The 111,450-nt window shown below is 64.7% G+C and carries 112 protein-coding genes, 1 tRNA gene and 1 pseudogene (2 of these 114 only partly in view); 53 read left to right on the top strand and 61 right to left on the bottom strand.

Annotation, left to right across the window (positions count from 1 at the left end; genetic code table 11):
- On the bottom strand, positions 1-203 hold the start of the coding sequence (coaBC, locus tag AC1DUN_RS07940) for a bifunctional phosphopantothenoylcysteine decarboxylase/phosphopantothenate--cysteine ligase CoaBC (RefSeq protein ID WP_477713486.1). The gene continues 1,087 nt to the left of window position 1, outside the view; 203 of the gene's 1,290 nt are visible here — the first part of the coding sequence; its start codon is at positions 201-203; its stop codon lies beyond the left edge, outside the window.
- 102 nt (positions 204-305) lie between these two features.
- Between coaBC and AC1DUN_RS07945 the strand changes: the two genes are divergently transcribed.
- The 6 genes from AC1DUN_RS07945 (at position 306) to AC1DUN_RS07970 (ending at position 5,371) form a co-directional block, all read left to right on the top strand.
- The gene (locus tag AC1DUN_RS07945; RefSeq protein WP_477713487.1) at positions 306-1,997 is read left to right on the top strand and encodes a CTP synthase; all 1,692 of its coding nucleotides are present in this window, start codon (positions 306-308) and stop codon (positions 1,995-1,997) included.
- 2 nt (positions 1,998-1,999) lie between these two features.
- A complete protein-coding gene (gene kdsA / locus AC1DUN_RS07950; protein ID WP_477713488.1) occupies positions 2,000-2,857 on the top strand; it encodes a 3-deoxy-8-phosphooctulonate synthase in 858 nt (285 codons plus the stop codon).
- A gap of 98 nt (positions 2,858-2,955) precedes the next feature.
- Entirely contained in the window at positions 2,956-3,246 is a 291-nt protein-coding gene (locus AC1DUN_RS07955; RefSeq protein WP_036840093.1) for a DUF1330 domain-containing protein, read from the top strand.
- Positions 3,247-3,294: 48 nt separating this feature from the next.
- Positions 3,295-4,578 carry a phosphopyruvate hydratase gene (gene eno, locus AC1DUN_RS07960; RefSeq protein ID WP_007873230.1) on the top strand — a complete coding sequence of 428 codons (1,284 nt, stop codon included), beginning with the start codon at positions 3,295-3,297 and terminating at the stop codon, positions 4,576-4,578.
- A gap of 14 nt (positions 4,579-4,592) precedes the next feature.
- A complete protein-coding gene (locus tag AC1DUN_RS07965; protein ID WP_074576952.1) occupies positions 4,593-4,868 on the top strand; it encodes a septum formation initiator family protein in 276 nt (91 codons plus the stop codon).
- Between the two features lie 47 nt (positions 4,869-4,915).
- On the top strand, positions 4,916-5,371 hold the full coding sequence (locus AC1DUN_RS07970) for a hypothetical protein (RefSeq protein ID WP_477713489.1): 456 nt from the start codon (positions 4,916-4,918) through the stop codon (positions 5,369-5,371).
- On the opposite strand, the gene hslO is transcribed toward AC1DUN_RS07970, so the two are convergent.
- Together hslO and AC1DUN_RS07980 are read right to left on the bottom strand one after the other, a co-directional pair.
- Positions 5,365-6,333, bottom strand: a complete 969-nt coding sequence (gene hslO, locus AC1DUN_RS07975; protein WP_477713490.1) for an Hsp33 family molecular chaperone HslO — start codon at positions 6,331-6,333, stop codon at positions 5,365-5,367. The genes AC1DUN_RS07970 and hslO overlap by 7 nt on opposite strands.
- A 49-nt stretch (positions 6,334-6,382) precedes the next feature.
- Positions 6,383-6,907, bottom strand: a complete 525-nt coding sequence (locus tag AC1DUN_RS07980) for a gamma carbonic anhydrase family protein (protein ID WP_477713491.1) — start codon at positions 6,905-6,907, stop codon at positions 6,383-6,385.
- 447 nt (positions 6,908-7,354) lie between these two features.
- On the opposite strand from AC1DUN_RS07980, the gene AC1DUN_RS07985 reads away from it, so the two are divergent.
- On the top strand, positions 7,355-8,200 hold the full coding sequence (locus AC1DUN_RS07985) for a ferritin-like domain-containing protein (protein WP_477713492.1): 846 nt from the start codon (positions 7,355-7,357) through the stop codon (positions 8,198-8,200).
- Between the two features lie 82 nt (positions 8,201-8,282).
- Here the strand turns inward: AC1DUN_RS07985 and AC1DUN_RS07990 are convergent, their stop codons facing one another.
- The 4 genes from AC1DUN_RS07990 to AC1DUN_RS08005 form a co-directional block, all read right to left on the bottom strand.
- Complete coding sequence (locus tag AC1DUN_RS07990; protein ID WP_477713493.1) at positions 8,283-8,855, bottom strand: hypothetical protein; 573 nt, start codon at positions 8,853-8,855, stop codon at positions 8,283-8,285.
- Between the two features lie 569 nt (positions 8,856-9,424).
- Entirely contained in the window at positions 9,425-9,754 is a 330-nt protein-coding gene (locus AC1DUN_RS07995) for a hypothetical protein (protein ID WP_477713494.1), read from the bottom strand.
- A 1,446-nt stretch (positions 9,755-11,200) separates the two neighbouring features.
- On the bottom strand, positions 11,201-11,677 hold the full coding sequence (locus AC1DUN_RS08000) for a hypothetical protein (RefSeq protein ID WP_477713495.1): 477 nt from the start codon (positions 11,675-11,677) through the stop codon (positions 11,201-11,203).
- Positions 11,678-11,745: 68 nt separating this feature from the next.
- A complete protein-coding gene (locus AC1DUN_RS08005; RefSeq protein WP_477713496.1) occupies positions 11,746-12,147 on the bottom strand; it encodes a hypothetical protein in 402 nt (133 codons plus the stop codon).
- 279 nt (positions 12,148-12,426) lie between these two features.
- Between AC1DUN_RS08005 and AC1DUN_RS08010 the strand changes: the two are divergent.
- Together AC1DUN_RS08010 and AC1DUN_RS08015 are read left to right on the top strand one after the other, a co-directional pair.
- Positions 12,427-12,582: pseudogene (locus tag AC1DUN_RS08010) on the top strand (DUF455 family protein); the annotation flags it as partial.
- Positions 12,583-12,682: 100 nt separating this feature from the next.
- A complete protein-coding gene (locus tag AC1DUN_RS08015; protein ID WP_477713497.1) occupies positions 12,683-13,969 on the top strand; it encodes a class I SAM-dependent methyltransferase in 1,287 nt (428 codons plus the stop codon).
- A gap of 144 nt (positions 13,970-14,113) precedes the next feature.
- On the opposite strand, the gene AC1DUN_RS08020 is transcribed toward AC1DUN_RS08015, so the two are convergent.
- The 3 genes from AC1DUN_RS08020 to AC1DUN_RS08030 form a co-directional block, all read right to left on the bottom strand.
- Positions 14,114-15,100 (bottom strand): Bug family tripartite tricarboxylate transporter substrate binding protein, encoded by a 987-nt coding sequence (locus tag AC1DUN_RS08020; RefSeq protein ID WP_477713498.1) that lies wholly within the window; start codon positions 15,098-15,100, stop codon positions 14,114-14,116.
- A gap of 39 nt (positions 15,101-15,139) precedes the next feature.
- Complete coding sequence (gene xerD / locus AC1DUN_RS08025; protein WP_477713499.1) at positions 15,140-16,042, bottom strand: site-specific tyrosine recombinase XerD; 903 nt, start codon at positions 16,040-16,042, stop codon at positions 15,140-15,142.
- A 73-nt stretch (positions 16,043-16,115) separates the two neighbouring features.
- Complete coding sequence (locus AC1DUN_RS08030) at positions 16,116-17,096, bottom strand: tripartite tricarboxylate transporter substrate binding protein BugE (protein ID WP_477713500.1); 981 nt, start codon at positions 17,094-17,096, stop codon at positions 16,116-16,118.
- Between the two features lie 117 nt (positions 17,097-17,213).
- On the opposite strand from AC1DUN_RS08030, the gene AC1DUN_RS08035 reads away from it, so the two are divergent.
- From AC1DUN_RS08035 to AC1DUN_RS08045, 3 genes are all read left to right on the top strand, one after another.
- A complete protein-coding gene (locus AC1DUN_RS08035; RefSeq protein ID WP_477713501.1) occupies positions 17,214-18,119 on the top strand; it encodes an AEC family transporter in 906 nt (301 codons plus the stop codon).
- A 136-nt stretch (positions 18,120-18,255) separates the two neighbouring features.
- Positions 18,256-18,819, top strand: a complete 564-nt coding sequence (locus tag AC1DUN_RS08040) for a hypothetical protein (RefSeq protein WP_477713502.1) — start codon at positions 18,256-18,258, stop codon at positions 18,817-18,819.
- A 54-nt stretch (positions 18,820-18,873) separates the two neighbouring features.
- Positions 18,874-19,605, top strand: a complete 732-nt coding sequence (locus AC1DUN_RS08045; protein WP_477713503.1) for a J domain-containing protein — start codon at positions 18,874-18,876, stop codon at positions 19,603-19,605.
- Between the two features lie 24 nt (positions 19,606-19,629).
- Here the strand turns inward: AC1DUN_RS08045 and AC1DUN_RS08050 are convergent, their stop codons facing one another.
- Together AC1DUN_RS08050 and queG are read right to left on the bottom strand one after the other, a co-directional pair.
- Entirely contained in the window at positions 19,630-19,983 is a 354-nt protein-coding gene (locus tag AC1DUN_RS08050; protein ID WP_477713504.1) for a hypothetical protein, read from the bottom strand.
- Between the two features lie 45 nt (positions 19,984-20,028).
- Positions 20,029-21,081, bottom strand: coding sequence for a tRNA epoxyqueuosine(34) reductase QueG (gene queG, locus AC1DUN_RS08055; RefSeq protein WP_477713722.1), 1,053 nt, complete (start codon positions 21,079-21,081; stop codon positions 20,029-20,031).
- A gap of 15 nt (positions 21,082-21,096) precedes the next feature.
- Between queG and tsaE the strand changes: the two genes are divergently transcribed.
- From tsaE to AC1DUN_RS08070, 3 genes are all read left to right on the top strand, one after another.
- Positions 21,097-21,615 carry a tRNA (adenosine(37)-N6)-threonylcarbamoyltransferase complex ATPase subunit type 1 TsaE gene (tsaE, locus tag AC1DUN_RS08060; protein ID WP_477713505.1) on the top strand — a complete coding sequence of 173 codons (519 nt, stop codon included), beginning with the start codon at positions 21,097-21,099 and terminating at the stop codon, positions 21,613-21,615.
- On the top strand, positions 21,612-23,000 hold the full coding sequence (locus tag AC1DUN_RS08065; protein WP_477713506.1) for an N-acetylmuramoyl-L-alanine amidase: 1,389 nt from the start codon (positions 21,612-21,614) through the stop codon (positions 22,998-23,000). Before tsaE ends, AC1DUN_RS08065 begins: the two co-directional genes overlap by 4 nt.
- Positions 23,001-23,191: 191 nt before the next feature.
- Positions 23,192-23,404, top strand: coding sequence for a glycine zipper 2TM domain-containing protein (locus AC1DUN_RS08070; RefSeq protein ID WP_477713507.1), 213 nt, complete (start codon positions 23,192-23,194; stop codon positions 23,402-23,404).
- Positions 23,405-23,451: 47 nt separating this feature from the next.
- Here AC1DUN_RS08070 and AC1DUN_RS08075 read toward each other — a convergent pair whose 3' ends face one another.
- Genes AC1DUN_RS08075 through AC1DUN_RS08095 form a run of 5 tightly spaced genes read right to left on the bottom strand, consistent with a single transcriptional unit; the run spans position 23,452 to position 27,687 of the window.
- A complete protein-coding gene (locus AC1DUN_RS08075) occupies positions 23,452-23,925 on the bottom strand; it encodes an aromatic-ring-hydroxylating dioxygenase subunit beta (RefSeq protein WP_477713723.1) in 474 nt (157 codons plus the stop codon).
- 14 nt (positions 23,926-23,939) lie between these two features.
- On the bottom strand, positions 23,940-25,259 hold the full coding sequence (locus tag AC1DUN_RS08080) for an SRPBCC family protein (RefSeq protein WP_477713508.1): 1,320 nt from the start codon (positions 25,257-25,259) through the stop codon (positions 23,940-23,942).
- Between the two features lie 58 nt (positions 25,260-25,317).
- Positions 25,318-26,325, bottom strand: coding sequence for a PfkB family carbohydrate kinase (locus tag AC1DUN_RS08085; protein ID WP_477713509.1), 1,008 nt, complete (start codon positions 26,323-26,325; stop codon positions 25,318-25,320).
- Positions 26,326-26,354: 29 nt separating this feature from the next.
- Positions 26,355-27,008, bottom strand: a complete 654-nt coding sequence (locus tag AC1DUN_RS08090; protein WP_477713510.1) for a VTT domain-containing protein — start codon at positions 27,006-27,008, stop codon at positions 26,355-26,357.
- 40 nt (positions 27,009-27,048) lie between these two features.
- Positions 27,049-27,687 (bottom strand): hypothetical protein, encoded by a 639-nt coding sequence (locus AC1DUN_RS08095; protein ID WP_477713511.1) that lies wholly within the window; start codon positions 27,685-27,687, stop codon positions 27,049-27,051.
- A 107-nt stretch (positions 27,688-27,794) separates the two neighbouring features.
- On the opposite strand from AC1DUN_RS08095, the gene mutL reads away from it, so the two are divergent.
- The 8 genes from mutL to AC1DUN_RS08135 all read left to right on the top strand — a co-directional run bounded on the left by mutL (position 27,795) and on the right by AC1DUN_RS08135 (position 37,523).
- Complete coding sequence (gene mutL, locus AC1DUN_RS08100) at positions 27,795-29,741, top strand: DNA mismatch repair endonuclease MutL (RefSeq protein WP_477713512.1); 1,947 nt, start codon at positions 27,795-27,797, stop codon at positions 29,739-29,741.
- Positions 29,742-29,853: 112 nt separating this feature from the next.
- A complete protein-coding gene (locus AC1DUN_RS08105) occupies positions 29,854-30,705 on the top strand; it encodes an alpha/beta hydrolase (protein WP_477713513.1) in 852 nt (283 codons plus the stop codon).
- 334 nt (positions 30,706-31,039) lie between these two features.
- Positions 31,040-32,218, top strand: coding sequence for an ammonium transporter (locus tag AC1DUN_RS08110; protein ID WP_477713514.1), 1,179 nt, complete (start codon positions 31,040-31,042; stop codon positions 32,216-32,218).
- Between the two features lie 24 nt (positions 32,219-32,242).
- A complete protein-coding gene (locus AC1DUN_RS08115) occupies positions 32,243-32,596 on the top strand; it encodes a hypothetical protein (RefSeq protein ID WP_477713515.1) in 354 nt (117 codons plus the stop codon).
- 54 nt (positions 32,597-32,650) lie between these two features.
- Entirely contained in the window at positions 32,651-33,895 is a 1,245-nt protein-coding gene (locus AC1DUN_RS08120; protein WP_477713516.1) for a multidrug effflux MFS transporter, read from the top strand.
- Positions 33,892-34,863 (top strand): tRNA (adenosine(37)-N6)-dimethylallyltransferase MiaA, encoded by a 972-nt coding sequence (miaA, locus tag AC1DUN_RS08125; RefSeq protein WP_477713517.1) that lies wholly within the window; start codon positions 33,892-33,894, stop codon positions 34,861-34,863. The genes AC1DUN_RS08120 and miaA overlap by 4 nt, the downstream gene beginning before the upstream one ends.
- Before the next feature lie 104 nt (positions 34,864-34,967).
- A complete protein-coding gene (locus tag AC1DUN_RS08130) occupies positions 34,968-36,428 on the top strand; it encodes a mechanosensitive ion channel (protein WP_477713518.1) in 1,461 nt (486 codons plus the stop codon).
- Positions 36,429-36,875: 447 nt separating this feature from the next.
- Complete coding sequence (locus AC1DUN_RS08135; protein ID WP_477713519.1) at positions 36,876-37,523, top strand: ABC transporter ATP-binding protein; 648 nt, start codon at positions 36,876-36,878, stop codon at positions 37,521-37,523.
- 7 nt (positions 37,524-37,530) lie between these two features.
- Here AC1DUN_RS08135 and AC1DUN_RS08140 read toward each other — a convergent pair whose 3' ends face one another.
- The 4 genes from AC1DUN_RS08140 to pdxR form a co-directional block, all read right to left on the bottom strand.
- Positions 37,531-37,893, bottom strand: coding sequence for a cupin domain-containing protein (locus tag AC1DUN_RS08140; RefSeq protein WP_477713520.1), 363 nt, complete (start codon positions 37,891-37,893; stop codon positions 37,531-37,533).
- A gap of 20 nt (positions 37,894-37,913) precedes the next feature.
- Entirely contained in the window at positions 37,914-39,203 is a 1,290-nt protein-coding gene (locus AC1DUN_RS08145) for an NAD(P)/FAD-dependent oxidoreductase (RefSeq protein ID WP_477713521.1), read from the bottom strand.
- Positions 39,204-39,213: 10 nt separating this feature from the next.
- A complete protein-coding gene (locus AC1DUN_RS08150; protein WP_477713522.1) occupies positions 39,214-40,833 on the bottom strand; it encodes a GMC family oxidoreductase in 1,620 nt (539 codons plus the stop codon).
- Positions 40,834-40,934: 101 nt separating this feature from the next.
- Complete coding sequence (gene pdxR, locus AC1DUN_RS08155) at positions 40,935-42,464, bottom strand: MocR-like pyridoxine biosynthesis transcription factor PdxR (RefSeq protein ID WP_477713523.1); 1,530 nt, start codon at positions 42,462-42,464, stop codon at positions 40,935-40,937.
- A gap of 123 nt (positions 42,465-42,587) precedes the next feature.
- On the opposite strand from pdxR, the gene AC1DUN_RS08160 reads away from it, so the two are divergent.
- The 6 genes from AC1DUN_RS08160 to AC1DUN_RS08185 all read left to right on the top strand — a co-directional run bounded on the left by AC1DUN_RS08160 (position 42,588) and on the right by AC1DUN_RS08185 (position 49,222).
- The gene (locus tag AC1DUN_RS08160; RefSeq protein WP_477713524.1) at positions 42,588-43,691 is read left to right on the top strand and encodes a mandelate racemase/muconate lactonizing enzyme family protein; all 1,104 of its coding nucleotides are present in this window, start codon (positions 42,588-42,590) and stop codon (positions 43,689-43,691) included.
- A gap of 2 nt (positions 43,692-43,693) precedes the next feature.
- A complete protein-coding gene (locus tag AC1DUN_RS08165; RefSeq protein ID WP_477713525.1) occupies positions 43,694-45,187 on the top strand; it encodes an aldehyde dehydrogenase family protein in 1,494 nt (497 codons plus the stop codon).
- Positions 45,188-45,246: 59 nt separating this feature from the next.
- Positions 45,247-46,317: an ABC transporter substrate-binding protein gene (locus AC1DUN_RS08170; protein WP_477713526.1), complete on the top strand. Its 1,071-nt coding sequence runs from the start codon at positions 45,247-45,249 to the stop codon at positions 46,315-46,317.
- A gap of 78 nt (positions 46,318-46,395) precedes the next feature.
- Positions 46,396-47,493: an ABC transporter ATP-binding protein gene (locus AC1DUN_RS08175; RefSeq protein ID WP_477713527.1), complete on the top strand. Its 1,098-nt coding sequence runs from the start codon at positions 46,396-46,398 to the stop codon at positions 47,491-47,493.
- A complete protein-coding gene (locus AC1DUN_RS08180) occupies positions 47,490-48,386 on the top strand; it encodes an ABC transporter permease (protein ID WP_477713528.1) in 897 nt (298 codons plus the stop codon). Before AC1DUN_RS08175 ends, AC1DUN_RS08180 begins: the two co-directional genes overlap by 4 nt.
- A gap of 2 nt (positions 48,387-48,388) precedes the next feature.
- Entirely contained in the window at positions 48,389-49,222 is an 834-nt protein-coding gene (locus AC1DUN_RS08185) for an ABC transporter permease (protein ID WP_477713529.1), read from the top strand.
- 39 nt (positions 49,223-49,261) lie between these two features.
- Here AC1DUN_RS08185 and AC1DUN_RS08190 read toward each other — a convergent pair whose 3' ends face one another.
- Both AC1DUN_RS08190 and AC1DUN_RS08195 read right to left on the bottom strand, forming a co-directional pair.
- A complete protein-coding gene (locus AC1DUN_RS08190) occupies positions 49,262-49,825 on the bottom strand; it encodes a hypothetical protein (protein ID WP_477713530.1) in 564 nt (187 codons plus the stop codon).
- 286 nt (positions 49,826-50,111) lie between these two features.
- Complete coding sequence (locus AC1DUN_RS08195) at positions 50,112-51,083, bottom strand: threo-3-hydroxy-L-aspartate ammonia-lyase (RefSeq protein WP_477713531.1); 972 nt, start codon at positions 51,081-51,083, stop codon at positions 50,112-50,114.
- A gap of 149 nt (positions 51,084-51,232) precedes the next feature.
- Between AC1DUN_RS08195 and AC1DUN_RS08200 the strand changes: the two genes are divergently transcribed.
- The 3 genes from AC1DUN_RS08200 (at position 51,233) to AC1DUN_RS08210 (ending at position 54,871) form a co-directional block, all read left to right on the top strand.
- Positions 51,233-53,782 (top strand): FtsX-like permease family protein, encoded by a 2,550-nt coding sequence (locus AC1DUN_RS08200; protein WP_477713532.1) that lies wholly within the window; start codon positions 51,233-51,235, stop codon positions 53,780-53,782.
- 184 nt (positions 53,783-53,966) lie between these two features.
- On the top strand, positions 53,967-54,431 hold the full coding sequence (locus AC1DUN_RS08205) for a hypothetical protein (RefSeq protein WP_477713533.1): 465 nt from the start codon (positions 53,967-53,969) through the stop codon (positions 54,429-54,431).
- Positions 54,432-54,631: 200 nt separating this feature from the next.
- Complete coding sequence (locus AC1DUN_RS08210; RefSeq protein WP_413329346.1) at positions 54,632-54,871, top strand: hypothetical protein; 240 nt, start codon at positions 54,632-54,634, stop codon at positions 54,869-54,871.
- Positions 54,872-54,884: 13 nt separating this feature from the next.
- On the opposite strand, the gene AC1DUN_RS08215 is transcribed toward AC1DUN_RS08210, so the two are convergent.
- A complete protein-coding gene (locus tag AC1DUN_RS08215; protein WP_477713534.1) occupies positions 54,885-55,796 on the bottom strand; it encodes a LysR family transcriptional regulator in 912 nt (303 codons plus the stop codon).
- 79 nt (positions 55,797-55,875) lie between these two features.
- Between AC1DUN_RS08215 and AC1DUN_RS08220 the strand changes: the two genes are divergently transcribed.
- Positions 55,876-56,301 carry a DoxX family protein gene (locus AC1DUN_RS08220; RefSeq protein WP_477713535.1) on the top strand — a complete coding sequence of 142 codons (426 nt, stop codon included), beginning with the start codon at positions 55,876-55,878 and terminating at the stop codon, positions 56,299-56,301.
- Positions 56,302-56,319: 18 nt separating this feature from the next.
- Positions 56,320-57,006, top strand: coding sequence for a glutathione S-transferase family protein (locus tag AC1DUN_RS08225; protein ID WP_477713536.1), 687 nt, complete (start codon positions 56,320-56,322; stop codon positions 57,004-57,006).
- On the opposite strand, the gene AC1DUN_RS08230 is transcribed toward AC1DUN_RS08225, so the two are convergent.
- Positions 57,003-57,896 (bottom strand): LysR family transcriptional regulator, encoded by an 894-nt coding sequence (locus AC1DUN_RS08230; RefSeq protein WP_477713537.1) that lies wholly within the window; start codon positions 57,894-57,896, stop codon positions 57,003-57,005. The two genes, AC1DUN_RS08225 and AC1DUN_RS08230, sit on opposite strands and share 4 nt — an antisense overlap.
- Before the next feature lie 135 nt (positions 57,897-58,031).
- Here AC1DUN_RS08230 and AC1DUN_RS08235 point away from each other — a divergent pair, with 135 nt between their 5' ends.
- The 7 genes from AC1DUN_RS08235 to AC1DUN_RS08265 all read left to right on the top strand — a co-directional run bounded on the left by AC1DUN_RS08235 (position 58,032) and on the right by AC1DUN_RS08265 (position 62,720).
- A complete protein-coding gene (locus AC1DUN_RS08235; RefSeq protein WP_477713538.1) occupies positions 58,032-58,298 on the top strand; it encodes a DUF1127 domain-containing protein in 267 nt (88 codons plus the stop codon).
- 42 nt (positions 58,299-58,340) lie between these two features.
- Positions 58,341-59,423: a PLP-dependent cysteine synthase family protein gene (locus AC1DUN_RS08240; protein ID WP_477713539.1), complete on the top strand. Its 1,083-nt coding sequence runs from the start codon at positions 58,341-58,343 to the stop codon at positions 59,421-59,423.
- Positions 59,424-59,432: 9 nt separating this feature from the next.
- Positions 59,433-60,539 (top strand): lipocalin-like domain-containing protein, encoded by a 1,107-nt coding sequence (locus tag AC1DUN_RS08245; RefSeq protein WP_477713540.1) that lies wholly within the window; start codon positions 59,433-59,435, stop codon positions 60,537-60,539.
- Positions 60,540-60,578: 39 nt separating this feature from the next.
- Positions 60,579-60,872 (top strand): YciI family protein, encoded by a 294-nt coding sequence (locus tag AC1DUN_RS08250; RefSeq protein WP_477713541.1) that lies wholly within the window; start codon positions 60,579-60,581, stop codon positions 60,870-60,872.
- Complete coding sequence (locus AC1DUN_RS08255; RefSeq protein ID WP_477713542.1) at positions 60,869-61,528, top strand: hypothetical protein; 660 nt, start codon at positions 60,869-60,871, stop codon at positions 61,526-61,528. The genes AC1DUN_RS08250 and AC1DUN_RS08255 overlap by 4 nt, the downstream gene beginning before the upstream one ends.
- Positions 61,529-61,611: 83 nt before the next feature.
- Positions 61,612-62,217, top strand: a complete 606-nt coding sequence (locus tag AC1DUN_RS08260) for a hypothetical protein (protein ID WP_477713543.1) — start codon at positions 61,612-61,614, stop codon at positions 62,215-62,217.
- 68 nt (positions 62,218-62,285) lie between these two features.
- Positions 62,286-62,720, top strand: a complete 435-nt coding sequence (locus tag AC1DUN_RS08265) for a PaaI family thioesterase (protein WP_477713544.1) — start codon at positions 62,286-62,288, stop codon at positions 62,718-62,720.
- A 49-nt stretch (positions 62,721-62,769) separates the two neighbouring features.
- Here the strand turns inward: AC1DUN_RS08265 and AC1DUN_RS08270 are convergent, their stop codons facing one another.
- From AC1DUN_RS08270 to AC1DUN_RS08310, 9 genes are all read right to left on the bottom strand, one after another.
- Positions 62,770-63,276 carry a hypothetical protein gene (locus AC1DUN_RS08270; RefSeq protein WP_477713545.1) on the bottom strand — a complete coding sequence of 169 codons (507 nt, stop codon included), beginning with the start codon at positions 63,274-63,276 and terminating at the stop codon, positions 62,770-62,772.
- A gap of 719 nt (positions 63,277-63,995) precedes the next feature.
- Entirely contained in the window at positions 63,996-64,838 is an 843-nt protein-coding gene (locus tag AC1DUN_RS08275) for a hypothetical protein (protein ID WP_477713546.1), read from the bottom strand.
- Positions 64,839-64,941: 103 nt separating this feature from the next.
- On the bottom strand, positions 64,942-65,601 hold the full coding sequence (locus AC1DUN_RS08280) for a DUF1281 family ferredoxin-like fold protein (protein ID WP_477713547.1): 660 nt from the start codon (positions 65,599-65,601) through the stop codon (positions 64,942-64,944).
- Between the two features lie 39 nt (positions 65,602-65,640).
- A complete protein-coding gene (locus AC1DUN_RS08285; protein WP_477713548.1) occupies positions 65,641-66,096 on the bottom strand; it encodes a hypothetical protein in 456 nt (151 codons plus the stop codon).
- A gap of 201 nt (positions 66,097-66,297) precedes the next feature.
- Positions 66,298-66,747, bottom strand: a complete 450-nt coding sequence (locus tag AC1DUN_RS08290) for an SRPBCC family protein (RefSeq protein WP_477713549.1) — start codon at positions 66,745-66,747, stop codon at positions 66,298-66,300.
- A 14-nt stretch (positions 66,748-66,761) separates the two neighbouring features.
- Positions 66,762-68,330 carry a DHA2 family efflux MFS transporter permease subunit gene (locus AC1DUN_RS08295; RefSeq protein WP_477713550.1) on the bottom strand — a complete coding sequence of 523 codons (1,569 nt, stop codon included), beginning with the start codon at positions 68,328-68,330 and terminating at the stop codon, positions 66,762-66,764.
- 78 nt (positions 68,331-68,408) lie between these two features.
- Positions 68,409-69,806, bottom strand: coding sequence for an EmrA/EmrK family multidrug efflux transporter periplasmic adaptor subunit (locus AC1DUN_RS08300; RefSeq protein WP_477713551.1), 1,398 nt, complete (start codon positions 69,804-69,806; stop codon positions 68,409-68,411).
- 60 nt (positions 69,807-69,866) lie between these two features.
- The gene (locus AC1DUN_RS08305) at positions 69,867-71,339 is read right to left on the bottom strand and encodes an efflux transporter outer membrane subunit (RefSeq protein ID WP_477713724.1); all 1,473 of its coding nucleotides are present in this window, start codon (positions 71,337-71,339) and stop codon (positions 69,867-69,869) included.
- Positions 71,340-71,421: 82 nt separating this feature from the next.
- The gene (locus AC1DUN_RS08310) at positions 71,422-71,955 is read right to left on the bottom strand and encodes a MarR family winged helix-turn-helix transcriptional regulator (protein ID WP_477713552.1); all 534 of its coding nucleotides are present in this window, start codon (positions 71,953-71,955) and stop codon (positions 71,422-71,424) included.
- An 89-nt stretch (positions 71,956-72,044) separates the two neighbouring features.
- Between AC1DUN_RS08310 and AC1DUN_RS08315 the strand changes: the two genes are divergently transcribed.
- From AC1DUN_RS08315 to AC1DUN_RS08325, 3 genes are all read left to right on the top strand, one after another.
- A complete protein-coding gene (locus tag AC1DUN_RS08315; protein WP_477713553.1) occupies positions 72,045-73,829 on the top strand; it encodes an ABC transporter transmembrane domain-containing protein in 1,785 nt (594 codons plus the stop codon).
- 159 nt (positions 73,830-73,988) lie between these two features.
- Positions 73,989-75,299 (top strand): Glu/Leu/Phe/Val family dehydrogenase, encoded by a 1,311-nt coding sequence (locus AC1DUN_RS08320; protein WP_413329367.1) that lies wholly within the window; start codon positions 73,989-73,991, stop codon positions 75,297-75,299.
- Positions 75,299-75,790 carry a hypothetical protein gene (locus AC1DUN_RS08325; protein WP_477713554.1) on the top strand — a complete coding sequence of 164 codons (492 nt, stop codon included), beginning with the start codon at positions 75,299-75,301 and terminating at the stop codon, positions 75,788-75,790. Before AC1DUN_RS08320 ends, AC1DUN_RS08325 begins: the two co-directional genes overlap by 1 nt.
- Before the next feature lie 9 nt (positions 75,791-75,799).
- On the opposite strand, the gene AC1DUN_RS08330 is transcribed toward AC1DUN_RS08325, so the two are convergent.
- The 25 genes from AC1DUN_RS08330 to AC1DUN_RS08450 all read right to left on the bottom strand — a co-directional run bounded on the left by AC1DUN_RS08330 (position 75,800) and on the right by AC1DUN_RS08450 (position 99,631).
- A complete protein-coding gene (locus tag AC1DUN_RS08330; protein ID WP_477713555.1) occupies positions 75,800-76,315 on the bottom strand; it encodes a DUF1178 family protein in 516 nt (171 codons plus the stop codon).
- Positions 76,316-76,336: 21 nt separating this feature from the next.
- Complete coding sequence (locus AC1DUN_RS08335) at positions 76,337-76,957, bottom strand: NUDIX domain-containing protein (RefSeq protein ID WP_477713556.1); 621 nt, start codon at positions 76,955-76,957, stop codon at positions 76,337-76,339.
- Entirely contained in the window at positions 76,954-77,256 is a 303-nt protein-coding gene (locus AC1DUN_RS08340; RefSeq protein ID WP_477713557.1) for a DUF2818 family protein, read from the bottom strand. Before AC1DUN_RS08340 ends, AC1DUN_RS08335 begins: the two co-directional genes overlap by 4 nt.
- Positions 77,253-78,755 carry an NADH-quinone oxidoreductase subunit NuoN gene (nuoN, locus tag AC1DUN_RS08345; RefSeq protein WP_477713558.1) on the bottom strand — a complete coding sequence of 501 codons (1,503 nt, stop codon included), beginning with the start codon at positions 78,753-78,755 and terminating at the stop codon, positions 77,253-77,255. The genes AC1DUN_RS08340 and nuoN overlap by 4 nt, the downstream gene beginning before the upstream one ends.
- 29 nt (positions 78,756-78,784) lie before the next feature.
- A complete protein-coding gene (locus AC1DUN_RS08350; protein ID WP_477713559.1) occupies positions 78,785-80,260 on the bottom strand; it encodes an NADH-quinone oxidoreductase subunit M in 1,476 nt (491 codons plus the stop codon).
- Positions 80,261-80,290: 30 nt separating this feature from the next.
- Positions 80,291-82,315, bottom strand: a complete 2,025-nt coding sequence (nuoL, locus tag AC1DUN_RS08355) for an NADH-quinone oxidoreductase subunit L (RefSeq protein ID WP_477713560.1) — start codon at positions 82,313-82,315, stop codon at positions 80,291-80,293.
- Positions 82,316-82,322: 7 nt separating this feature from the next.
- Positions 82,323-82,631 carry an NADH-quinone oxidoreductase subunit NuoK gene (gene nuoK, locus AC1DUN_RS08360; protein WP_007864437.1) on the bottom strand — a complete coding sequence of 103 codons (309 nt, stop codon included), beginning with the start codon at positions 82,629-82,631 and terminating at the stop codon, positions 82,323-82,325.
- Positions 82,628-83,281, bottom strand: coding sequence for an NADH-quinone oxidoreductase subunit J (locus AC1DUN_RS08365; RefSeq protein WP_477713561.1), 654 nt, complete (start codon positions 83,279-83,281; stop codon positions 82,628-82,630). The genes nuoK and AC1DUN_RS08365 overlap by 4 nt, the downstream gene beginning before the upstream one ends.
- Before the next feature lie 38 nt (positions 83,282-83,319).
- Entirely contained in the window at positions 83,320-83,820 is a 501-nt protein-coding gene (gene nuoI, locus AC1DUN_RS08370; protein WP_007864440.1) for an NADH-quinone oxidoreductase subunit NuoI, read from the bottom strand.
- 4 nt (positions 83,821-83,824) lie between these two features.
- Complete coding sequence (gene nuoH / locus AC1DUN_RS08375; protein ID WP_477713562.1) at positions 83,825-84,898, bottom strand: NADH-quinone oxidoreductase subunit NuoH; 1,074 nt, start codon at positions 84,896-84,898, stop codon at positions 83,825-83,827.
- Positions 84,895-87,051, bottom strand: a complete 2,157-nt coding sequence (gene nuoG, locus AC1DUN_RS08380; protein WP_477713563.1) for an NADH-quinone oxidoreductase subunit NuoG — start codon at positions 87,049-87,051, stop codon at positions 84,895-84,897. Before nuoG ends, nuoH begins: the two co-directional genes overlap by 4 nt.
- 19 nt (positions 87,052-87,070) lie before the next feature.
- Complete coding sequence (nuoF, locus tag AC1DUN_RS08385; protein ID WP_413329378.1) at positions 87,071-88,465, bottom strand: NADH-quinone oxidoreductase subunit NuoF; 1,395 nt, start codon at positions 88,463-88,465, stop codon at positions 87,071-87,073.
- Complete coding sequence (gene nuoE, locus AC1DUN_RS08390; RefSeq protein ID WP_477713564.1) at positions 88,462-88,956, bottom strand: NADH-quinone oxidoreductase subunit NuoE; 495 nt, start codon at positions 88,954-88,956, stop codon at positions 88,462-88,464. The genes nuoF and nuoE overlap by 4 nt, the downstream gene beginning before the upstream one ends.
- 5 nt (positions 88,957-88,961) lie before the next feature.
- Positions 88,962-90,215 (bottom strand): NADH-quinone oxidoreductase subunit D, encoded by a 1,254-nt coding sequence (locus AC1DUN_RS08395; RefSeq protein ID WP_074577082.1) that lies wholly within the window; start codon positions 90,213-90,215, stop codon positions 88,962-88,964.
- Positions 90,216-90,239: 24 nt separating this feature from the next.
- Complete coding sequence (locus tag AC1DUN_RS08400) at positions 90,240-90,848, bottom strand: NADH-quinone oxidoreductase subunit C (RefSeq protein ID WP_074577084.1); 609 nt, start codon at positions 90,846-90,848, stop codon at positions 90,240-90,242.
- Positions 90,849-90,851: 3 nt separating this feature from the next.
- Entirely contained in the window at positions 90,852-91,331 is a 480-nt protein-coding gene (locus AC1DUN_RS08405) for a NuoB/complex I 20 kDa subunit family protein (protein WP_007864469.1), read from the bottom strand.
- Between the two features lie 61 nt (positions 91,332-91,392).
- Positions 91,393-91,752 carry an NADH-quinone oxidoreductase subunit A gene (locus AC1DUN_RS08410; protein WP_007864471.1) on the bottom strand — a complete coding sequence of 120 codons (360 nt, stop codon included), beginning with the start codon at positions 91,750-91,752 and terminating at the stop codon, positions 91,393-91,395.
- Between the two features lie 99 nt (positions 91,753-91,851).
- Positions 91,852-91,936: transfer RNA gene (locus AC1DUN_RS08415), tRNA-Leu, on the bottom strand.
- 116 nt (positions 91,937-92,052) lie between these two features.
- Positions 92,053-92,472, bottom strand: a complete 420-nt coding sequence (gene secG / locus AC1DUN_RS08420) for a preprotein translocase subunit SecG (protein ID WP_477713565.1) — start codon at positions 92,470-92,472, stop codon at positions 92,053-92,055.
- A 33-nt stretch (positions 92,473-92,505) separates the two neighbouring features.
- Positions 92,506-93,264: a triose-phosphate isomerase gene (tpiA, locus tag AC1DUN_RS08425; RefSeq protein WP_477713566.1), complete on the bottom strand. Its 759-nt coding sequence runs from the start codon at positions 93,262-93,264 to the stop codon at positions 92,506-92,508.
- A 7-nt stretch (positions 93,265-93,271) separates the two neighbouring features.
- Positions 93,272-94,258 (bottom strand): NAD(P)H-quinone oxidoreductase, encoded by a 987-nt coding sequence (locus AC1DUN_RS08430; protein ID WP_477713567.1) that lies wholly within the window; start codon positions 94,256-94,258, stop codon positions 93,272-93,274.
- 76 nt (positions 94,259-94,334) lie between these two features.
- Positions 94,335-96,452 carry a polyribonucleotide nucleotidyltransferase gene (pnp, locus tag AC1DUN_RS08435; protein ID WP_477713568.1) on the bottom strand — a complete coding sequence of 706 codons (2,118 nt, stop codon included), beginning with the start codon at positions 96,450-96,452 and terminating at the stop codon, positions 94,335-94,337.
- Between the two features lie 221 nt (positions 96,453-96,673).
- Positions 96,674-96,940 (bottom strand): 30S ribosomal protein S15, encoded by a 267-nt coding sequence (gene rpsO / locus AC1DUN_RS08440; protein ID WP_007864491.1) that lies wholly within the window; start codon positions 96,938-96,940, stop codon positions 96,674-96,676.
- A 162-nt stretch (positions 96,941-97,102) separates the two neighbouring features.
- The gene (locus tag AC1DUN_RS08445; protein WP_477713569.1) at positions 97,103-98,299 is read right to left on the bottom strand and encodes a pyridoxal phosphate-dependent aminotransferase; all 1,197 of its coding nucleotides are present in this window, start codon (positions 98,297-98,299) and stop codon (positions 97,103-97,105) included.
- A gap of 54 nt (positions 98,300-98,353) precedes the next feature.
- The gene (locus AC1DUN_RS08450) at positions 98,354-99,631 is read right to left on the bottom strand and encodes a branched-chain amino acid ABC transporter substrate-binding protein (protein WP_477713570.1); all 1,278 of its coding nucleotides are present in this window, start codon (positions 99,629-99,631) and stop codon (positions 98,354-98,356) included.
- A 141-nt stretch (positions 99,632-99,772) separates the two neighbouring features.
- On the opposite strand from AC1DUN_RS08450, the gene AC1DUN_RS08455 reads away from it, so the two are divergent.
- Positions 99,773-100,174 carry an Hsp20/alpha crystallin family protein gene (locus tag AC1DUN_RS08455; protein WP_477713571.1) on the top strand — a complete coding sequence of 134 codons (402 nt, stop codon included), beginning with the start codon at positions 99,773-99,775 and terminating at the stop codon, positions 100,172-100,174.
- A gap of 31 nt (positions 100,175-100,205) precedes the next feature.
- Here the strand turns inward: AC1DUN_RS08455 and tsaD are convergent, their stop codons facing one another.
- Positions 100,206-101,249, bottom strand: coding sequence for a tRNA (adenosine(37)-N6)-threonylcarbamoyltransferase complex transferase subunit TsaD (gene tsaD / locus AC1DUN_RS08460; RefSeq protein WP_477713572.1), 1,044 nt, complete (start codon positions 101,247-101,249; stop codon positions 100,206-100,208).
- An 88-nt stretch (positions 101,250-101,337) separates the two neighbouring features.
- On the opposite strand from tsaD, the gene AC1DUN_RS08465 reads away from it, so the two are divergent.
- From AC1DUN_RS08465 to AC1DUN_RS08500, 8 genes are all read left to right on the top strand, one after another.
- A complete protein-coding gene (locus AC1DUN_RS08465) occupies positions 101,338-101,970 on the top strand; it encodes an ANTAR domain-containing response regulator (protein WP_007864505.1) in 633 nt (210 codons plus the stop codon).
- 362 nt (positions 101,971-102,332) lie between these two features.
- Complete coding sequence (locus AC1DUN_RS08470) at positions 102,333-103,577, top strand: CmpA/NrtA family ABC transporter substrate-binding protein (RefSeq protein WP_477662551.1); 1,245 nt, start codon at positions 102,333-102,335, stop codon at positions 103,575-103,577.
- Between the two features lie 57 nt (positions 103,578-103,634).
- Complete coding sequence (gene ntrB, locus AC1DUN_RS08475; protein WP_477713573.1) at positions 103,635-104,603, top strand: nitrate ABC transporter permease; 969 nt, start codon at positions 103,635-103,637, stop codon at positions 104,601-104,603.
- A gap of 18 nt (positions 104,604-104,621) precedes the next feature.
- A complete protein-coding gene (locus AC1DUN_RS08480) occupies positions 104,622-105,431 on the top strand; it encodes an ABC transporter ATP-binding protein (RefSeq protein WP_477713574.1) in 810 nt (269 codons plus the stop codon).
- Between the two features lie 95 nt (positions 105,432-105,526).
- Positions 105,527-107,650: an ATP-binding protein gene (locus AC1DUN_RS08485; RefSeq protein ID WP_477713575.1), complete on the top strand. Its 2,124-nt coding sequence runs from the start codon at positions 105,527-105,529 to the stop codon at positions 107,648-107,650.
- A gap of 90 nt (positions 107,651-107,740) precedes the next feature.
- The gene (locus AC1DUN_RS08490; RefSeq protein WP_477662555.1) at positions 107,741-108,112 is read left to right on the top strand and encodes a response regulator transcription factor; all 372 of its coding nucleotides are present in this window, start codon (positions 107,741-107,743) and stop codon (positions 108,110-108,112) included.
- 11 nt (positions 108,113-108,123) lie between these two features.
- Positions 108,124-108,582: a chemotaxis protein CheX gene (locus tag AC1DUN_RS08495; RefSeq protein WP_477713576.1), complete on the top strand. Its 459-nt coding sequence runs from the start codon at positions 108,124-108,126 to the stop codon at positions 108,580-108,582.
- 161 nt (positions 108,583-108,743) lie between these two features.
- Positions 108,744-109,958: an MFS transporter gene (locus AC1DUN_RS08500; RefSeq protein WP_477701178.1), complete on the top strand. Its 1,215-nt coding sequence runs from the start codon at positions 108,744-108,746 to the stop codon at positions 109,956-109,958.
- A 725-nt stretch (positions 109,959-110,683) separates the two neighbouring features.
- Here the strand turns inward: AC1DUN_RS08500 and AC1DUN_RS08505 are convergent.
- Positions 110,684-111,450, bottom strand: partial view of a bifunctional protein-serine/threonine kinase/phosphatase gene (locus tag AC1DUN_RS08505; protein ID WP_477713577.1) — the 3' end only. The gene runs 982 nt beyond the window's last position; only the last 767 of its 1,749 coding nucleotides appear in the window; the start codon falls outside the window, past its right edge; its stop codon occupies positions 110,684-110,686.

Raw genomic sequence — 111,450 nt, forward strand, 5'->3', positions numbered from 1 at the left:
GTGACGGGCGTGATGAACTGCTCGGCCGCCTCGGTCATGACCACCTGCACCGTGGCCCCGGCCTTGATCAGGGCCCGGCACAGCTCGGCCGCCTTGTAACAGGCGATCCCGCCCGACAGGCCCAGCACGATGTGTTTGCCGGCCAGGTCCAGAGTTTCGTCGCTGTCCAAGCCGCTTCCCGCAGGGGTCACTTGATTCGTCATGCCCGCAATGTATCAGCTAAGCCCCCTTAATTCATCGGCCCCCGCGGGCAACCCGTATAATCTCCGTTTACCACCTCTACGAACTTGCGGTTCGTACCTGACATGACCAAATTTGTCTTCGTCACCGGCGGTGTGGTGTCTTCCCTGGGCAAGGGAATCGCCTCAGCCTCCTTAGCTGCGATCCTGGAATCGCGAGGCCTCAAAGTCACTTTAATCAAGCTCGATCCCTACCTGAATGTGGATCCGGGCACGATGTCGCCCTTCCAGCACGGCGAGGTTTTCGTGACCGACGACGGCGCCGAAACCGACCTGGACCTGGGCCACTACGAGCGTTTCATCGAAACGCGCATGCGCAAGGCCAACAACTTCACCACCGGCCAGATCTACAAAAGCGTGCTCGAAAAAGAGCGCCGCGGCGACTATCTCGGCAAGACCGTGCAGGTCATCCCGCACGTCACCAATGAGATCCAGGAGTTCGTCAAGCGCGGTGCCGGGTATGAAACACCCGATGCGGTCGACGTCGCCATTGTCGAAATCGGCGGTACCGTCGGCGACATCGAGTCCCTGCCCTTCCTCGAAGCCGTGCGCCAGATGAGCCTGCGCCTGGGCGCCAACAACACCGCTTTTGTGCACCTGAGCTACCTGCCCTGGATCGCCGCCGCCGGCGAGCTCAAGACCAAACCGACCCAGCACACCGCCAAGCAGCTGCGCGAAATCGGTATCCAGGCCGATGTGCTGCTGTGCCGCGCGGACCGCCCCATCCCCAGCGAAGAGCGCGAAAAGATCTCGCTGTTCTCCAACGTTCCCGAATGGGGCGTGATCTCCATGTGGGACGTCGACACGATCTACAAGGTGCCGCGCATGCTGCACGAGCAGGGCCTGGACGGCCTGATCTGCGACAAGCTGCGCCTCAATACGCCGCCAGCCAACCTGCGGCGCTGGGACGACCTGGTCTACGAGACCGAGCACCCCCAGACCGAGGTCCACATCGCCATGGTCGGCAAGTACGTCGACCTCTCCGACAGCTACAAGTCGCTCAATGAAGCCCTGCGCCATGCCGGCATGAAAAACCATGCCAAGGTGGTCATCGAGTACGTCGACTCCGAAACCATCACGCCGGACAACGTTTCGCGCCTGGCGCGTTTTGACGGCGTGCTGGTGCCCGGCGGTTTCGGCGTGCGCGGCGTCGAAGGCAAGATTTGCGCGGCCCGCTTCGCGCGCGAGAACAAGATGCCCTACCTGGGCATCTGCCTGGGCATGCAGGTCGCCACCATCGAATTCGCGCGCCATGTCGCCGGCCTCAAGGATGCCAACAGCACCGAGTTCGACCCGGCGACGCCGCACCCCGTCATCGCGCTGATCACCGAATGGAAAGACGCCGACGGCACCATCAAGACACGCGACGCCAAGTCCGACCTGGGCGGCACCATGCGCCTGGGCGCGCAGAGTTCCGACGTCGCCCCCGGCACGCTGGCGCACAAGATCTACGGCGATGTGGTCACCGAACGCCACCGCCACCGCTACGAAGCCAACGTCAACTACCTGGACGCCCTGCGCGCCTCGGGCCTGGTCATTTCCGCGCTGACGCAGCGCGAGCAGCTCACCGAAATCGTCGAGCTGCCGCAGGACGTCCACCCCTGGTTTGTCGGCGTGCAGTTCCACCCCGAGTTCAAGTCCACGCCCTGGGCCGGCCACCCGCTGTTCAATGCCTACATCGCGGCCGTGCTCCAGCTGCGCGCCAGCGCGGGCCAGGGCGGCAAACCCTCGGCCAAGCCCCTGAAGGCGGTGGCCTGACCATGAAGCTGTGTGGATTCGACATCGGCCTTGACCAACCGTTTTTCCTGATCGCCGGCCCCTGCGTGGTGGAGTCCGAGCAGTTGCAGATGGACACCGCCGGAACGCTCAAGGAAATCACCAGCTCGCTGGGCATTCCCTTCATCTTCAAGTCGAGCTACGACAAGGCCAACCGCTCCAGCGGCACCAGCTTTCGCGGCCCCGGCATGGCCAAGGGCCTGGAAATCCTGGCCAAGGTCAAGCGCGAACTGGGCCTGCCCATCCTGACCGACGTGCATTCCGAAGCCGACATCGCCACCGTCGCCTCGGTGGTCGACGTGCTGCAGACCCCGGCCTTTCTGTGCCGCCAGACCGATTTCATCCACGCCGTGGCGCAATCGGGCAAGCCGGTCAACATCAAGAAAGGCCAGTTCCTGGCCCCCGGCGACATGAAAAACGTCATCGACAAGGCCCGTGCCGCCGCGCGCGAAAAAGGCCTGGACGAAGACAGCTTCATGGCCTGCGAACGCGGCGCAAGCTTCGGCTACAACAACCTGGTGTCCGACATGCGCAGCCTGGCGATCATGCGCGAGACAAAAGCCCCCGTGGTGTTCGACGCCACCCATTCGGTGCAGCTGCCCGGCGGCAACGGCACCAGCAGCGGCGGCCAGCGCGAGATGGTGCCTGTGCTGGCGCGCGCCGCGGTGGCGGTCGGCGTGGCCGGCCTCTTCATGGAAACCCATCCCGACCCGGCCAAGGCCATGAGCGACGGCCCGAATGCCGTGCCGCTCAAGCACATGAAAGCGCTGCTCGAAACGCTGCTTGCGCTGGACCGCGTCACCAAGAAAAACGGCTACCTCGAAAACAATTTTTCCGCCTGACCATGGATGCGGCCGGACGGACCTGCGGGCCGCCCGGCAAACACAGTCCCGCGCCGGCAGGGCATGCGGATACCTTTTAGAAACCTTTGGAACCCGACATGCCCAGCGCCTACATCATTGCCAACGTGACGGTTACGAACCCCGAACAATACGAACAGTACAAAAAACTGTCTAGCATTGCCATGCAGGCGCACGGCGCCGAAGTTTGCGTGCGCGGCGGCAAGATCGAGGTACTGGAAGGCGACTGGACGCCGAGCCGCATCGTGGTGCTGAAGTTCCCCAGCGTGGAGCAGGCCCGCGCCTTCAATGAATCCGCCGAATACGAAGCGGCGCGCCAGTCGCGCCAGGGCATTGCCGTCATGCGCATGGTGCTGGTCGAAGGCGTGTAACTTTTTTGTTTTTTTATCTTTGTTTTTCCGATTTTTGAAAGAGCCTAAATGAGCGCAATTGTTGATATCGTCGGCCGCGAAATTCTCGACAGCCGTGGCAACCCTACCGTTGAATGCGACGTGCTGCTGGAGTCCGGCGTCATGGGCCGCGCGGCCGTTCCCTCCGGCGCCTCCACCGGCTCGCGCGAAGCGATCGAGCTGCGCGACGGCGACAAGTCGCGCTACCTCGGCAAGGGCGTGCTCAAGGCGGTCGAGCACATCAACACCGAAATCTCCGAAGCCGTGCTGGGCCTGGACGCCAGCGAGCAGGCCTTCCTGGACCGCACGCTGATCGACCTGGACGGCACCGACAACAAATCGCGCCTGGGCGCCAACGCCACGCTGGCCGTCAGCATGGCCGTGGCCCGCGCCGCCGCCGAAGAGGCCGGCCTGCCCCTGTACCGCTATTTCGGCGGCAGCGGCGCCATGCAGATGCCCGTGCCCATGATGAACGTGGTCAACGGCGGCGCGCACGCCAACAACAACCTGGACCTGCAGGAACTGATGATCATCCCCGTGGGCGCACCGAGCTTTCGTGAAGCCGTGCGTTACGGCGCCGAAGTCTTCCACGCGCTCAAGAAAATCCTGCACGACAAGGGCATGAGCGTGGCCGTCGGCGACGAGGGCGGCTTCGCCCCCAACGTGCCCAGCCACGAAGCGGCCATCCAGATGATCCTGGAAGCCATTTCCGCGGCCGGTTATGTGGCCGGCGAGCAGATCGCCCTGGGCCTGGACTGCGCGGCTTCCGAGTTCTACAAGGACGGCAAGTACGTGCTGTCCGGCGAAGGCCTGAGCCTCTCGGCCGAAGAGTGGACCAACATCCTGGCCACCTGGGTCGACAAATACCCCATCATCAGCATCGAGGACGGCATGGCCGAGGGCGACTGGGACGGCTGGAAGATCCTCACCGAGAAGCTCGGCAAAAAAGTGCAGCTGGTCGGCGACGACCTGTTCGTCACCAACACCAAGATCCTCAAGGAAGGCATCGACAAGCACATTGCCAACTCCATCCTGATCAAGATCAACCAGATCGGCACCCTGACCGAGACCTTCGCCGCCATCGAGATGGCCAAGCGCGCCGGCTACACCGCCGTGATCTCGCACCGCTCCGGCGAAACCGAGGACTCGACCATCGCCGACATCGCCGTGGGCACCAACGCCGGCCAGATCAAGACCGGCTCGCTCTCGCGCTCGGACCGCATGGCCAAGTACAACCAGCTGCTGCGCATCGAGGAAGACCTCGGTGACGTTGCGTCCTACCCAGGGCGCGCCGCCTTTTACAACCTGCGCTAAGCACTGAACCGCACGTGGGAAATCGACTCGTCCCTGCCGTCCTGATTGCGCTGCTGGTCATCTTCCATGCGCAACTTTGGGTGGGCCGGGGCAGCGTTCCCAGCGTGCGCGAAATGCAGCACCGGCTGACCGAGCAGCAAGCCAAAAACGCCCAAGCCCAGGCCGCCAACGACCAGCTCACGGCGGAAGTCAGGGACTTGAAGGAAGGCCTGGAAATGGTCGAGGAAAAAGCCCGCAGCGAGCTGGGCATGGTCAAGCCCAATGAAATCTTCGTGCAGGTCACCAAGTAGGCTTCAGCAAGCCTGCCAGGCCTGCCGGTGCGCTTGACGGATTGACCGTGCTGAAAATCGCCGTCACCGGCGCCCCGTCGACCGGAAAACACCCGCTTGCCTCCGACTTGGAGCGCGCCCTCAAAGACGCGGGCCGGGATGCGCAGGTGGCCGTGACGGACCCGTCCGCGCCTTCAGGCAGCGCAGCCGACCATGCCGGCTACGGCCTGACGCTGCTGTGCGGGCTGGAGTCGGCCGAAGCGGCCCGACAGGCGGCCGACCAGTCCATACGGTCGGCCCTGGCCGCCGCCGGCACGGCTTACTGCGTCCTCTATGGAAGCGCCCCGCAGCGCCTGGCGCAGGCGCTGGCCGCCGTTGAACGCCTGCTGCCGGGGTCACTGCCGCGGAAACAGGCGCCGGCCGGCAGGAGCAAGGCCTGGGTGTGGGTTTGCGACAAATGCAGCGACCCGGCCTGCGAACACCGCCTGCTGAGCGACCTGCTGGCGCAGCGCGCCGCTTATTGAACCGTGGAAGTCGGCGGCTGCTGGTTGGTCTGGCTGGTAAAGAGCTGCGCCGCGTCCACCGGGTCGAATTCATACTGCGCACCGCAAAACTCGCAGTCGACCGCCACCTTGCCGCGCTCGGAAATAATGCTCTCGATTTCCGCCGTGCCCAGGCTGCGCAGCATGCTGCCCACGCGCTCGCGCGAGCAACTGCAGGCAAAGCTCGGCGTCGCCGGCTCAAAACGCGTGACCTGCTCTTCCCAGAACAGCCGGCGCAAAATGGTGTCGGCATCCAGGCCCAGCAGTTCTTCGCGCTTGAGCGTGCCGGCCAGCATCGCGATGCGCTTGTAGTCCTCGTTGACGCCTATCTGGTCTTCGTTGGCGTCGCGGTCTATCTGGCCTTCGAGGTTGCCCTGGCCCTTGACCGGCAGACGCTGGATCAGCAGGCCCGCGGCCACATTGCCGTCGGCCGCCAGGATCAGCTTGGTGTCCAGCTGCTCGCTCTGCAGCATGTAGTGCTCCAGCACTTCGGCCAGGTTTTCGATCTTCTCGCGCTGGTCGCCGTACAGAGGCACCACACCCTGGTAGGCCTGCTGGCCCGGCAGCTTGTCTTTCGGGTCCAGGGTGATCGCGCAGCGCCCCTGGTTGCTCACATTGACCAGCTGGCTCAGCGAACTGCCCGGGTCCACCGTGCCCGTCACCGTGGCGGTGGCGCGCAGGCTCAGGTCGGGCTGCACCTCGGCCACGGCCAGCTTGACCGGTCCGTCGCCGAAAATCTGCAGGATCAGCGAGCCGTTGAACTTGATGTTGCTCTGCATCAGGGCGCCGGCCGCCGTCATTTCCCCCAGCAAGTTGGTAACCTCGGCCGGATAGCCGCCGGCCGCTTCCCTGCGCTTGAGGATTTCCTGCCAGGAGCCGGTCAGGCGTACCAGCATGCCGCGTACCGGCAAACCGTCAAAGATGAATTTATGGAGTTCAGACATAGCGGGAAAAGGGTAAAAGTGGCGGGCCAATAAAAAAAGAAGGCCGGCCTCAGCCCACCTTCTTGAGCCCGGTCTTGTAGCGCCGGGCATTGTCTACATAGTGCTTCGCGCTCATTTTTAAACCCTCTATCTGCTCCGGGGACAGCTGCCTGACAGCTTTAGCCGGGCTTCCGAGGATCATGGAGCCGTCGGGGAACTCCTTGCCTTCGGTGACCAGGGAGCCGGCGCCGACCAGGCAGTTCTTGCCGATTTTCGCGCCATTGAGCACCACCGCCTGGATGCCTATCAGCGAGCCGTCGCCTATGGTGCAGCCGTGCAGCATGACCTGGTGGCCGACGGTGACGTTTTCGCCTATGGTGAGCGGCAGCCCCATGTCGGCGTGCAGCACGCTGTTGTCCTGGATGTTGGAGCCCCGGCCCACGGAAATGGTCTCGGTGTCGCCCCGTATCACCACGCCAAACCAGACGCTGCTGTCTTCGGCCAGTTTCACATTGCCCATCACCTGGGCGTCGTCGGCCACCCAGGCGGATTCATGAACGTCAGGGGCCAGGTTGTCCAGTTGGTAGAGGGCCATGGGTTTTGTACTTTGTGAGGGGGCAGGGTCAAAAAAGCAGGGCCAGCACCCAGCCGGCCCCGATACCCCCCGATTGTAAGAGCCTGTTCAATGCCTAAACGGGGCCGCGCAAGCGCCTTCTCGGGATGGGATGCAAGGCGCGGTGCGACGCCCATAGCATGGCTATGAGCTAGCGCCGCAACRCCGCAGACCGCCCGAGAAGGKGCTTGCCCTCCGGGTTGGGGTGACGCAAACGCGGTCGCGTTTGCATCCCCGTTGGGGCAGCCGCACGACGCCCAGCCGGCCGGCTGGGCGGTCGGGCGATTGAGCCACCCGGTCCCTTGCATGGGCATTAGCCCATGCGGCGTGCCCGGTCGGCCCACTCATCCCGATTGCACCCCAACGCGGCCCCGTTTAGACATTGAACAGGCTCTCAGGAGCCACTGCCGTATCGCCGACAATCCCCCCATGACGAGCGAGTCTCCTCCCGCGGAACTGCGCCAGCTGGCGCTGCGGGCGCTGCTGGAAACCGATCCCGCGCAAAAGGTACTGATGGCCCGGCAGACCATGGCGCAGGCGGGCACGCTGGCAGTCGACGCCGGGCTGGAACTCCAGGCCCCGCCCGGCCTGCCCGGTTGCCCGCAGCGTCCCGAGCTGCGCTCCCACCTGGATGTGCCCAAGCGCTCGCCCTTCACGCGCGAAGGCCTGGCCGCCCTGCTCCACGCCGTGACGCACATCGAATTCAACGCGATCAACCTGGCCCTGGACGCGGTCTGGCGCTTTTCCGGCATGCCGCGCGCCTACTACCTGGACTGGCTCAAGGTGGCCGCCGAGGAAGCCCAGCACTTCAGCCTGCTGCGCGCCCACTTGCAGGCCATGGGCTATGACTATGGCGACTTTCCGGCCCACACCGGCCTCTGGGACATGACGCGCAAGACCGAGGGCGACCTGCTGGCGCGCATGGCCCTGGTGCCGCGCACCCTGGAAGCCCGGGGCCTGGATGCCACCCCGCCCATGCAGGCCAAGCTGCGCAAGGTCGGCACGCCCGATGCGCTGCGGGCCGTGGACATCCTGGACGTGATCCTGCGCGACGAGATCGGCCATGTCGCCATCGGCAACCACTGGTACCGCCAGCTGTGCACCCAGCGCGGGCTGGAGCCCGTCGCCACCTATGCCTTGCTGGCCCGCCAGTACGAGGCGCCCCGGCTCAAGGGCCCGCTAAACCTGGATGCCCGCCGGCGGGCGGGATTCAGCAATGAAGAGATCGACACGCTGAAGGGGGCCGAAACGGCAACCTATTGCAGCAAGAGCTGAGGCGCCTAACGTTCGCGTTGAGCGGCGCTCCACTCTTCGGCGTGTCCGCTGTCGAACACGCGGTTAGAGCGCATTGCCGAACTCATTGGGCTGCAAGGCCCCGCACAAGAAACTGCTCCACCCGTGTCCAGTTCCCGGTATCCAAGTGCGAGTCGAGGGCATGAGGCGGGATCTTCGTACCCATCCAAACCACTTCTTTTCGTGCGGCAACCTCAACAAGAAATTCGGATACATACGTCTTATATACGGACGTTTCGGGTTCTGAGAACAAGACCTTCGCCGCAGCAGGAAGGTCGGCCAAACGAGCTATGTTTGTATTCAATTCGACGCTCATTGATCCATCGCCATTCCGATACGCATTGATCACGTTAGACCAAAAACTATGTTGGAGATTCGCGAGCACATGAATGGCTGCTTGCCAGCAACGAATCTGGCCTTCCTTGTCTTCGCTCCGCATGACGGGCCAATCGGTCCAAAACCTGGTACGCAGTGAGGAATTGGCCGGCGGAGGCTCAGTGCTCAAAAGCCGTTGTACAAGGTACTTTTGTTCGTTGGAAAACTGGAGGTCGCCAAGCCGCGCGTTGCAATCAGGAGAGACCTGGGCAAGCGCAGGACACGCGACCATGACCAGCGACAGCAGCATTGATATTTTCATGACGCGTTCCAAGGTAGAAGTGAGCGGCGGACAGTGGGCCGGCGAAAGCCGGCCGATAGGACGGCTGTGTCGAGCGACTTGTTAGGCGGCATGCCCATCAGATCTTGGAAAAGCGGGCGTTGGAGCTGCTCAAGCATTCCGGTCTTTCTTCGAAGTGGCGCCACTTTCCCAAGATTTTTCCTATCTCACAGGTCCCAATCACCTGCCCAGGAAAGTGATGAATCCAACAACGGACACCCTCTTTCAGGTCCTCGCTGCCTACCGGATGTATTGTGAGTTCAAGAACTATCGAATCGCCTGGATGGACGGAGACGCCACGATAGTCTCCTGTGGATCGGGCGAACAGCCCGAGCTCCATCCCGGAATCTGTGAAGTAGCGCCTACGCCAGCCGCCGGGACCCTGCGGTCCGAGAAACAGTTCCTGACCCGCGGCGGTGAACGAGGCTTCCGCCCAATAGTAGTAGAACAAGCCCTAGCCTCTCTGCCGTCTAACGTAGAGGTAAGCGGTGACCATGGGTGCCTGCGAGTGTAGCGAGTGGACTCCCTTGGGCGTCCGTCTGACCGCCTTGTTATGCCTTCGCGTCACGAACACAAAACCACTGCTCAATAAGTTTGGCCGCTTCAGAGATTGCGTCCACATCATTACCAAACCGTTCCTCAACATGCGCCTCCCAGCCGACGATTGGCGATGCCCTCCACTGGGCTGACAACCACGCGTTGAACTCTTGCCCAATTAGCGGTTCGACACCGGCATCAAATAGCGCGGTCTCATATCCCACGATAGCCGCGGCGAATGTGCGTAGGGACATAGTTGGACCAAGCCACATACCGGGCCGAACACCAAGCCGGGCGATAAAAAGCCGCAAGCTATCGATCGAGAGGGGCATAAGGTTTGACATGAGAAGCTCGCGATGGAAGGGTTAGGTCTCTGCCGCACGGACGCACCAATATTCAGCATGGGGCCTAACGTAGAAATGACCGGACGACCAACACTTGCGGCGAAGCCGCCTCCTGCTGTTGTGGATCCGTGTCGATTGAAATGTTAAGCCTCACACCTCAGTCCTCCGAGCCAAGACGCCTTGAAACACGCGCCCTTACCTTTTCTCTAAGCGCTGAATCGCTGCGAGGGTCCATTCCCTCCGTAACGAACACTCTGTCCGTAAACCCATCGACGTCCTTCGCTAAGGTGATGAAGCTCCCGCTATCTCTCGCAGCCTTACTGAAGCCCAAAACAGAGCTCAACTCGGCCAACAGTGCATTCACGGCGGCGGCGTTCGGGTTGTCTTGCATGTGAGGCCTAACGTTGGAGGCCACCGGCACGCAGCAAGCGCCGCGCAGCGGCAACATGCTGCTGTGTGTCCGCGTAGGCCGACTGGTTAGGCTCAGGTTGTTCCCAAAGCATTTTCAATGATTGGCCAAGCGTTTTCACTTGTGCGCCTTCGCCTTCAAATAGAGGCCTTCACCGTATACCCCGGTGCCAGTGAAGCAGTAGCCTACCTCATAGACTTTCGCGGTTTTGTTCGTGAAAATGACTATCAAGGAACAGGAGTTTTCAGGGCTTGAGATAACCCCCGCACAGCGATCGCGTGTCAGAGATATCTCCCCATCTAGGTTGCCATACCGCGGTGCTCCGTCCGGTGCCATATTCCCAAGAACCTGCATTTCCACCTTCGCGGTTGCTGAACCATTGTCAGACTCAGTGGCTTCACCTACATGAATATACGACCCTCCCTTTCGGACATATCGTGCTCCATGAATGCAATCCTCCGCCAACACGTAACTTGAACAGAGTAGCAACGGCAGGGCTACAGCGACACCAAAAATTATGCGGAAGAGACGTGTCATCGCCTGAGCCTAACGTTGGAGTTGACCGGCATGAAGCGGCATCGCGCCGCGTGGCGCACGCTCACCAGCACGCCTGGTGGCGCAATGCCGCTGCGTGCCCGCGTCGAACGACCTGTTAGCCCTCATTGCTGCCATAGGAGAACAATGGTAACCAGGAAGGCGAGCGCGACGAACCCCATCGTCCCCCACCAGATGCGACGGTTACGCTTGGCGCAACGTTGGCAGGCTCGCGCAGCTGTCGCGAACTCTGGTCCGCCAGCGACACGAATCTCCGTCGACTCCATTGGGCGCAACTGAATGCCGCAGCGAATGCACTGCCAGGACGTCCTCACGTCTTTCGCCCGCCTATACACGCGCCTGTCCAAGGCGTAGACGGTGACCGCTACAGCCGCCAGTGCGAAGAGTGCCCAGTATTGCGAATCCATGAGGGCTAACGTTTGACGTGAGGGGCGGGCGACAGCTGGCGAAGCCAGATGTTGCACGTCCCCTCGATGGAAGGGTTAGGCCTCATCGCCCTGAACTCTAGCCAATTTCATACCGTGTGGCTCAAGAGCCGACATACGCCACGCTTCTCCACTAGGTGACTTCCACAGCTCTGCCCACGCTTCATTTGGGCGAACCCTCAGAACCTCAACACGCTTCAGATGGTGGCGCAGGAGCCAGAGGATGCGGTGGTAATCAGTGACTACGACCTCGTCCGAAGTCGGGATGCCGCCTGCTGCTGCGATCTTGCGATTCTTTTCAATGATGTGGGGGGGCGTTGCTCCAGTGGACAACATTGCGTAGAAACCTGTCCAAGCTTCCGGCTCTGGCCACTGTGCGATGTACGCGTGACGCTCCTCATCCGATAGCGCCTTGAACCACGGAATCCAACCATGTGCGTATGCCTCGCCGAACCCCATACGCCAGCCGATACTGCCCCAGGAAATATCTGGAAAAGCAATCCATAGCGGTCTCTGATCGTCCGGAGTCGTCATGTGAGGCCTAACGTTCGACATGAGCGGCATGACCCGGCTTGCCGGGGCATGTCCGTTCGATGGAGGGGTTAGGGCACATTGTGTCCGCCAACCTCGTTGTCTTCCCAAGCGGTGATGTCAAACCCAAGTGCGGCAAGAGCAGTGCGGGCATGTTGGCTGATTGCCAACCAAGTTTGGTTCTCCAGCAGGAGGGACCACGGCAGTTCTTCAAGAAGTTCACTCTGTTTCGAACGCAACAGGTTAGTGAGTTTGCCAAGCGCAGCTTTCGCTTCCGCGTTGAATGCCTGTGCTTCGGCGTTGAGAGAAACAGCAGGTGGGTCCCGCTCTTCAAGCTTCTCGACACACTCGCATGCCCACTGAAGTAGCTCGCTGGGTACGAGGTACTCCGAAGTGGTTGCGTTTCGGCCAAAGCGCTCCTGCACTCGCAACGATGCTATTGGTGCAAGACGAGACGTGAAGTAGTCGCTCATGTGCCCTAACGTAATGTATACCGCACAGTCTTCGATATAACATCGCGCCTGCGGTATAACCTGGCCACTGAAAATCCAGCCAAGTGCTTGTTATTAAAAGACTTATTGTCCATTTTGAGTTTCGCCCAGCTCGATAAAAAGGGACCAAACCCCGCAAGCCTATTCTAGGCGGACAGTGTGCTCGCAGCCTCCTCAATATGGACGAGCACAGGCCAAACAGCCGGCTCCGTTGAGTTTTACCATCCGCTTGGTGTCACGCTCGGGGCGCTCCCCAAGCGGTACCGCCAGCTGTGCGCCCAGCGCGGGCTGGAACCGGTCGCGACCTATGCCTTGCTGGCCCGCCAGTACGAGGCGCCCCGGCTCAAGGGCCCGCTAAACCTGGACGCGCGCCGCCGGGCGGGGTTTGACGAGGCGGAACTGGCTTTGCTGGGTTAAGAATAAAGTCTCCAAAACGCGGCGAATTCCTACACGCGCGGCTGCGGCAGGGATTTTCGAACGGCGCTAGACTGGAAATCTCTTGAAAAGGAGTTTGCGCATGATCCGGCACCTGGTTCCAGACATCCCATCGCAAATGCCGCGCCTGCCCGCGGACATCGCCCTTCAGCTGCCCCAGGGCCAGCGCCTGGGCTCGGCCAACGCGCCCGTCAAGCTCGCGTTTTCCCATTGGTCCAGCATTGCCCGCCTCAAGGCCGGCCAGATAGGCGCCCTGGCCGAAGACTATGTCGAAGGCAAGCTCCAGCTCGAGGGCGCCATGCGCGACGTGATGCGCGCGGTGACCAAGCTGCTGCCCGGCAACCCGGTGCAAAGCGACACCAGTTGGTGGTCCAGCCTGCTGCACCACGCCAAGTCCCTCGCCGCCCACACCCATGCCCGCGACGCGGCGCAGATCCAGTTCCACTACGACGTGTCGGACGCTTTTTACGCGCTCTGGCTGGACCCGCGCCGCGTCTACTCCTGCGCTTATTACCGCGATGCCTCCATGAGCCTGGCCCAGGCCCAGGAGGCCAAGCTGGACCACATCTGCCGCAAGCTCATGCTCAAGCCCGGCGAGCGCTTCCTGGACATAGGCGCCGGCTGGGGCGGTTTGCTGATGTGGGCCGCCGAGCACTACGGTGTCGACGCCACCGGCATCACCCTGTCGAAAAACCAGCATGCGCACGTGCAGCGGCTGATTGAAGAAAAAGGCCTGGGCGGGCGCGTGCGCATGGAGCTGCGCGACTACCGCGACCTGCCGGAGGACCAGGCCTTTGACAAAATTTCCTCGGTCGGCATGTTCGAGCATGTGGGCAAGGCCAAGATGACGGGTTACTTCCAGAAAATCATGCGCCTGCTGGCCCCCGGCGGCCTGGTCATGAACCACGGCATCACGGCCGGCGGCCTGGAAAACCGCCAGCTCGGTGCCGGCATGGGCGACTTCATCGAAAAATACATCTTCCCGGGTGGCGAGCTGATGCACGTCAGCGCCGTGCTGGAGCACATGTCGCGCGCCGGCCTGGAAATGGTGGACACCGAGAACCTGCGCCCGCACTACGCGCGCACGCTGTGGAACTGGTCCGACGGGCTGGAAGCCAGGCTGGACGAAGCCCGCCAGGTGCTGGCCCAGGACGGCGGCCCTGAGCGCGCCGAAAAAACCCTGAGGGCCTACCGGCTCTACCTGGCCGGCAGCGCCATGAGCTTCGAGCAGGGCTGGATTTCGCTGCACCAGATGCTGGCGACGCGGCCTTCAGGCGATGTGCACAACACGGTCGTCACCGGGGCCCAGTCCGGCTACCCCTTCAACCGAGACTACATGTACACCCCCGTCCAGGCTCACTCCGTGTAGCCTGTTCCCCCCCTCAAGGGGGCGGAGAAATTGGTACACCCCTGTCCAAGCTCACTTCGTGTAGCTCGTTCCCCCCTCAAGGGGGCGGCGCCTGGGGCCGGCGAAGCCGGACCCTCGGCCCCCACTGGTGAAAGACCTCCATCATCACTCGGCCTTGATGTTCGCGGCTTTGATGATGCGGGCATTGCCGGCCGACTCGGCGGCGATCTGGCGGGCAAAGTCCGCCGCGCTGCCGCCGGTCGGGACATTGTCGGCATCGAGCAGCTTCTTGCGCAGCTCGGGCGTGCGTAAAGCCAGGTTGATCTCGGTGTTGAGCCGCTGCAGCAGCTCCGCCGGCACCTTCGCCGGGGCGAACACCCCAAACAGCGAGCTCAGGTTGGCGGACGCCAGTCCCAGTTCGGCAAAGGTCGGCACCTGCGGCAAGGCCTCCACGCGCGCCGGCGCCCCCACCGCAATCGGCCGCAACTTGCCCGACTGGATGTGCTGCATCACGGTGCCGCTGAGGTTGGTGGAGACCAGTTCCACCTGCCCGCCCAACGCATCGGTGAGCTGCTGGCCGCCGCCCTTGTAGGGCACATGGGTGAATTCCACCTTGGCCCCGTGGCTGACCTGCTCGAGCACCAGATGGCCCACCGTGGCCAGCCCCGAGGTCGACCAGCGCAGGCCGCCCGGTTTTGCCCTGGCCGTCGCCAGCAGGTCCTTGAAATCCTTGCCCGCAAAGGCCGGCGTGGCCAGCAGCACCACGGGCGAATACATCACGCTGGCGACCGGGGCGATATCGCGGGCCGGGTCATAGGCCTGCTTGCCCAGGTGCGGGTTCAGGGCCAGCGGGCTGATAGACGAAAACCCGAGGGTGTAGCCGTCGGGTGCGGCCTTGGCCACCGCGTCCATGCCTATGCTGCCGCCCGCGCCGGCGCGGTTTTCAACCACCACCGGTGTGCCGAGCTGGACGGACAGCTTGTCGGCCAGGGCGCGCGCCACCGCATCGCTGATGCCGCCCGGCGGGTAGGCCACCACGATGCGCAGCGGGCGCGCCGGCCATGCCGGAGCCGGCTGGGCCAGGGCCGCGCCAAGCGGCGATAAAAGCACCAGCAGCGCGGCCGCGCGGCGCCGTCGAATCAGTCCTGACATAAAGCGTTCCAAAAGGTGAAGTGGGGGAAAATTTTCTGTCTAACCACGCGGGTGGTGCTGCGCATGCAGCGCCTTGAGCCGCTCACGCGCCACATGGGTGTAAATCGTGGTGGTGGAAATATCGGCGTGGCCCAGCAGCATCTGCACCGCGCGCAGGTCGGCGCCGTGGTTCAGCAAATGGGTGGCGAAAGCGTGGCGCAGGGTGTGGGGCGACAGCGGCGAATGGATGCCGGCCAGCCCAGCGTACTTCTTGACCAGCATCCAGAACATCACGCGGCTCATGCCCTTGCCGTGGCCGGTGACGAACAGGTCGTCGGTCTGCTGCCCGCCCAGGATGGCCGGCCGCGACTCAGCCAGGTAGTTGACGATCCATTCCCGCGCCACCTGGCCGAAGGGCACCAGGCGCTCCTTGCTGCCCTTGCCCATGACGCGCAGCACGCCCTCGTTGAGGCTCAGGTGAAAGGTCTTCAGGCCCACCAGCTCGCTCACACGCAGGCCGCTGGCGTACAGCAGCTCCAGCATGGCGCGGTCACGCAGCCCCAGCGGCGTGTTTTCATCCGGCGCGGCCAGCAGCGCTTCGACCTGGGCTTCGCTCAGCGTCTTGGGAACCCGCAGCGCCTGTTTGGCCGACTGCAGCTTGAGCGTCGGGTCCGCGTCTATCAGGCGCTCGCGCAGCGCCCAGCGGAAGTAGCGCTTGAACACCGTGAGGCGCCGGTTCGCCGAAGTCGCCTTGGTCGCGGCGTGCCGGGCGGAAAAATAGCGGTTGAGGTCGCTCTCGGCCGTAGCGTCCAGCGCGCGCGCGCCCTGCTCCTTCGTGCCCAGCCAGCCGGCGAACAAGGACAGGTCCCGGCGGTAGGCCGCCAGCGTGTTTTTCGAGAGGCCGTCCTCCAGCCACAGCGCATCGATGAACGCGTCTATGCTGGACTGGCTTTGTGCTTGCATGGGGCAACCATAACAAAAAAACCGCCGCGCAATTTCTCGCGCGGCGGCTTGTGGTGCTCAGACCTGATCGGACTCAGTCAAGCTTGAGCTTGGCTCCATCCACCACTTTTTTGTAGACCTCGAACTCGGCCTTGATCTGGGCCGTGAACTGCTCGGGCGTGTTGGCGATGATCAGCGAGCCCGTGTCTTCGATGCGTTTGCGCACGGCCGGGTCTTCCAGCGACTTCTTCACGCCGGCACTGACCTTGTCGACCACTTCCTTGGGCAGTCCCTTGGGGCCCAGGATGCCGTAGTAGGCCATGCGGTTCACCGGCTCCAGGCCGACCTCCTTGAAGGTCGGCACGTCCGGCAGCACGGCCAGGCGTTGCGGCGCGGCCACCACGATGGGGATCAAACGCTTTTGCTGGATGAAGGGCAGCGCGGAAGGAATGTTGTCAAAAATCATGGGGACCTGGCCGGCCACCGTGTCGTTCAGCGCCGGACCTGCGCCGCGGTAAGGGATGTGGGTCACAAAGGTGCCCGACATGCTCTTGAAAAGCTCCATCTGCAGGTGGCCTATGCCGCCCGTGCCCGAGGACGAGTAGGAGTACTTGCCGGGGTTCTTCTTGAGCTCGGCCAGGAACTCCTTGTAGTTGCGGGCCGGAAAGCTCGGGTGCACGGCGATGATGTTGGGCGTGGCCGCGATGTTGATGATGGGCGTGAAGTCCGTCAGCGTGTTGTACGGGATCTTGGGGTTGATGGCCGGGTTGGCCGCGGTGGTGGACACCGTGGCCACGCCCAGCGTGTAGCCGTCAGGGATGCTGCGCGCGATTTCCAGCGCGCCGACCACGCCGCCACCGCCCGCCTTGTTCTCAACGATGACGCTCTGGCCCAGGGCCTTGCCCAGCGGCTCGGCGATCACGCGGGCGACGATGTCGGTGGTGCCGCCGGGCGCGAAAGGCACCTGCAGCTTGACCACCTTGTTGGGGTAACCCTGCGCCAGTGCGGGGCCTGCGGCGGCGCCCAGCGCAAGCGCGGACAGCACGGAGTAGGCAAAGAGATAACGACGTTGCATGTTCAGGTCCTTACGGTAAAAACTAACTGCTGAAATGGTAATCGCAAGAACCAATCGCGCCAGTTGTGGATTACGCATAAGGGCAAACCCGAAGGGATTGCGGTTATTCTTGGGCCGGTGAACTACGCCCAGCTTCTTTTCCCCGACTTTTCACTCATCGTCTGCGGCTACCTGGTGTGCCGCTACACCGCCCTCGACCGCACGGTCTGGGAGAAGGTGGAAAGCCTGGTCTATTACTTTCTGTTTCCGGTGCTGCTGTTTCACTCCATCGTGAAGAGCCCGCTGGACCTGGGCGCCGCCTCCAGCCTGATAGGCGCCGGCCTGCTGACGGGCGTGGCCGGCATCGCCATGGCCTACAGCCTGCCGCACCTGCCCTGGCTGCGCCGCCATATCGATACGCGCGAGCACGCGGCCAGCGCGCAGGTGGCCTTTCGCTTTAACTCCTTCATCGCCCTGGCACTGGCCGACCGCCTGGCAGGCGCCCAGGGCCTGCAGCTGATCGCGGTGCTGATCGGCGTCTGCGTGCCGCTCTTCAACGTCGCCGCGGTATGGCCCATGGCAAGGCATGCCCAGCGCGGCTTCATGGGCGAGCTGGTGCGCAACCCGCTGATCGTGGCAACGGCCACGGGCCTGGTTGCCAACCTGCTGGGCTTCAACATCCCCGTCTGGCTGGAACCCACCGTCAACCGCATAGGCGCCGCCTCCCTGGCCCTGGGCCTGATGTCGGCGGGCGCCGGCATGCAGTTCGTCCACCTGGCGCAATCCAGGACCCTGACGGTGGCCGTGCTGTCCATACGCCACCTGCTGCTGCCCGTCGTGGCCCTGGGCCTGGCCAAGGCCTTCGGCCTGTCGCCGGTGCAGACCACCATATTGCTGGCCTTCTCTGCGCTGCCGACGGCCTCCAGCGCTTATGTGCTGGCCGCGCGCATGGGTTACAACGGCGGCTATGTGGCGGGCTTGGTGACCTTGTCGACCATGCTGGGGGTGCTGAGCTTGCCCTTTGCCCTGGCGGTGTTGCGCTAAGGTATTCGTTCCCGCTCTCGTTTTTGTCTTTCCCCTGGGGGCTGTGCCGGCCAAGCCCCGTCCCTCAGCGCCACTGGGTATACTAATGTAATAATTTGTAGCCCACAGGGCCAGACAACAACAGGGGGATCAGGGGATGGGAATTCGAAGCTCAATTGCGGCCTTGATCGTCATGGGCGTGGCGTGTTCGGGCGCCAGCGGCGGCCAGAACCTGTACAAATGCGGCGCGACTTTCCAGGACAAACCCTGCGACACGGAAGTCCAGAAAAAATACTCCTCTCTGACCGGTTCTTTCAGCAAGGAACAGGTCAACGCCACAGCCGACGCGCAGTGCGCCGACAGGGGCGTGCGCGCCCTGCCCTTCATCCAGGCGCGGACCCGGCAGGAGACCCTGGAAAGCCTGCACGCCGCCATTGACGCCAAACCCATCGCAAGGCTGGAGAAAATCAAGGAAAAGGATTTGGCGTCCGCGGTTTTCGCCAAAAAAGGCAGCCCCGTGGAAATCCGGGCCGCCATCGAAACGGAGTGCATGGACAACATACCGGCCTCCACCAGGACCCGCGCCCCGTCCACATACGCGACATATCCCGCCTCTCCCTATCCCGAAAGCAACGCACGGCAGGCCGCAGCCGAAAGGCGTGCCGAGGCAGCCGCGGCAAGAGCGGCCGCCGCGGCCGAGCGCGCGTCGCGCCGCTATTGAACCCAGCATCCCCTGCCGCAGGGGCAACAACAACGCCAAATCAACAGGAAGCCCATGAAGTCCGCCTATCTAGTTCTGGGAGTGCCGGGAAACGCCAGCCGGGAAGACATCGAAGCGGCTTTTGAAAAAGCCAAGAGTTTTTACTCTCCTGCCAGGCTTGCGGAAGACCCGAAAGCCCTTGATAAATTCCTTGAGGTCAAAACCGCGCACCAGATCCTGCGTGACGAAGAGTCCAGGGCCGCGCATGACCGCAAGTTGAGCAGTGCGCAAGCCAGCACGCCAGCCGCGCGCGTGGACAGATCGCTCAGCGTGAAGCCGGAGGCTTCATGGCCTGTGCGGGCGCTGCCCATCCTGCTGGCACTGGTCCTCTTGATCTTCGCAACGACCTACTACGTCAGCTACAAGCGGGAAGCCGCGCGAAAAGCGCAGGCCGCCCTGGAACTTCAACTGAAAGCCCAGGCGGAAGAAGAAGAAAAGAAAGAAGCGGCTCGACTCGCCGCCGAGGAAGCCAGCCGGCAGCAGCTCGCCAGGCGCGCGGAGCAGCAGGAGCGCCAGTTCCGCCAGGAAAGCGAACGGGCGATCAGCAATGCACGTTACTCGGAAGCACAGCGCAGCTACCAGGAGACACAGCGGGCAAGCATCGAGCAGCGGGACGCCCAGCGCAAGGACTATGAGGCCCGAACGCGCGAGCAAAACGAGGCCAGGGCGGCAGAACAGCGCCTTGCCAGGGACAAAGCCCGTATTCGCGAGCTGTGCTACCAGAACTACCGACGCCCCGACTGCTGAGGCGTTCTTGCGGAGTCGAAGGCCTCAGGAAGCGTTCTTCTTCTCGATGAACTCACCCATCCGGCTCATCAAGCGCCACCACTCCGACCCATCCTCGCGATAAACCCGTATCGCCCCCGCCCGCACCAGGATCTTGCGCAGCTCGTCTTCGTCAAAGCCGCCCAGGTGCATCTGCAATGTGTCAAAGGAGCGGTCGGTGTAGCCCTTGTGGCTCAGGAAGTGGCGGGCCGTCTCCTCGGCCATGAACTCGGTCTTGTGCTGCTCGCGCGCCAGCGCCAGCTGGTGTTTGTGCAGCTGGCGGTTCAGGAAAAAAGTGATGCCGCCGCCGACGACCGCGCCAAACAGCGAAGCCAGCGCGCCTGAAATTGTGGGGTCCATGGGGGTGTCCTTTCATGCACGGGGCATATTAGCGAATGTCTTTGTTCATTGGGCCAGGGCCCACTCGATGTGTTCCCCGACCAGCGCGCTGCCATCGGCGGCGCGCGCGCGCAGGGCCTCGCGCAAGGGCAGCCCGGCCGCCGCATCAAGCACACGCAGCGCATTGCCCATGGCCACCGCGATGTTGCGCAGCCAGCGCTCGTGGCCTATGCGCCGTATCGGGCTGCCTTCGGTGAAACGCAAAAAAGCCTCTTCGCTCCAGCCGAATAGCGTCACCAGCTGCTGCCCCGTCAGGCCTTGGCGTTCGTCGAAGTCGGGCAAGGCGCTGCGCTGGGCGAATTTGTTCCAGGGGCAGACCAGCTGGCAGTCGTCGCAGCCGTAGATGCGGTTGCCCATGAGCGAACGCAGCTCCAGTGGTATAGGGCCTGCGTGTTCGATCGTCAGGTAGGAAATGCAGCGCCTGGCGTCGAGCTTGTGCGGCGCGATGATGGCCCGCGTGGGGCAGACATCGATGCAGGCCTGGCAGCTGCCGCAATGCGGCGCCACCGGCTCGCTGGGCGGCAAGGCGATGTCCACATAGATTTCACCGAGGAAGAACATGGAGCCGGCTTCGCGGTTGAGCAGCAGGGTGTGCTTGCCGCGCCAGCCCTGGCCGCTGCGGGCTGCGAGCTCCGCCTCCATCACGGGCGCGGAATCGGTGAAAGCCCGGTGGCCCAGCCGCTCCACATGCTCCGAGATGCGTTCGCTGAGCTTTTGCAGGCGGCCGCGCATGATCTTGTGGTAGTCACGGCCGCGCGCATAGACCGACACAATGCCCTCGGCGGGCCGCTCCAAGCGGCTGAACTCCAGGGCCTGCCACTCGCCAGGGCCGGTGGGCGTAGCTGCCGGCAGGTAGTTCATGCGCGCCGTGATGACGCTGACCGTGCCGGGGACCAGTTCGGCCGGCCGGGCGCGTTTGAGCCCGTGCGCGGCCATGTAATGCATGTCGCCGTGAAAGCCCGCCGCCAGCCAGGCCGATAATCCGGGTTCAGCCGAGGAGAGGTCGACGCCGGCGATGCCGATTTGCGAAAATCCAAGCTCGCGCGCCCAAGCCTGAATTTGAGAAACGAACTGATGACTGTTCAAAGCGTTGCTGGCGGACACCCGCCGATTGTAAAAAACATTAGCTGGCTGGACGAGGAGGCCACGGCCGATTTCGCGCGGGCCCTGGCAAAGCACCCCGCCATAGGCCGCGCGCTGATCGAACTGCAGGGCGACCTGGGGGCCGGCAAAACCACCTTTGTGCGCCACCTGCTCAAGAGCCTGGGTGTGCAGGGCCGCATCAAGAGCCCCACCTATGCGGTGGTCGAGCCTTACACGCTGGCCGCGGCCGGGCCGGATGCAGGCCAAAATGGCGGCATGAACATCTGGCATTTTGATTTCTACCGCTTCAACGACCCGCGCGAGTGGGAAGAAGCCGGCTTTCGCGACATCTTCGCGGCCACCGGCCTCAAGCTCGTCGAATGGCCCGAGAAAGCCGGGCCGCACCTGCCGCAACCCGACCTGCTGCTGCGCCTGGAAGTGCTGCCGGACGACAGCCGCGCCGTCACCCTGACGGCCCACACGCCCACCGGCGCGGAACTGCTCGCATGAAGCGCCCCACCCTGAGCCGCCGCGGCGCCCTGCAACTGGGCAGCGTGGTGCTGTTGCTGGGCGTGCAGCACATCGCGCGCGGCGCCACCATCGTGGCCGTGCGCGTCTGGCCGTCCAAGGACTACACGCGGCTCACCATCGAGTCGGACGGTGAAATCAAGGCCCGGCAGTTTTTTGTCGCCGAGCCGCCCCGGCTGGCGGTGGACATCGAGGGCATAGACCTGATTCCGGCGCTGCGCGAGCTGGTGGCCAAGGTCAAGTCCGACGACCCGAACATCTCGGGCATACGCGTGGGGCAAAACGCCCCCGGCGTGGTGCGGCTGGTGATAGACCTCAAGCAACCCATACAGCCGCAGGTGTTCACCCTGCCGCCCGTGGCCGCCTACCAGTACCGGCTGGTGTTCGACCTGTATCCGACACAGGTCGCCGACCCGCTCGAGGCCCTGATCGCCGAGAAGCTTGCCGACCGGCAATCCGCCGCCGCGCCGCCACCGGCCGGCGACCCTATTGCCGACCTGATCGCACGGCAATCGGGCAAGCAGGCCGACAGCAAGCCGCCACCGCCGGCAGCCGTCGCGGAAAAGGACAAGGACAAATCCCCAGGGCCGGCGGTAAGCCCGGGCGTCGCCAGACCCGCACCGGAGGCGGCCGCCACCGCGAAGAACGGCAAGACCGACCGCCTCGTCATCGTGGCACTGGACCCTGGCCATGGCGGCGAAGATCCGGGCGCCGTCGGTCCCGGCGGCACGCGCGAAAAAGACGTGGTGCTGCAGATCGCGCACCGCCTGCGCGACCGCATCAACCAGCAGCCCAATATGCGTGCCTACCTCACGCGCGACGCCGACTTCTTCGTGCCGCTGCATGTGCGCGTGCAAAAAGCGCGGCGCGTGCAGGCCGACCTTTTCATCAGCATCCATGCCGACGCCTTTTTCACGGCGCGGCCGCAGGGCGCCAGTGTCTTCGCGCTCAGCGAAAAAGGCGCCTCCAGCAGCGCGGCGCGCTGGATCGCCGACAAGGAAAATTCGGCCGACCTGGTGGGCGGCATCAACGTCAAGGCCAAGGACGCCCAGGTGCAAAAAGCCCTGCTGGACATGAGTACCACGGCGCAGATCAATGATAGCCTCAAGCTCGGCAGCGCCATGCTGGGCGAGATCGGCAACGTCGGCAAGCTGCACAAGCCCAAGGTTGAACAAGCCGGCTTCGCCGTCCTGAAGGCGCCCGACATTCCCAGCGTGCTGGTGGAGACCGCCTTCATCAGCAACCCCGACGAGGAAGCCAGACTGCGCAGCGAGGACTACCAGGTCCAGCTGGCCGATGCCCTGATGCGCGGCATCACGCGCTACTTCGCGCGCAACCCGCCGCTGGCCCGCAACCGCGCCGTCTAGGCCCTCCTTGGCGCACGCCGATGCGCCAAAACTGAATACAAAAGGCCGCAGCGAGCCGACAGCTCGCGGCGGCCTTCTCCTACAGCCTTGCGGCAACAGCCCTCCTACATTGAAGCCACAGGCAAGCCGGGGCACGTTCATAAGCTGAAGGCCACAGCAAGAGCCTGGAACTCCTAGCAAAGGCAAACAACATGAATACGAAACTGATGATCCCGGTCGCGGTGGCGGCACTGATAGGCCTGGGAGGCTGCAGCACCAGCCCGACGAATGCGCAGATAGGCACCGGCGTTGGCGCCGTGGCCGGCGGCCTGGTGGGCAATGCCGTCTTCGGCAGCACCCTGGGCACCGTGGGCGGCGCGGCCGCAGGTGCGCTGATCGGTAACGAGGTCGGCAAAAAACGCTGACCCCGCACCCGCCCTGTTCAAGCGCCTGGTTTAAGCCCCAGGCCTTGTCATACCGGGTAGATCAGCGAGTTGAGGATCATCTCGCTGTCGTACACACAAAGACGGCTCCTGAATTTCAGTGAGCCGTCTTTTTGCGTGAGCTCGTCGATATAACGGCCCACGTTGTAGACCTCGCTCACGCTGCCCGGCTTGGTGCGGAACACCGCATAGTTGGCCTCGGCGCGTATGGCATCGCCCTCCTGCGAAAGAATGCGCGCCGGGCTCACGACGTGGCGCGTGTAGTACGGCCCGTGGTAAATCGTCTGCGTGACGCCGTACACCCGGTCCTTCATCATGCCGCGGCTTTCCAGCGCCATCAGCGCCAGCGGCAGGCCGCGGTCGAAATTCTCGCGGGCCTGCACCTTGTAGCGGCCGTCTTCCACAAAAAATTCCGGCCATTCCTCAAAGCGCTTTTCATCGAGTGCCGCCGCATAGTCCGCGTTGAGCCGGTCCACCTGCATTTGCAGCAGCAGGCGCTGCATTTGTTCGATCGCCGTCATAGTTCCATGACTTTCTTCCAGTAGGCATACATGCTGCGGATCAGGGTTTCGGTGACCATGTGCTCGGTCATCTCGGTGCCCGTGCCGCCCAGCTCGCACAGCGTGGCGCCCTCGCCGGCCTGGGTAAAACCGGCCTGGCTGAACTCGATCACCTCGCCGTCGTCGGCGCTGACAAAACCCGCCGGGCCGAACAGGTTGGCCTGCCGCAGGCGGCGCTGCGTCATCTCGGGCGTGTCGTCGGCAAAGCCGAAATGCGTCCAGATGAAATCGAATTCGCCCTGGCCGCGCGGCACGATGTGGCGGGTGCTCAGCGAATTGACCTGCTGCTGGATGATCAGGCTGGGAAACAGCGTGATCATGGTGACGGTGGGCGTGATGTCGCTGCCCGGGTTGGCCGGGTCGGCCACCTTCCACCAGGGCTCGGGCACCACGTCCAGCAGGCGGTCGTCGTGCAGCGCCATATTGCCCTTGAAAGAGGTCACGCCCTCGGTCACGGCCGCGTTCTGCCCGCCTTCGTTGCGGCGCGAAATCATCACCGCGTGGCGGCCATGAGCGTCCATCACCATGCGGCTTTTCTGGTCGGCGCGCCACAGGCCGAAGGTCACGAACCAGGTGTGCAGCAGGCCGGGGTGGTAGGGGTCCTTGATATTCTCCATCATCAGCTTCCAGTTGCCCGGGATGCGCTGGCGGTTGTAGCCCAGCAGGGTCAGCTTGCGCGCGCCCTCGGGGCCCTTGAAGATGCGATCCAGCCAGGGCATGAGCTGCGGGCCCAGGTAGTCTTCGAGCGGCTCGGCGTCCTCGCTGAAAGTGGCGAACACCAGGCCGTGCAGCAGCGCCACGCGCAGCTTGGTCAGGCCGTGGTCCTTGAGGTCAAAGCCTTCGGGCATGCCGCCGTTGACGCAGTCGCCCTCCTTCACGCCGTCCTTGAAGGGCAGGCCCGCGAGGTCGCCGTTGAGCTTGTAGGTCCACTGGTGGTAAGGGCAGACAAAGCTGCGCGCATTGCCCTGGGGGTTCTGGCAAAAGCGCACGCCGCGGTGGGCGCAGCGGTTTTCCACCACGCGTATGCCGTGGTCGGTGGCGCGGTCCTTGGGCGCGATGCGGTCGCGCACCATCAGCACCTGGCGCTCGCCCACGTGGCTGAGCTTGTAGTCGCCGACGTTGGGAATCTCGGCCTCAAGCCCCACGTAGCACCAGTGCGCGCCGTAAAAAACTTTCTCCAGCTCGCGCTGGTAGAGCTGGGCGTCGGTATAGGCCCAGAAAGGGACGCGGCTGGAGCCGGGCTCGCCCCAGCGAGACAGGGTTTGAGGTGCGTTCATCTGTGTGTCTCCGGGTCGTCTTTCCCTGATTTTTTCAGCACGGCATCGGCCCAAGCTGTCAGTCAAACAGGCAGCTGGCCTGCTCAACCCTGGCCCGTACCTGCGCTTCGGTCGGAGGCACGCAGCCGCGCCGCAAGACACACAGGCTGGCGCTGGCCACCGCATGGGCCAGCAAGCTGCGCCCCGCATCGTCGGGCAGCGCCAGCAAGGCGCGGGCGCCGCCCGCACCGGTTTTCCGCGCGAGCAAGGCGGCCATGAAGCCGGCGAGAAAACAGTCGCCCGCGCCCACGGTATCCACCACCGCCAATGGCCGGGATTCGCGGGCGCGCCACTGCCGGCCGTCGCGCGCCAACAGGCAAGCCCCCTGCGGCCCCAGAGTCAAAACCAGCAAGGCCGCGCCGCTCACGTCCAGCAGGTGCCGCGCCCGGGCAACCGCATCCGCGCCGGACACCTGCAGGTTGTCCAGGTCTTCATCGCTGGCCTTGACCACATCGGCGTGCTGCAGCGCGGCGTGCACGTTGCGCCTGTAGGCCGGCAGGTCCGGCATGGCCGACGGCCGCAGGTTCGCATCCACCACCACCACATTGCCGGCCTGGTGCTGGGCACGCAGCCATGGCAGGTAGCGGCCGGCATCATCGGGCGCAAGGGCCAGAGCGCCGGTGCACACCATCTGCAGCGCGGGAACGCGATGGCATGACTGGATCAGGCTGTCCGCCGTGACCGCTCGGTCCGCCACATCCTGCCGGTAAAAAGCGTAGTCGGGGTGGCCGGTGTCATCCAGCCCCACCACGGCCAGCGAGGTGCTTTGCGCCACGGGCTGCGGACTGGCCAGCCGCACACCATCACCGGCCAGCGTGGCGGCCAGCCGGCGGCCAAAACGATCACGCGACAAAGGATTGAGGTACAGGGTATTGACGCCCTGCAGCGCCAGTGCGCGCGACAGGTTAAAAACCGCGCCGCCCGGGCAAGCTTCATAACGCCCGTCCGGTTGGGCAATCAGGTCAATCAACGCCTCGCCGGCGGTCGCAACCTGCACGGCGGCAAGGTCCAGGGAAGTGATGCTCATTGGGGTCTTCCTGCCGGCCGCAAAACGCTTCAGGCGCCGGCGCTACCGGCCTTGCGCCTGGATTTCCAGGCACCAAATATGACGATCAGGCCGGGCACCAGGATCAGGGCCCAGATGATCTTGTCGAGATGGGTCTTCACAAAGGGAATGTTGCCGAAGAAATAGCCCACCGTGACGATGCCGCCCACCCACAGGGCGCCGCCCACGAGGTTGAACAGCGTGAATTTGCTGCGCGTCATCTCCGACACCCCGGCCACAAAGGGCGCGAAGGTACGCAGAAAGGGCATGAAGCGCGCGGCGATGATGGTGATGCCGCCGTAGCGCTCATAAAACGCGTGGGCCTGGTCAAACGCTTTTTTGTTGAACCAGCGCGAGTTTTCCCACTGGAAGACCTTGGGCCCCAGGGCGCGGCCTATGCTGTAGTTGCACTGGTCGCCCAGCACGGCCGCCACGAACAGCAGCCCCACCGCGAGCGGAAAGCTCATCAGGCCCACGCCGCACATGGCGCCCACCACAAAGAGCAGCGAATCGCCCGGCAGGAAAGGCATGACGACCACGCCGGTTTCCACAAAAATAATGATGAACAACAAGGCGTAAACCCAGGCACCGTGGCTGGTGACGAAGGCCTCCAGGTGCTTGTCGACGTGGAGAATGAAATCGATGAGAAAGGCGGCTAGTTCCATGCCCCGATTCTGACAGGTGCGCCGACCCGGCTTTGGCGGCTCAGCGTCCGCCGGCGCGCGTCATCACATGCACCAGCCCCTTGCCGGGTACATAGATATAGCCGTAACTCAGGCCGCCGCTGGTTTTCCAGCCGTACTGCAGCGCGCCGGGCACGCCCTCATAGGTGCAGGAGAGTTTTTCAATTTCCAGGGTCGTGGTTTCCTGCCGCGGCCCGCGCGGCGAAAAATAGGTGGTGCTGTAGCGCCGCACCTGGCCTTGCGACCAGCTACCCACGGGGAACTTGCCTTCGTTGCTGGCGTTGCCGAAGCGCTGGTCGTAGACGCGGCCTATGGCCGTGCGGTCCGGTGTCAGGGCGAAGCGCTCATGGGCACGCGGCACCTTGCGTTCGTAGACTTCCTGGCCTTCCCAGGACAGGGGCCCCTTGAGCGCGGCCTCGCCTTTTCCCAGGGAACCATCGGGCAGCTCGTCGACAAAAGGATAGACCCGGTCCACCGGCGCGAACACCAGCTCGCGCGACTCGGTGATCGGGTTGCCGGTCAGCAGCTCCACCGGCACAAAGCGCTCCTTGACGCTTTCATCCTGCACGCACACCGGGGCACCCGGGGCTTGCGCCATGGCCGCTGGGCCCGCCAGCAGCAGAGTTGCGAGGGCCGCGAAACCGAGGGTTTTGAGGGGCATGGTTTTGAGCATGAAGAAAACGGAAACAGAATATTACAAGCCTCGCGGACTGCGGGTTTGCGTCCTGCTTCCGGCTGAAAAATGGGTGACACCCTAAAATCCTTGGCATGAGCCTTGCCACCACCCGCCGCCCCATCCGCGAACTGCCCGATGAACTGATCAGCCAGATTGCCGCCGGCGAAGTCGTGGAGCGGCCGGCTTCGGTGGTGCGCGAACTGGTGGACAACGCGCTGGACGCGGGCGCCACCCAGGTCACGGTGCGTTTGCTGGCCGGCGGCGTGCGGCTGATCCTGGTGGAGGACGACGGCTTGGGCATTCCGCGCGAGGAACTGCCGGTGGCCCTGAGGCGCCACGCGACCAGCAAAATCGCCTCGCTGCAGGACCTCGAAGCCGTGGGCACCATGGGCTTTCGCGGCGAGGCGTTGGCCGCCATCAATTCCATCGCCGATATGAGCCTGCTGTCCCGCACCGAGGACAGCGAACATGCCTGGCAGCTGGACGGCCGCACCGGTGAACTCAAGCCCGCCGCGCGCAGCCGCGGCACCAGCGTGGAAGTGCGCGAGCTGTTTTACGCCACGCCGGCGCGCCGCAAATTCCTCAAAACCGATGCCACCGAACTGGCCCACTGCATAGAAGCCGTGCGCCGCCACGCGCTGGTGCGGCCCGATGTCGGTTTTGCCATCTGGCACGAGGGCAAGCTGGTCGAACAATGGCGCGCCGCCAGCGGCGACAAGGCCCATGAGCAGCGCCTGGCCGATGTGCTGGGCAGCGAGTTCGTCGAGCAGTCGGTTACCGTGAATTACGAAAGTTCGGCCCTGCGCCATGACGGCCGGCCCGCCGTGCGCGTCTGGGGTGTGGCCGGCATCCCCGATGCCGCCCGCTCGCGCGCCGACCAGCAGTTCGCCTATGTCAATGGCCGCTATGTGCGCGACAAGGTGCTGACCCACGCGGCGCGCAGCGCCTATGAGGACGTGCTGCACGGCCACCGCCAGCCGGTCTATGCGCTGTATGTCGAGATAGACCCGAGCCGCGTGGACGTGAACGTGCACCCGACCAAGATAGAGGTGCGTTTTCGCGACAGCCGCGAGGTGCACCAGGCGGTGCGCCATGCGACCGAAAACGCGCTGGCGATTCCGCGCTCCTCCGCCACCGCCGATGCGGCCCTCGCCGCGGCCGCGGCGGTGCCTGCGGAAGTTTCCGCGGGGCAGCAGGCTTTTTCGCGCCAGGGATGGGCGCAGCCCAGCATGAATTTCGCCGGCAACAGCGGCCTTGGTAGCCATGGCGGCAAAGGCGGCAGCCGGGTTTCCGACTTTGAGGCCATGTGGCCGGCGCCGGCGCAGTCCGGTGAAGGCCGCACGCAGGCAAACGGCGGTTTGGCGCCTGCCTCTTCGTATGCCCCGGCGCCCGCCCCCACCAACGGCGCGGCAAACCCCGCGGATGCCGTGCCACTGCCCCCCGGCGACTGGCCGCTGGGCCGGGCCATTGCCCAGCTGCAGGGCATTTATGTGCTGGCCGAAAACACCCAGGGCCTGGTCATCGTGGACATGCATGCGGCCCACGAGCGCATTGTTTACGAGCGACTGAAAACCCAGATGGACGGCGGCGAAGGCGCCAGCCTGGCCAGCCAGCCGCTCTTGATCCCCGCCACCTTTGCCGCCAGCCCGCAGGAAGTCGCCACGGCCGAGGCCTGCGCCCAGACCCTGGCAATGCTGGGCCTGGAGATCACGCCTTTTTCACCCAAGACCCTGGCGGTGCGCGCCGTGCCCACCAGTCTGGCGCAGGGCGACGCGGTGGAGCTGGCGCGCAGCGTGCTGGCCGAACTGGCGCAGCACGACGCCAGCACCGTGATCCAGCGCGCGCAGAACGAGCTGCTGTCGACAATGGCCTGCCACGGCGCGGTGCGCGCCAACCGCAAGCTCACGCTGGACGAGATGAACGCGCTGCTGCGCCAGATGGAAGCCACCGAGCGCTCCGACCAGTGCAACCACGGCCGGCCGACCTGGCGCCAGGTCAGCATCAGGGAACTGGACGCATTGTTCATGCGCGGACGCTGACGCCGCACGTAACGCCGCGCGCAAGCGTGAGGATTGCACGCCGCGGGCTGTTACATCTAGGGCAAACACCAGCGTCCAGAACTTTTGGGACGCGGTGTACTCAGTCATGACCATGAAACGCTGGCACCTTTTCGCAAGTTTCGGCACGGCGCTGGCCCTGCTGGCCGGCTGCGCCACCCTCGACGAAAAGCAGCGCGCCTGGATCTTCCAGCCCAGCGACCGCACCTGGAGCGGCGGCGCCGCCGCGGCGGTGGGCATGGACGATGTCTGGATAGACTACACCGCCGCCGGCGACCACCCGGTCCGCCTGCATGGCCTCTGGCTAGCCAGCGACAGGCCCAATACCGAAGATTCCGCGAAAGCCCCGGTGCTGCTCTACCTGCACGGCGCGCGCTACAACGTCACCGGCTCCGCGCCGCGCATGCGCCGCATGCAGGAGCTCGGCTTTTCGGTGCTGGCCATCGACTACCGCGGTTTCGGCAAAAGCACGCAGGAGCTGCCTTCCGAAAAATCCGCCTACGAAGACGCCCGCGCCGCCTGGGACTGGCTGGCGAAAAAATACCCGGACCGGCCGCGTTATATCTTCGGCCACTCGCTGGGCGGGCCCATCGCCATCAACCTGGCGACCGAAGTCAACGACGAGCGCGGCACCATCGTCGAAAGCACCTTCACCTCGATCGCCGACGTGGTGAGCAGTTCCCAGTGGGGCTGGATGCCGGTGTCGCTGCTGATCACCCAGCGCTTTGAGGCCGTGCGCAAGGTGGACAAGATAGGCTCGCCGCTGCTGGTGGTGCACGGCGACGAGGACCGGTTGATACTGCCCGACCTGGGGCGCAAGCTCTATGACGCCGCTGCGCAACCCAAGCAGTTCGTGCTTGTGCCGGGCGGTTCGCACCACAATGCCAACCTGGTCGGACTGCCGCAGTACCGGCAAGCGCTGGCGCAGCTGTTCGACCTGAAATAAGCCCACGGGAAGAACTCGGTGGTCTGCGACACCTGGCCACCGCCAAAATCTTGATCAAAAAGTGGTATTACCATTGTTGGATAGGCAGTAATTTTTTAAAAATAGGTATTTTTAACTTACACACAACATGTAGCTGCATGTAACATCCCTTTTCGAAAACTCCAAAAATCGAGAGGGATCTATGCGCCAACTCCTGGTAATCCGCAGGTTGCCTGCCTTCAACTTGCTGGCGCTTGCCCTGCCGTTATTGGCGTCAGCCCCCCTGCACGCCCAGACAGCCGCAACCACGGCGATGCCCGCGCTCGCAAAATTCAATGGGGCGGACACGGCTTGGATGCTGATCTCCACCGTACTGGTGCTGCTGATGACCATTCCCGGCATCATGCTGTTCTACAGCGGGATGATGCGAGCCAAAAATGCCCTGTCCATCGTGGCGCATACCTTTGCGGCCACAACGGTCGTCACGCTGGTATGGGCGGGCATTGCCTACTCGCTGGCATTCACACCCGGCAATCCCTGGATCGGGGACATGAGCCGCGCGCTCAGCGACGGGCTGCTGGGCGCCAAGGTCGGTGCGCACCTTTCGGCCCCCACCGTGCCGGAATCCGCTTTTTTCATGTTCCAGCTGGCATTCGCCATCATCACCTTCGCGCTGATCATCGGCGCCACCGTGGAACGCATGCGCCTGAGCGCCACCATCTTCTTCGCGGCCTTCTGGACCATACTGGTCTATGCCCCGGTAGCGCACTGGATCTGGCAACCCACCGGCTGGCTCGCCGCCATGGGGCATATGGATTTTGCGGGCGGCACGGTGGTGCACATCGCCGCCGGCGCCAGTGGCCTGGTAGCCGCCAAGGTGGTTGGCCCGCGCAAGGGCTTCGGGACCGAGCCCATGGTGCCGCACAACCTGCTGGTGACCATCATCGGCGCCGGGCTGTTGTGGGCCGGCTGGTTTGGCTTCAATGCGGGCTCGGCCTTTGAGGCCAGTTCGCGCGCCGTGGGCGCCTTGCTGGCCACCCAGGTGGCCGCCTGCGTCGGCGCCTTCATGTGGGGCATCTGCGAATACGTCCAGCGCGGAAAGTTCAGCGTGCTGGGCATGGCCACGGGCGCCATTGCCGGCCTGGTCGCCATCACGCCGGCATCCGGTTTTGTCGGCGTCCTAGGCGCATCGGTGCTGGGCGCGGCGGGGGGTGTCGGCTGTTTCCTCGCGGTGACCCGTTTCAAGCGCGCGACAGGGATTGACGATTCGCTCGATGTATTTGCACTGCATGGCGTGGGCGGGTTCATAGGCACAGTCCTGACGCCGGTCTTTGCACTCAAGGAAATTGCGCCCGTCACTGCGACCGTTCTGACCAATCTCATGGGAGCCTGCGCCGTTGCGGCCTACGCGGCCTTCATGACCTGGCTGATCCTGCTGGTGGTCAAGCCTCTGGCCGGCCTTCGCGTGAGCGCGGAAGAGGAACAACTGGGGCTGGACCTCGCCCAGCACGGTGAAATGATTTCAGGCGCCTGAGCCCCTGAATCAACACAGTACAGCATGCAGCTCACCATGAATCCGCCGGATTCCGACCTCATGACCTACGCAGTGCGCATGGTTATTCCCATGAAGCGGGAGTTCGGACGCTCACTGAACGTCCACCAATTCCTGCACGACCTGCCCTACGCCACCGAAGTCATTCAGGAGGCACTGAAAAGCAAGGACGAGCGCCTGCGCGGTTATGCCGCTTATGCGCAGACCAAGATTTTCGGCCCTCGCGGCGGTGAACCTTTGCCGCCAAGCGCTTCCGGCGCGGCCGAAGCCTTGCCGGCAGCACCAGCGGCAAGTGAAACGGAAATCAGCGAAGACCTACGGGCCAAGGCCATCGCCCGGTACAAGTCGGGCCTGCGCTGAAACGCGGTGGCGGCCGCGCTGCCGCACCGGCGTTTGTCTGATACGCTCAGTTGAATGGATGTTTCCGTTTCGAAGACCCCGGCGCCTGCCATGCCGGCCGGCCTGGTCGTATTGATCCTCTCAATGCTGCTGGGCATACAGCCCGTCACCACCGACCTCTACCTGCCGGCCCTGCCCGCGCTCACCGAAGGCTTCGACGCGCCCATGTCGCAGGCCCAGCTCACGCTGAGCGCGCTGCTGCTGGCCTTCGGCTCCTCGCAGCTGATCTGGGGGCCGCTGTCCGACCGCTTCGGCCGCAGGCCCATCCTGCTGTGGGGCCTGTCGGCCTACACCCTGGCCTCGGTCGGCAGCACCTTCGCGCCTTCGATGCTGTTGCTGATCGTCTGGCGCGTCGTCCAGGGCGCGGCCATGGGCGCGGTGGTGATGTGTGCGCGCGCCATCGTGCGCGACCTGTACCAGCCGCTCGAAGGCGCGCGTGTCATGTCCAAAGGCCTGAGCGGCCTGGGCGTGCTGGCCTGCGTCAGCGCGCCACTGGGCGGCCTGCTGTCAGAGCTTTATGGCTGGCGCATCGCGCTGGCGGCGCTGGCCGTGTTCGGCGCAGCCACGCTGGCCCTGGTCGGCCTGCGTTTTGAGGAATCGCTGGCGCAGAAAAATTCGCTGGCCCTGCGCCCCGGCACGCTGCTGCGCACCTGGCTCACCATCCTGCGCCATCCCACCTTCCTGGCTTTTTCGGCCCTCACCGCGGCCTCCTACGGCGGGCTGTTCACTTTCCTTGCGACCTCCTCCTTCGTTTTCATCAAGGTGCTGGGCCTGAGCAAGACGGGCTACGGCCTGGTGATGTTTTCTATGTGTTTTTGCTACCTTGCCGGCACCTTCATCTGCCGGCGCCTGCTGCCGCGCTTCGGCGTACGCCGTTCGGTGGCGATTGCCGCCTGCCTGAGCCTGACGGGCGGCACCACCATGGGCGTGCTGGCCTGGGCCGGCGTGCAAAACGTCTGGGCCATCATGCTGCCCTACTACCTCTTCATGCTGGGCCACGGCGTGCACCAGCCCTGCGGCCAGAGCGGCGCGGTCGGCCCCTTCCCGCAGGCGGCCGGCGCGGCTTCGGCGCTCAACGGCTTTTTGATGATGCTGGTGGCCTTCGGCATGGGCGGCTGGCTGGGCACCCACATGGACGGCACGGTGCGGCCCTTGACGCACGGCGTCTGGTTCTGGAGTGTCTTGATCGCCACGACGGCCTGGACGGTGGTGCGCAAATACGGCGAGCCGGCGCATGAGGCCGCCGCGAGAAAACCGTGAACCTTCCCTGCATCTGCATCGCCGGCCCCACCGCATCGGGCAAGACGGCCGCCGCGATGGCGATCACGCAACACCATGAGGCCGAGATCGTCAGCGTCGACTCGGCCCTGGTCTACCGCGGCATGGACATAGGCACGGCCAAGCCCACGCGTGATGAACTCGCGGCCGTGCCGCACCACCTGATCGACATCCGCGACCCGCTGCAGGCCTACAGCGCCGCCGAGTTCGTGGCCGACGCCGGCCGCCTGATCGCGGACATCCGGGCGCGCGGCAAGCTGCCGCTGCTGGTGGGCGGCACCATGCTGTATTTCAAGGCCTTGTTCGACGGCCTGGACGACATGCCCAAGGCCGATGCCGCCGTGCGCGCCGCGCTGGCCGATGAAGCCGCCGCGCGCGGCTGGCCCGCGCTGCATGCCGAACTCGCGCGCGTGGACCCGGCCACGGCCGAACGGCTGGCGCCCAACGACTCGCAGCGCATCTCGCGCGCGCTGGAGGTGTTCCGCGTCTCGGGCAAGCCGCTGTCTTTTTTCCATGCGCAAGGCGCGGCCCGCAAATCCACCGCCGGCACCGCAGAAGCCTTCACCCTGATCTCGCTGGAACCGCAAGACCGCGCCTGGCTGCATGAACGCATCGCCCAGCGCTTTGACGCCATGCTGGCGGCCGGTTTCCTCGACGAAGTCAAAACCCTGCGCGCGCGCGGCGACCTGAACCGCGACCTGCCGTCCATGCGCTGCGTCGGCTACCGCCAGGCCTGGGAAGCGCTGGACGGCGACTACCCGATGGGGGAGCTGCGCGACAAGGGTGTTTTCGCCACACGCCAGCTGGCCAAGCGCCAGATCACCTGGCTGCGCTCCATGCCGCAGCGCCAGGTGGTGGCCTGCGACGGCGGGCAGCCGGTGGCGCAAGTGCTGCAAGCCATCGCGCACAGCCTGGACACGGCCGCCGCACGCCCGACACGCCCGGCTTGATCGCCGCATCCATAGCTGCAAGAATGGGGCGCGCCTGCCCCCTGAGGTAACAAGCGCACCCGTCTCGCCTGCCTGAAGTGTCACAACAACAAGGAGAGCGCATCATGGAGCTGTCACCCTTTGCCAACGCCCTGCAAGCCAGCCTGGGCGCGCACATTCCCCAAATCCTGGGCGCCGTCGCCGTGCTGGCGCTGGGCTGGCTGCTGGCCGTGGCCGCGCGCGCGGCGGTGCGGCGCTTGCTGAGGCTGCTCAAGGTCAACGTCCGCATCGAGGAAAGCTCGGGCGTGCAGATGGACGCCGAGTCGCCGGTGGCGGCGGGCGTGTTCTGGCTGGTGCTGCTGGCCACCTTGATCGCGGTCCTCAACGTGCTGGACCTGTCGCTGCTGACCAACCCCTTCGCCAGCATGATGAGCGACATCATCGGCTACCTGCCCAAGTTGCTTGCCGGCGTGGTGCTGTCGCTGCTGGCCTGGCTGCTGGCCACCGTGCTGCGCGCGCTGGCCACCCGCGCGCTGGCGCTGACCACGCTGGACGAAAAGCTCTCCAGCGAGGCCGGCATGGCCCCCATGAGCCACAACGTCGGCAACGTGCTGTTCTGGCTGGTCATCCTGATGCTGCTGCCGGCCATCCTCAAGGCCTTTGAGCTCAACGCCCTGCTGGAGCCCGTAACCCTGATGCTCAACCAGGTACTCGGCATGGTGCCCAGCGCCTTCGCGGCATTGCTGATCGCGGGGGTCGGCTATGTGGTGGGCCGGGTGCTGAGCGGCCTGGTCAGCAACCTGCTGGCCGCCGCCGGCGCCGACCGCATCAACCAGCGCATAGGCCTGGACAGCTCCATACGCCTGTCGGCGCTGGCCGGCACACTGGTCTTCATTTTTGTCTTCGTGCCCTCGCTGATCGCGGCACTGGACGCGCTCAAGATAGAAGCCATTTCGCGGCCGGCCTCGCAGATGCTCAGCCTGATGTTCGCGGCCGTGCCGCGCATCGTGGCCGCCTCGGTGATTTTGCTGCTGACCTGGTATGTGGCACGTTTTGCCTCGCGCCTGCTCGCCAGCCTGCTGGAAAGCGCCGGCGCCGACAACCTGCCGCAAAAAATGGGCGTGCAGCGCCTGCTGTCGGGCGCGGGCCGGCCCTCGCGCCTGGCCTCCAACCTGCTGATGTTTTTTGCCATGCTGTTCGCCGCTACGGAGGCGGCCGGCCAGCTCGGCTTTGAGCAGGTGGGCGTCATGGTGGCCTCCTTCATCCGCTTCGGCGCCGACATCCTGTTGGGCGGCGCCATCCTGGCCGTGGGCTTCTGGATTTCCAACCTCGCCTTCGACGCCATCCAGAAGGCCAGCGGCAAGCACACGGCCGGCCTGGCCGGCGTGGCGCGCGTGGCCATCCTGGGTCTGGTGATCGCCATGGGCCTGCGCGCCATGGGCATCGCCAACGAAATCGTGCACCTGGCCTTCGGCCTCACGCTGGGCTCGGTGGCCGTCGCCGTGGCGCTGTCCTTCGGGCTGGGCGGGCGCGAAGCCGCCGGCAAGCTGATGTCACGGTGGCTGGAACGTTGGAATAAAGACTAGCCCCCACGGTCGCTCACTTCGTGTAGCTCCCGAGGCCTTGCAGGCCCGCGGCTCGCGAGACGCTTCGCCTCTGTCGCCCGTCCAAGCCTGAGCAGGCAGGCTTGGAGCCGCGGGCTCCAGCCCCTCCGGGGCCGCCCGCCTGCGGCCCGGCAAAGCCGGCTCCGCGGCCCCTGCTGGCTTGAAGATTCAGGGCGTAACCCCGGGCGGGATATTCACCAGTGGGGGCCGAGGGTCCGGCTTTGCCGGCCCCAGGCGCCGTCCCCTGCAAGGGGAAAAGGGCTACACAAAGTGAGCCCGATAGGGGTGTGCAACTTTTTCGGCTTTGCCGGCCCCAGGCGCCGCCCCCTGAGGGGGGAACGGGCTACACGAAGTGAGCCCGGACGGGGGTGTGCCAATCTTTGGGGGACAGGCTACACGAAGTGAGCCTGGGCGGGGGTAGGATAAGTGATGCTCCAAGTCCGCCACCTCGCCAAGCGCTACTTACAAACTCCCGTCTTCAGCGACGTCTCGCTGGACGTCGCACCCGGCGAGTTCGTCGCCATCGTCGGCGAATCGGGCGTGGGCAAGTCGACGCTGCTCAACTGCATGGCCGGGCTGGACAGCTGGGATGAGGGCTCGGTGCAACTCAAGGGCCAGGACCTGGGTGTGCTTGGCGACGATGGGCGCGCGCTGCTGCGTCGCCGCCATGTGGGTTTTGTGTTCCAGGCTTTCCATGTGTTGCCGCATCTGGACGTGGCGCAAAACGTGGCGCTGCCCTTGCTGCTGCTCGATCAGCCCGACGCGGCCCGGGTGGAGGCCATGCTGGTAGCCGTAGGCTTGGCCGGCCTGGGCGCACGCTTGCCGCAGCAGCTCAGCGGCGGCCAGCTGCAGCGCGTGGCCATCGCGCGCGCGCTGGTGCACAAGCCCAGCCTGCTGCTGGCCGATGAACCCACGGGCAACCTGGACCCGTCCACCGCCGCCCGCGTGATGGACGCGCTGATCGCCCAGACGCGCGGGCAAGGCGCCTCGCTGGTGCTGGTCACGCACTCGGAAGCCGCCGCCGCGCGCGCCGACCGCATACTGCACCTGGGTGCGGGCGGGATACGGGCTGATTGATCCGCGCTTAATGCGGGTTGAACAGCACGTAGACCTTGCGCATCGTCGACTGGATGTCCCACACGCCGGTCGTTTCGGCCGGAAAGAAATACACATCCCCCTGGCGCAGCGCCACGGCTGAACCGCCGTCCGGCGTGAATACCGCGCTGCCGCTGAGCACGTGCATGGTTTCGGCGGAACGCACCTGCCGGCGGTAGCTGCCCGGCGAACACTCCCAGATGCCGACCTCGGGCTGCCCATCGAGCGGCAGCACCATTTTTTCGCCGCGCAGCGTGCAGGCCGGCTCGCTGAGCGGCAGGCCTGCCGCGCCCCAATCCTGCAGCGCGGCTGCGGCGGCGGTCGAAGGGGTGTCGAGTTTGCGGATGGTCATGGTTTTTTCCGGAAAATTTTTCAAACGCCGCTCTGGTCTCGCCAGCGGTAGTAACGCACGGAAGCCGCCAGGAACCACGGGTTACCCGTGTAAAACGGCCGTGTCTGGAAAGCCAGCCCGTCCAGCGCCGTTCGCCCCTCCTTCAGCCCCAGCACCTGTTGCCCCACGCGCATGCCGAAGTAGCTGGAAGTTCCGACGCCCGCGCCGCAATAACCCATGGCGTAGTAAAGCCCGTCATGCAAACCGACGTGCATCAATTCGTCGAAGGTGTAGGCCACCAGGCCCGACCAGGAATGGCTGATGCCCACGCCGGCCAGCTCCGGAAATATCTTCACCATATCGGCATGCAGCAGGGGCCCGCTGATCCGGCAATCGGTTTCCTGGTGCGACACGCGGCCGCCGAACAGCATGCGTTGACGGTCCGGCGAAGCGCGGTAGTAGTACACCACCTTGCGCGTGTCGCTGACGATGCGGTTGCGCGGCATCAAGCGGTCCATCAGTCCCTGCGGCAAGGGCTCGGTGGCGATCATGTAGCTGCCGATGGGGATCACGCGTCGCCGCAGCCAGGGCGTGACCTTGCCGGTGTAGCCGTTGGTAGCCACCACCACGTCGCGCGCCCGCACCGTGCCCCCGGGCGTCGTCACCAGGAAGTGGCCGCTTTGCCTGTCGATGCCGGTGACAGGGCTGCGCGGCGCGACCTGCGCTCCGGCGGCCAGCGTGCGTTCCAGCAAACCCTGGTGGTAGCGCGCGGGATGCACCGAGCAGTGCTGCGCGTAAACCGCGCCGCCCCAGTAGGCATCGCTGCCGAGTTCGCCGCGCTGTTCGCCGCGCGGCACCATGTGCGCCTGCACCTCCAGGCCCTTGGGCTGGCGCGCCAGCCTGGCCGCCAGGGCCTCATACTGCGCCGGGTTGTGCGCCGCATGAAAGCGCCCCACCTGGCTGTAACTGCAATCAATGCCTTCGCCGCGGATGAAGTCGCCGACCCAGGCGAGCGAGCGCTGGCCTTCGCGCAGGATCTCGAACGCGCGATCGCTGCCGTGACGGGCAGCCAGCAGTTCGAAGCCGGGCTTGATGCTGGTGGACACCTGGCCGCCGTTGCGCGTGCTGCAGCCCCAGCCGGCATCCTCGGCATCCAACACCAGGGTGGAGCGGCCGCCGCGCGCGGTTTGCAGCGCCGCGTGCAAGCCGGTGTAGCCGGCGCCAATCACCGCCACGTCGACACTGGCGGGCAGCGGCGCCGGCGCCAGCACGGGGCGCGGCACCTCGTCCCACCAGTAGGGCGCCAGCTTGCAGCGTTCAAGAATGTCCACGGCGTTTCTTTCAGGAGCGCGCATCGCGCAAAACTTGGTCCGCGCCTTTTTCCGCCAGCATCAGCGTGGGCGCATTGGTGTTGCCCGAGGTCAGCGAGGGAAAAGCCGACGCGTCGATCACGCGCAGGCCCGCCAGGCCGTGCACCCGCAGGCGGCGGTCGAGCACGCTTGTGGCCGGGTCCGGTCCCATGCGGCAGGTGCTGACCGGGTGGAACACGGTGGAGGCGCGCCGGCGTATGTCGTCCATGAGCTGCTCCTGCGACTGGACGGAGGCGCCGGGCACGAGCTCCCGCTCGATGATCGCGCTGAACGCGGGCGTCGCCGCCAGCCGGCGCAGGAACAAGGTCGCCTCCAGCATCTCCTGCTGGTCGTGCATAGTGGACAGGGAGTTGGGCTCTATCAGCGGCGGCGCCATGGGGTCGCTCGAGCACAACCGCAGCTGGCCGCGGCTGCTGGGCTTGCAGGGCTGGGCGCTCAGCAGAAAACCCGGATACGGGTCGGGCGCCATCAGCGCGCGCTTGCCGGGCGTGGCCTTGAGGTAGCTCAGCGGCGAAAAATACAGCTGCATGTTGGGCCGCACCAGGCCGGGCCGGGAGCGGAAGAAACCACCGCCCTGGTTGACGCTGAGCGCCAGCGGGCCGCGGCGCATCAACACATATTGCAACCCGGCCCACAGCTTGCCATGCCAGGAACCGAGCTGGTTGTTGAGGGTGGGCAGCCTGGAGCGGTAGAGATGGTCTATGCAGAGGTGGTCCTGCAGGTGCTGTCCCACGGCCGGCAAATCATGCACCACCGCGATGCCCAGGTCCTTGAGTTGCGCCGCGGGCCCAACGCCCGACAGCTGCAGCAATTGCGGCGAATTGACGGCGCCGGCCGCCACAATCACCTCCCGCCGCGCCTGGGCGAAAAGGGACTGACCGCCCTGCCGGTACACCACACCACTGGCCCGCAGACCCTCGAACACAATGCGCATGGCGTGCGCACCGGTCTGCACATTGAGCCTGCCGCGCTTCATCGCGGGCCGCAGGTAGGCGCTACTGGCCGAAGCGCGCAAACCATTTTGCGTGGTGATCTGGTAGATGCCGACGCCTTCCTGCGAAGCGCCATTGAAGTCGGGGTTGCGCGGCAGGCCGGCTTGGGCGCCCGCCTGCAGGTAGACCCGGCACAGCGGATGCACCTGGCCACCCACGTCGCTCACATGCATGAGCCCGCCGGCGCCGCGCCAGGCGTCGGCGCCATGTTCGTTGTTTTCCAGCTTCTTGAACCAGGGCAGCACCTCGTCCCAGGACCAGCCGGGGTTGCCCAGCGCGGCCCATTCGTCGAAGTCGGCCGGCTGGCCGCGCACAAACACCATGGCGTTGATGCTGCTGGAGCCGCCCAGCACCTTGCCGCGCGGCCAATACGCTTCACGGCCGGCGAGGCCCGGCTCAGGCTCGCTGCGGTACATCCAGTTCACGGCCGGGTTGTAGAAGGATTTGCCGTAACCGATGGGCACGCGCAGCCAGACGCGCTGGTCGCTGCCGCCGGCTTCGAGCAGCAGCACGCTGTGCTCGCCGGATTCGCTAAGGCGGTTGGCCAGCACACAACCGGCCGACCCGGCGCCCACGATGATGAAATCAAATTCTGTCACCGGATGGAGCATCTCACGGCAGGTGGCCTGCTGCACAGGTCCGTTTTAGACTAAATGCCAGACCATTTCCGAATGCCGGGATCGGCTTGTCCATGCGGAACTCAGGCCGCGCGGGTTTTGCGTGCCTCGCGCTGCGGCTTGGCTTTCAGCTGTTTTTCCAGCACGTCGGCCAGCACCTTGACGCCCGCCTCGATGGCCGGCGGCGGGCTGCTGCCAAAGCCCAGCACCAGGCCGCTGACGTTCAGCGGCGTGATGGCGAAACGGCCCAGCGGCGATGCCGTGATGCCGCGCTGGTCGGCCTCCAGGGAGGCATCACCCTCGGCCAGCCGCGGCGCCAGGTAGCCCACGGTGTGCAGGCCGCTGTGGGCGGGGACCACGTCCAACAGGCCTTTGAGGTGCTTGCCGGCCGCGCTGGCCAGTGCCTCGTGCCGCTCGAAGTAGATGTGGCGCATGCGGCGCACATGCACGGCGAAGTGTCCCTCGTCGATGAATTCCGCGGTGACGCCCTGCGTGTGCGAGGGAACACCCGGCAGGAAGCGGCTCATGACGGCGCGAAAGGTCTCCACCAGCGCCGGCGGCGCGAGCAGGTAACCCAGGCGCAATGCCGGGAACAGCGACTTGCTGAAGGTGCCCACATAGATCACGCGGCCCGTGGTGTCCACGCTCTTGAGCGTGGGCGGCGGCCGGCCGGCAAAGAAAAACTCGCCGTCGTAATCGTCTTCAATGACCCAGGCGCCGGCCTGCTCGGCCGCCTGCAGCAACGCGAAGCGGCGCGCCAGGCTCATCACACAGCCCAGGGGTTGCTGGTGCGAGGGCGTCACAAAGGCCAGGCGAAAGCGCGGCGCCAGGCGCAGGCCTTCTTCCACGCGCAGGCCGTTGCCGTCCACCGGCACGGGCACCAGGTCGGCGCCCGAAGCCACCAGGCTGTTGCGCGCGCCTATCGCGCCCGGGTTCTCGAACCAGACCTTGTCGCCGGGATTGAGCAGCATGGAGCCGATCAGGTGGAAGGCCTGCTGCGCGCCGCCCAGGATGAAGACCTGCTCGGGGTCGCAGGTGATGCCGCGGTTGGCGCGCAGGTGCGAGGCCACCGCGCGGCGCAGCTGCGGCGCGCCGTAGGGGTCGCCGTAGCCCATGACTTCATCGTGGTTGCCGCGCAGCCATTTCGCCGAGAGCCTCGCCCACTGCGCCATCGGAAACACGTCGAAGGCCGGCAGCGCGGTGGTGAAGGCGCGCGGCGCATGCGGCAGGCGGCGGCGTTCGACGAAGCGGCCGAGGGCGTCTTGCATCACGGCGGACAGGCGCGGCGCGGCGGGCTCGGGGGAGGAGGCCCTGGCTTTGGAGGGCATGGGCCGGTCGGCGCCCAGCACGGCGCTGACGAAGGTGCCAGAGCCGGTCTGTGAATCGATCAGGCCTTCGGCCGTGAGGCGGCTGAAGGCCTCGACCACCGTGGTGCGCGAGACGCCCAGGTCGCTCGCCAAAGTGCGGCTGGCCGGCAGGCGATCGCCGGGGGCGAAGCCGCCCGAGAGGATGATTTCCCGCAAGGCCATGCACAGCTGCGTGCTCACCGGGTGATGGTGGCTGTGATCGATACGGATCGACAGCAAAAGGGAGCCACCCGCGCGCTTGACCATGGATTGCCTTTGTTATTGCTCAAAAAATGGTATCACGCATTAATCAAAATGGACCTGTTCCGCCATCCACTTGAGCGAGATGATGGCTGCATCCAACACTCTTGTCGGCTCCAGGCCCTCTCCATGCTCATCCGGAAAATCGAAACCTTCTGCGACCCCTTCGTGGGCTTTGTGCGCGTCACCACGGACGACGGCGCACAGGGCTGGGGACAGGTCTCGCCCTACCACGCCGACCTCAGCGTGCAGGTGCTGCACCGCCAGGTCGCGCCCTGGTCGCTGGGCCGCGACGCGCTGGACGTCGACGGCCTGGTCGACGCCATCGCCGAGCTTGAACACAAGTTCCCCGGCTCGCACCTGTACCGCGCCGTCTGCGGCGTGGACACCGCGCTGTGGGACCTGCGCGGCAAAGCCGAAGGCAAACGTGTCTGCGAACTGATAGGCGGCACGGCCAGGCCGCTGGCCGCCTATGCCTCGTCCATGAAGCGCGACATCACGCCGCGGGATGAAGTCAAACGCATGCTCGCGCTGCGCGACGCCTGCGGCTTCGACGCCTTCAAGTTCCGCGTGGGCGCCGAGTACGGCCACGACAGGGATGAATGGCCGGGACGCACAGAAGAAATCATCGCGGCCATGCACAGCGCGCTGGGCGAAGGCCCGGCCTTGCTGGTGGACGCCAACAGCTGCTATTCGCCGCGCCGCGCCATCGAGGTGGGCCGCATGCTGGAAGACCACGGCATCAACCACTTCGAGGAGCCCTGCCCGTATTGGGAACTCGGGCAGACGCGCGAGGTGCGCGAGGCGCTGTCCATCGACGTGACCGGCGGCGAGCAGGACTGCTACATGCCGCTGTGGAAACACATCATCGATTCAAAAACCGTGGACATCGTGCAGCCCGACGTCTGCTACATGGGCGGCCTGGCCCGCACGCTGCGCGTGGCACGCATGGCCGAAGCCGCGGGCCTGCCCTGCACGCCGCACAGCGCCAACCTCTCCATGGTGACGCTGTTCACCATGCATATGCTGTGCGCCATCCCCAACGCCGGCAAATACCTGGAGCTGTCCATCGAGGGCCCGGACTATTACCCCTGGCAAGAGGGTTTGTTCGTGAACTCCCCCTACACCGTGCGGGGCGGCCGGGTTACCCTGCCTGACGCGCCGGGATGGGGGGTGGAGATCAACCCCGAATGGCTTGCAAAGTCCAGCTACCAGATAAGCGAGATTTCCTGACCATGGCCACCTCCCTGAACGCATTGGTGCACGAAGCGCAGACCAGCGGCACGCTCGCCGGCCTGCCGGATCGCCACCTGGTCAACGGCGTGTTCGTGCCCTCGCTGAACGGCGCGCGCATGGAGACGCTGGACCCGGGCACGGGACGCGCTTTTGCAAGCTTCGCCGCCGGCGATGCGGCCGACGTGGATGCGGCCGTGGCCGCCGCGCAGGCCGCGCTCGCGGGCCCCTGGCGCGCCCTCACGCCGGCGCAGCGCGGCCGCCTGCTCTACCGCGTCGCCGGTTTGATACGCGCCAATGCCGACCGCCTGGCCGTGATCGAAACACTGGACAGCGGCAAGCGCCTGGCCGAGTCGCTGAGCGACGTCGCCGGCGCGGCAGCCACCTTTGAATACTATGCCGGCGCCTGCGACAAGCACCAGGGCGACAGCATTCCGCTGGGCGAAGACTATCTTGCCTACACCGTGCACGAACCCGTCGGCGTCACCGCCCACATCATTCCCTGGAACTATCCGCTGTCGTCGGCCGCGCGCGGCATCGCGCCGGCGATGGCCGCCGGCTGCACCGTGGTCGCCAAGCCGGCCGAGCAGACGCCGCTGACGGCGCTGATGCTGGCCCGGCTGTGCATCGAGGCCGGCCTGCCGCCCGGCGTCTGCAATGTGGTGACCGGCACCGGCGCGCTGGCCGGCGCCGCGCTCGCACGCCACCCCGGCGTGCAGCACATCAGCTTCACCGGCTCGGTCGCCACCGGCATGGACGTGATGCGCGGCGCCGCCCCCAACGTGACGCGCCTGGTGCTGGAGCTGGGTGGCAAGTCGCCGGTGCTGGTGCTGGCCGACTGCGACATCGACAAGGCGGCGGACAACGTGCTGGGCGGCATTTTTGAAAACGCCGGGCAGATCTGCTCGGCCGGCTCGCGCCTGGTGATAGACCGCCGCATCCACGCCGGCTTCGTGGAACGGCTGACGGCGCGCGCCGCCGCCATGACTTTGGGCCACGGCCTGCGCAATGCGGACATGGGCGCGGTGAACTCCGAGGCCCACCTGGACAAGATCGCCGGCTACGTGGACCGCGCCCGTGCGCGCGGCGTGACCGTGCGCTGCGGCGGCAAGCGCGCCGCCGACCCGCTGACCGGCCAGGGCTGGTTTTACGAGCCCACCATCCTGGACGGGCTGGCACCGGATGACGAAGCAGTCCAGCAGGAAATTTTCGGGCCCGTCTTATGCGTGCAAGTGTTTGACGACCTTGACGAAGCCGTGGCACTGGCCAACGGCACGGACTTCGGCCTGGTCGCGGGCATCTTCACGCGCGACTTCGCCAGTGCGCACCGGCTCGCCGGGCGCATCGATGCAGGCCAGATTTACATCAACGAATACTTCGCCGGTGGCGTGTCGGTGCCTTTCGGCGGCAACAAGCGCTCCGGCTTCGGCCGCGAAAAAGGGCTGGAGGCGCTGCGCAGCTACAGCAAGCTCAAAAGCGTGGCGGCGCGCATTTGAAGCAGGCGACACAGGTTCAAGGGAGTCGATGGGATGTCAGTTCAACAGGAGTCAATGAAATGATGAACAAGTCAATGAACAAGGCGGTGCGCAACCGCATCGCGATGCTCGGTGTGGTCATGGGCCTGGCCGCCTTGTGGTGCGGCAACGCCGCGGCGCAGCTGACCATCGTGTCTTTCGGCGGCGCCTACCAGGAGGGTCAGAGCAAGGCGCTGTTCCAGCCCGCCGCCAAGGCGCTGGGCATCACCATCAAGGAAGAAACCTACACCGGCATCGCCGACCTGCGCCTGAAAGTCAAGGCCGGCGCCGTGACCTGGGACATCGTCGCCAGCGGCTCGGGCAGCGCGGCGCGCGCCGGCGCCGAAGGCTTGCTTGAAGCGCTGGACTACAAGGCCATCGACGTCTCCTCCTTCGCGCCCGGCCTCACGCAGGAGTTCTGCGTGGGCGGCGACGTGTTCTCCACCGTGATGGCCTGGAACACCAAGACCTACGGCGACAAGGGCCCGCAGACCTGGGCCGACTTCTGGGATGTCAAGAAATTCCCCGGCAAACGCGCCTACCGCAAGGGCGTGGCCGGCGCGCTGGAGCCTGCGCTGATGGCGGACGGCGTGCCGCCGGGCAAGGTCTATGAAGTGCTGTCGGCGCCGGGTGGCATAGAGCGTGCCATCAGGAAGATCAAGGAGCTCAAGCCCAGCATCGCCGTGTGGTGGTCGTCCGGCGCGCAGCACGCCCAGCTCATGAAGGACGGCGAGGTCGATATGGTCACGGGCTGGAACGGCCGCTTCGACGTGGTTGCCAAGGACGGCGCCAAGGTGGCCTATACCTTCAACCAGGCGCTGCTGGACTATGACTGCTTCGGCATTCCCAAGGGCGCGCCCAACAAGGCCCTGGCGGTGAAGTTCCTCAACGAGATCAGCAAGCCGCAGTACCAGGCCGAATTCACCAAGTACATCACCTACGGGCCGACCAACAAAAAAGCCTACGACGGCCCGGCCATCCCCGCAGCCTACGCCAAAACGCTGCCGTCCTTCCCGGACAACGCGGCCAAACAGCTCATCATCGACCTGAACTGGTATACCAAAAACGAAGCCAGGGCTTCCGAGCTGTACCAGAACATGCTGACAGAGTAAAAAGGCGGGTCGGCGCCGTGCAGGCACGGCGCCGAGGGACAACAGAACAAAGCAAAGACAAAAAGAGAAGGCGTATCCATGAGCAACAAGTCGTCGCTGCCCATCACCCTGCGGCAAGTGACCAAGCGTTATGGCGCCGCCTATGCCCTGGACCACGTCGACCTGGACATCCGCAGCGGCGAATTCCTCACACTGCTGGGCCCCTCGGGCTCCGGCAAGACCACGCTGCTTACGGTGCTGGCCGGCTTCACCCGGCCCGACAGCGGCAGCCTGAAGTTCGGCGAGACCGAGGTCATCTGCACGCCGCCGCAAAAGCGCGACGTCGGCATGGTGTTCCAGAACTACGCGCTGTTTCCGCACATGACGGTGGCGGGCAACGTGGGTTTTCCGCTCAGGCTGCGCGGCGTCAAACGCGAGGAGATGGCGCGCCGCGTCGAGCATGCGCTGGAGATGGTTCGCCTGGGCGGCTATGGCGGGCGCGGTGTGCACCAGCTTTCGGGCGGGCAGTGCCAGCGCGTGGCCCTGGCGCGCGCCATGGTGTTCGAGCCGCGCATCATGCTGATGGACGAGCCCCTGTCGGCCCTGGACAAGCAACTGCGCGAGCACATGCAGATCGAGTTGCGCCAGCTGCATGACAAGCTGGGCATGACCACCGTCTACGTCACCCACGACCAGCGCGAAGCGCTCACCATGTCCGACCGGGTTGCTGTGATCAACGGCGGGCGCATCGTCCAGCTCGATACGCCGCGCGCGCTTTACGAGCGCCCGGCCAGCCGCTTTGTGGCCGAGTTCATCGGTGAATCGAGTTTTGTGCCGGTGGCCGTGCGCGAAGGCGCGGTGATGCTGGGCGGCGCCGTGCTCACGACAACCGCCCACCCCGGCGGCGACGGGCCGCGCCTGCTGATGCTGCGGCCCGAGCGCCTGAAGATCCTGGCCGGCGGTGCGGCCGCCGGCATGGGCGCGGGCATGAACATCCTGAACGCCCGCGTGCACGCCACCGTCTACCAGGGCGACAGTTCGCTGGTGCAGGCGGCCCTGGCCGATGGCAGCATCGTCAGCGTGCGCGGCGCCTCGGGCAGCAACGCCGGCCATGCCTGCCCTTCGGCCGGGGACATGGTCACGCTGGGCTTGGCGGTTGACGACACCGTGCTGTTGCCGCAGGACGCCGCCGCATGAACGCCGCGGCCAACATCGCACCGAATGCCGAAGCGCTGGGGCGCAGCGCACACCGCGAGCGCCTGGTGCTGCTGTCGCTGGTGTCCCCGGCCCTGTTGCTGGTCACCGTGATCATGGTGCTGCCCGTCGGCTGGCTGTTTTACCTCTCGGTGCTGTCCGACGCCGGCAGCTTCAGCCTCGAGCACTACCGCCGCATGTGGGAGCAGCCCTCGTATGCGCGCACCTTCTGGGTGACCTTCGAGGTCAGCTTCCTGACCACCGGCATCTGCATCCTGCTGGGCTACCCGCTGGCCTATTTCCTGTCGGAACTGCCAAAACGCGCGGCCAACCTCTGCATGATCGCGGTGCTGCTGCCGCTGTGGACATCGCTGCTGGTGCGCACTTACGCCTGGCTGGTGCTGCTGCAGCGGCGCGGCCTCATCAATGGCTGGGGCATGGAGCTGGGCCTGTGGAGCGAGCCACTGGAGCTCGTGCACAACCTGACCGGCACACTGATAGGCACGGTGCATGTGATGCTGCCCTTCATCGTGCTGCCGCTGTACGCCTGCATGCGCGGCATCAACCGCGACTACCTCAAGGCCGCGGCCAACCTGGGCGCCTCGCCCACGCGCAGCTTCTGGCAAATCTTCTTCCCGCTCTCCATACCGGGCCTGGCGACCGGCTCGCTGATTGTCTTTATCCTCTGCCTCGGCTTTTACATCACCCCGGCGGTGCTGGGCGGCGGCAAGGTCATCATGGTGTCCAGCCGCATCGCCAACGACATCGAGATCTTTTTCAACTGGGGCGCCGCCAGCGCGCTGGGCGTGGTGCTCCTGCTGCTGACGCTGCTGCTCATCCTCGCGGCCTCGCGCCTGGTCAAGCTCGAAGACGCCTTGCGCGACAGGGGAGCTTGATGATGAAACAGTGGTTGAACCACCCCGTCACCGAAACGCAGATCAGCCGCGGCGGCCGCTTGTGGCTTTACGTCATCGCGGCGCTGGTCATGATTTTCCTGGTGATGCCCACGCTGCTGGTCATCCCCATGAGTTTCTCAGCCTCGCAATACCTGGAATTTCCGCCCCGGCAATGGTCGCTGCGCTGGTATGAGAGCTACTTCAGTTCGGCGTCCTGGATGCAGGCCACGGCCACTTCGCTCAAGGCCGGCGTGCTTACGGCCCTGGTCGCGACGCCGCTGGGCACCATGGCGGCCTACGGCCTGCTGGTCTCGCGCATACGCCATGCGGGCTACCTGACCCTGCTGCTGCTCACACCTATGGTCGTGCCGGTCATCCTGATCGGTATCGGCGTGTTCTACGCCTACGTCAAACTCCAGCTCGTCAATACGCTGACCGGCCTGGTGCTGGCCCACAGCATGCTGGCCATCCCGGTGGTCATGATGGTGGTCAGTTCAGCCCTGAAGACTTTCGACCTGAACCAGGAGATGGTGGCGCGCAGCCTGGGCGCTTCACGGCTGGAGGCCTTCCGCATGGTGACTCTTCCGCAGATCCGCTTTTCCATCTTTACCGGTGCGGTGCTGGCTTTCCTCACCTCGTTTGACGAAATCATCGTCTCGCTTTTTGTATCGGGCGGCGACAACTCCACGCTCACGCGCAATATGTTCAACGCCCTGCGCGACCAGGTGGACCCGACCATCGCCGCCATCTCCACCCTGATCGTCGCGAGCACCTCGCTGATGCTGGCGGTGACGCAGTTCATCGGAAAACAAGGCGGAAGCGGCCGGGGCACTTGAGCGGCCTTGTTCGTCCGCGAAATCACCACCGGCCAAACATCAGGGCCGCAAGGATTCGGCGGCGAAGGCGGCGGCAAAAAGAAGGGACTCGTGTTCCTTGCCCAGCTTGCTGTTCTGGGGCTCCGGCCACGCCTTGCGCTGGAAGGCGGCATGCACCTCGGCCAGGCCCTGGGCATGCGCTTGCAGGGCCAGCCGCCTGGCCCCTCTCTCGCCATGGGCACCTACCCGAAAGACCTTGCTCTGGCGCTTGCCCAGCTCGTCGAGCCAGAACGCCTGCCAATAGGGAGCAGGCGGACCACCCGGCACTTTGGAAGGCGCCAGGTAGCGCGCCACGCCTACCGTTCCCGATGAGTTGCCTCTGCTTTTTTGCGAGCGGCGCCACAGGCGGTGGTCCGCGTCAAAGGTGGCGATATGCGCTTCCAGGGCATCCCGGTAAATCTTGGCCGCGGCCAGTGACTTGCGCTTGCCGCCGTAGCCCAGGTCGGTAAACGACCTGACAATGGTTTGCCCATAGCGGCGGACGGAGACTCGCCAGCTTCGCTCGCGATCGGATTCGACGCGGGTGATGCGGCGCAAAGGATTTTGGTAGTCGGTTCTAAACATGGTCGGGTCTGCCGCGCTGGGTTCAGGCCATGGGGCCGGGTGGGAGAAGCACTTCGATGAAGCACTTTTTTAAGACCCTGAACCGTATGCGAACTCAGCAGGCAGACCCGCGGACATTGTCCTGGCGCGGCCATTGTTTGTTGGATTTTCCGTACTAAAACCGCGTTCAAGTCCGAACGCGGGCAGCCAAGCACGCGCGAGCCAGCGTCCCGGACAGCCGGCAAGCCTCAAAAAAAGCGGGCCCCAGCTGCCCAGGGCAAGCCTGGCGCCCTGCCCTTGCGGCGGCTCAGCGCGCGGCCAGCAGCTCCGCGTAGCGCGCCAGGTCGACGTTGCCGCCGCTCACGATGACGCCTATGCGCTCGCCCTTGGCGGGCGGTTTTTCTCCCAGCGCCTTGCAAGCGCCGGCAAAGGACAGGCAGCCCGTGGGCTCGACCACCATCTTCATGCGTTCGGCGAAAAAGCGCATGGCCTCCACCAGCTGCGCGTCGCTCACGGTGAGGATGTCGTCCACGTCGCGGCGGATGATGCCAAAGGTGTATTCGCCCAGGTACTGGGTTTGCGCGCCGTCGGCGATGGTCTTGGGTGTGGCGATGCGCACGATGCGGCCGGCACGCAGCGATTGCTGGCCGTCGTCGCCGGCTTCGGGCTCCACGCCGTAGACCTTGCACTTCGGCGCCAGCGCGCGCGCCGCCAGGGCCGAGCCGCTGGTGAGCCCGCCGCCGCCCAGGCAAATGTAGAGACGGTCCAGCGTACCGGCCTCCTCGAACAGTTCCTTGGCGGCCGTGCCCTGGCCGGCGATCACGTCGGGGTGGTCGTAAGGCGGGATCAGCGTCATGCCGCGCTCGGCGGCCAGGCCCTGGGTGAGCGCTTCGCGGTCTTCGGTGAAACGGTCGTAGAGCACTACTTCAGCGCCGTAACCACGCGTGGCGGCCAGCTTGGCGGCCGGCGCGTCCTGCGGCATCACGATCACCGCCGGCATGCCCAGCATGCGCGCCGACAGCGCCACGGCCTGCGCGTGGTTGCCCGACGAGAACGCGATGGCCCCGGCCTTGCGCTGCGCCGCATCGAACTTCGACAGCGCATTGAAGGCGCCGCGAAACTTGAAGGCGCCCATGCGCTGGAAGTTCTCGCACTTGAAAAAGAATTGGGCACCCCAGCGCGCGTGGGCGGTGGCCGATTGCAGCACGGGTGTGCGGTGCGCATGGCCTTCAATGCGCGCGGCGGCGGCAGTGACATCGTCGTAGGTAGGGAGTTGCATGGTGGAGCAGGCTTTCATGGCAGGACGGAAAATTCAGGGCCTAGCTTAAACGAAGGTGGTGTTTTCCCGGCAGCAACAGGCAAGCCCTTTCTGTACCGGTACAGATGCCGGCTGGCGCCGCATTTGCGGCGCTGAAGCACAATGAGCCCATGCGCGCCCTGCTCTTTAGTTTCTCCTGGCGGGAATTAAAACACCATCCCTGGCGCAACGCCGCCGCGGCGGCGGCGGTGATGCTGGGTGTGGCGCTGGCGTTTTCGGTGCAGCTGATCAATGCCTCGGCGCTCAGCGAGTTTTCCCAGGCGGTGCGCGCGGTCAACGGCCAGCCCGACCTGGAACTGCGCGCCGTGCAGGGCGGCTTTGACGAAAGCCTTTACCAGCGCGTGGCCGCCGACCCGCGGGTCGCCCTGGCCAGCCCCGTGCTGGAGATCAGCACTTATGCGGCCACACAAAGCGCTGCCGGCAAGACCGAACGCCTGCCGCTGCGCATCATGGGCGTGGACGTGCTGGCGGTCGGCGCCATGGCACCGGCCCTGATGCCTGTGCCCGCGTCGACCGCGGACCGATTCGCGCTGTTCGCGCCCGGCACGGCGTTTTTGAATCCGGCCGCGCGGCAGTTGTTCGGCGCATCTTCGCTGCGCCTGCAAAGCGGCCTCGAACTGCGCGGCGTGAGCGTGGCCGGCAGCGTGGGCGCGGGCGGCGGGCCGCTGGCCGTAATGGACATCGCCGCCGCGCAAGACCTGTTCGGCAAGGGCGGCCAGCTCTCGCGCATCGACGTGCGGCTCAAGCCGGGCACCGCGGCGCAAGGCTTTATCGCCTCGCTGCAATTGCCGCCCGGCATCACGGCCACCGCGCCGGGCGATGCGGCCGAACGCGTGAGCAGGCTCTCGCGCGCCTACCGCGTCAACCTCACGGTGCTGGCGCTGGTGGCGCTGTTTACCGGGGCCTTTCTCGTTTTCTCGGTGCTCTCGCTCAGCGTGGCCAAGCGCGCGCAGCAGTTCGCCTTGTTAGGCGTGCTGGGGCTTACCGGCCGCGAGCGCCTGCGACTGGTGCTGGCCGAGTCCGTGCTGCTGGGCCTGGCCGGCAGCGTGCTGGGCATCGCGCTGGGCACCACGCTGGCCGCGCTGGCGCTGCGGCTGCTGGGCGGCGACCTGGGCGGCGGCTATTTTTCCGGTGTCGCGCCCAGCCTGCAGTGGAATGGCGCGGCGGCTTTCAGCTATGGCGCGCTGGGCGTGCTGGCCGCGGCCGTGGGCGGCTGGTGGCCGGCGCGGGCCGCGCAAAAGCTGCCGCCCGCGCAAACCCTCAAGGGCCTGGGTGCCAGCGCCGGCGCCGGCAAGGGCCACTGGCTCAGCCTCGCCCTGGTCGCCGCCGGCGGCCTGCTGGCACTGGTGCCGCCGCTGTTCGGTATTCCGCTGGCGGCTTATGTGTCCGTGGGCCTGCTGCTGGTGGGCGGCATCACGGCCCTGCCCTGGCTGATCGCGCTGCTGTACGACAGGCTCAGCCCCCATGTCGCCCGTTACCTCCTGCCACTGCTGGCGGTGGAGCGCGCGCGCCGCGTGCGCGAAAGCGCGGCCGTGGCCGTCAGCGGTGTGGTGGCCTCGCTGAGCCTGGCGGTGGCGCTGACGGTGATGGTCGCGAGCTTTCGCGAATCGGTCACGCGCTGGCTGGACGTGGTGCTGCCGGCAGATCTTTATGTGCGCACGGCGCTGGGCAGCTCGGCCAGCGACACCGCCTATTTTTCGCCGGAATTCGTCGAGGCGCTGGGACGCCTGCCCGGTGTGGCGCGCGTGGGCGCTGCGCGCACCGTGCAGCTGCTGCTGGACCCGGCCAGGCCGGCGGTCACCCTGATCGCGCGCCCGCTGGACGACCCGGCCAGCGCGCTGCCGCTGGTGGGCCGGCTGCTGCCGGTGCCGCCCGGGCATATCGGCATCTATGTGAGCGAGCCCATGGTCGACCTGTATGGCGCGCAGCCGGGCACCGTCTTTCGCCCGCTCTCGCAATCATTGGGCGTCACGGCCGCCGGCACACCGGCGCCGCCGTTTTATGTGGCGGGCGTCTGGCGCGACTATGCGCGCCAGTTCGGCGCCATTGCGATGGCCAGGGCCGACTTCGAAGGCCTGAGCGGCGACCGGCGCGCCAACGACCTGGCGCTATGGCTGGACGGCAGCGCGGGCGATGCCCAGGTGCAGCAATCGGTGCGCACGCTGGCCGAGCGGCAGTCGGGCGCGGGCGCACTGCTGGAGCTGGCCTCGGTCAGCGAGCTGCGCGCGACCTCGCTGCGGATTTTCGACCGCAGCTTCGCGGTCACCTACTGGCTGCAGGCGGTGGCGATTGCCATAGGCCTGTTCGGCGTGGCGGCCAGCTTCAGTGCCCAGGTGCTGGCACGCCGCAAGGAGTTCGGCCTGCTCGCGCACCTGGGCCTCACGCGGCGGCAGATCCTCGCCGTGGTGGCCGGTGAAGGCGCGGCCTGGACATTGATAGGCGCGCTGGCCGGCCTCACACTGGGGCTGGCGGTCTCCACCGTGCTGGTTTACGTGGTGAACCCGCAAAGCTTTCACTGGACCATGGACCTGATGGCGCCCTGGTTGCGCCTGGGCCTGCTGTGCGCGGCCGTGGTGGTAGCGGGCACATCGACCGCCTGGCTGGCCGGGCGCGCCGCGGCCGGCAAGGATGCGGTGCTGGCGGTCAAGGAAGACTGGTAGGCCGCAGCCGCGCTTCGTCGGGAGTGCGGCTGGGTGCACGCAGCCGCGCCGTCCTACAGCGCGCAAGGCCGGTTTCCCACGCCGCCCGGCCCTGCCGCGCCGCACACTGGTTCCCATGCGCCCGGCCAAACACCCGGGTCACATTCGCCCCCTTCTGTCATCCCCTCACGCACGGGAGCACGCCATGAGCACCACCCTGAACGCCAATCCCGCCTCCCACGCCAACCCTCATACCGGCGCGGCCGGCCAGCGGCCGCCGCACATGGCAACACGGCTCGCCCACGGCCTGCTGGCCGTGCGCAACGAGGACGGCAGCGTCACGCTGGAGATGGCGCAGCCGCTCACGCTGCAGGCCGAGGAGCTTGAAGACCTGGTGACGGACCTGGCCGGCCTGCGCGCCGAGCTGGACCCGCCCTACCCGCTGGACTGCCCGCCACTGTGCGCGCTGGAGCCCTGCTACACGCCGCGCCACTGGGTAGCCTGCGACCCGCTGACCGGCAAGATTTTGCTGTTCCTGCGGCACCACCTTTTCGGCTGGCTGGGCATCGTGCAGACACCCGAGGCCTCGCTGGAAATGCTCAAGTCGGTGGCCGTGGAGATGAAGAAACTGGAGCTGTCGGAGCGCAGCCCGGGCCAGGGCCTGCACTGAACTAAAGGATTAGTGGCGGGGCTGGCCGCAAACCCATCGGCTTAGTTTTTGCCAATGCAAGCGCCTTCCGGTGAAGGCGCTTTCTTTTGCTTACGCATGGTCACGTTTTTGTCCCGCAATTGTCATCACGGCGCCGCCCTGCGCTCCTACCATGGAGGCCATAACCCCCAAACCGAAATCACTTCAAAGAGGTCTTCACCATGGCATACGTCAAAGCACCGCCACATGACTACCGCATTGAAAACGTCGACCCGGTCAAGGGCAGCCTGTTGCCGCCCAGCAGTTCCAACCATGTTTTTGCGGACTATTCCCTGGCGGTCGCCGTCGCCGTCAAAAGCGTCGCCGACCCTACGCGCCAGGAAGTGCGCGTGGTCCACATCCCCAGCGGCGAAGTCGTGTTCCGCACTTCCGGCTCTTCCGGCGCCAGCCAGTCGTTTTGATTTTGCGAACAGCTCAGGCCAGCCGCACGCTGGCCGCGAAATGGTCGTAGACCACCGAGATCCTTCGCAGGTGGCGCGATTCGGCATGCGCCAGCAACCACAGGTCTGACTCGCAGCCTTCCAGCGCACCGCCCAGCGGCACCAGCGCCGGCTCACCGGCCAGCATGAACACCGGCACAATGCCCACCCCCAGCCCCGCCTTGATCGCATCCATCACCGCCACAATGCCGTCGGCGTAGTGACGCGGTGTCACCTTGGGCAGCTGCTTGCGGCGCCACAGCACCGAGGGATGTTCGGGCAAGGCTTCATCGGGGGCTATCCAGTCAAAGCCGGCGAGCACGTCCGGCGCTGAAGGTTTCTTCGCCGCCGACAAGGCCTTGGCCTGCGCCTTGAGGCCGCACAGCACAAAACGCACCGTGCCCAGCTTGCGCCCCACCAGGTGGTCGGGCGGCTTGCGCGTGGCGCGCAGGGCCAGGTCGGCATCGCGCCGGCTCAGGCTGGCCAGCTCGTTGCCGGTTCGCAGGTCCAGCTGCAGCAGGGGGTGCTGCGCCAGCAGCGGTTTGAGGGAGGGCAGCACCAGCCCGCGCAGCACGGCGTCGGTGGTCGTGAGCCGCACCCGGCCGGCCACGCCTTCATGCGGGTGCTGGGCGCCGGCGCGCGCGGCTTCGAGCTCGGCCTCTATGCGCTCGGCATGCGGCACCAGGCCCAGCATGGGCTCGGTCGGCAGGTAGCCGAGGCGGGAGCGCTCAAACAGGCGCTGGCCCAGGCTTTTCTCGATCCGCTGCACCGAGCGGAACACCGTGGAGGCATCGGCGCCCAGCCGCCGCGCGGCTTCGGCCAGCGTGGCGCCGCGCACCAGCGCCAGCAGGGTTTGCAGGTCGTAGGCTGTCAAGGCATATTGCGTTTTTGCAACGGATGTTTTCATAGTTGCTAATTTACATTGCTTTCTTGCAATCATAAAGTGGCGACTCCTTCAACTCCAGCCCTTGACCGGGCACCGCACCATGAACACCACCTCTTCTGCCGACAACCCCGCCGCCAGCCACGGCGCCGCGCTGCTGCGCATCGCCCTGGGCACCATGTGGATCACCCACGCGCTGCTGAAAATTTTCGTCTTCACCCTGCCCGGCACGGCGCAGTTTTTCGAATCAGTCGGCCTGCCGGGCTATATGGCCTATACCGTGGTCGCGGCCGAGCTGGCCGGCGGCGCGGCCTTGCTGTTGGGCTTTTACGGCCGCCAGGCCTCGCTGCTGCTGGCGCCGGTGCTGGCGGTGGTCGTCTGGGTGCACTGGCCCAACGGCTGGGTGTTCACCAGCCCCAAGGGCGGCTGGGAATACCCGCTGTTCCTGCTGGTGGCCTCGCTGGCGCAATGGCTGCTCGGCGACGGCGTATGGGCCGCGCGCCGCAGCAGCCTGCTGGCGCCCCGCTGATTGCACAAGGAACATGCCATGAAGCTCACCCTCATCAGCCATGCGCTGTGCCCTTACGTCCAGCGCGCGGCCATCGTGCTCGCCGAAAAAGGCGTGGCCTTTGAGCGCCACGATGTGGACCTCGCCAACAAACCCGACTGGTTCAAGGCCGTCTCGCCCCTGGGCAAGACCCCGGTGCTGCTGGTGGACGAGGACGCGGTTTTTGAATCGGCCGTGATCTGCGAATACCTGGACGACACCCTGCTGCCGCGCCTGCACCCGGGCGATGCGCTCCAGCGCGCACGGCACCGGGCGTGGATGGAGTTCGGCTCCAGCGTGCTGAACACCATCGCCGCCTTTTACAACGCGCCCGATGCCGCCGCCCTGCAAAAGCGGCGCGAAGAACTGGCCGGCAGGTTCGCGCAGCTGGAGGCCGTGCTACCGGCACAAGGGCCTTTCTTTTCAGGCAGCGCCTTCAGCCTCGTCGACGCGGTCTTCGGCCCGGTATTCCGTTATTTCGACGTCTTTGAGGCGCTTGGTCAAAGCGGCTTCTTTGACGCGACGCCCAAGGTGCTCGCCTGGCGCGCCGCACTGGCGCGGCGACCCTCCGTGCGGCAGGCCGTGCGCGGCGACTATGCGGCCGCCCTCACGCAGTTCCTGCGCCGGCGCGGCTCCGAACTTTCGCGGCGAATGGAGGGAGTCGCCACGGCTTGGCAAAGGTCCTAGACCTGGCGGAAGTTCGCGAGGATCTTGAGCAGGTTGCGCGTGGCACCGTCCAGCACCTCCGGCGGCCGGTGCACCATGGCCGTGTGGCGTACCAGCGCGGGCTTGAGCGGCAGCAGTTGCACATCGTGCCGCACATGCGACTCTTGCTCCGACTCCTCCCGGGGCAGCACGGCAGCGCCGTAACCGGCGGCCACCAGGCTCTTGATGGCCTCGGAATAATTGAGCTCTATGCGCGCGCGCGGCGTAAAGCCCGCATCGGCAAACCAGGCCATGGTCATGCGGTACATATGGGTGGGCGTCTCGTTGAAGATCAGCGGCTTGCCGGCCAGCCAGGCGGGCGTCGCGTGTTTCGGCGCCTTCCAGCGCCTGGGCACAAAAGCCATCATGGGGTCGCTGCGCCAGTGCGTGATCACCATGCCGCGCTGCGCCGGCGGCGGCGTGGCCACCAGGCCCACGTCCAGCGTGCCCTGCGCCAGCCGCTCCAGAGTGTCGGCTGAACCCAGGATGCTGACCTCGACGTCGATGTCGGGATGGGCCAGCTCCATGGCCTTGAGCACCTGCGGCAAAAAATAGACCAGCACCCCGGTGGTACTGCCCAGGCGCACGCGGCCGGCGCGGCCTTCGACGTGGCGCTTGACCGCATCGACCGCGTCGTCGGCGTCGCGCAGCAGGCGGCGCGCCCGCTCCACCAGCACGGCACCCGCCGGCGTGGGCTCGACCTTGCGCCCGCCCCGCACCACCAACGGCGTGCCGAGACGGCTTTCGAGCTCGCTCACGTGCAGGCTCACGGTGGGCTGCGCCAGGTGCAGGCCCTGCGCCGCGGCCGAAAAAGTGCCCAGGTCGGTGATGGCCACCAGGGTGCGCAGCTGGTCCAGGTTCAATTCGCGCATGGAAGGTGCCTCATAAAGTCCTTCATCAGGATTACTGATAGTTTTAATCAGAAAACTCAACTTCCACAATACCAGAATAAATTGCACCATGGGCGCCTGGCTTCATCCACACCGTCACACCCCAAGGAGCACCCCATGCCTTCCGCCACCATTCCCACCGTTTCACCGGGCTGGCCCCTCACAGCGGGACTGCAGCGCTTTGCGGGCCTGGCGGCTGCGCTGTGCAGGCTTGGTGGCGCCTGGTTCAGGCCATCGCGCGGCGGCGCACCGACGCCGCCCCGATTGCAGCGGGACGAGCTGATGGCCATGAGCAGCCACGAGCTGAACGACCTGGGCATAGGCCGCAGCGAGATCCCGGCCCTGTTCGGCGAGCCCTCATCCTGGAGGTCCAGCCGGCATTAAAAGCCGGCCACCAAGGCCTTGCTTGCTGCGAGAATCGGGGCCATGGCCGCCCCTCCAACCTCCAGCAGCTCCTGGCTCAGCGCCGCCGTCGTCCGCATTGAAGCCGACTACCAGCGCAGCGCCGACACCCACCTGATCCCCCTGCCGCTGCCGGAGTTCGCCGCGCGCGGCATCGATTTCTACCTCAAGGACGAATCCACACACCCGACCGGCAGCCTCAAGCACCGGCTGGCGCGTTCGCTGTTTTTGTACGCGCTGTGCAACGGCCTGATCCATGAACGCAGCACCATCGTGGAGGCTTCCAGCGGCTCCACGGCGGTCAGCGAGGCCTACTTCGCGCGCCTGCTGGGCCTGCCCTTTATCGCGGTGATGCCGCGCAGCACCTCACCCGAAAAAGTCGCGCAGATCGAGTTTTACGGCGGGCGCTGCCACTGGGTAGACAGCGCCGCGCAGGTCTACGACGAAGCGCGCAGGCTGGCCCGGGAAACCGGCGGCCACTACATGGACCAGTTCACCTATGCCGAGCGCGCCACCGACTGGCGCGGCAACAACAATATTGCCGAAAGCATGTTCAGCCAGATGGCGCGCGAAAGGCACCCCGTGCCGCGCTGGATCGTGGTGGGCGCGGGCACGGGCGGCACCAGCGCCACCATAGGCCGCTATGTGCGCTACCAGCGCCACGACAGCCGGCTCTGCGTGGCCGACCCGGTGGGTTCGGTCTTTGCCGCTTATCACCGCAGCGGCGATGCCGGCCTCACCGGCGCGGGCTCGCGCATCGAGGGCATAGGCCGGCCGCGCGTGGAAGCCAGCTTTATCCGCACCGTGATAGACCGCATGGTGGAGGTCGCCGATGTGGACTCGCTTGCCGCCATGCAGGCGCTTTCGCAGCTACTGGGCCGCCGTGTCGGGCCGTCCACCGGCACCAATCTGGTCGGCATGCTGGCGCTGGCGCACGAGATGCTGGCGCGCGGCGAGCAAGGCTCCATCCTGTCGCTGCTGTGCGATTCGGGTGAGCGCTACCTGCCGACTTACTACAACGCCGAGTGGGTGGCCGGGACCATCGGCGACTGCACGGCCGCCCAGGCGCAGATCGCCAGGCTGCTGCGACCCGCGCCCACCGCCTGAAGAAACCCCATGCCTTTGCCGCCGCCCACGCGCACCCTGCCCGCCCTGCTGCCCAGGCGCGGCCTGCTGCTGGCCGGCGCCGCGCTGGCCGGGTGGGGAGGCATCACCCGCCCGGCACTGGCCCTGCCCGCCAAAACCCTGGCGTTCCCGCGCGACCGCGGCGCCCACCCCGAATTTCGCACCGAGTGGTGGTACATCACGGGCCAGGCCAGCGCCGAAGCGGGCAAGCGGGTGTTCGGCTTCCAGCTCACTTTTTTCCGCTCGCGCGTGGACGCCACCCAGGGCATGGCCTCGAAATTCGCCGCCAAACAGCTGCTCTTTGCCCACGCGGCCCTGACCGACGTGCAGGGCAAAAAACTCTGGCACGACCAGCGCATCGCGCGCGGCGGCTTTGGCATCGCCACCGCCAGCGAACGCGACATGGACCTCAAGCTGCGCGACTGGTCGCTCAAAGCCCAAGGCGGCAAGTACATCGCGGAGTTGCCGTCCAGCGACTTCGCGCTCAAGCTGGCGTTTGAGGAGACGCAGCAGGTGCTGCTGCAGGGCAAACAAGGCCTGTCGCGCAAAGGCCCCGAGGAAAAGCAGGCCAGCTACTACTACAGCCAGCCGCAGTTGGCCGCACGCGGCAGCCTGCGGCTCAAAGGCCAGGATTTTGCCGTGAGCGGCAAGGCCTGGCTGGACCACGAATGGAGCGAGGAAATCCTGCACCCCGACGCCGCGGGCTGGGACTGGATAGGCATGAACCTCACGGACGGCAGCGCCCTGACCGCCTTCCGGCTGCGCGGCAAGGACGGCGGCACGCTGTGGGACGGCGGCTCCTTCCGCTCGCCCAAGGGCGGCTTGTACAGCTTCAGCCGCGGCGAAGTCATCTTCAAGCCCGTGCGCCACTGGAAAAGCCCGCTGACGCAAACCAGCTACCCGGTTGAATGGATAGTCCGCACGCCGGCCGATTTTTATACCGTGCGCGCCGTCATCGACAACCAGGAACTCGACAGCCGCCAATCCACGGGCTCCATTTATTGGGAAGGCTTGAGTGAGCTGATCGATAGCAACGGCAAGCTCGTGGGAATGGGCTACCTCGAGATGACGGGGTATGCGCAGCCGCTGCGGATGTGAATTCGCCACCCCTCTTCAAATTTCAACAGGAGAAGGCCCATGCGTTGGGTAGCCATCTTTGACGACAAACCCGGGATGCTGGCCGTACGCCAGGAGCGAGAGCCCCTGCACCTGGCCTATCTGCTTGCCCATGAAACCGAAATCCTCATCGCGGGCGGTTTGCGAGAGGCGCCGGGCGGCGGCTTTGTCGGCGGGCTCTGGGTGCTGGAGGTTGCGTCCAGGGAACGCGCCGTTGCACTTGTCGAAAACGATCCCTACTTCGTCCCGACCTGCCGCAGCTACCGGCTGCTGACCTGGGGCAAAGCCTTGGCCGACAAAGAAGCCGTGCTGTGAAACCGGCAGGTTTCAGGACCCTCGCCGTCGCCTGTGTCCTGGGCCTGTGCCTGCCGGGCTCGCCAGCCCTTGCGCAATCCGGCGATGACGCCTGGAGCCAGTCATACGATGCCGCGTCACGGACACGCTACATCCCGCTCGAGTTGATTCTGGGTGCGCCCTGGGACGGAAAGAAGGAAATCGCCCTCCCGAAAGGTCACTTCACCGAAGGCGTGGCGCGCGACCCCAGCACCTGGCACGGCCCGGTTGAGTGGCGGCACCCGCAGACCGGCGAGAAGCTGATGGTGTACGACCGCTCCCGCCGCGGCGTCTGGCAAAAATTCGCGCTACGTGCCGATGGGAGCGCGATCGGCCGGGTGGCCGACAGCCGTTTTGATATCGATAGCTGTGACCAGGAAGCCAAATACCCGCTGGGCTACTGGACGCAGTCGGAAGTCCGGCAATTTGAATACCGCTGCTGGTATGCGTCGGGGGCGAGCCGCCTCCCTGCCGAGATGGTCACAACACTCACCATTGAACAGATCGATTTTGACTACCGCGGCTCGCCGCATTCGCTGCAAGTTCGCTGGGTACTGAGACGCAAAAACGACGCGCGTGAAATAGACAACCGGGTTTATATATTTTCTCCCGGCAAAGGCGCAGTGTCGGTGCGTTGAACGATAAAGCGAGCGCCTGGAAACGCCATGCGCCAGTGTGACTACACTGGTACATCCCCCAGCCCCAGACTCAAACCTCCAAAATGGAATTCTTCACCCTGGTGACCTGCGTCGCCATCGCCGTCTACATCCTCAAACTGTCGGAGGAACGCCGGCGCATTGCCCTGCTGGGCAGCCACCTGGGCCAGTACCAGATCGAAAAACTGATGGAGACCCTGACCGACGGTTACCTGCGGGCCCTGGGCGAGAAAGAACCGGAGCGCCGCGAACAGGTCTGGAACCAGCTGGCCGGCAGCGAACTCAAGCTGTGCGAGCAATTCACCCTTTTTGCCGCGGGCTTTTCCAAGGTCGATGAAGTGGAGGCGCGCACCAGCAAGCTGCCGATCACGTTTCCCTTCGCGACCAAGCTGCTGCCGGGCCTGAGCTTCGACATGCGGAAAATGCTGGCCATCCACGCCCAGGGCATTCTGCGCGCAACGGAAAACAGCGCCCAGCGCACGCCCAAGGACAAGGCCTTCACGATGTCGGCCGAACTGTTCCTGATGCAGCACAGCTGCCACTGGTTCTGCAAGTCCAAGGCCGTGGCCTCGGCGCGCATGATGGTGCGGCACAAGACTTCTCATGAGCAGCTCGTGGCCTCGGTGTCGCCCGAGACGCGCGAGGCCTATCTCGCCTTGACGGGCCGGTGACGCCACCGGCCACCCGCCTGTCACCCGCGCTACAGCGCGCTACCCCTGTCCGTCCTATATTTCCAGCCATGACGGACTCCACCCTGCTGAATACACTGCAAGCGGTAAACCACACCGCTTCCTTCAACCGCTGGGCCGGCTTTGAGGTTGTTCGCGCCGCAGCCGGCGAGGCCGAGATACGCATGGCCTGGCGCGAGGAGGACATGGGCCAGTACGCGGGCTATCTGCACGCGGGCCTGATAGGCGCGATGCTGGACACGGCCTGCGGTTATGCGGCCGCCACGGTAGCGGGCCGCGTGCTGGCCTCACACTTTTCAGTGAACTGCCTGGCACCGGCCGTGGGCCGCGGCTTTGTGGCGCGCGGGCGCGTGGTCAAGGCCGGGCGCAAGCAGGTGTTTGCCGCCGCCGAATTATTTGCCGAGCAGGAAACCGGTGCACCGCTGCTGGTGGCAACCGGCGAGGCAATTCTCGTGCCGGTGGAACCGTCGGTCGGGCAGCCTTAGCCGCCTGAAGACCTACGATCAACGCGCCGACACAGTGTTTCCGACGATCTTAAACATCACGGTAATCCGGAATATTCAAGCGCGCCAGTTCCTGTGCATTGGCCACCGCCGTTGCATCGGCAGCAGCGGCATCGGGAAGCCAATTGAACGCGCCCGCTCCCTGAAACAGCAACAACCCGTCTTTAAAGCGTCGAGCTTTGGTGAAATTAACCCAGTCGATGCGCACTTCGCTACTTTGGCCGACTGCGTAGGCGCCAGTCTCCAATAGAGACAACGCAATCTGGTCGTTATAGAAAGGCGATTTCCGAAATCGCCTCCGAATGATCCATGCATCAATGGGCCAACCCAGCAAAAGCGTGCCAAGTACGGCTCCACAAAAGACCGCAAGGATAGGAACGCTTTTGTATACGGCAAAAAGCAAGGGGAGTCCAAACACACCCGCCAAAATCCACTTCAACCCAAGAAATGGGCGGCGCCACCAAAGTTGCTGGCGATAGCGCAGGAAAGTCGTGAGCAAATGGTCTTCCGAGAAACGGAAACGGTATTCGGCGCGCATTCAGATCTCCGGCATTTCATTTCAATTGAAGGGCACACCTTATCGCGGCAGCTGAGGGCTTATGTGATTGAACAGTTGAAACGGATAAGCCCTTGCCTGTCATAGGGCACCGCCCTCGATGGAAGGGTTAGCCTGCTGTATTTTTGAGCCGAAATTTGAGCGCGAACTCGCAACGCGGGTTCGAACCCGACGCAGGGCACCGAAAAGACGCGGTATCCCGTTCCCTGGTGAACACCAGTTCTTCCTTGGGGCTACCGGTTACCAGCACCCACCCGGCCTGCTGCAGCGCGGCTCGCAGATTGATGCCGGTTGTTGATGCCACCTCGCATGCCAAAGTGAGTGACTTTTTAAAGTATGAGCAGCGAATAGCCTCAGGCGAGACGCCAGCTGCGCGAAGCAGATTGCCACCTTCGACCCTGTACCTGGCCTCCAACCGCCCAACGAGGGGTTCGTTGTTCTGAGGAGACTGAGGAAAGAGCCATAACAGGACAGCGAGTACGAAAGCGATGCCTCCTACAAGAAGCACAAGCATGACACTGCGGATGCCCTGCTCAACGGGTCTCGCGGAGGACGGTGATCGATCGAGCGTCACTTGGGGCCGGGTTTGCGAACTGGTTGGGTATGCACTATAGCCTCAGTGTCCCCAAAACGTGTTCGGTGCTTTCAGGAGGTGCGTCATAACCGAAGGATTGAGCTCTGACGAAAGTTGCAGAACGAAATTACGGTTTCAGTTCCTTCGGCATCCGCCCCTGGCGAAAGAGGCTCGGCGTAACAAATAAGCGCTCAACGGCCCTTCCCTCAAGTACATAAGCTTCATCCCCACATGTCTGGCGCCAACCAGGATGGAATGGAAATGTCAGGGAAAGCCTTTGTGGTCCGTCTATCGATAGCAGGCGCCAATCGAAAGAACGCCAGTTGACACAGGCATCCATGTCGTCGTCGTTCAATTGTCTTTCGCAGATTGACTTGGGATCACGAGATTTGCGCTTCAAACAAGTGGCGTGCGCCTGCTTGTCCTCCCGGAACGTTCTTTCAATGGCTGTTCCAAGGAGAGCATTCAGTTCTTCCTGGGCGTCGGCCTTGAACAGTGATTGAACAGGAACCTGGACTCCCGCTGCGTAGTCGAAAACCAAAGTCTCAATGGCATGCTGCGGCCGGGTACCTCCAAGCCATTCCGTGTACAAGGTAAAGAGAATATAGGGGCCGAAGATATGTTCAGGGAACAACTCAGATTGCGTATTGGCAGAACCGCGGAATTCTTTGTCGCGGCCAAGTTCCGCCAAAACACGCGAGTCCTTCATGGCCCGTGCTCGACGTGAAATCTCCGTGTCACCTTGAAACAACGCTGTCAGCGCAACCGTTCGAGCCCAGCCATTTAGCTTTCCAAGGCGTGCTGCGTTTTTATCCGAGAACACAGGGTATTTCCAGGCTACCGAATAGGCTCCGTTTTCCGGCGGCTCACGAGCATCAGCCGGCCATTCCGGGATCTCGCCTCCYGCATATTTGAAATTCGACGGAGCATCAACGGTCTCGCTTGCTGCTGCAGCAATAGACGTGGCCATTGCGAAAACCAGGATTGCGTTTAGAGCCCAGACTAATGGATTGAAGCGAACGCATGCTGCCATGACTTGGAGGCCTCCAATGAAATGTATGTCAGAAGATCTGTCAAGTTCTGATGCCATCGTTCCGAATCTCCCGCAGTATGTCCGCCGCGGGCCGATTGAGCTTCTCAATTTCCCGGCCGCCCTTGAGAACATAGTCACCGCCCCAACGCAGATGCTCGTCCGCATACAGGACCCGGACTTCGAGCGCCGGCCACTTCTTCGACAACGCCTTGACCAGCGGCTTGGGAAAGGCTGATGCGGTGGTGAAGCGGACGGTGATCTGATCAGGCCCCGCTTCAATCTTTGAATCTTCGGCGTTCCACTTGGCGCCCCAATGCTTTTTGCACCAGTCGTACCAGGACCCAAAGCCGTGCTTCTCGATGTTCTCCTTGTACTGGCGCGCGGGCGCCAGGTACATCTCCGCGCAATCAAGGCTGCGAATGCATGCCAGCAGTTGTTCGCGGGACTCGAGCGGAAACGGATGGCCGAGCTTCGCGGCCGATTCCTTCCATGTCCAGTACTTGGCGGGCTCTGTCCAGTCGCCATACAGCGCGTCGTAACCCGTCGTCACCGCGCTGCTTTCTTCAATCTCAAGTTCCGGCGGCATCGGAATCACCGAATTGAAATCGAAGGCTTCCGCGCTGAAATGGGCATCGCGGCAAGATGCCAGCGAATCAGGGTCTCCTGAAAGTCGCAGCAAAACAAATACGGCGTCTGACATGGCAGCCTAGACCTGGAGGTAAGGGTCAGGAACAGGCAATTATTTCAACTCGGCGTAGCTCATCTCGCCAATCTTCTTGGCAAGCGTGTCTATCCCCAGCCAGGCGTTCCGGTAGTAGTCTTCAACGGAGTAGGTCCTTCCCTGGTAGGCAATGACGGCCTTGATCTCGTCCTTGCCGGCGAACGCCCCGGCGAGGAAACGCGAGGCGTCCTCGCGGGCCGTGTACGACTTGACAGTCAGGCTTGCCTCTTTCTGCGTCGTTACCTTGCGCCCCGCCTTGGCGGCGGCTTCGTTGTAGCCGGCAACAATAAGGGAAGGAATCTGCGGTTTGACCACGCAGGGACCGCAATCCAGGGTCACTTTGAGGGCAGGCAGCTCAGCCATGGGAGCAGCACTGGCCTGGGGCGCCGAGCCGGTTTGAGTCGTGGTGGCACAGCCCGAGATGACGGCCGCACCGGCGATGAGAAAAAGGCCCAGGTGATTTTTTATGCTCAAGGTAACTCCTTCGTGTGGTGATGGGGCTGGCGAAGCCTGGGCTAGTGTAAGGGGCCAGACTGCGGCGCGGCCTGGCGGGCATGCGCTGGCCCGCACGTCAAACACCGATTGCAACACGACCGTGCAAGCCCTTGCGTGGGCGAGCCGGAGCTGTCAAAACACCAGCGAAACCACCATAGAAGTTCGCGCCTGCGGTGCTACTCAGGCATCGCGGCAATAACACCGCTCTGCGAACTGCTTCAGGATACCCAGCGTCCCGGTCCAGTAAAACTGCAGGTGCTTGAAGATGCTGACCGTCGGGAAGCCTGCCGCCATGAGTGTCAGCAATGTGGCATCCCCTTGGGGTGCCAGGCTGAACGTCAAAGTCGTGAAATTTTCGGGTTCATCGGGAAGCCGGGACAAGGAGCTCAAATGGGTGTAACTGAGCCGCTCCATGGGCTTGAACTCCAGGACCACGCCGGTGTTCCGGAAGGGCAAGTGGTGCAGGCCACTCACCACCATCGGACCACCGACCGTCCAGTCGGTCTCTATGCCGATCTCCATCTCTGGCTCGCCCATCCACAGCTTCATTTTCCCGGTGTCGACCAGGCTGTCCCACACAAGCGGTGTGGGTGCCTTGATATGCGTGTTGAGTTCGAAGGACTGCGTCATGGAAGGTGCGCTGGCTAATGCGCGCCTGCCGCGGCGTCCGCACTCCCCGCCCCGGCATGGGTATGCCGCGTCAAAAACACCAGCGGAATCAGCAGCAGGAAGATCAGCGCCGACACATAAAACACGTCGTTGGCCGCGAGCATATAAGCCTGCTGGTCGGCCAGGCGGTTGAGGGTCCCCAGGGCTTGTTCTGGCGTAAGGCCGGCGCCTGCCAGACCATTGAGGGCGCTGTTGGTGGCGCTGCTGCCCTGGTTCACGTACTCGCTGATCTGCGCATGGTGCATGGCGGCGCGGTCCTGCCAGATGGTGGTGGCGATCGAGGTGCCGAAGGAGCCGGCCGTGATGCGCACGAAGTTGGACAGGCCCGACGCCGCCGGAATCTTCTCGGGTGCAATACCCGACAGCGTGATGGTGACCAGCGGGATAAAGAAGAAGGCCATGGCCACGCCCTGGATGATGGTCGGGATCATGATGGTCTGGAAGTCGGCCTGGGTGTTGAAGTGCGAACGCATCCACAGCACCAGCGCGAACACCATGAAGGCAAAGGCGGCAAAGCGGCGCGGGTCGACCTTGGCGATGTTCTTGCCGACCACCGGCGACAGCAGCAAGGCAAAAGCCCCCACGGGCGCCAGCACCATGCCGGCCTGTGTCGCGGTGTAGCCCATGTACTGCTGCAGCCACAGGGGCAGCAGCACCACGTTGCCGAAGAAAAGGCCGTAGCCCACCGACAGCGCGAGCGCGCCGGCCCAGAAGTTGCGCTTCTTGAACAGCGTGAGGTCCACCACCGGGTGCTCTTCGGTGAGCTCCCAGATCACAAAAGCCGCCAGGCCGACGACCGCGATGATGCCCAGCGCGATGACCTCGCCGGAATGGAACCAGTCGAGTTCCTGGCCCTTGTCGAGCATGATCTGCAGCGAGCCGACCCAGACCACCAGCAGCGCCAGCCCCACGGAATCGATGGGCAGCTTTTTGGTGGGGCTTTCACGTTTGTGGAAGATGCTCCAGGTGATGAAGGCCGCGCCGAAGCCGACGGGAATGTTGATGTAAAAAATCCAGGGCCAGGAAATGTTGTCGGTGATCCAGCCGCCCAGCAGCGGCCCCATCACCGGCGCGATCAAGGTCGTCATGGACCACAGGGCCATGGCCAGCCCGGCCAGCGCTTTCGGATAGCTCGACAGCAGCAACGCCTGCGACAGCGGGATCATGGGCCCGGCGACCAGGCCTTGCAACACGCGCAGAAAAATCAGCGTGGTCATGTTGGGCGCCAGGCCGCACAGCCAGGAAGTCAGCACAAACAGCATGACGCTGGCCGTGAACAGGCGCACCTGGCCGAAGCGCTGCGACAGCCAGCCGGTGAGCGGCACGGCAATCGCGTTGGCCACACCAAAGCTGGTGATGACCCAGGTGCCCTGGTTGGGACTCACGCCCAGGTCGCCGGCGATGGCGGGCAGCGACACGTTGGCGATGGAGGTGTCCAGCACGTTCATGAAGGTCGCGGCCGACAGGGCCAGCGTGCCCCACAGGCGTGCCGACCCCGTCAGCGGCGGGGGTGGGATATAGGCGGAAGCAGGTGCGGAAGCCATGAAAGCCTTGCGAAGAAAGAGCTGGTGGAAACCGCGATGGGATTCGCCGCGGTTACGCGTGCCTGGTGGTGGTGGCGCTTAAGGCGCCGTGCGGTTGCCGGACAGCGACAGCGTGTGGCTGAACGCCAGGGTCTGGGCATCACCGACCGCCTGGGCCGGCAAGGCTGCCCCGCCCGGCTGCGGCGCCGGCTTGGCCGCATTGGCCGCTTTGGCCGACTTCACGGCAGCCTTGCCGGTGTTGGCGGCGATCACGCGCTGCACATCTTTGTCGGCCGCATCGTCCTGCGCGCCATAGGTCTGGGTGTGCGCCAGGGCGGCATCGCGCGGTGCGTCGGCCAAGGTCTTGCCGTCCTTGTTGCTCACGTCGACCTCGGCTTCCATGGAGAGACCCACGCGCAGCGGGTTCTCGGCCAGCTGTTTGGCGTCCAGCGCGATGCGCACGGGCACGCGCTGCACCACCTTGATCCAGTTGCCGGTGGCGTTCTGCGCGGGCAGCAACGCGAAAGCCGCGCCGGTGCCCACGCCCAGGCCCGCGACGGAGCCCTTGTATTCGACCTTTTTGCCGTACAGATCGGCGACCAGCGTCACGGGCTGGCCGATGCGGATATTGCGCAGTTGCACTTCCTTGAAGTTGGCATCGACCCAGACCTGCTTGAGCGGGATGATGGACATCATGGGCGTGCCGGCGGCCACGCGCTGGCCCAGTTGCACCGTGCGCTTGGCGACATAGCCGTCGACCGGCGCGAGCAGGCCGGCGCGCTGCGTGGCCAGGTAGGCTTCGCGCACCTTGGCGGCGGCCACCTGCACGCTGGGGTGCTGCTCGATGCTGGTGCCCTCGGTCAGGGCCTGGTTGCTGGCGAGCTGCTCGCGCGCGGCGGTCACGCCGGCCTGCGCGGCGGCCAGCGCGCTCTTGGCGCTGGCCAGCTGCGTCTGGGCATGGTTGAGTTCTTCCTTGGAAACCGCGCCGTTGCCGGTGAGCGACTGGCGGCGGTTCAGGTCGTCATTGGCGCGCGCGATGTCGCTTTGCGCCTTGACCACATCGGCGTCGCGCAAAGCGATCTGCGCGGCCAGCGTGCCGTTGTTGGCGTAGAGCGTGCGCACCTGGCGCACGGCCTGGGCCAGCGCGGCTTCGGCCTGCTCGAGCGCGACCTTGGCGTCGGCCGGGTCCAGTTGCACCAGCGCCTGGCCGGCTTTCACAAAGTCGGTGTCGTCGGCCATGATGGCCATGACGGTGCCGCCGATCTGCGGCGTGATCTGGATCACATTGCCCTGCACATAGGCGTTGTCGGTGGACTCATAGTGGCTGGCCACCAGGTATTCATAGGCGGCCCAGCCCAGGCCGGCGACCACCACGACGGCGGCCAGCGCGGTCAGCGCCTTTTTGCGCTTGGGGTTGCCCGCGGGTGCCTGCACCGGTGCGGCGACGGGCGTGGATGTTGGAGAAGCTGCGGAATTGGAAGATTCAGGAGTGCTCATGGTGTTTGGGTCTGCTGGTTATCTGTTGGTGTTTGTATCTGGGGGTCGTCTGCGGCTGGCTCAGAAGGCTGCGGCGCTGGCATGGCGGCCTGCGGTCATGGCGGGGCCAGGGGTGTAGCCGCCGCCCAGTGCGCGTATCAGCGCCACCTGCGTGTCCAGCGCACGGGCCGACAGGTCGACCGCGAGCCGGCGCTGGGCCAGCACGCTGGTTTCAGCGGTGAGCACATTGAGGTAGTTGCCCAGGCCGGCCTTGTAGCGCTGCACGGCGATTTCATAAGCGCTTTCGGCGGCGTCCTGGGCGGCGCGCTGCTCGGTTTGCTGGCGAACAATGGCTTGCGAGGACGCGACCTGGTCGGCGACGTCGCGCACCGCGTCGATCACGGCGGCGTTGTAGCTCTCGACCGCGGCGTCAAGGTCGGCGGTCTTGCCGCGCAGGTTGGCGCGCAACCGGCCCGCGTCAAATATCGGCAGGCGCAGCGCCGGGCCCACGCCCCACTGCCGGCTGCCCGAGTCGAGCAAATTGCCCAGGCCTATGCTGGAGAAGCCGGCAAAGGCGACGAGGTTGATGTTGGGATAGAACTGGGTCTTGGCATTGGCCACATCCTTGGACGAGGCCTCGACGCGCCAGCGCGCGGCGGCGATGTCGGCGCGGCGGCCCAGCAGGTCGGCCGGGATGGTGGCGGACACCGCGACGTTTTTGATCGCGGCTTGCGCGGGTGGTTGCAGCGCGGCGGCACCGTCGGGCTGGCCCACCAGTGCGCCCAGCGCATTGCGCGTGAGCGCCATCTGCTCGAGCAGGGTTTCGAGCTGCAGGCGCGCTTCGGGCAGGCCGCCCTCGCTCTGGCGCAGTTCGAGGCGGGTGTCCAGGCCGGCGTCCACGCGGTCGCGCACCAGCTTCAGGGTCTCTTCGCGCTGCGCGAGCGTGCGACGCGCCACGTTGGCCTGTTCATTGAGGCGCACCAGCTGGAAGTAGCTGCGCGCGACATTGCTGGCCAGCAGCAGGCGCGCAGCCTGGGCGTCGGCCTCGGCGGCATTGGCGCTGCCCAGCGCGGCGTCGAGCGCCGCGCGGTTCTTGCCGAAGAAATCAAGCTCCCAGCTGGCGTTGAGCTGGGCCGTGCCGCTTTCGCGGATGGAGCCGGCCAGCGGCGGCGGCACCGCGCCGTTGGCGGTGTAGCGCTGGCGGGTCAGGTCCAGCTGGCCGGTGAGCTGCGGCAAGGTGGCGGCGTCGGCCACCTCGATCACGGCCTGCGCGCGCGCCAGACGCGCCTGCGCCAGCTTGAGGCTGGGGCTGGTTTGCAGGGCTTGCGCGACCAGGGTGTTGAGCTGCTCGTCGCCGAAATCGCGCCACCATTCAGCGGCCAGCGGCGCCTGCGCCGCGGCTTGCGCGCCGGAATCCGGGTTGGCCTTCAGGCCCAGCGAGGGCGCGTCGCGCAGGCTGGCTTGCGGCGCGATGCCGGACATGTCGGCACAGCCGGCAAGGCCGGTCGCCATCAGGCCCACGGCCACCACGCTGGCGGCAGCCACCAGGGCCATGCGAAAGGATGCCTGCCAGACCGGCAGCTTGGGGCCCGCATCGGGCGTCATACCGGGGGCGGCCCGGGGAAAGTCACAGGTGTTATTTGTCATCTTGTTCATTCGCTGCTTGGAGGGTGTGCGCGGTTTCAAGGATGCGGCGCAGATAGGCTTTGAGGTTTTGCCACTCCTCGACCGAGAAGCCGGCCAGGTGGGCGTTCTGCACACGGCTGAGCACGGCGGGGATTTCCTTGGCGGCTTCGCGGCCTTCGGGCGTGAGCTCGATGTTCACCACGCGCCTGTCGTCGCTGGAGCGGATGCGGCGGCAAAAGCCCTTGGCTTCGAGCCGGTCCAACAGGCGGGTCATGGAGCCGGCGTCGAGCTGGCATTGGCGCGCCAGTTCGGCCACGGTGGAGGCTTTGCCCAGATAGAGCTTGAGCATGGGCACCCATTGCGCGTTGGTCAGGCCCTGGGGCTCGAGTTCGCGCGCGACCTGCTGGGAGACGCTGTTGATGATCTGGCGCATCAAATAACCGGTGCTTTGGCCGGCGTCGTAGTCGCTCGCGCAGTAAAACTCGGCCGGCAGGCCGCAAAGCGCGGGGCCGGGAGCTTCCGGGCGGGGGGATTTGGCATTCATGGGGTCGAATAATACATGCCTAGACAAATAATGTCAAGGCTGTGTTTGTTTTGGCAATTTTCTGACCTATTTATGACTAAACTCCCTGGATGGCGACACTTCCCCCCTCCTCCGGCCCCAAGGGCTCACCACGTTCCCTCTCCGGCCTGCTGCCTTTTCTGCGTCCCTACCGAGGCCGCATCCTGCTGGCCGCGGTCTTCCTGGTGCTGGCAGCGGTAGCGACCCTGGTGTTCCCGCTGGCCTTGCGCGGCCTGATCGACGGCGGCTTCAGCGCGGCCGGCAAAGGCGAGCAACTAATGGCCTTGCGCACGCATTTCTTCGAGCTGTTTGCCGTGGCCGCCGCGCTGGGGCTTTTTTCGGCCGGCCGTTTTTACATGGTGAGCTGGCTGGGCGAGCGCGTGACGGCCGATTTGCGCAATGCGGTCTATGCCCATGTATTACGGCAAAGCCCGGAATTTTTTGAGACCACGCAGACCGGCGAGGTGCTGTCGCGCCTGACCGGCGATACCACGCTGGTGCAGACCGTCGTGGGCTCCTCGCTGAGCATGGGCCTGCGCAATGCCGTGATGGGCGTGGGCGCGCTGGGCATGCTGGTCTATACCAACCCCTATTTAATGGTGCAGGTGCTGGGCGTGCTGGTGCTGATCGTCGCGCCCTCGGTGTGGTTCGGCCGGCGCGTGCGCAAGCTCTCGCGCGCCAGCCAGGACCGCGTGGCCGACTCCAGCGCAATCGCCGCCGAGGTGCTCAATGCGATTCCGGTGGTGCAAAGCTACACGGCCGAAGCGCGTGAAGCCGGGCGTTTCGACCAGTCGACCACCCGGGCCTTCAACACCGCCGTGCGCCGCGCCGGGGCGCGTTCGGTGCTGGTGGCCTTCATCATCATCGCGACCTCGGCGGCGCTGCTGTGGGGCCTGTACCAGGGCACGCAGGCCGTGATGCGCGGCGACATCACGGCGGGCCACCTGGGCCAGACCGTGGTCTACGTGATCATCCTGGCCAGCGCTTCGGCGGTGCTGGGCGAGGTCTACGGCGACCTGCTGCGCGCGGCGGGCGCGACGGAGCGGCTGATGGAGCTGCTGGCCTCGCGCTCGCCCGTCAGCTCACCGGCCCAGCCTGTACCGGCCCGGCTGACGCAGGCGGGCAGCGCGGTCCGCTTTGAGGCGGTGAACTTTCACTACCCTTCGCGCCCGGCGCAAGCCGCGCTCAGCGATTTCAGCCTCAGCGTGGCGCCCGGTGAGACCGTGGCCATCGTCGGGCCCAGCGGCGCGGGCAAGAGCACGGTGTTCCAGTTGCTGCTGCGTTTTTACGACCCGGCTTCGGGCCGCATAGAACTCGACGGCGTGCGCACCGACGCCATGGCGCTGGAGGACCTGCGCCAGCGCATAGGCATGGTGCCGCAGGACGCGGTGATCTTCTCCACCAGCGCACTGGAAAACATCCGCTACGGCAAGCCCGGGGCCAGCGACGAGGAAACCTGCGCCGCCGCGAAAGCCGCCTTCGCGCACGAGTTCATCACGGCCCTGCCCGAGGGCTACGACACCTTTCTGGGCGAGCGCGGCGTACGCCTGTCGGGCGGGCAGCGCCAGCGCATCGCGATCGCACGCGCCATGCTGAAGAACTCGCCGCTGCTGCTGCTCGACGAAGCCACCAGCGCGCTGGACGCCGAAAGCGAACGCATGGTGCAGGCGGCGCTGGAGTCGGCCATGAAGGGCCGCACCACGCTGGTGATCGCCCACCGCCTGGCCACGGTGCAGCAGGCCGACCGCATCCTGGTGCTGGACCACGGCCGGCTGGTGGAACAAGGCACCCACACCGAACTGGTGGCCCGTGGCGGCGTCTATGCGCGGCTGGCCGCCCTTCAGTTCACTGTATGAGGCCCGTCGAAACGGCCGCCCCGAGCCGGTTGCCGAATTCAAGTCCGGCGTTATGCATTATTCGCATAGATTGTGGTGCACAATGCCTTGGACTATTCGGGAGCGGGCTTTTAAGCTCCGTGCACTGAGTTTCACCAAGACATCCCACAAGGAGTTTTCATGTCGCACGCCTCATCCGGCCCCGTCTCCGCGGGCGCCCACCCCCTGCCCTCCTACCTCCAGGCCGACAACCTCGGCCCCTGGGGCAACTACCTGCAGCAGGTCGACCGGGTCATCCCCCACCTGGGCAGCCTTGCGCGCTGGGCCGAGACGCTCAAGCGCCCCAAGCGCGTGCTGATCGTCGACGTGCCCATCCACATGGACGACGGCACCGTGGCCCACTTCGAGGGCTACCGCGTGCAGCACAACGTCTCGCGCGGCCCCGGCAAGGGCGGCGTGCGTTTCCACCAGGACGTCACGCTGTCGGAAGTGATGGCCCTGTCGGCCTGGATGTCCGTCAAGAACGCGGCGGTCAACGTGCCTTACGGCGGCGCCAAGGGCGGCATACGCGTGGACCCCAAGAAGCTTTCCCGCGGCGAACTCGAGCGCATGACGCGCCGCTACACCAGCGAGATCGGCATCATCATCGGCCCCAACAAGGACATCCCGGCGCCCGACGTCAACACCAACGACCAGATCATGGCGTGGATGATGGACACCTACTCGATGAACACCGGCTCCACCTCCACCGGCGTGGTCACCGGCAAGCCGGTGGACCTGGGCGGCTCACTGGGCCGGCGTGAGGCCACGGGCCGCGGCGTCTACACCGTGGGCGTGGAAGCGGCCAAGCACATAGGCCTGGACATCGCGACCTCGCGCATCGCGGTGCAGGGTTTCGGCAATGTGGGCGGCGTGGCGGGCAAGCTGTTTGCCGAAACCGGCGCGCGCGTGGTGGCGGTGCAGGACCACGGCGGCACGATTTACCGCGAAGCCGGCCTGGACGTGCCGGCCCTGCTCAGGCATGTGGAAGCCAACGGCAGCGTCGCCGGTTTCGCTGAAGCCGAAGTCATCGCCAACGACAAGTTCTGGGACGTGGACTGCGACATCCTGATCCCCGCCGCGCTCGAGCAACAGATCACCGAAGCCAACGCCGGCCGCATCAAGGCGCGCATGATCATCGAAGGCGCGAACGGCCCGACCACGCCGGCCGCCGACGACATCCTGCACGACCGCAACATCCTGGTGCTGCCGGACGTGATCGCCAACGCCGGCGGCGTGACGGTCAGCTACTTTGAATGGGTGCAGGATTTCTCCAGCTTCTTCTGGGACGAGGAAGAAATCAACAAGCGCCTGGTCAAGATCATGAAGGACGCCTTCGCCGGCGTCTGGCATGTGGCCCAGGACCAGAAGGTCAGCCTGCGCACCGCAACCTTCATCGTGGCCTGCAAACGCATACTGCACACGCGCGAGCTGCGCGGCCTCTATCCCTGATGGAGCATGCGCCCGACGGCCCCGGCGACGGGCGGCCCGCGATGGCCGCTTTTCGCCGGCCCGCGGCCGCCTTGTTTCTGGGTGCCCTGGTGGCGGTCCTTGCGGCGCTGCTGGGGCCTTTGCTCGACGGCCCGGCCGTGGCGCGCTGGAGCGTGCAAAGTTATGAAGACGAAAACCTGCGGGCCGCCTTCGCGCTGATCGCCATCCGCCACCTGCCGATGTTCCTGCTCGCGGTGGCGGCCGGCAATGTGGCGTTCAGGCTGCTCAAAAACACCTCGCTCACCCTGGTGGTGATCAGCAGCCTGCCGTGGCTGCTCTACGTCGCCGTGACCGGCACCCTGGACTCCATGGCCGTCGGCGAAAGCCCGTTCAGCTGGGTGAGTTATGAGCCGGCCTATTTCATCTGGCCGCATTTTGTCGCCATCCCCCTGGGGCTTTATGCGGCGAGCCGCATGGTGCGGCGGCGGCAGATGGCAGTGCCCGGCGGCTGAGCGGCCAGGCTACTGCAGCGTTTCCTTGACCGCCGCCGGCAGCGGCAAGGGCATGACTTCAATGCCCTCTTCCAGCAGCTCGACGGCTTCGCGCACGCTGGTCTGGCCGCGTATGCTGCGCGCTTCCTGCTCACCGTAGTGCATGCGGCGCGCCTCGTCGGCAAAACGCGTTCCCACATCCTCGGTATTGGCCAGCACGTGGCGCAGGGCCTGCAGAAATGCGGCCTGCTGCGCCTGGCTGGCGCCGGCCGGCATGCCCGCGACGGCGGCCATGCTGCGCCCCGCAACGCCCTCCTGCGCATTCACGGCGGTGGAAGGCGATGGGGACTGTTTTGCCGACGCGTCCGGGTCCTGGCGACCGCCCAGGTTCAGGCGTGGCGCGCTTGGGAGTTTTTGCACGCTTTTGTCGGCGCACAGCGGGCATTCGACCAGGCCGCGCGACAGCTGGCTCTGGAAATCGTCTTCGGACGCAAACCAGCCTTCAAACGCATGCTGGTGCGAACACTGGAGATTCAGGACCTTCATGGGCGGATTATCACCGGGGAGTCAGGCAATGGCGGGCTGCCAGTCCAAAGCCCATGCGCCCGACAGCACGTTTTGCACCCACAGCGCGCCCGTCAGTGTTTTGGCGTCGGTCACCTGCCCGTTCGCGCACCATGCCAGCAACTCGGCGGACGTGGCGGTAAAGACATCGAGGAATTCACCGGCGTCGAGCTTGCGCGGGCCCTGCGCCAGCCCGCGCGCGAACCAGATGTCGATGAACTCGGTTGAATAGGAGATCACCGGGTGTAGCACACCGGCGCGCGCCCACTCGCGCGCTGTGTAGCCGGTTTCCTCGAGCAGCTCGCGTTGCGCGCAGGCCAGAGAGGCCTCGCCCGGATCCAGCTTGCCCGCGGGGAACTCGACCATGACGGCCTGCACCGGGTAGCGGTATTGACGCTCCAGCACCAGGCGGCCGTCGTCGCATTGGGCCACGATCATCACGGCGCCGGGGTGGATGATGTATTCGCGCGTCGCCTGCGTGCCGTCCGGCAGGCTGACGGTGTCGCGCATGGCGTGGAGGAAATGACCCTTGAGGATTTCCGTGGAAGCCAGCCGGGTCTCCACAAGATGCGCATCGGCCGGCTTGCCGGCTTCAAGGTCGCCCGGTAGCGCGGCTTTTTTCATGGCCGGTGCTTGAACAGGTAGCGCCAGGTGAAACCGGGAAAGGCGAAGGTGATGAAGAGCGCGCCGGTGATGGCGTAAAACTCCCAGCCCTGCGGCGCAATCTGGCCGCCGCGCTGCTCGAGGTAGAGGCCCAAGCCGCCTATGAGGAAATACCAGACGACCATTTCACCCAGCCGGACGGCGAGGTTTTTGGGCTGCTTGAGGGCGTAGACCGCGAACAGGCGGTTGCTGACAAAAGGCAGGTTGGCCGCCAGCAGGGCCAGCAACACCACCAGCCAGACCGAAGCCGTTTGTGTCATGAACCCAGGGACTTGACGATGCTGCTGATCGACTGGGAGCACAGCGTCATCAGGCCGCCGGGCAGCATGCCCAGGATCAGGATCATCGCGCCGTTGATCGCGAGCACCACCTTGGCGTCCGTCGGCCCGGAAACCGGCTGGGCGTTGTGGGCCAGCGGCGCGTCAAAGTACATGACCTTGACCACGCGCAGGTAATAGAAGGAGCCGACCAGCGACATGACCACGGCAAACACGGCCAATGCGATATAGCTGGCCTGTTGCGACGAAACCAGCGCCTGCAGGACGGACAGCTTGGCATAAAAACCCACCAGCGGCGGCAGGCCGGCCAGCGAGAACATGCAGATGGCCATCACGCCCGCGTACAGGGGGCTGCGCTGGTTCAGGCCGGCCAGGTCGACGATGTCCTCGGACTCGTGGCCGGCGCGCGCCAGCAGCATGATGATGCCGAAGGCGCCCAGGGTGGTGAGCACATAGGTCAGGGCATAGAACATCGCCGCGCTGTAGGCGGACTCGGTGTTGAGCTGGTTGCCGTTGACCACGCCGGCCAGCAGGCCGAGCAGCAGGAAACCCATCTGGGAGATGGTCGAGAAGGCCAGCATGCGCTTGAGGTTGGACTGGGCGATGGCGGCCAGGTTGCCGACCAGCAGCGAGCCTATCGCCATCAGGGCCAGCATCTGCTGCCAGTCGATCGCCAGCGGCAGCAGGCCCTCGACCAGCAGGCGTATGCAGATCGCGAAGGCCGCGAGCTGGGGCGCGCCGCCTATCAGCAGCGTCACCGCCGTGGGCGCGCCCTGGTAAACGTCGGGCAGCCACATGTGGAAGGGCACGGCACCGAGCTTGAAGGCCAGGCCGGCCACGATGAAGACCAGGCCGAAAATCAGCACCTGGTGGCGGACCTGGCGGCTGGCGATGGCGTTGAACACGTCGTTGAGATCGAGCGAGCCGGTCGCGCCGTAGAGCATGGACAGGCCGTACAGCAGGAAGCCCGAGGCCAGCGCACCCAGCACAAAATACTTCATGGCCGCTTCGGTGGCGATGGCGTTGTCGCGGCGCAGGGCCACCAGCGCGTAGCTGGACAGCGTCAGCAACTCCAGGCCCATGTAGATCACCAGGAAGTTGTGGCCCGAGATCATCACGAACATGCCCACCAGCGCAAACAGGCTCAGCGTGAAGAATTCGCCGCCGCGCAGCATCTCGCGGTCCGCGGCATAAGGCCGGCCGTACACCAGCGTGATCATCAGGGTGATGCAGGCAAAGCATTTGAGCCAGCTGCCCATGGGGTCGACGACCACCATGTTGCCGAAACCGTAGAAAGTCTGCCCGCCCACCGCGTAGGCGGCTTCCATGGCGGCCACCACGGCCAGCGTCAGCAGGGTGAGCACATAGGTGAGCGTGCGCTGCGGCGTCTTGACGCCCAGGTCCACCAGCGCGATCACGCAGGCCATGGTCAGGAGTATGAGTTCGGGATAAACCGCGATCCAGGAGAGTTTGTCTATCATCTGAATTCTTTGTAGTTGCTCGGTCGGCTTCAGTTCAGCTTGGAGACTGCGACATGCTTGAGCAGGTCGGCGACCGACGTGTTCATCACGTCCGTGAAAGGCTTGGGATAAATGCCCATGTACAGCACGGCAATGGCCAGCATGGCCAGCATCAGGAACTCGCGGCTGTTGATGTCGGTGAGCGCCTTGACGTCTTCATTGGCCACGGGGCCCAGGTAAACGCGCTTGTACATCCACAAGGTATAGGCCGCGCCGAAAATCAGCGCGGTCGCCGCCGCGCCGCCTATCCAGAAGTTGGTCTTCACGGCGCCCAGGATCACCATCCACTCGCCGACAAAACCCGCCGTGGCCGGCAGGCCGCAGTTGGCCATGGCGAACAGCAAGGCAAAAGCCGCGAACTTGGGCATGGTGTTCACCACGCCGCCGTAGCTGGCAATTTCACGCGAATGGACGCGGTCGTACAGCACGCCTATGCACAGGAACATGGCGCCCGAGACAAAACCGTGGGCAATCATCTGCACCAAGCCGCCGGAAACACCGAGGTCATTGAAGATGAAAAAGCCCAGCGTGACAAAACCCATGTGGGCCACCGACGAGTAGGCCACCAGTTTTTTCATGTCCTGCTGCACCAGGGCCACCAGGCCGACGTAGACGACGGCGATCAGCGACAGCGCGATCATCAGCCAGGCCCATTCGTGCGAAGCGTCCGGGGCGATGGGCATGGAAAAACGCAGGAAACCGTAGGCGCCCAGCTTCAGCATGATGGCCGCCAGCACGGCGGAACCGCCGGTGGGCGCCTCGACGTGCACGTCAGGCAGCCAGGTGTGGACCGGCCACATCGGCACCTTGACGGCAAAGGCGGCGAAGAAGGCAAAGAACAGCAGCGTCTGTATGGTGCCGCCCAGCGGCAGCTTGTGCCAGGTCAGGATGTCGAAGCTGCCGCCCGACTTGTTGTACAGGTAGATCAGCGCCACCAGCATCAGCAGCGAGCCGAGCAAGGTGTAGAGGAAGAACTTGAAGGCCGCGTAAATCTTGTTGGGGCCGCCCCAGATGCCAATGATCAGGTACATCGGGATCAGCGTGGCCTCGAAGAACACGTAGAACAGGATGCCGTCCAGCGCCGAGAACACGCCGATCATGAGCCCGCTCAGGATCAGGAAAGAAGCCATGTACTGGTTCACGCGCGTGGTGATGGCTTCCCAGCTGGCGATGACGACCACCACATTGATGAAGGCCGTGAGCAGCACGAACCACAGCGAGATGCCGTCGACACCCACGTGGTAATTGACGTTGAAGCGCTGGATCCAACTGCCCTTCTCCACGAATTGCATGGCCGAGGTGCCCAGTTCGAAGCCGCCGTACAAAGGCAGCGTGACCAGGAAACTGACGACCGCGCCTATCAGCGCGACCCAGCGAACGCTGCGCGCCTGCTCGTCACGCCCCAGCGCCAGCAGAACCACACCAAAAACAATCGGTGTCCAGATCGCAAGACTCAACAAACCCATTCTTGTTCTTCCTTGATTTTGTTGAACTGATCAGCGATTGAGCCAGACGAAATACGTCATCAACACAAACACGCCAACAATCATGCCGAAGGCATAGTGGTAGATGTAACCGGACTGCAGCCGGCGCACCACGCCGGAGACCCAGCCGACCAGTTTCCAGGAGCCGTTGACCAGCGCGCCGTCGATCAGCTTCTGGTCGCCGCCCTTCCAGAGCGCGGTGCCGAGCATGCGCGTGCCGCGGGCCAGCACGTTTTCATTGAACCAGTCGAAGTAATACTTGTTGTCGAGCAACGTGAACACGGGCATGAACATGCGCTTGATCGCGGCCGGCAGGGCCGGGTTGACCATGTACATATACCAGGCCAGCACCGAGCCCGACAGGGCCAGCCAGAACGGCGCGGCGGTGAGGCCGTGCAAGGCCATCTGGGCCGGGCCGTGGAACAGCTGCTTGAGCTCTTCCATGGCGGGGTGTTTCTCGAGGTTCACGAAGATGGCGTCCTTGAAGAACCCGCCGTACAGCATGGGCTCGATCGTCATGAAGCCGATGACCACCGACGGAATCGCCAGCAGGATCAGCGGCACCGTCACCACCCAGGGGGACTCGTGCGGCGCATGGTGCTCGCCATGGTGGCCGTGGTCGTCGTGGCCGTGGTGGTGGGCGTCGGGGTTCTGGTCGAAGCGCTCCTTGCCGTGGAACACCAGGAAATACAGGCGGAAGGAATAAAAGGCCGTCACGAAGACGCCTGCCAGCACCGCAAAATATGCAAAACCGGCACCCGCCAGGTGGCTCTCATGCACGGCTTCGATGATGCTGTCCTTGGAGTAGAAACCCGCGAACAAAGGCGTGCCTATCAGGGCCAGCGTGCCCAGCAGCGAGGTGATCCAGGTGATGGGCATGTACTTGCGCACGCCGCCCATCCAGCGGATGTCCTGGTTGTGGTGCATGCCGATGATGACCGAGCCTGCCGCCAGGAACAGCAGTGCCTTGAAGAAGGCATGGGTCATCAGGTGGAACACCGCGACGGAATAGGCCGAAGCGCCCAGCGCCACCGTCATGTAACCCAGCTGCGACAGCGTGGAATACGCGACCACGCGTTTGATGTCATTCTGGATGATGCCGAGAAAGCCCATGAACAGGGCCGTGATGGCGCCTATCACCATGACGAAGCTCAGCGCGGTGTCGCTGAGCTCAAACAGCGGCGACATGCGCGCCACCATGAAGATACCGGCGGTCACCATGGTGGCCGCGTGGATCAGCGCGGAGATGGGGGTCGGGCCTTCCATGGAGTCGGGTAGCCAGACGTGCAGCGGGAATTGCGCCGACTTGCCCATGGCGCCGATGAAAAGGCAGATGCAGACCACGGTCACCAGCATCCAGCCGGTTCCGGGGAATGTCAGTTTGGAGAGTTCATCGGCCTTGGCAAAGGCCTCGGCGTAGTTCAGCGTGCCGGCATAGGCGGCGATCAGGCCGATGCCGAGGATGAAGCCGAAGTCGCCCACGCGGTTGACCAGGAAGGCCTTCATGTTGGCGAAGATGGCGGTCGGCTTGTTGAACCAGAAACCGATCAGCAAATAGGACACCAGGCCCACGGCTTCCCAGCCGAAGAACAGCTGCAGCATGTTGTTGCTCATGACGAGCATCAGCATGGAGAAAGTGAACAGCGAGATGTAAGCGAAGAAGCGGTTGTAGCCCTCGTCTTCCTCCATATAGCCTATGGTGTAGATGTGCACCATCAGGGACACAAAGGTCACCACGCACATCATCATGGCCGTGAGGCCGTCGACCAGGAAGCCGATTTCCATTTTCAGGCCGCCGACGTTCATCCAGGTGTAGAGCGTTTCGTTGAAACGCGCGCCGTCGACGGCCACGCTCTTGAGCGTCATGGCCGAAATGATGAAGGCCACCAGCACGCCGAGAATCGTCAGGCTGTGCGACAGGCGCCGGCCTATCCAGTTGCCGCCGAAGGAAGTGCCGAGGATACCGGCCGCCAGGGCGCCGGCCAGCGGCGCCAGCGGGACGGCCAGCAGGGCCGATGCGGAGAGGGTTTGGCTCATCTTGTTTTTAGCCTTGGAGCGTGTTGAGTTCGTCGACGTTGATGCTGGACTTATTGCGGAACAGCAGCACCAGGATGGCCAGGCCTATGGCCGATTCGGCCGCGGCGACGGTCAGGATGAAGAACACAAAAACCTGGCCGGCCATGTCGTTCAGGTAGTACGAGAAGGCCACAAAATTCATGTTGACGGCCAGCAGCATGAGCTCGATGGCCATGAGCAGCACGATGAGGTTTTTGCGATTCAGGAAGATGCCGATGACCGACAGCGCGAACAGCATCGCGCCCAGCGAAAGAAAATGTCCCAGGGTGAGCGTCATGCCTTCTTCTCCTCGGCGGGTACAGCTGCCACAACCGGCGGTGCGGCGACGACGACGGATTTCATCTTGACCAGGCTCACGCGGTCCGAGCGCTTGACCCGGATCTGCTCCGACGGGTTCTGGTATTTGGAGTCCTTGCGCGCGCGCAGGGTCAGCGCGATGGCGGCAATGATGGCCACCAGCAGGATCACCGCGGCGACTTCCAGCGGATACAGGTATTCGGAGTACAGCAGCTTGCCGAGCTCCTTGGTGTTGGAAAGCTGCGCGCCTATCTGGCCCGCGCCGGCCGCGACCTTGGGTGGCTCACGAAAGCCGCCCATCAGCACGTAAGACATTTCCAGCGCGATAATGGCGCCGACGGAGCCGGCCAGCGGGAAATGCTTCCAGAAGCCCTTGCGGACACTGTCGATGTTGATGTCCAGCATCATCACGACGAACAGGAAGAGCACCATCACGGCGCCCACGTAGACCAGCACCAGCGTGATGGCCAGGAACTCGGCCTTGAGCAGAATCCAGACGGCGGACGCCTGGAAGAATGCCAGCACGAGGTACAGCGCCGCATGCACCGGGTTGCGCGCGGTAATCACCTTGAATGCCGCAAACAGCAGCACCGCGGCGAAAACATAAAAAAGACCTGTTTTAGCGTCCATGTTGTTGTGGATTCTTTCTTGAGCCAGCGGCCTGGGGTTCAGCGGTACTTGGCATCCGCCGCGCGGTTGGCGGCGATTTCGGACTCATAACGGTCGCCCACGGCCAGCAGCATCTCTTTGGTGAAATACAGGTCGCCGCGTTTTTCGCCGTGGTATTCAAAGATGTGGGTCTCGACGATGGAGTCGACCGGGCAGCTTTCTTCGCAGAAACCGCAGAAGATGCATTTGGTCAGGTCGATGTCGTAGCGCGAGGTGCGGCGGCTGCCGTCTTCACGCACATCGGATTCGATAGTGATGGCCATGGCCGGGCAAACCGCTTCGCAGAGCTTGCAGGCGATGCAGCGCTCTTCGCCGTTGTCATAGCGGCGCAGGGCGTGCAAGCCGCGAAAACGCGGGCTCAGCGGGGTTTTTTCCTCGGGGAACTGGACCGTGATCTTGCGGCTGAACATGTACTTGCCGGTCAGGGCCATGCCCTTGAACAGCTCGGTGAGCATGAAGCTCGAAACAAAATCCTTGACGGAAGCAACTGCGGAAGACATGGTTCTATTTCCAGATGTTGTAGGGGGTCTGCATCCAGGCACCGACCACCACCAGCCAGACAAGGGTGACAGGGATAAAAATCTTCCAACCCAGGCGCATGATCTGGTCATAACGGAAACGCGGGAAGGTGGCGCGCACCCACAGGAACATGGTGACCACGACAAAGGTCTTGGCGCCCAGCCAGATCCAGCCCGGGATGAAGCTCAGCGCTTCAACGGGTGGCAACCAGCCGCCCAGGAACATCAGCACGGCCAGGATGGCGACCAGCCACATGTTGGCGTATTCAGCCAGGAAGAACATCGCGAAGGCCATGCCCGAGTATTCGACCATGTGGCCTGCCACGATTTCGGATTCGCCTTCAACGACGTCAAAGGGGTGGCGGTTGGTCTCGGCCAGGCCGGAGATGAAGTACACGACAAAGATCGGCAACAGCGGCAGCCAGTTCCAGGACAGGAAGGTCCAGCCGCTGCTGGCCAGCATGCCCTTGCCCTGGCTCATCACGATGTCGGTCATGTTGAGGCTGCCCGACACCATGAGCACCACCACCAGGCAAAAACCCATGGCGATTTCATAACTCACCATTTGCGCCGAGGCACGCATGGCGCCCAGGAAGGCGTATTTGGAGTTGGAGGCCCAACCCGCGATGATCACGCCATACACCTCCAGCGAGGTGATGGCCATGAGGAACAGCAGGCCCGCGTTGATGTTGGCCAGCGCGATCTCGGGGCCAAAGGGAATGACGGCCCAGGCGGCCAGAGCCGGCATGATGGTCATGATGGGACCGAGCACGAACAGGCCCTTGCTGGCCGCCGTGGGGATAATGATTTCCTTGGTCAGCAGCTTGAGCGCATCGGCGATCGGCTGCAGCAGGCCGAAAGGCCCGACACGGTTGGGGCCCAGGCGGATCTGGGTAAAGCCGATGGCCTTGCGTTCCCACAGCGTGAGGTAGGCCACACAACCCATCAGCGGCGCCAGCACGCAGACGATCTTGATGAGCGTCCACAGCACGGGCCACACGGTGCCCGGCCAGATGCCGCCCATCAAACCCTGGCCGAAGGCGAAGATTCCGTCAATCATGCGCCTGCTCCTTCAAGCTGGGCTTGCAGGCCGGCGGCCTGGCGGGCATCGGCCGTGAGCTGCAGCGAGGTCGCGCGCCTGACCAGTCCGTCGAGCTGGTAAATGCTGGCCACGGCAGGCGCCTGGGCGGCAACTGCCGACAGGTCGATACCTGCCTGGGTGCCGTTGCCCAGCTTGTCCGCGGGCAGCTGCGCCGCATCGGCACCAGCGACCTGCTTGAGCACGTCCTGCGAGGATTCAAAATCAAAGCCGGGCAAGCCCAGCAGGTTGGCAAGCACGCGCAACACCTTCCAGGCCGGGCGCGTATCGCCCAGCGGCTTGACGACGGCGTGAAAGCCCTGCACGCGGCCTTCGGCGTTCACAAAGGTGCCGGAGGTTTCGGTGAAGGGAGCGATGGGCAGCAGCACGTCGCTGAAAGCCATGTTGGCCTTGAAGGGGCTCAGCGTCACGACCATTTGCGCGGTATTGAGCGAGGACTTGGCCCTGGCGCCCGCAGCCGAATCAAACTCGGGTTCGTTGTTGAGCAGGATCACGGCCTTGAGCTGGCCGTCCAGCATCTGGCCGGCATTGAGGCCCTTGCCGGCTGGCAAGGCGCCGGCCAGCTGTGCGCCCACGGTGTTGGCCGCTTCGGTGAGGTAGCCCACGCTGGCGCCGGTCTGCGCGCCAATCCAGTTGGCCAGCGCCAGCAGGCTGGAGGCCTTGGCGTGGTGAGCCGCGGCATTGCCCAGCAAAATGGCTTTGCGCTCGCCGCCCAGCAGGGACTTGGCGATGGCCTTGGCCGCATCGGTGGCCTGGCCGGCTGCCGGGGCCGTGACGCCCTTGTCGGCGGCAACTGCGGCGGCCACATCGGCCAGGGCCTGGGCCCAGGCTTCAGGCGCTGCGAGCAGCGTGTTGGCGACGGGCATGGCCCAGGCATCGGCGTTTGCCAGTTCGGTGGCGGAATTGATGGTGCTCAGCGCCCCGCCCCTGCGCACGGCCTGGCGTATGCGTTGTGCGAACAGCGGATGGTCCTTGCGCAGGTTGGAACCCACCACGAGCACACGCTGCAGCTGCGACAGCGAAGCGATAGACGTGCCCAGCCAGCGTATGGCCGAAGGCGCGGCGAACTCGGCATTGCGCAGGCGGTAGTCGATGTTCTCGCTGCCCAGGCCGCGCATCAGCGAGGCGGCCAGGTAGAGTTCTTCGAGCGTGCTGTGCGGGCTGGCCAGGGTGCCGATGCTGGCGGCGCCGTGGTCGGCCTTGATCTGCTTGAGGCCGTTGGCCACGTATTCGAGCGCGGTCTGCCAGTCGACAGTTTTCCATTCACCGCCCTGCTTGAGCATGGGGCTGGTCAGGCGTTCGTCGCCGTTGAGGGCTTCATACGAAAAACGGTCGCGGTCGGCGATCCAGCATTCGTTGATGTCTTCGTTCTCCAGGGGCACGACGCGCATGACCTTGTTGCTCTTGACCTGGACGATCAGGTTGGCGCCGGTCGAATCGTGCGGGCTGACCGACTTGCGGCGCGACAGCTCCCAGGTGCGGGCGCTGTAGCGGAAAGGCTTGCTGGTCAGCGCGCCGACCGGACAGATATCGATCATGTTGCCGGACAGTTCGGAGTCCACCGACATGCCGACGAAGGTTTCGATCTCGGCGTGCTCGCCGCGGTGCGACATGCCGAGCTCCATCACGCCGGCCACTTCCTGGCCGAAACGCACGCAGCGCGTGCAATGGATGCAGCGGCTCATCTCCTGCATGGAGATCAGCGGGCCGACGTCCTTGTGGAAGACCACGCGCTTTTCTTCCTCGTAGCGCGATTCACTGCCGCCGTAGCCGACGGCCAGGTCCTGCAGCTGGCACTCGCCGCCCTGGTCGCAGATCGGGCAGTCCAGCGGGTGGTTGATCAGCAGGAACTCCATCACGCCCTTCTGGGCCTTGATGGCTTTGTCGTTCTTGGTGCGCACGATCATGCCCTGGGTGACGGGCGTGGCGCAGGCCGGCATGGGCTTGGGCGCTTTTTCCACATCGACCAGGCACATGCGGCAGTTGGCGGCAATGCTGAGCTTCTTGTGATAGCAGAAATGCGGAATATAGGTGCCGGCTTTTTCGGCCGCATGCATCACCGTGCTGCCTTCAAGCACTTCCACCTTCTGGCCGTCGAGTTCTATTTCAACCATATTTTTTTCTTTCCGCGGTTCAGGCTTGCGCGGCAGCCGAAACCGGAGCGTGGGAGACTTGTGGCTTGATCATGGCTTCAAACTCATGGCGGAAATGCTTGATCATGGCGCGCACCGGCATGGCCGCGGCATCGCCCAGCGCGCAGATGGTGCGGCCCTGGATGTTGTCGGCCACCGAGTTGAGCAGGTCCATGTCGGTCTGTTTGCCGTGGCCGTTGTGGATGCGGTCCACGACGCGCCATAGCCAGCCCGTGCCTTCGCGGCAAGGCGTGCACTGGCCGCAGGATTCATGCATGTAGAAGTAGGACAGGCGCTTGAGCGACTCGACCATGCAGCGGCTGTCGTCCATGACGATCACCGCGCCCGAGCCCAGCATGGAGCCGGCCTTGGCGATGGAGTCGTAGTCCATGGTGCATTCCATCATGATGGAAGCCGGCAGCACGGGGGCCGACGACCCGCCGGGGATCACGGCCTTGAGCGTGCGGCCCTTGCGCACGCCACCGGCGAGCTCCAGCAGCTTGGAAAACGGCGTGCCCATGGGCACTTCATAATTGCCCGGCAGTTCGACGTCGCCCGAGACCGAGTAGATCTTGGTGCCGCCGTTGTTGGGCTTGCCGCATTCGAGGTAGGCTTGGCCGCCGTTGCGGATGATCCAGGGCACGGCCGCGAAGGTCTCGGTGTTGTTGATGGTGGTGGGCTTGCCGTAGAGGCCGAAGCTGGCCGGAAACGGCGGCTTGAAGCGCGGCTGGCCTTTTTTGCCTTCGAGCGACTCGAGCAGCGCGGTTTCCTCGCCGCAGATATAGGCGCCAAAGCCGTGCGAGGCATGCAGCTGGAAACTGAAGCCGCTGCCGAAGATGTTGTCGCCCAGCAGGCCGGCGGCACGCGCCTCTTCGAGCGCTTCTTCAAAGCGCTGGTAGGTCGCGAAAATTTCGCCGTGGATGTAGTTGTAGCCCACGCTGATGCCCATGGCATAGGCGGCGATCGCCATGCCTTCGATCACGCTGTGCGGGTTGTACTGCATGATGTCGCGGTCTTTGCAGGTGCCCGGCTCGCCCTCGTCCGAGTTGCAGACCAGGTATTTCTGGCCCGGGAACTGGCGCGGCATGAAGCTCCACTTGAGCCCGGTCGGGAAACCCGCGCCGCCGCGGCCGCGCAGGCTGCCGGCCTTGACTTCGGCAATGACCTGGTCGGGCGTCATGCCCTCGCCGCCGTCCTGCTTGAGGATCTTGCGCAGGGCCTGGTAGCCGCCGCGGGCTTCGTAGTCCTTCAGGCGCCAGTTGCTGCCGTTGAGGTCGGCCAGGATTTGCGGGTTGATGTGCCGGCCGTGGAAGCAGGTCTGCACGCCGGTGGCCGCGAACTGGGACAGCACGCTTTGCGCGGCTGCGCTGTTGGGAGACAGGGGTGCGAGCGTCATGGTTGCTTTGCCTCGGCGGATTTGAGACCTTCGATGAGCTGGTCCAGCTTCTCGTTGCTCATGAAGCTGCACATGGTGAGGTCGTTGACCAGCATCACCGGCGAATCCGCGCAGGCGCCCAGGCATTCGGATTGCTGCAGCGTGAACAGGCCGTCGGCACTGGTCTCGCCCACGGCGATGCCCAGCTTGTGCTCCAGGTGCTTGAGCGCCTTGGCGCCGTCACGCAACTGGCACGGCAGGTTGGTGCAGACGTTGAGCTTGTACTTGCCAACGGGACGCTGGTTGTACATGTTGTAGAAGGTGGTGACTTCGTGCACGGCGATGGGCGCCATGCCGAGGTATTCGGCCACGGCTTTTTCGCTCTCGGCGCTCACGTAGCCGTGCTCTTCCTGCAAGATGGTCAGGCAGGCCATGACGGCCGACTGTTTCTGGTCCGCGGGGTATTTGGCGACTTCGCGGTCGAAGCGCGCTCTGGTTTGTTCAGAAATCATGGGGGCTAGCGGTCAATTTCACCGAACACAATATCCATGGTGCCGATCACGGCGACGGCGTCGGCGATCATGTGGCCGCGCGACATTTCGTCCATGGCCGCGAGGTGCGGGAAACCCGGCGGACGGATCTTCAGGCGATAGGGCTTGTTCGCGCCGTCACTGACGATGTAGATGCCGAACTCGCCCTTGGGATGCTCGACCGCCGCATAGGCTTCGCCTTCGGGCACGTGGAAGCCTTCGGTGAAGAGCTTGAAGTGGTGGATCAGCTCTTCCATGTTGGTCTTCATGGACTCGCGGTCCGGCGCGGCGACCTTGTGGTTGCTGGTGATGACGGGGCCGGGATTCACGCGCAGCCAGTCCACGCACTGCTTGATGATGCGGTTGGACTGGCGCATTTCTTCGACGCGGACCAGGTAGCGGTCGTAGCAGTCGCCGGTCTTGCCGACCGGGATGTCGAAGTCCATCTTGTCGTAGACGTCGTAGGGCTGCTGCTTGCGCAGGTCCCAGGCAAAACCCGAGCCCCTGAGCATGGGACCGGTGAAGCCGAGATTGAGGGCTCGCTCGGGCGAGACGACGCCCACGCCGACGGTGCGCTGCTTCCAGATGCGGTTGTCGGTCAGCAAGGTTTCGTATTCATCGACGTAGCCCGGGAATTTGTTGGCGAAGTCCTCGATGAAGTCGAGCAGCGAGCCCTGGCGGTTCTCGTTGAGCGCCGCGATGGCCTTCGCGTTCTTGACCTTGCTGACGCGGTACTGCGGCATGCTCTCGGGCAGGTCGCGGTAGACGCCGCCCGGGCGGAAATAGGCCGCGTGCATGCGCGCGCCGGAGACGGCCTCGTACATGTCGAACAGGGCCTCTCGCTCGCGGAAGCAGTAGATCAGGATGTTCATCGCGCCGCAGTCGAAACCGTGCGCGCCCAGCCACAGCAGGTGGTTGAGCAGGCGCGTGATTTCGGCGTACATCACGCGGATGTACTGCGCGCGCACCGGCACGTCGACGCCGAGCAGTTTCTCGATGGCCAGGCAGTAGGCGTGCTCGTTGGACATCATCGACACGTAGTCCAGCCGGTCCATGTAGGGCAGCGACTGGATGTAGGTCTTGCTCTCGGCGAGCTTTTCGGTCGCGCGGTGCAGCAGGCCGATGTGCGGGTCGGCGCGCTGTATCACCTCGCCGTCAAGCTCGAGCACCAGGCGCAGCACACCGTGCGCCGCGGGATGCTGCGGCCCAAAGTTAAGCGTGTAGTTTTTGATTTCAGCCATGTGGGTATCTCTTGCCGGCGCCGCTTATTGCAGGCCGCCGTAGTTGTCTTCGCGGATCACACGCGGGGTGATCTCGCGCGGCTCTATGGTGACCGGCTGGTAAATCACGCGCTTTTGCTCGGGGTCGTAGCGCATCTCCACATGGCCCGAAGTCGGGAAGTCCTTGCGGAAAGGATGGCCGATGAAACCGTAGTCGGTCAGGATGCGGCGCAGGTCGTTGTGGCCTTCAAAGATGATGCCGTAGAGGTCGAAGGCCTCGCGCTCGAACCAGTTGGCCGAATTCCAGATGCCGTTGAGCGAATCCACCACGGGGAAATCGTCGTCGGGGCAGAACACCTTGAGGCGCACGCGCTGGTTGAGGCTGACCGACAGCAGGTGCGACACCACGCAGTAGCGCGGGCCGTCGTGCTGGCCGTCCCGGTATTCGGAATAGTCGACGCCGCACAGGTCGATCAGTTGCTCGAAGCGGCAGCCGGGCGCATCGCGCAGCTGGGTGGCGGCCGCCAGGTAGTCGGCGGCGGAGACTGTGAGGGTGATTTCGCCGAGCGCTGTCTTCAGGCTTTTGACCTTGTCGCCGAGGACGGCGTGAATCGTTTCGGCGAGCTGCTCCATGGACACGGGAGAAGAGGACATGCTTTATGCCCTCGCAATCGTGTTGGTGCGGCGGATTTTCTGCTGCAGCTGGATGATGCCGTACATCAGCGCTTCGGCCGTGGGCGGGCAGCCCGGCACGTAAACGTCAACCGGCACGATGCGGTCGCAGCCGCGAACTACGGAATAGCTGTAGTGGTAGTAGCCGCCGCCGTTGGCGCACGAGCCCATGGACAGCACCCAGCGCGGCTCGGACATCTGGTCGTAGACCTTGCGCAGGGCCGGACCCATCTTGTTGCACAGCGTGCCGGCCACGATCATCAGGTCGGACTGGCGCGGGCTGGGACGGAACAACATGCCGAAGCGGTCCAGGTCGTAGCGCGCCGCGCCCGCATGCATCATTTCGACGGCGCAGCAGGCCAGGCCGAACGTCATGGGCCAGAGCGAACCCGTCTTGGCCCAGTTCACCACCGAGTCATAGCTCGTGGTCATGAAGCCTTCGTTGAAAACACCTTCAAGTGACATACCCGTACCTTTGTGGCGAGATTCGCCCTAGCCCTAGAGAACCCTCGGGATTTTTAGCTTCTTATTCCCAGTCCAGCGCACCTTTTTTCCACTCGTAGACAAAGCCCACGACCAGAATGCCCAGGAAGATCATGACCGACCAGAAACCGACGGGGCCGATTTCCTTGAGCGCCACGGCCCAGGGAAAGAGGAAGGCGATTTCGAGGTCAAACAGAATGAAGAGGATGGCGACCAGGTAGTAGCGCACATCGAATTTCATGCGGGCATCTTCGAAAGCCTCGAAGCCGCATTCGTAAGGAGAATTTTTTTCGCTGTCGGGACGCACGGGACCCAACAAACGCCCCAGGACCTGGGGCACCACACCGACACCCACACCAACCAGAATGAACAGGAGAACAGGGAGGTATTGATCGAGGTTCATCGTGGATTCAACTTCTGAAAAGCCACCTGCGCGGTTTGTTTCAGCTTGCCGTTTGAGCCGACAGCACCGCCGGAGCGCTGCTGCCGATGCTTGTCAATCTGGTGCGGACGGCGAGACTCGAACTCGCACACCTTTCGGCACTACCCCCTCAAGATAGCGTGTCTACCAATTTCACCACGTCCGCGGTATTTAACTGACTGGATGGCATGAGGAAACCTTGCGGTTTTGGGCTTTCCAGACAGTCTCAGAGTTTACCCTGAAATACCGCCTCTCCCGACGAGAGGCGGCAGCAAAATCACGTTATTTCGTCGGGATTTGCGCGGCGCCCGATGCGGCGGACGCAGGCGGCGCGGGAACCGCGGCGCTGCCGCTCGCGGGTGCCGTGGTCGCGGGGATTTGGGCCGCGCCGGAAGCCGCGCCGGCAGGCGCCGGCGCCGTCACAGGGGCACCTTCGAGAACGCTGGAGCCGCTGCGCGGCAGCGAGCTGCCGCCGAAGTAAGCAAGCAGCAAGGTGCATGCAAAAAACAGCGCAGCGAGAATCCCCGTGGTGCGCGATAGAAAGTTGGCGCTGCCGCTGGCGCCGAACAGGCTACCCGAGCCGCCGCTGCCGAACGCCGCGCCCATGTCGGCGCCCTTGCCGTGCTGCACCAGGATCAGGCCAATCATGCCGAGCGCCGAGAGCATTTGCACAGCGAGGACAATGGTCAATACAACGTTCATATCTACTCCTAAATTAATAGCGTTCTGCGCTCGTTACTTGCGGGCCGCAGCAATAATGGTCAAGAAATCGGGGGCTTTGAGCGAGGCGCCGCCAATCAGGCCGCCGTCGATGTCGGGCTGGGCCAGCAGCGCTGCCGCATTGGCGGCGTTCATGCTGCCGCCATACAGGATTTTCACACGCGCGAACTGGTCGGTCGCAGCCTTCAGCTGGGCGCGCAACACCGCATGCACGGCCTGGGCTTCTTCGGGCGACGCCGTCTTGCCGGTGCCTATGGCCCACACGGGTTCATAGGCCACGACGATTTCGCTGATGCAGTGGCCATTGGTATGGATCACCGCGGCCAGCTGGCGCTTGACGACCTCTTCGGTGTGGCCGGCTTCGCGCTCGGCCAGGGTCTCGCCCACGCAGATGATGGGCGTGACGCCCGATGCCAGCGCGGCTTTGGCCTTGTCGGCCACCAGCGCATCGCTTTCGCCGTGGTACTGGCGGCGCTCCGAATGGCCGACAATGGCAAAACGGCAGCCGAAATCCTTGAGCATGGCGGCGCTCACCTCGCCCGTGTAGGCGCCCGAGGCCTGTGCCGAGACATCCTGGGCGCCGAGTTCGATGGCCGCAAGGCCGGCCTGCGCGGAACGCATGGCCTGCACCTGGCCCAGGTAGGGCGCGGGAACACAAACGGCGACCTCGCAGGCCGGCGCGCGGTCCAGGCCCTGCGCCAGCGCGTCCAGCAAGGCCGCATTGGCCGCCAGGCTGCCGTTCATCTTCCAGTTTCCTGCAATGAGTTTTTTCATCTCTGGCTTACCAGGTCAAAACAATTTTGCCGATATGCGAATTCGACTCCATCAGCGCATGGGCCTTGGCCGCGTCGGCCGCGGCAAAGGTGCTGTGGATCACCGGCTTGACGGCGCCGCGGGCCATCAGCGGCCAGACTTTTTCTTTCAGCGCTTTTGCGATCGCCGCCTTGAACTCGACGGAGCGCGGGCGCAAGGTCGAGCCGGTGATGGTCAGGCGCTTGCGCAGCACCAGGCCGGCGTTGACCTCGGCCTTGACGCCACCCTGCACCGCGATGATGGCGAGGCGGCCGTCCTCGGCCAGGCATTCGACCTCACGCGCGACATAGCTGCCGGCCACCATGTCGAGAATGACGTTGACGCCCTGCCCGTTGGTGAGCCGCTTCACCTCTTCGGCGAAGTCGCTGCTCTTGTAGTTGATGGCGTGGTCCGCCCCCAGGGCGACGCAGGCCGCGCACTTGTCGTCGCTGCCGGCCGTGACCAGCACGGTGGCGCCCAGGGCCTTGGCGATCTGGATGGCCGTCACACCTATGCCGCTGGAGCCGCCCTGGATCAGCAGGGTTTCACCGGGCTGCAGGCGGGCGCGCTCGAATACATTGCTCCAGACCGTGAAGAAGGTCTCGGGCAGCGAAGCCGCCTCGACGTCGCTGAAGCCCTCGGGCACCGGCAGGCATTGCCCGACGGGCGCGACGCACAGTTCGGCATAACCGCCACCGGCGACCAGCGCGCAGACGCGGTCGCCGGGCTTCAGCCCGGCCGCGGCCATGGCCTTGGCGTCGCCGGAGACGATCACGCCGGCCACTTCGAGGCCCGGGATATCGGACGCACCCGCAGGCACCGGGTAGTGGCCCATGCGCTGCAGCACGTCAGGGCGGTTCACGCCGCTGGCGTTCACGCGGATCACCACCTCGCCCGGGCCGTCGACGGGTGCCGGGCGCGCGCCCAGACGCAACACCTCGGGCCCGCCGTAGGAGGTAATTTCAACAGCTTTCATGGGGTATGCAATTCGTTTGCACCGCCGGCGCCCGGCATCCGGGCGCTAGCGGCGCAACATCCATGGCCGGTGCGGATCAGCCCCGGTCCTGGTCCTGGGCCGGACGGTCCAGCAAGGCCTTCATCGACAGCTTGACGCGGCCTTTTTCGTCGGTCTCAAGAACCTTGACCTTGACGATCTGGCCTTCGCTCAGGTAGTCGGTGACCTTCTCGACGCGCTCGTGGGCGATCTGGCTGATGTGCAGCAGGCCGTCCTTGCCGGGCAGCAGGTTGATCAGCGCGCCGAAGTCCAGGATCTTGGTGACCGGGCCTTCGTAGACCTTGCCGATTTCGACTTCAGCGGTGATCTCGGCGATGCGGCGCTTGGCCTCATCTGCCTTGGCGCTGTCGTTCGAGGCGATGGTGATGGTGCCGTCTTCCTCGATGTTGATCTGCGTGCCGGTTTCTTCGGTCAGCGCGCGGATGACGGCGCCGCCCTTGCCGATCACGTCGCGGATCTTCTCGGGGTTGATCTTCATGACGTAGAGGCGGGGCGCGAAGTCGGAGACTTCGGCCTTGGCCTCACCCATGGCTTCCTGCATCTTGCCCAGGATGTGCATGCGGGCTTCCTTGGCCTGGGCCAGCGCGACCTGCATGATTTCCTTGGTGATGCCCTGGATCTTGATGTCCATCTGCAGCGCGGTGATACCGAAGGTGGTGCCCGCGACCTTGAAGTCCATGTCGCCCAGGTGATCTTCGTCGCCCAGAATGTCGGTCAGCACGGCAAAACGGTTGTCTTCCTTGATCAGGCCCATGGCGATGCCGGCCACGTGGGCCTTCATCGGCACGCCCGCGTCCATCAGCGACAGGCAGCCGCCGCAGACCGACGCCATCGACGACGAACCGTTCGATTCGGTGATTTCAGACACCACGCGCATGGTGTAGGGGAACTCTTCCTTGGTGGGCAGCACCGCGACCAGCGCGCGCTTGGCCAGGCGGCCGTGGCCGATTTCGCGGCGTTTCGGGCTGCCGACACGGCCGGTTTCGCCGGTGGCGAACGGAGGCATGTTGTAGTGCAGCATGAAGCGGTCTTCGTAGTCGCCGGACAGCGCGTCGATGCGCTGCGCGTCGCGCTCGGTGCCCAGCGTGGTCACGACCAGCGCCTGGGTTTCGCCACGCGTGAACAGGGCCGAGCCGTGGGTACGGGGCAGCACGCTGTTGCGGATTTCAATGGCGCGCACGGTGCGCGTGTCGCGGCCGTCGATGCGGGGCTCGCCGGCCAGGATCTGGCTGCGCACGATCTTGGCTTCGATGTCGAACAGCATGCCTTCCACGGCGACGCTGTCGAATTCCACGCCGTCGGCCTTGAGCGCGGCCATCACGTCGGAAGTCACCACGCGGCAGGCTTGCGTACGCGCCTGCTTGGCACGGATCTGGTAAGCGGCCTGCAGCTTGGTGCCGGCGAGTTCATTGACCCTGGCGATCAGCGGCTCGTTCTTGGCGGGGGCTTGCCAATCCCAGACCGGCTTGCCGGCATCGCGCACGAGTTCGTGGATCGCGTTGATCGCGATATTGCCCTGCTCATGGCCGAACACCACGGCACCGAGCATGATTTCTTCGGACAGCTGCTGGGCTTCGGACTCGACCATCAGCACGGCGGCTTCGGTGCCAGCCACGACGAGGTCCATCTTCGAATCCTTGAGCTGGGTCTTTCCGGGGTTCAGCACATACTGGCCGTCGATGTAGGCCACGCGCGCGGCACCGATCGGGCCGTTGAAGGGGATGCCGGAAATCGACAGGGCGGCGCTCGAAGCGATCAGCGCGGGGATGTCTCCTTCGACTTCGGGGTTCAGCGACAGCACGTGGATCACGACCTGCACTTCGTTGAAAAAGCCTTCGGGGAACAGCGGGCGGATGGGGCGGTCGATCAGGCGGGAGGTCAGCGTCTCGAATTCGCTGGGGCGGCCTTCACGCTTGAAGAAGCTGCCGGGAATGCGGCCGGCGGCATAGGTTTTTTCGAGGTAGTCGACGGTCAGGGGGAAGAAATCCTGGCCGGGCTTGGCATCGGACTTGGCGACCACGGTGGCCAAGACCACGGTGCCGTCCATGTCGACGACGACGGCGCCGCTGGACTGGCGGGCGATTTCGCCGGTTTCCATCGTGACCTTGTGCTGGCCCCACTGGAAGGACTTGGTGACTTTGTTGAAAATGCTCATGTTCTTATCTCCACTAAATTCACACGCTTGAGGCAGCGCGGGAGGCCCGGAGCGGCGGCTGGCTGAACACGATGCCATTCCACAAAATGCCTGGGGTCAGCGGACCTGCCCAGGGCTTTTTTTGTGGAATGACACAGCGCGTGCTCGTTTTGCCTTGCTCCGAAGTAAAAAGCGCCTGAGCTAGTGAACTAACTCAGGCGCTTTCAAATCGTTGTTACCGATTACTTGCGCAGGCCAAGCTTGGCGATCAGCGCGGTGTAACGGTCTGCGTCTTTGGACTTCAGGTAGTCCAGCAGCTTGCGGCGGCGGCTCACCATGCGCAGCAGGCCGCGGCGGCCGTGGTGATCCTTGGCGTTGGCCTTGAAATGGGGGGTCAGTTCGTTGATGCGGCCGGTCAGCAGCGCCACTTGAACTTCAGGGCTGCCGGTGTCGCCGGCGGCACGTGCGTTGGCCTGGACGATTTCGGCCTTGACGGATTTTGCAATCATGTTTTCTCTTTCCTGCACCGAGGTGCGCTTGCGAGCGAAGCAGTGTTCCCGACATGGGAGATGAATAAACCGCTTTCGTCGTGTTCCGGCATGGAAAAGGCCCCAAAAAGGCCTCAAACTGCACAGAGCCTTGGATTATAGCCTGAAGACGGGGAGCAGGTTCTAGAGCCAGCGCCTGAGCCGCTCCACCCCCTGCCCCAGCCTGGCCAGGTCCTGGCTGGCGAAACACCAGCGCAGCCAGCCCTGGGCCTCGGGCCCGGGCTTGACCATAAAGGCGTTGCCCGGCGCCAGGCCCAGGCCGGCCTCCACGACCAGGCGTTTGGCCGTTTCCAGCGAATCGCCAAAGCGCCCAGGGTTTGCGGGGTCTTCCAGCCGAAAAAAGGCGTACATGCCCCCTTTGGCCGGCGCCAGCTGCACACCGGGCACGGCCTGCAGCAGGGGCACCAGGGTGTCGCGGCAGGTTTTCAGGTGGGCCACCACCCTCGGCGTGATGTCGGCGGTACGGTTTATGGCCGCCAACCCAGCCCGCTGCACGAACACCGGCGCGCAGGAGGTGTTGAACTCCACCAGCTTGCCCATGTGCGGCGTCATGGCGGCCGGCATCACCAGCCAGCCCAGGCGCCAGCCGGTCATCAGAAAACTCTTGGAAAAGCTGTGGACCACCACCAGCCGGTCCTCCGGCGCCGCGATGTCCAGGAAACTGGGCGCGCAGCCATTGGGCGTGGGCTCGTAATACAGCCGCTCATACACCTCGTCGGCCAGTATCCAGGTCCCGGTTTGACGGCAATGCGCCAGGATGGCTTCCTGCTCGGCGCGTGCCAGAGTCCAGCCCGTGGGGTTGTTGGGGGCATTGACGATCAGCAGCTTGGTCTTGGGCGTGATGGCGGCCAGCAGTTCGGCCATATCCAGCCGCCATTCGCCCGCCACCGGCTTGAGGCTCACGCAGCGCACCCGCGCGCCCATGATGGCCGGCTGAGCCGTCAGGTTGGGCCAGACCGGCGTGACGGCAACCACCTCGTCGCCCGCATCCACCAGCGCCTGCACGGCCAGCATCAAGGCATTGACGCCCCCCGAAGTGACCGCAATGCGCTCCGCCGTGATGGGCGCGGCGCCCGGGCAGCGCAGGCCCGCGGCATAAGCGGCGATGGCCTCGCGCAGCTCGGGCAGGCCCAGGTTGTGGGCGTAAAAGGTCTCGCCCTGCTGCAGCGAGGCGGCGGCGGCGTCGCGAATAAAGGCCGGCGTGACCTCGTCGCTTTCGCCAAACCAGAACTTGAGCACGTCGCTGCGCCCCATGCCGGCATTGGCCACCTGGCGGATCATGGATTCTTCAAGGTTTAAAACAGCCTGTCTCATGGTCATGGGAATGTTCGATCTGCCTGCCGGCGTCCGTCAAAAAAACAAGGAAATTAAAGCTCAGGGCCGGACCATCTTGCAGTTGCTCGGCTGCTCGGCCCGCTCGGGCGAGATGGTCTTGATCACGCGAAAACCGTAGCCCGAGCCTTCCACGTCGAACTTCACGCCCGGCGAGCCCTGCTTGCCCATCAGCGCCACCAGCAGCGGCTGCTGGAACTGGTGGTCCTGCGCGCGCATCGCACCCTGGTGGCCCGCGAAAGTGACGGTGCCGCGCTCGAGCTGCGCCGCCACCGCGCCGGCTTCGGTGCTGCCGGCCCTGTCCAGGCTTTGGGCCAGGGCCTCGACCATGAGCTGCATGCGCATGTGCACATAGTCGTCCTGCGGCTTCGGGAACCGCTGGCGGAAAGACTGGTAGAAAGCCTCGGACTGCGCGCCCGCCTCGTTGGGAAACCAGTCGGCCACGGCGACCACCTTGCCCACGCCGGCCTCGCCCAACGCGCCCGGCACGCCCAGTGCATTGCCATAGAAGGTGTAGAACTTGCCCTCGTAACCCACTTCCCTGGCCGCCTTGATCAGCAGGGTCAGGTCGTTGCCCCAGTTGCCCGTGAGCACCGCCTGCGCGCCGCTGGCCTTGATCTTCGCGGCATAGGGAATGAAATCCTTGACGCGGCCCAGCGCGTGCAACTCGTCGCCCACGATCTGCACGTCGGGGCGCTGCGCACCCAGCTGCTTGCGGGCCTCGCGCAACACGGCCTGGCCGAAGCTGTAGTCCTGGCCTATCAGGTAAATGCTTTTGAGCGCCTTGTCGTCCTTGAGCACGTCCATGAGCGCGGCCATGCGCATGTCGGCGTGCGCGTCGAAGCGGAAATGCCAGTAGCTGCATTTTTCGTTCGTCAGGATGGGATCGACCGCCGAGTAGTTCAGGAACAGCACGCGCTTTTTCGGCTCGCGCTCGTTGTGCTTGTTGATGGCGTCAATGAGCACCGCCGCGATGGCCGAGGAATTGCCTTGCGCGATGATGGTCACGCCGTCGTCGATGGCCGAGCGCAAAGCCGCCAGCGCCTCTTCGTTCTGGCCCTTGCTGTCGTAGCGCTCGACCACCAGATTGCGCGGCCCGCCGGCCAGCTTCACGCCGCCGCGCGCATTGACCCGCTCGGTGGCCCAGACCAGGTTGCGGAACACGGCCTCGCCGGTGTTGGCGAAGGCGCCCGACAGGCTTTCGATCAGCGCAATACGGACAGGTGCAGGCGCCGGCGGCTGGCCGGCGGTCTGCGCGCCGGCACCCACGGCGGCGCAAAGACATAGGGCCGTGAAAAGGCGTTTCAAGTGTTGGCGCATAAAAAAATAACTCCCTGTTTTTCGCTGGATATGGCTTGAATAAACCGGCTGCACACCTAACTGGTGTGCATGCGGCAATCACGGTGAACGCCGCGCAGTGTAAGGGGAAACCGCCCCTTGTTAACCCATCAAGGAACAGCCATGTTTTACTCTCTCGCCCATCGCCCCGCCCGCGCCTTTCATCGCCACTACGCGCCCGTCGTGAGCAACGGCGCCCTGGAAAAATTCCTCAACGACACCTTCTCCTCGCTCTCCGATGCCGGCGCCGCCAAGCCCGCCAGCGTGGAAGACCAGGAAAAAGCCTACACCCTGCAACTCGACGTCCCGGGTCTCGCCCGCGAACACCTGGACATCGGCATCGAAGGTGATGTGGTCCGCGTGACCAGCAAGGAAGACGCGCCCCGCAAGGTCAAGGCCGCATGGCGCTTCCCTCTGGAAATCGACACTGCCAACAGCTCCGCCAAGCTCGAGAACGGCGTGCTGACCCTGACGCTGGGCAAGAAGGTCCCGGTGAGCAACGTCACGCACCTCGACATCCAGTAATCGAGGCACTCTGGGTTGCGGGCGGAGCGGCTCAGGCCGGCTCAGCCTGCAATTCAGCAAGATTCCAGCGCGGCTTTACATCGAATGTGTAGCCGCGCTGAAGCGTTTCCAGCCCCGCCTGCAAGCGCATGCCGGCCGCCAGCGCAATCATCGCGCCGTTGTCGGTGCACAAATGCAATTCGGGGTAATGCACGCGAATACCGCGTTGTTTGCACACGGCATTGAGCTGGCTGCGCAGCAGCGCATTGGCGCCCACGCCACCGGCCACCACCAGGCGCTTGAGCCCGGTCTGGGTCATCGCCGCCAGTGATTTTTTGACCAGCACTTCCACAATCGCCGCCTGTGTGGCGGCCGCGAGGTCGGCCTTGCGGCTTTCCAGGTCGGGCCCCAGCTTTTTGGCCTGCGTCAGCACCGCGGTCTTCAGCCCGGCGAATGAAAAATCGAGGTCACCGCTGTGCAGCAAGGGCCGCGGCAGCTTGAAAGCCGCGCCATCGCCCCCCTCGGCCAGTTTCGACAAGTGCGGGCCGCCCGGATAAGGCAGGCCCATGAGTTTGGCCGACTTGTCGAAAGCCTCGCCGGCCGCGTCGTCAATGGTTTCACCGAGCAGCTCGTAGCTGCCTACGCGGTCCACCCGCATCAGCTGGGTGTGGCCGCCCGACACCAGCAGCGCCACAAACGGAAACTCGGGCGGGTCGGCACTCAGGAAGGGCGAGAGCAAATGGCCTTCCAGGTGGTGCACGCCCATGGCCGGCTTGCCCAGCGCCGCCGCCAGCGAGCAAGCCACCCCGGCCCCCACCAGAAGCGCGCCGGCCAACCCGGGCCCGCGCGTGTAGGCCACCACATCCACTTGCGCCAGGCTGCTACCCGCCTGCGCCATCACCTGCTGCGTCAGGGGCAATACACGGCGTATGTGGTCGCGGCTGGCCAGCTCAGGCACCACGCCGCCATAGGCCTGGTGCATGGCGATCTGGCTGTACAGCGCATGCGACAGCAGGCGCGGCACGCCAGCGCCGCTGGCATCCACCAGCGCCACGCCGGTTTCATCACAACTCGATTCGATACCTAAGACTCGCATATTCTTCGAGTGTAAGGTTTGGAGAGAACTCCCCACAGCAGCAGGGCTGCGGAGCCGTCAGGGGCACAGTTCTTGCACGAGTTCTCCCATGACGCCGTCACAATCCCTGCGCCTGGTCATCATCGCACCGGACCTCCTGGAGTCCGTGTCCGATGACGCCCATGCCCGGGAGCTGGCCGAGCGCTCGCGCCAGCTGCGCATAGGCCTGCTGGAAAACGGTTACAACATCGTCGCGGTGCTGCCGGCCGACACCTTTCTGGACGAGCGCCTGGCGCAGCTGCAGCCCGACATGATCATCGTGGACGCCGAAAGCGAGGCGCGCGACTCCCTGGAGCATGTGGTGATGGCGACGCGGGACGCGCGGCGGCCCATCGTGCTGTTCACCAACGACAACGACACCAGCCACGTCAAGGACGCCGTCGCCGCCGGCGTGTCGGCTTACGTGGTGGCCGGGCTCTCGCCAGACCGTATCCGACCCATCCTGGACGTGGCCATGGCGCGCTTTGAGCACGAGCAAGGCCTGCGAAAAGAGCTGGCGCACGCCAAAACCGAGCTGCATGAGCGAAAAGTCATAGACCGGGCCAAAGGCATGCTGATGCAGCGCCAGGGGCTGTCCGAGCAGGCCGCCTACGAAAAGCTGCGCAAGGCCGCCATGGACAAGGGCCTGCGCCTGGGCGAGGTGGCCCAGCGCATGCTGGACGCCCTGGACCTGCTGGGCTGATCCGCCACCCTCAATTGGTGCGGCGCACAAATTAGGTGCAGGCAGCAAGCCCCACCGTTTTGGCATCCCGCCCCGCAACACCTGTTCAGGGCTTTCGACCTGGGGGCTCACAACGGAGAATTTCCCGGCATCCCCACTCTGTAGAACAAGGCTTTCGGCAACGCTAGGCGCCCCTGGCACAGCTTTTGCAATGCCCTAAGCACTGGCCAAGGATGGCCATACGGCACAGCACTTCAACGACGAAGTGTGTGGTGCCCCAAGGAACAAAGGCGTTCGCACCCTGCATCACGTTCAACGTGTTGCCCGGGTCGAGCGCCTTTTTTGTTTTTGTCTTTTGTTTTTACTTAGCTGGAGCCGACCACATGACTGAACTGCTGAAATCTTCGCTGACACGCCGCACCGTGCTGCAGGCCGCGGCCGTGGGCGCCGTGGGCATCAACCCCGCCCTGCGCGCCGCCGTGTACGCCCAGGGATCGGACGCGCCGGAGAAAAAGGAAGTCAAGATCGGCTTCATTCCCCTGACCGACTGCGCCTCGGTGGTGATGGCCTCGGTGCTGGGCATAGACCAGAAGTATGGTGTCAAGATCATCCCGACCAAGGAAGCCAGCTGGGCCGGCGTGCGCGACAAGCTGGTCAACGGCGAACTGGACTTCGCCCACGTGCTCTACGGCCTGGTCTACGGCGTGCACATGGGCACGGCCGGCCCCAAGAAAGACATGGCCGTGCTGATGACGCTCAACAACAACGGCCAGGCCATCACGCTGTCCAAGAAGCTCGCCGACAAGGGCGCGGTGGACGGCCCCGGCCTGGCCAAGCTGATGGCCAGCGACAAGCGCGAATACACCTTTGCCCAGACCTTCCCCACCGGCACGCACGCCATGTGGCTTTATTACTGGCTGGCTGCCAACGGCATCAATCCGATGAAGGACGCCAAGGTCATCACCGTGCCGCCGCCGCAAATGGTGGCCAATATGCGTGTGGGCAATATGGACGGCTACTGCGTGGGCGAGCCCTGGGGCCACCGCGCCATCATCGACGGCATTGGCGTGACCGCCGTGACCACCCAGGACATCTGGAAGGACCACCCCGAAAAGGTGCTGGGCACCACCGCGGAATTCGTGCAGAAATACCCCAACACGGCGCGCGCCGTGACCGCCGCCATCATCGAGGCCGGCAAGTGGATTGACGCCAGCCTCACCAACAAGAACAAGATGGCCGAAACCGTGGCCGACAAGAGCTACGTCAACACCAGCGTCGACGCGATCAACCAGCGCATCCTGGGCCGCTACCAGAACGGCATGGGCAAGACCTGGGACGACCCCAACTACATGAAGTTCTACAACGACGGCGCGGTGAATTTCCCCTACCTCTCCGACGGCATGTGGTTCCTCACGCAGCACAAGCGCTGGGGCCTGATCAAGGAGCACCCGGACTACCTGGGCATCGCCAAAAAGATCAACCAGATCGATGTCTACAAACAGGCCGCCACCGCCGCCAAGGCCAGCGTTCCCAAGGACGTCATGCGCAGCAGCAAGCTGATGGACGGCGCAGTCTGGGACGGCAAGGACCCGAAAAAGTACGCCGACAGCTTCAAGCTCCAGGCCTGAAAAAGCCGCGATCACAGCCACCACCGCCACTCCACCTTCACGCAAAGAGGTCACGCCATGGTCAGTGCCGTATTTCACAGCCCGCTCGACGCCGCGCCCACAGCCCGCGGCGGCGACAAACCCAAAACCAGGGATGCCGGCCCTGCGCCATCGGCGCCCGCCCAAAAGAACATGACAAACCCCTCTACCACTCCTTCCCCGGCACAAGCGGCCGCACCCGCCGCGCCGGCCCGTGCGTCCTGGGACCTCTCCGCCCTTTGGCTGGCGGTGCTGCCGCCCCTGCTGGGCCTGGGCCTGCTGGCGCTGGTGTGGGAGCTGGTGTTCATGGGCACGGGCGGCAGCATCCCGTCTCCCAAGGACACCCTCGCCCAGGCGGTGCAGATCTTCAGCGACCCCTTCTACAGCAAGGGCCCCAACGACCAGGGCGTGGGCTGGAATGTGCTGTCCTCGCTCAAGCGCGTGGCCATGGGCTTCGGCATGGCGGCGGTTGTCGGCATCCCGGTCGGTTTCATGATCGGCCGCTTCAATTTCCTGAGCCGCATGTTCAACCCGCTGATCAGCCTGCTGCGCCCGGTCTCGCCGCTGGCCTGGCTGCCCATAGGCCTGCTGGTCTTCAAGGGCGCCAACCCGGCCGCCATCTGGACCATCTTCATCTGCTCGATCTGGCCCATGATCATCAACACCGCCGTCGGCGTGCAGCGCGTGCCGCAGGACTATATGAACGTGGCGCGCGTGCTCAATCTCAGCGAATGGAAGATCGTCACCAAGATTCTCTTCCCCGCCGTGCTGCCCTACATGCTGACCGGCGTGCGCCTGGCCGTGGGCACCGCCTGGCTGGTGATCGTCGCGGCCGAGATGCTGACCGGCGGCGTCGGCATCGGCTTCTGGGTCTGGGACGAGTGGAACAACCTCAACGTCAAGAACATCATCATCGCGATCTTCGTGATCGGCATCGTCGGCCTGGTGCTGGAATTCGCGCTGATCAAGCTGGCCACGGCCTTCACCTTCGAAGAAGTCAAGAACTAAGCCCCCAGGAGCCCCGCCATGACATCCTTCACCACCAAGTACATCGAAATCCAGGGCGTCGAGCAGACCTTCAAGACCCGCAAGGGGCCGTTCCGCGCGCTGCAGAACATCAACCTGACGGTCGCCAAGGGCGAGTTCGTCGCGCTGATCGGCCACTCGGGCTGCGGCAAGTCCACCTTGCTGAACCTGATCGCCGGCCTGACGACGCCCACCGAGGGCAGCCTGCTGTGCGCCAACCGCGAAATCGCCGGGCCCGGCCCGGAGCGCGCCGTGGTGTTCCAGAACCACTCGCTGCTGCCCTGGCTGACCTGTTTTGAAAACGTCTACCTGGCCGTCGAGCGCGTGTTCTCGGCCACCGAAAGCAAGGCCCAACTCAAGGCCCGCACCGATGCGGCGCTGGCCATGGTCGGGCTGAGCGCGGCGGCGCAAAAGCGCCCCGGCGAAATCTCGGGCGGCATGAAGCAGCGCGTCGGCATCGCGCGCGCGCTGTCCATGGAGCCCAAGGTGCTGCTGCTCGATGAACCCTTCGGCGCGCTGGACGCGCTGACCCGCGCCAAGCTGCAGGACGAGCTGCTGCAGATCGTGGCCACCACACAAAGCACGGTGGTGATGGTGACCCACGACGTCGATGAGGCGGTGCTGCTCTCCGACCGCATCGTGATGATGACCAACGGCCCCTCGGCCACGATCGGCGAGGTGCTGCAGGTCGAGTTGCCGCGGCCCCGCTCGCGCGTGGCGCTGGCCGAGGACATCCGCTACCTGGGCTACCGCAAAGCCGTGATCGACTTTCTTTATACGCGCCAGGGCCACGTCGAAAAGGCAGCCTGAGGCAGGGCCGCCGAGAAGCCGGAAAACCGGCCGGCGGCCGCATCGCAAGAAAACGGGATAAACCGTTCCGCAAGTTCGCACAAGGGAGGTTTGCTATGTCTGCAGTTTTGCCAGTCCAAGGCGCCGACAGGATCGCGGCCGCCCGGCCCGCACGCAAAGCCGGCCCCGGCCTGTTCGGCAAATACCGCGAAATCATCATCGCGGTGGCCTTCTTCCTGCTGTTCGATCTCGGGGTGCTGGTGCTGAATTTCTACACCTCGTTCAAGATCGACCAGGACACCGTGACCATCAACCTGTCGGGCCGCCAGCGTTATGTGTCGCAGCGCGTCGCGCGCACCCTGCTGGAGCTTGACGCCATGCGCGCCGCCGGGCTTTTCTACAAGCCCGAAACCCTGGCGGAGCTGCGCTCGGGCGCCAAGGTCTTCCAGATCTCGCAAGTGGCTTTTCGCGAAGGCGGAACGATTCCCGGCGGCGACGGCAAGCCGGTCTACCTGCACCCCGTGACATCCAGCCGCGGCCGCGAACTCGAAGAAAAGGTGGAAGTCCTGTGGAAACCCTACTTCGCCCTGCTCCAGCCCTTGCTGAGCGGCGACAACTTCACGCAGCAGGAACTGGCCGCCGCGCTGGCCTACAGCCAGGCCCACAACAGCGAGCTGCTCAGCGCGGCCAACGACTTCGTGACCGAAACACAGCAGATAGGCGCGTCGCGCGCCAGCGTGCTGCGCATGGTGCAAACCGGCGGCATCGTGCTGGCCCTGCTGAATTTCGCCTTCATCCTGTTCAAGTTTTTGCGCCGGCTGAAGACCTCCGACGCGGCGATCGAGGCGGCGACCGAGGAAAACCGCGAAATCCTCGCGAGTGTGCGCGAAGGCCTGTTCCTGCTCACGCCGGGGCACCAGCTGGGCTCGCAGCTGTCCCGCTCCACCCACGCGCTGTTCGGCAAGACGCTGGCGCCGGGGCAGAACTTCTTTGAGGTGCTGTCCACGATGGTGTCCCTCAAAGCCCTCACCGACGCGCGCGACTATGTCGAGCTGCTGTTCTCCCCGCATGTGAAGGAGCAGCTGGTCCAGGGCATCAACCCGCTTTCGGAAGTGGAACTCACCGTTGCCAACCGCCTGGGCCAGCAAACCCCCCGCTACCTGTCCTTCCATTTCAACCGGGTGCAGGACGGCGCCACCGTGCGGCACCTGCTGGTCACCGTGCAGGACATCACGCAAAAGGTCGAACTGCAGGCCAGGCTTGCCGGCGAACGCCAGCGCTCGCAAAAAGAGCTGTCCATGATGCTCAAGGCCTTCGAGACCGAGCCAGCCATGATGCGGGCCTTCGTCGAGCGCGCCGAGGCTTCGCTGCTCGAGGTCAACGACCTGCTGCGCAGCACCTCCTCGGCCGCCTCCGAGATCCAGGTGCTCAAGGCCGTGGACGGCGCCTACCGCCGCATCCACGCCTTCAAGGGTGACGCCGCCTCCCTGGGCCTGGAAATCCTGGCCACGCTGGCCCACCAGTTCGAGAGTGAGTTGCAAAAACTCAAGGACAGCGGCGCAGCCACCGGCGACGCCCTGCTGGCCCTGCCGCTACCGCTGGAAGACCTGCTCTCCAAGGTGGGCGCCTTCAAAGCCCTGGGCCAGAGGCGTTCGGGCGAGGGCGCGTCATCCCGGCAAGGCGATTCGCCGCAAGACCTGCACGCCGCGCTCACCCGGCTGGCCACCGAAGTGGCCACGGACTGCGGCAAACGCGTGAAGGCCGATGTGCGCATCGCCGGCGCGCCGGAATTACCACCGGCCAAGATGGGCCTGGTGCGCGAGATCGCCATCCAGCTGCTGCGCAATGCCGTGGTGCACGGCGTGGAAACCCCGGCCGCGCGGCAGGCCGCCGGCAAACCCGCCGAAGGCCAGCTCAGCGTGGCGCTGGCCCCTGACGACGCCGGCCAATGGCAGCTCACGGTTCGCGACGACGGTGCCGGCTTGAACGCCGCCGATGTACGCCGCCGCCTGCTGGAGTTGGGCTGGTACAACGCCGAACAGTTGCAGAGTTTCAGCGACAAGCAGATCGTCGCGAACATCTTCAAGCCCGGTTTTTCCACCGCCGCCGCGACGTCGCGGCATGCCGGCCGCGGTGTCGGCCTGGACCTGGTGCAGGCCAATGTGCAAAGCCTGGGTGCGCGCCTGCTGCTATCGAGCACACCCGGCCAGCACACCGAATTCCGGGTCGTGTTTTCCTGAGGCCGCCCCACATGACCAATTTCCAGACATGCCAGACATGCCAGACATGCCAGACATGCCAAACATCCCCAACCCCCAAGGAGGCTCACCATGCGATTGCTGATTGTTGACGACTCCAACATGATCCGCACCCGCATCTCGCGCGTGGTGCAAAACGGCGGCATCAAGGGCATCGTGCTCGCGGGCCTGGCCAGGAACGGCAACGAGGCCGTGCGGCTGGCCCGGGCGACCCGGCCCGAAGTCGTCACCATGGACCTGACCATGCCCGAGATGGACGGCATCGAATGCATTTCCGCGCTGCTCAAGCTGGACCCGGCCGTCAAGATCCTCGTGGTCAGCGCGCTCAGCGACAAGTCGACGGCCATCCAGGCGCTCAAGCTGGGCGCACGCGGCTTCGTCGCCAAACCCTTCACCGATGAAGAGCTGCAGATGGCATTGCTCGACATCGCCGACATGCGCTAAGGAGGGCTGCCATGGCCACACTCAACGAAAACGACCTCAAGCTGTTTGTCGACTCGATCCGGAATTACCTGAAAGTCACCACCCGGCAGGAGCCGCAGATCACCTCGGCCTACCTCGGCTCGGGCGATATCGAGGGCTTTGAATTCAACGGCATCGTGGCCTTTTCGGGCAGCCACAACGGCCATGTGATGGTCTCCATGCCGGGCAAGCTGGTGCGGGAAATTTTGCTGCTACAGCATGAAACCGACCTCAGCGACGGCAACCTGCTGGACGCCGTGGGCGAGATCGCCAACACGCTGGCCGGCAACGCGCGCAAGGCCCTGGGCTCCGAGCTGCAGATTTCGGTGCCGGTCAAGATGCAGGGCACGCAGGGCATGAAGGCCAGGGTGCGCACCCGTCCCTATGTCATCACGCTGCGCTGGAACCACTATTCGGCCATGGTCTGCGTCGACATGGACCGCAAGAACTGAGCTGAACTCCCGCCTCGGTGCACGCATTTTGTGCAGCGCACCAAAAGAAACCGGCGTAAAGGCTGAAATCGCGCTGCAAGGGTGCGTTTTGCACGCCCCAAGGTGGCACGCTTTTCGCACTGATTCTGGGAGTTAACCATCTCACAGAAAGAGCTTGCACCATGGCGGGGTTTCGTAATTTTCTCAAGGCAGGTCACGCACCCACGCTGGGTGCGGCGTTTTTTTACTTCGCCTTCTCATGTTGCATCTGGGTGATGAACGGGGCCATGGCCCCTTTCATTTCGGAAACCTACAACCTCTCGCCCACTCAGAAGGGTGTGATGCTCTCGGTGCCCATCTTCGCCGGCGCCTTGATGCGCTTTCCGCTGGGCGTGCTGGCCCAGTACATAGGCCGCAAGAACGCCACGCTGGTGGAAATGGGGCTGATCATGGTGGCCCTGCTGTTCGGCTACTTTGTGGTCGACTCCTACAGCAGCCTGCTGGCCATGGGCGTGCTGCTGGGCATTGCCGGCGCCAGCTTCGGCGTCGCGCTGAGCCTGGGTTCGGGCTCCTTTCCGCCGCGCTACAAGGGCCTGGCCATGGGCCTGGTCGGCGCGGGCAACGTGGGCACCGCCGTCTCGGTGTTGGTGGCGCCCGCGCTGGCCCAGCGCTTCGGCTGGCAGTCGGTTTACGGCATTGCTGCTGTGGCCATGCTGCTGCCCATGATCGCGATGATTCTTTTTGCCAAGGAACCCGACGACGTGGACAGCCACGCCACGCTGCGCGAGCACGTCGCCTGCCTGTTCGAGAAAGACGGCTGGGCCTTCAGCCTGATCTATGCCGTGAGTTTCGGCGGCTTCATAGGCCTGGCCACGTTTTTGCCCTCCTATTACTACGACCAGTTCGGCGTCAGCAAGGTGCAGGCGGGCCAGCTGTCCATGCTGGCGGCCTTCATGGGCGCGGCGCTGCGCATCTTCGGCGGCTGGATTTCCGACCGCTGGGGTGGCGTCAACACCCTGAGCGTGGTGCTGCTCACCATCGCCGGCACGCTGATCGCCTGCGGCCTGGCCGGCGGCTCCCTGGCCGGCACCACGCTGCTGGTGATGCTGTGCTTTGCCGCCCTGGGCGCAGGCAACGGCGCCCTCTTCCAGCTCGTGCCCCTGCGCTGGCCCCTGGCCACCGCGGTCGCCGGCTCCATGATCGGCGAGATAGGCGCCCTGGGCGGCGGCCTGGTGCCCAACGCCATGGGCATCTCCAAACAATATGCCGGGACCTATATGTGGGGGTTCTTCTTTTTTGCGGCTTTGGCTTTGGGGATGTTGGTGATGCTCCGGGTTATGCAGATTCGGTGGACGCGGACATGGGCTGAAAAGGGGGGTCGTGCTCGCGGCGCGTGAAGAAAGGCCGGTCTTGCTCCGGCGGAGTGCTCTCTTCTAAGTTCAGCTGACCGGGTCTCGCCCCGGCGGGCGAGGCACTTTTCTTTGCTTCGCCAAAGAAAAGTACCCAAAAGAAAGGCGACCCGCAGTCTGGGTCCCTACGCTTCGCTTCGGGCAACCTGCGGTGCTCGACTACGGCGGGGTCTCGCGCAAACTCGCCTTCGGCTCAAACAAGCGCGAGCCCTGATCCGCCTACGTCTGCGCTCCTCGGCCCAGCCAGGACGGGGCAATCGGGAACCGAATACCGAAATACCAAGAAGACCAATACAAACAAGGACACGCCATGGCGTGTCCTTGTTTCTTCAGGTATTCAGCTGTTTGGTATTCCTGTCCCCACCCCTTGTGTATGCGCCGAGGAGCGGAGGGCCAGACGGATCAGGGCTGGCGTTGTCTGAGCGAAGCGCAGCGTAGCGAGTTTAGCCAGACCCCGGCTGGACCGAGCACCGCAGGTTGCCCGTAGCGAAGCGAAGGGACGCAGACACCAGGGTCGCCTTTTCTTTTGCTTACTTTTGGTGTTTGCGTAACTTCGCTGCGCGAAGTGAGCAAACCCCGCGCGCGTAGCGCGCCTTTTGGCGAACAAAAGAAAACCCGCTTTGCGGGTTTCGATAAAAGTGAGTAGCTGCCGGGCTACCCCCGGCCAGCAAGCCTCAGAGGAGGGCACACCGCCGGAGCAAGACCGGCAACTCTCAGCGAGGTAAAAACAAAACCCAATAAATCAACAAAACATTCACCACAACACTAACCGCCAACAGCAACTTCCACAGCATCACCGGATCCCGCTCAATCAAGGGCGTCCCCTGCGGCGCGGTCAGCGGGCGCGAGGCGCCGCGTTCCAGCGCCAGCAGTAACTCTTCGGCGGTTTCAAAGCGGCGGCGCTTGTCGCGGGACACGGCCTTGAGCACCACGTGGTCCAGCCAGATCGGCACTTCGGGGTTGATGCGGCTGGGCGCGACCGGGTCGCGGTAGTAGCGGCCGGCCTGGTAAGGCAGCACCTCACCGTAGGGCAGCCTGGCGGTCAGCAGCTGGTACAGGGTGACGCCCAGCGCAAACAGGTCGCTTTGCGCGTCGGGCAATTCCTCGGGCCCGTCGCTGCCTGTGGCGCTGAAGCCCCATTGCTCGGGATTGATGAAGCTGGGGGTGCCGGCGTGCAGCTTGCGCATGGCTTCGGGCTCGCGCCCGCTGAGGGCCACGCCCAGGTCCAGCAGGCGCAGCACGCCGTCTTCGCCCTGGTGCAGGTTGGCGGGCTTGATGTCGCGGTGGATCACGCACTGGCGGTGCAGCCGGCCCAGCGCGCGCGCCGCCTGGGTGGCCGCGCCCAGCACCTGTTCAACGCTGAATTTGTGGCCGCGTTCCAGCAGTTGCTGCAGCGTCTCGCCGCTGTGCCAGTCGTACAGGAGGTAAAAAGCGCTGCGCTCCTGCCCGGCTGGCGGGCTTTCGTGAAGCCTGACCAGAT

Source organism: Polaromonas sp. P4_F6 (assembly GCF_056401275.1).

Bases quoted from the DNA above. Each gene is read 5' to 3' on its own strand.
- AC1DUN_RS07945 (WP_477713487.1), top strand. From the start codon at position 306: ATGACCAAATTTGTCTTCGTCACCGGCGGTGTGGTGTCTTCCCTGGGC.
- kdsA (WP_477713488.1), top strand. From the start codon at position 2,000: ATGAAGCTGTGTGGATTCGACATCGGCCTTGACCAACCGTTTTTCCTG.
- AC1DUN_RS07955 (WP_036840093.1), top strand. From the start codon at position 2,956: ATGCCCAGCGCCTACATCATTGCCAACGTGACGGTTACGAACCCCGAA.
- eno (WP_007873230.1), top strand. From the start codon at position 3,295: ATGAGCGCAATTGTTGATATCGTCGGCCGCGAAATTCTCGACAGCCGT.
- hslO (WP_477713490.1), bottom strand. From the start codon at position 6,333: ATGTCTGAACTCCATAAATTCATCTTTGACGGTTTGCCGGTACGCGGC.
- AC1DUN_RS07980 (WP_477713491.1), bottom strand. From the start codon at position 6,907: ATGGCCCTCTACCAACTGGACAACCTGGCCCCTGACGTTCATGAATCC.
- AC1DUN_RS07985 (WP_477713492.1), top strand. From the start codon at position 7,355: ATGACGAGCGAGTCTCCTCCCGCGGAACTGCGCCAGCTGGCGCTGCGG.
- AC1DUN_RS07990 (WP_477713493.1), bottom strand. From the start codon at position 8,855: ATGAAAATATCAATGCTGCTGTCGCTGGTCATGGTCGCGTGTCCTGCG.
- AC1DUN_RS07995 (WP_477713494.1), bottom strand. From the start codon at position 9,754: ATGTCAAACCTTATGCCCCTCTCGATCGATAGCTTGCGGCTTTTTATC.
- AC1DUN_RS08000 (WP_477713495.1), bottom strand. From the start codon at position 11,677: ATGACGACTCCGGACGATCAGAGACCGCTATGGATTGCTTTTCCAGAT.
- AC1DUN_RS08005 (WP_477713496.1), bottom strand. From the start codon at position 12,147: ATGAGCGACTACTTCACGTCTCGTCTTGCACCAATAGCATCGTTGCGA.
- AC1DUN_RS08015 (WP_477713497.1), top strand. From the start codon at position 12,683: ATGATCCGGCACCTGGTTCCAGACATCCCATCGCAAATGCCGCGCCTG.
- AC1DUN_RS08020 (WP_477713498.1), bottom strand. From the start codon at position 15,100: ATGTCAGGACTGATTCGACGGCGCCGCGCGGCCGCGCTGCTGGTGCTT.
- xerD (WP_477713499.1), bottom strand. From the start codon at position 16,042: ATGCAAGCACAAAGCCAGTCCAGCATAGACGCGTTCATCGATGCGCTG.
- AC1DUN_RS08030 (WP_477713500.1), bottom strand. From the start codon at position 17,096: ATGCAACGTCGTTATCTCTTTGCCTACTCCGTGCTGTCCGCGCTTGCG.
- AC1DUN_RS08040 (WP_477713502.1), top strand. From the start codon at position 18,256: ATGGGAATTCGAAGCTCAATTGCGGCCTTGATCGTCATGGGCGTGGCG.
- AC1DUN_RS08045 (WP_477713503.1), top strand. From the start codon at position 18,874: ATGAAGTCCGCCTATCTAGTTCTGGGAGTGCCGGGAAACGCCAGCCGG.
- AC1DUN_RS08050 (WP_477713504.1), bottom strand. From the start codon at position 19,983: ATGGACCCCACAATTTCAGGCGCGCTGGCTTCGCTGTTTGGCGCGGTC.
- tsaE (WP_477713505.1), top strand. From the start codon at position 21,097: ATGACTGTTCAAAGCGTTGCTGGCGGACACCCGCCGATTGTAAAAAAC.
- AC1DUN_RS08065 (WP_477713506.1), top strand. From the start codon at position 21,612: ATGAAGCGCCCCACCCTGAGCCGCCGCGGCGCCCTGCAACTGGGCAGC.
- AC1DUN_RS08070 (WP_477713507.1), top strand. From the start codon at position 23,192: ATGAATACGAAACTGATGATCCCGGTCGCGGTGGCGGCACTGATAGGC.
- AC1DUN_RS08075 (WP_477713723.1), bottom strand. From the start codon at position 23,925: ATGCAGCGCCTGCTGCTGCAAATGCAGGTGGACCGGCTCAACGCGGAC.
- AC1DUN_RS08080 (WP_477713508.1), bottom strand. From the start codon at position 25,259: ATGAACGCACCTCAAACCCTGTCTCGCTGGGGCGAGCCCGGCTCCAGC.
- AC1DUN_RS08085 (WP_477713509.1), bottom strand. From the start codon at position 26,325: ATGAGCATCACTTCCCTGGACCTTGCCGCCGTGCAGGTTGCGACCGCC.
- AC1DUN_RS08090 (WP_477713510.1), bottom strand. From the start codon at position 27,008: ATGGAACTAGCCGCCTTTCTCATCGATTTCATTCTCCACGTCGACAAG.
- AC1DUN_RS08095 (WP_477713511.1), bottom strand. From the start codon at position 27,687: ATGCCCCTCAAAACCCTCGGTTTCGCGGCCCTCGCAACTCTGCTGCTG.
- mutL (WP_477713512.1), top strand. From the start codon at position 27,795: ATGAGCCTTGCCACCACCCGCCGCCCCATCCGCGAACTGCCCGATGAA.
- AC1DUN_RS08105 (WP_477713513.1), top strand. From the start codon at position 29,854: ATGAAACGCTGGCACCTTTTCGCAAGTTTCGGCACGGCGCTGGCCCTG.
- AC1DUN_RS08110 (WP_477713514.1), top strand. From the start codon at position 31,040: ATGCTGATCTCCACCGTACTGGTGCTGCTGATGACCATTCCCGGCATC.
- AC1DUN_RS08115 (WP_477713515.1), top strand. From the start codon at position 32,243: ATGCAGCTCACCATGAATCCGCCGGATTCCGACCTCATGACCTACGCA.
- AC1DUN_RS08120 (WP_477713516.1), top strand. From the start codon at position 32,651: ATGGATGTTTCCGTTTCGAAGACCCCGGCGCCTGCCATGCCGGCCGGC.
- AC1DUN_RS08130 (WP_477713518.1), top strand. From the start codon at position 34,968: ATGGAGCTGTCACCCTTTGCCAACGCCCTGCAAGCCAGCCTGGGCGCG.
- AC1DUN_RS08135 (WP_477713519.1), top strand. From the start codon at position 36,876: ATGCTCCAAGTCCGCCACCTCGCCAAGCGCTACTTACAAACTCCCGTC.
- AC1DUN_RS08140 (WP_477713520.1), bottom strand. From the start codon at position 37,893: ATGACCATCCGCAAACTCGACACCCCTTCGACCGCCGCCGCAGCCGCG.
- pdxR (WP_477713523.1), bottom strand. From the start codon at position 42,464: ATGGTCAAGCGCGCGGGTGGCTCCCTTTTGCTGTCGATCCGTATCGAT.
- AC1DUN_RS08160 (WP_477713524.1), top strand. From the start codon at position 42,588: ATGCTCATCCGGAAAATCGAAACCTTCTGCGACCCCTTCGTGGGCTTT.
- AC1DUN_RS08165 (WP_477713525.1), top strand. From the start codon at position 43,694: ATGGCCACCTCCCTGAACGCATTGGTGCACGAAGCGCAGACCAGCGGC.
- AC1DUN_RS08170 (WP_477713526.1), top strand. From the start codon at position 45,247: ATGATGAACAAGTCAATGAACAAGGCGGTGCGCAACCGCATCGCGATG.
- AC1DUN_RS08175 (WP_477713527.1), top strand. From the start codon at position 46,396: ATGAGCAACAAGTCGTCGCTGCCCATCACCCTGCGGCAAGTGACCAAG.
- AC1DUN_RS08180 (WP_477713528.1), top strand. From the start codon at position 47,490: ATGAACGCCGCGGCCAACATCGCACCGAATGCCGAAGCGCTGGGGCGC.
- AC1DUN_RS08185 (WP_477713529.1), top strand. From the start codon at position 48,389: ATGAAACAGTGGTTGAACCACCCCGTCACCGAAACGCAGATCAGCCGC.
- AC1DUN_RS08190 (WP_477713530.1), bottom strand. From the start codon at position 49,825: ATGTTTAGAACCGACTACCAAAATCCTTTGCGCCGCATCACCCGCGTC.
- AC1DUN_RS08195 (WP_477713531.1), bottom strand. From the start codon at position 51,083: ATGCAACTCCCTACCTACGACGATGTCACTGCCGCCGCCGCGCGCATT.
- AC1DUN_RS08200 (WP_477713532.1), top strand. From the start codon at position 51,233: ATGCGCGCCCTGCTCTTTAGTTTCTCCTGGCGGGAATTAAAACACCAT.
- AC1DUN_RS08205 (WP_477713533.1), top strand. From the start codon at position 53,967: ATGAGCACCACCCTGAACGCCAATCCCGCCTCCCACGCCAACCCTCAT.
- AC1DUN_RS08210 (WP_413329346.1), top strand. From the start codon at position 54,632: ATGGCATACGTCAAAGCACCGCCACATGACTACCGCATTGAAAACGTC.
- AC1DUN_RS08215 (WP_477713534.1), bottom strand. From the start codon at position 55,796: ATGAAAACATCCGTTGCAAAAACGCAATATGCCTTGACAGCCTACGAC.
- AC1DUN_RS08220 (WP_477713535.1), top strand. From the start codon at position 55,876: ATGAACACCACCTCTTCTGCCGACAACCCCGCCGCCAGCCACGGCGCC.
- AC1DUN_RS08225 (WP_477713536.1), top strand. From the start codon at position 56,320: ATGAAGCTCACCCTCATCAGCCATGCGCTGTGCCCTTACGTCCAGCGC.
- AC1DUN_RS08230 (WP_477713537.1), bottom strand. From the start codon at position 57,896: ATGCGCGAATTGAACCTGGACCAGCTGCGCACCCTGGTGGCCATCACC.
- AC1DUN_RS08235 (WP_477713538.1), top strand. From the start codon at position 58,032: ATGCCTTCCGCCACCATTCCCACCGTTTCACCGGGCTGGCCCCTCACA.
- AC1DUN_RS08240 (WP_477713539.1), top strand. From the start codon at position 58,341: ATGGCCGCCCCTCCAACCTCCAGCAGCTCCTGGCTCAGCGCCGCCGTC.
- AC1DUN_RS08245 (WP_477713540.1), top strand. From the start codon at position 59,433: ATGCCTTTGCCGCCGCCCACGCGCACCCTGCCCGCCCTGCTGCCCAGG.
- AC1DUN_RS08250 (WP_477713541.1), top strand. From the start codon at position 60,579: ATGCGTTGGGTAGCCATCTTTGACGACAAACCCGGGATGCTGGCCGTA.
- AC1DUN_RS08260 (WP_477713543.1), top strand. From the start codon at position 61,612: ATGGAATTCTTCACCCTGGTGACCTGCGTCGCCATCGCCGTCTACATC.
- AC1DUN_RS08265 (WP_477713544.1), top strand. From the start codon at position 62,286: ATGACGGACTCCACCCTGCTGAATACACTGCAAGCGGTAAACCACACC.
- AC1DUN_RS08270 (WP_477713545.1), bottom strand. From the start codon at position 63,276: ATGCGCGCCGAATACCGTTTCCGTTTCTCGGAAGACCATTTGCTCACG.
- AC1DUN_RS08280 (WP_477713547.1), bottom strand. From the start codon at position 65,601: ATGTCAGACGCCGTATTTGTTTTGCTGCGACTTTCAGGAGACCCTGAT.
- AC1DUN_RS08290 (WP_477713549.1), bottom strand. From the start codon at position 66,747: ATGACGCAGTCCTTCGAACTCAACACGCATATCAAGGCACCCACACCG.
- AC1DUN_RS08295 (WP_477713550.1), bottom strand. From the start codon at position 68,330: ATGGCTTCCGCACCTGCTTCCGCCTATATCCCACCCCCGCCGCTGACG.
- AC1DUN_RS08300 (WP_477713551.1), bottom strand. From the start codon at position 69,806: ATGAGCACTCCTGAATCTTCCAATTCCGCAGCTTCTCCAACATCCACG.
- AC1DUN_RS08305 (WP_477713724.1), bottom strand. From the start codon at position 71,339: ATGGCCCTGGTGGCTGCCGCCAGCGTGGTGGCCGTGGGCCTGATGGCG.
- AC1DUN_RS08310 (WP_477713552.1), bottom strand. From the start codon at position 71,955: ATGAATGCCAAATCCCCCCGCCCGGAAGCTCCCGGCCCCGCGCTTTGC.
- AC1DUN_RS08315 (WP_477713553.1), top strand. From the start codon at position 72,045: ATGGCGACACTTCCCCCCTCCTCCGGCCCCAAGGGCTCACCACGTTCC.
- AC1DUN_RS08320 (WP_413329367.1), top strand. From the start codon at position 73,989: ATGTCGCACGCCTCATCCGGCCCCGTCTCCGCGGGCGCCCACCCCCTG.
- AC1DUN_RS08325 (WP_477713554.1), top strand. From the start codon at position 75,299: ATGGAGCATGCGCCCGACGGCCCCGGCGACGGGCGGCCCGCGATGGCC.
- AC1DUN_RS08330 (WP_477713555.1), bottom strand. From the start codon at position 76,315: ATGAAGGTCCTGAATCTCCAGTGTTCGCACCAGCATGCGTTTGAAGGC.
- AC1DUN_RS08335 (WP_477713556.1), bottom strand. From the start codon at position 76,957: ATGAAAAAAGCCGCGCTACCGGGCGACCTTGAAGCCGGCAAGCCGGCC.
- AC1DUN_RS08340 (WP_477713557.1), bottom strand. From the start codon at position 77,256: ATGACACAAACGGCTTCGGTCTGGCTGGTGGTGTTGCTGGCCCTGCTG.
- nuoN (WP_477713558.1), bottom strand. From the start codon at position 78,755: ATGATAGACAAACTCTCCTGGATCGCGGTTTATCCCGAACTCATACTC.
- AC1DUN_RS08350 (WP_477713559.1), bottom strand. From the start codon at position 80,260: ATGGGTTTGTTGAGTCTTGCGATCTGGACACCGATTGTTTTTGGTGTG.
- nuoL (WP_477713560.1), bottom strand. From the start codon at position 82,315: ATGAGCCAAACCCTCTCCGCATCGGCCCTGCTGGCCGTCCCGCTGGCG.
- nuoK (WP_007864437.1), bottom strand. From the start codon at position 82,631: ATGACGCTCACCCTGGGACATTTTCTTTCGCTGGGCGCGATGCTGTTC.
- AC1DUN_RS08365 (WP_477713561.1), bottom strand. From the start codon at position 83,281: ATGGACGCTAAAACAGGTCTTTTTTATGTTTTCGCCGCGGTGCTGCTG.
- nuoI (WP_007864440.1), bottom strand. From the start codon at position 83,820: ATGTCTTCCGCAGTTGCTTCCGTCAAGGATTTTGTTTCGAGCTTCATG.
- nuoH (WP_477713562.1), bottom strand. From the start codon at position 84,898: ATGATTGACGGAATCTTCGCCTTCGGCCAGGGTTTGATGGGCGGCATC.
- nuoG (WP_477713563.1), bottom strand. From the start codon at position 87,051: ATGGTTGAAATAGAACTCGACGGCCAGAAGGTGGAAGTGCTTGAAGGC.
- nuoF (WP_413329378.1), bottom strand. From the start codon at position 88,465: ATGACGCTCGCACCCCTGTCTCCCAACAGCGCAGCCGCGCAAAGCGTG.
- nuoE (WP_477713564.1), bottom strand. From the start codon at position 88,956: ATGATTTCTGAACAAACCAGAGCGCGCTTCGACCGCGAAGTCGCCAAA.
- AC1DUN_RS08395 (WP_074577082.1), bottom strand. From the start codon at position 90,215: ATGGCTGAAATCAAAAACTACACGCTTAACTTTGGGCCGCAGCATCCC.
- AC1DUN_RS08400 (WP_074577084.1), bottom strand. From the start codon at position 90,848: ATGTCCTCTTCTCCCGTGTCCATGGAGCAGCTCGCCGAAACGATTCAC.
- AC1DUN_RS08405 (WP_007864469.1), bottom strand. From the start codon at position 91,331: ATGTCACTTGAAGGTGTTTTCAACGAAGGCTTCATGACCACGAGCTAT.
- AC1DUN_RS08410 (WP_007864471.1), bottom strand. From the start codon at position 91,752: ATGAACCTCGATCAATACCTCCCTGTTCTCCTGTTCATTCTGGTTGGT.
- secG (WP_477713565.1), bottom strand. From the start codon at position 92,472: ATGAACGTTGTATTGACCATTGTCCTCGCTGTGCAAATGCTCTCGGCG.
- tpiA (WP_477713566.1), bottom strand. From the start codon at position 93,264: ATGAAAAAACTCATTGCAGGAAACTGGAAGATGAACGGCAGCCTGGCG.
- AC1DUN_RS08430 (WP_477713567.1), bottom strand. From the start codon at position 94,258: ATGAAAGCTGTTGAAATTACCTCCTACGGCGGGCCCGAGGTGTTGCGT.
- pnp (WP_477713568.1), bottom strand. From the start codon at position 96,452: ATGAGCATTTTCAACAAAGTCACCAAGTCCTTCCAGTGGGGCCAGCAC.
- rpsO (WP_007864491.1), bottom strand. From the start codon at position 96,940: ATGATTGCAAAATCCGTCAAGGCCGAAATCGTCCAGGCCAACGCACGT.
- AC1DUN_RS08445 (WP_477713569.1), bottom strand. From the start codon at position 98,299: ATGACCATGAGACAGGCTGTTTTAAACCTTGAAGAATCCATGATCCGC.
- AC1DUN_RS08450 (WP_477713570.1), bottom strand. From the start codon at position 99,631: ATGCGCCAACACTTGAAACGCCTTTTCACGGCCCTATGTCTTTGCGCC.
- AC1DUN_RS08455 (WP_477713571.1), top strand. From the start codon at position 99,773: ATGTTTTACTCTCTCGCCCATCGCCCCGCCCGCGCCTTTCATCGCCAC.
- tsaD (WP_477713572.1), bottom strand. From the start codon at position 101,249: ATGCGAGTCTTAGGTATCGAATCGAGTTGTGATGAAACCGGCGTGGCG.
- AC1DUN_RS08465 (WP_007864505.1), top strand. From the start codon at position 101,338: ATGACGCCGTCACAATCCCTGCGCCTGGTCATCATCGCACCGGACCTC.
- AC1DUN_RS08470 (WP_477662551.1), top strand. From the start codon at position 102,333: ATGACTGAACTGCTGAAATCTTCGCTGACACGCCGCACCGTGCTGCAG.
- ntrB (WP_477713573.1), top strand. From the start codon at position 103,635: ATGGTCAGTGCCGTATTTCACAGCCCGCTCGACGCCGCGCCCACAGCC.
- AC1DUN_RS08480 (WP_477713574.1), top strand. From the start codon at position 104,622: ATGACATCCTTCACCACCAAGTACATCGAAATCCAGGGCGTCGAGCAG.
- AC1DUN_RS08485 (WP_477713575.1), top strand. From the start codon at position 105,527: ATGTCTGCAGTTTTGCCAGTCCAAGGCGCCGACAGGATCGCGGCCGCC.
- AC1DUN_RS08490 (WP_477662555.1), top strand. From the start codon at position 107,741: ATGCGATTGCTGATTGTTGACGACTCCAACATGATCCGCACCCGCATC.
- AC1DUN_RS08495 (WP_477713576.1), top strand. From the start codon at position 108,124: ATGGCCACACTCAACGAAAACGACCTCAAGCTGTTTGTCGACTCGATC.
- AC1DUN_RS08500 (WP_477701178.1), top strand. From the start codon at position 108,744: ATGGCGGGGTTTCGTAATTTTCTCAAGGCAGGTCACGCACCCACGCTG.